Below are 115,343 nucleotides of genomic sequence, written 5' to 3'. Positions count from 1 at the left end.
CGCTGTCCTAATCGTAACACCATCTGTTACAGCTGCTGATGCTCCCTGTACTGATATAACACCTAGAAACACCGTCAAGAAGAGTCCCATTAACCCAATGCTCCAGTTTCTTAGCAGGGCAGCTAATTGTGACACTTTATACTGTTCTGACATCGTGCTTACAATACTCAACAAGGTGGCTAGAAACAGGAGAGGCAGGATAATATACTGCATGAATAAACCGCTTATATTCATTAAAAACAAGATCACCGGATGAAAGAAAGCTGCTGATATAAGACCGCCAGAGGCTGCAATTAATGCGAGTAACAGTGGAACAAGTGCTAGCACAAAGGAGATCATCGATCCGATTGCTTCATTTGTATAACTGATGGCGACATGGAAACTATTCAGGGCAATTATGACTAAGACCATATAAACGATTGAATATGCAACCTTGCTAATCGCGCTTTTCTCGAAGGCATTCTGCATCGATTGAAGGAACATACTAAAGATGGTTAGCATGATCAATGACCCCAGTAATTTCCCGTTAGAAACAAACTCTTGAAAGGCAAACTTTACTATTCCCAGCCCCCATTGTTTAAAAGAGAATTTCTTCTCGCCGCTAACAAAGTCATACAAGCTCCCCTTCTGGCTTTCGGGAAGGAATCCCCCGTATTTATAGGTAATGTCCTCCCAAAATTGTTTGAGTTCTGTAATATCAAGGGATTTAAGCTGGGCATCAACTAACTCCTGCGGTAAAAGAGGGTTTGGGTCTTTAGTCTCTTCGGCAGCTTGTACACCTGTAAAGGATAAAAAAAAGAATACAAGAACTATAATAGGAATAAACTGCAATCGCTGCTTCAATTCTATCTACACCTCTTTTTCAGGTTTGTCATCAACTAGGAATAAGTTTGATTATCGTTTCAATCAAAACAGTTAGAATTGGAATCGCCATAGCAAGGATAATAATTTTTCCAGCTAATTCAATTTTAGAAGAGAGTGCTCCCTGACCAGCATCCTTTGTAATCTGGGCGGCAAATTCTGCAATATAAGCAATTCCAATGATTTTTAAAATCGTTTCGATATAAACCATATTCACTTTTGCATTCACTGCCAGTTTTTCAAGCATATGAATGATTTCATAAATTTTATCCACCAAAAAAAGGAAAATGACACAGCCTACAAAGACAACTAAGAGGAATGCAAAATTCGGCTTTTGTTCTTTCACAATTAAAGCTAGAAAGGTTGCTACAAGAGCTATGCCAACTATTTTTATGATTTCAATCTTAGGGACCCCCCTTCTATTGATATAAAAATACAGATTTAATTTTTTGGAAGAGATCATCCACAATGGATGCTACCTGAAATAATATATAGATAAACCCAAACAACGTTACCCACTGTGCGTATTCTTTTTTCCCCACCTGGTCAAGAACGGTATGCAAAAAGGCAACAACTATTCCCACACCAGCAATTTTAAAAATAATATCCACTTCTAACCCCATTGCATTTCCCCCTAAAATAATAAAATAATCAGTAATAATCCTGATAAGAATCCGAGACTCTTGATCATTTTTTCGTATGTTGCTTGGGCTTGAATTGCATCCGCCTCTTCTCTTTCAAGATGTGTTAGTGTCAGCATGATATGTTTTTGCTGGGACATACGATCATGTCGACCCAGGGTCTCCCCAAATTGCTTCATAATTTCAAACTCTCCCTGCTTTAATGCTGTAGAATTCCATATTTCTCTTAAACTCGTTTCCCAAGCGTCTCTTACCGTTGTTTCGGTGTCCGTTAATTTCTTGGAAAAGGACTCAAAAAAGGTTGAAAGCGGCATTGAAAGCTGTTCTGCTAACCTTCTGGCTGCTTCATGTAATGGCGTATGACCGTACATTATTTCTGCTTCAAGTGATTGTAGTGCAGTCCTTAATGCCCTGAGCTGCCTTGGGCGTTCACTAAAACGTCTGGAAATCTCAAATCCGATCCATGTTGTTGCGACAATTATGAAGACAGCACCTATAAGCTTAATCATTTATGTCACTCTCACTTTTTGATTCATTTCTTTACCATTTCCATCTAAAATATGAGTAATAGTTCCCGGTCCTGATGCCCTGCTAAGGACAACAAAACGTTGAAAAATTTTTTGATCAAGAATCGTCCGTAAAGATGGTCTATTTCTAACTTCTTCAATGCTCGTCCCATGAGTGGTCATCATTAACTTTATTCCCGCATGAACAGCCTCTTGGATTGCTTCAGCATCTTCTTTCCGGCCGATTTCATCAACAATCAGAATATCCGGACTCATCGAGCGAATCATCATCATCATTCCTTCAGCTTTCGGACAGGCATCTAGCACATCCAAACGGTCACCAAAGGTCAATTGCGGTATCCCATTAACACATCCAGCAATTTCACTTCGTTCATCTACAATCCCTACCTTATTTGCCTGTATGCCCCTTGCTAAGTAACCTGAGGATGCAATTCTTGCAATATCACGCAGTAATGTTGTTTTTCCAGTTTGGGGCGGACCAATCACCATCGTATGCATCCATTTTCCTTGATAGATATATGGGATAATTGGTTCAGCTATCCCTACCTTTTCCCTAGCTATCCGAATATTAAAAGAGGAAATGTCCCTGATCGCCTTGACCTTTCCACCCTCAAGAATCACCTTACCAGCCAGCCCAATCCGATGGCCCCCGGAAACAGTTATAAATCCTTGCTTAAGTTCCTCTTCGAGGGTATAGATGGAGAAATGACTTATTTTATTCATTAGGTGAAACGCATCATCAGGCTGGACAATATACGGTAAAAACCTGGGTGCGCCTTTCATTGTCATTTCAATCGGTCGGTTAATTCGTATGCGGATTTCTTCCAGTTCTTCTTTTTGGTTAGGAGGGATTTTGCTGATTAGGTCGGCTATATTTTTTGGTAAAAAGTTTAGGATTGTTTCCACGTGTGCAACCTCCTCATATTTGCCTTTCTCATTATTTAAAATGTATGCCTGCTTGGTCACATTATGACTTTCAAAACTGTCATTTCTTTTCTATTTTCTGAGATGAATGCTAGAACAAAAATAAGATAAGTAGAAAGGGATAAATTTTGATATCGGAACATTTTTGGAGGTCAGTCGTATTTTAAAGAAAGAATAAACTTAAAGGGGGAGAGGGAAGTGTACAATTACCATCCGTTAAGTCGAAATGGTTTACCTCCCAAGGACTATTTAATAAAAGTGTCTGGTGAAGGAGAAATGGCAATCCAACCTGACTCCGCTTCGGTAAACCTAGGAATAATAACGGAAAGCAAGCAGGTAATAACCGCCCAGCAGCAGAATTCTCTTGAAGTAACAAAGGTAATCGACTCTCTTATTTCACTGGGAATTACCAAAAATAATATACAAACCTTCGATTATCGAATTGAGTCAGATTACGATTATGACCAAGGGAAACAAATATTTCGTGGTTATAAAATAACCCATATCCTGCAGGTAAAAATAGAGGACTTATCAATCGTTGGCAAGGTCGTGGATACCGCTGTTCAAAACGGTGTGAACTATGTCTCTAACGTCCAATTTACAGTGAAAAACAAAGAGTCTTTTTATAAACAGGTCTTAGGTATGGCAGTAAATAATGCAATTGAAAAGGCTAAAACCATTGCAGGGACATTAAATGTATCGTTAATCCCCACACCGAGGTTAGTTATCGAAGGAGGCAGAACGGTCCAGCCTGTTTTTAACCAGCCTGGAGCTTTCGTGAAAGGAGCTGCCTCCACACTAATTGAACCAGGACAAATAACAGTCAAGGCTGATGTGATCGCAGAATTTCACTTTAAACCATTTTAGAAAAAAAAGGATTGAACCTTTTGATCAGGTTCAATCCTTTTTTGTGAGTTTATTTATCATATTTCTTCGCCCAATTATATAATTGCATTTCTGTAACTGGACCGTTAAAATGTTCTCTTATTATTCCTTGTTTATCAATCACAAAGGTTTCAGGCTGCCCTGTCACATTATACATTTTAGAAACCTTTCCATTATAATCAAATAAATAGTTCATTTCGGCTTTATTTTTCTCCGTTACTTTATTAATCTTATCCATTGTCTCGCCGCGATTAATCATAAGAAAATGATATTGATCACCATATTCTTTTTGGAAGGATTCTAGCTCTGGTAACTCCTCCTTACATGGAGCACACCAACTGGCAAAATAGTTCAGAATAACCACTTCCCCCTTAAAATCGGAGAGCTTGGTTGTACTTCCATCCAAATTTGGCAACGAAAAATTATATGCCTGATCACCAACATCTGTATGTTCACCTTTTGTAACTAAACTATAACCAAAGAAACCAAACATACTAACAATAAGAATCAATACGAGTAATTTGATGACCCGCTTGTTCATCGTATTTCCTCCTGACACCAGTAAGGTTCTATGCAAAAGGCCTGTTTATGCTTCACAGGCCTAATTATTACTACTAGTTATTTTTCTAGTTGTTTTAAGAATTCAATTTCCTGCTTAAGCTTTGAGTGTCTTTTACCGAGTATTAACATATATCCAAAAATAACAACCCATGCAACAGAATAGGCACCATACATAAATTCAAAACCCATGATAAATTCCTCCTATTTTTCCAATTCTTCTCTTAATTTTTCTTTATAGCGCTCTACTTTAATTTTCATATTTTCAAAAGAAACACCTTTATGAAGAAGGTATGAATATAGAATGGTAAATGCTGCAAGTGAAACAACCAACGCCACTAGCATAGAACTCTCAATACCTCCACCTTTTTGGGAAGGTCCCTCACCAAACACGATTGGGTGAAACTTTGTTTGCCACCAGCGAATCGCGAAAAATACGATTGGAACATCAGCAAACCCGATGATTCCAAATACAGCAGCAAGTCTGGCTTTTTTATCCCATACTCCATCCATTTGACGAATCATAATGTAGGCTATATAGATAAAGAAAAGAATTAACGTTGTAATTAACCGCGGCTCCCAAACCCACCAAGTATTCCATGATGATTTTGCCCAAATTGGGCCAGTTGTTAAGACAATGATCGTAAAGACCACACCAATTTCTGCAGAAATATAAGCATAGGTGTCAAATATTCTTTTCCGCTTGACTAAGAATAAAATACTGAAGACAAATGTCACAAAAAATGCCATGAACGCCAGCCATGCTGAGCTAACATGAAAGTAAAAGATTTTTTGGGCTGCTCCCATCATTACTTCTTCAGCAGAAAAGATAAAGATAAAATAAAGGGCGACCAACATGGAAATAACTGTAGCACCAAACAAAATCTTTGATAGTTCTGGGCTCTTCTTAACAGTTAATTGAGATCCAGTAAGTACCGCTTTCTCTCGTTCGAGATTCATACTCATCACTCAAACCTCCAGCACATAATCAATTAATAAGAAACAAACAACCAAGAAGATAACATCGTACGCAGTGACCAACTGAATCCAAGCGACTGCACTTGAAAATTTATCCATATTCGTTAAGATGATTCGCGTGGCTTGAACAACACCGATTAGGATTGGCGTTGTAATTGGAAACAGCAATAGTGGAAGCAGCATCTCACTGCTTTTGGAATTGGCTGCCAATGCCGCCAAGAATGTTCCAATGGCGATAAATCCAAAACTGCCTAAGAATATAACTAAGATAAAATAAGGAATGCTCCCAAAAAATTTGAAATCAAATAACAAAAATAAAAACGGGATGGAAACCAGTTCTACGATCAACATCATCGCAAAATTGGCTAAGAACTTTCCTAAATAAATGCTCGCTGCCTCCATTGGTGCAACCAATAATCCTTGCATCGTATCATTTCTCTGCTCGGATATAAATGATCTGTTAAGACCTAAAATTCCAGCAAAGACGATAATGACCCAAATGACTCCTGGTATAACTGCTTTTGTTGTATTATTGGCAGGGTCAAAGGCGAAGCTGAAAACAACAATCACCAGACCAGCGAAAATAATTTGGGTCACCATAATTTGTTTTGTTTTTAATTCGGAATATAAATCCTTTTTTGCTAGTAAGAGGGCTGTTCGAAAAAGGTTCATGATACTCCCTCCACTAATTGCTCATATTTTTTAGAAACAAAACCTAAGTTTTGATTTTCAATCCTAAAATCATCGACAATCTTGCCATTTTTTACAATGATAATTCTGTCACAGATTTCAGCTGCTTGTTTGAAATCATGCGTAACCATTAAGGTAGTGGTGCCTTTTGCTTTCATGGAAAGAATAACGTTATTAAGTATGGTAATCGCTCCTTGGTCTAATCCTGTGTGCGGTTCGTCCAAAAGGAGAATTTCCGGTTCATGAACAATCGCTCGTGCAATCGCAATCCGTTGAATCATTCCACGGGAGAAATTCTTTACCGGTTCATTTAAAAAGAATGACAAACCTACTTCTTTGACAAGTGCAATCGCTCGTTGTTCAACATTTTTAACACCATAGACATTCCCAAAGAACACAATATTTTCCACAGGAGTGTAATGATCATAAAGCAAACTGGAATGGGGTAAATAACCCATTATTTTTTTTATTTCGATATGATTTTTTTTCAAATCCATATTATTAACCAATACAGACCCAGATGTAGGTTTGATTAAGGTTGCGAGTACTTTTAGAAGCGTACTTTTTCCGGCACCATTTGGTCCAAGGATGGCAACCGTTTCTCCTTTTTTGATTGAGAGGTCTACACCACGAAGGATGAGCTTATTATCCGCTTGTTTTGTTACCTTTTTTATTTCTATCATTTGCAGTCTCTCCCATCCCAGCTACTACTCTACAAAATTACGTAAGTTTAATTTTACTTGGACAAGATGCTGTTTATAAGCTTCTAGCTTTGCATGATATTCATCCTCTGAAAGCTTTCCATCTCCGAAGGATTCTTCCAATTCAATGATCTTATCCATTATGGCTTTTTGCTTTGCCATTAAAAGTTTAAATGTCTTCTCTTCTTTATCTGCTCCAAGTCTTTCCTCTTCCAGCTTTGCTTTCCTTCTGAGATAGATATAATAGGAGATTCCAGCAATGACAATAGCTCCTATAATAATTAAAAAGACATGTGGATCAAAGCGGTGTAGAGGGGACTGTGCCCATATTCTTAGATGACCTGGATTATGGAAAGCAGGCGCCGTGTGTGTAACCGAACTATTACTTTTATTAGTTGTTTCCGACTTTTTTGTCTCATTCGCTGCAGGCTGTAAATCTGGCTTATAAACAAGTGTAAACGATTGGTTAGCTTTAATCCCTTCGATACTGTATCCAAAATAATTTTCGTCATCGAATTTGAAACTGCCTTGACTAGTTGCAACCGTACCCTTAACTTCAATACTCCCTCTTCCTTCTGGAACGAGAATTTGCATCATTTGTACGTTGTAGTCAGCTTTTAAATTAATTGCTTTTCCCTTTGCTATCCGATAACTGTAAGGCAACACCATCGTTTGATTTTCTGGAATTGGCGTGGTTGTAATGAATCCTTTGTCAACCTCTTTAAAGGCAATTTTATTGTCTAAAAAGTTGAGATCCTCTGCGCCTTCGGGAAGGGTTACATTTAAGACCGCTTCACTTTTACCGTCACCTTTATATTCTTCAGCTGAGGTATTAGTATAATTAACCATATTCATCATATTCGTTGAGCCATCTTCTGTCGGGCTGACAACAATATAATGCATATCAATCGAAACCTTTGAATCAGAAGCTGCTAATCCATGAAATGGAATGAATAGCATCAGTCCGAGGAAGAAAACCGTGATTTTTTTGATCACTTTCCTTCCCCCTTTTTATTCTTATAAGTTTTCATTTGAGCTTCAATTTCTTTTTCAACTTCATCCATTAAATCTTTATCGATGTTTGTATCCATCAACTGTTCTTCTTCCTTCATAATGCTGGCAACTTCTGTTTCATATTGCTTTTTTAAAACTTTATAATCAGCGTGTGAGATTTTATCCATCTTGTACTCAAATTCTATTTCATTAAGTGTTGTTAATAGTGCTTCTTTCGAGGCGCCGATATCCTGACCCGTTGAACTAACATGTAAATAAGCATCCCACTTAAATAACGGTGATAGTATTAGAAACAGACAAGCTAGCGCAAATATGGTGGTAAAAATCATCGAGATGACTGTGATATCTTGCATTTTGTTCACATCCTAAAGATACTTTTTGCGTTCTTCATCAATCATGGAAGATAGTATTTCTTCTTCTACTTCATCCTCGGTGTTCTGGTACTCAGCAACAGGTTCATCTGTGCCTTTTTTCTTAACCCATTTACGAATAACGAAATACAATGATATTCCCGCTCCGGCCAATACTACAAACGGGAGAACCCAAGCTGTTAAACTAAAACCGCTTTTTTCAGGTGAAGTCAATATTTCTTCACCATAGATATTGACATAATAGGCACGAATTTTATCCTTATCCCACCCCTTGTTCATCATGTCAACCAGGTCTGCTTTAAATTCTGTGGTAAGATTGCACGTATTCGGATCACATTCATAATGATCCTGACCACAGCCACATGTGCAAGCGAATTGCTGAGCAACGGCTTTGAATTCAGCTGATTTATAGTCAATCTGTTTTGCTGCTTCAACGCGAAGGAATGATCCTTGAAAGATGAACGCTATTATGAGAAGGCCAATATAAATTTTGTTTTTCATATTAAGACACCTCTCTGCGTACTCCTGTGTATCTCGGAGTGACATTTCCATATTTTCCGTTCCAAACGGCGAACAGAGCGCCAATAACAATCATGAATGAACCAATCCATAGCCAGTTCATCATTGGATTAATTTTTACAACAAATGTGGCTTTTCCATCATCTTCCCAGGCACTTAACACGATGTATAAGTCTTCCTTAAGCGAAGATATAATCGCCACTTCGGAAGAAGGCTGTTCCCAGTTTCCGTAAAATACCTTTTCTGGCTGATACGTGCCTAGCTTTTTACCATTTCTAAAAACGGTTACATCGGCATAGACGATATCATTAATGCCTTCTTTCTTCTGATCAAGCCGGTCGTAGTTGATACGATAATCCATTAATTCAATTGACTGCCCTAAATCGACTGTTTTCATTGTTTGTAAATCATAATTCTGTGAACCAATAATCCCCATCGTGATGAAGGCAATACCAAGGTGAACGATGTATCCACCATACCTGCGGCGATTTCGAATCATCAAGCGGTACAGCGCCACAAATGGTGTTTCTTTAGTCATCTTTCTTCTAGCTTTTACACCTCTATAAAACTCTAAGAAGTGGGTAATTAATAATAGAATGATTACTCCATAACCAATGACTGCCCATGCTTTTTGAATTCCTAACACTACCATCAAAATCATGCCAAGAACAGCGAGGATAGCAGGAATCATGAAGTTTTTCTTAAGATTTTTCACGGTAGATTTTTGCCAAGCAAGCATTGGACAAACTGCCATGACAAACATCATTGATAATAGAATTGGTGCTTCCACTTTATTAAAAAATGGTAGACCAACCGTTACTTTTGTACCACGTACTGCTTCTGATACTAATGGGAAAATCGTTCCCCAAAATACGGCAAAGGCTGCTCCGACTAGTAATAAATTATTTACTAAGAAGCTGCTCTCTTTGGAAACAAAGGAATTAAATTCCCCTGCACTGCGTTTCAGCAGGTTGTAACGGCTCATTAACACATATAGTGCCCCGATGACTGCCACACCCATGAAGATTAAGAAGTATAATCCCAGGTTTGAATTTGCAAAGGCATGAACAGAGGTCAGTACGCCGCTTCGCACTAAGAATGTACCAAATAGGGTAAGTGCATAGGAGACAATGATTAAGCTGATATTCCAAATTTTTAACATGTTTTTCCGTTCTTGAATCATAACGGAATGTAAGAAGGCTGTTGCTGTTAACCATGGCATAAAGGAAGCATTTTCAACTGGATCCCATGCCCAGTAACCACCCCAGCCAAGTTCAACATATGCCCATTGACCGCCAAAGATATTTCCAAGGCTTAAAAATAACCAGGCAATAATTGTCCAACGTCTAGTCATTTTAATCCAGAAATCATCGACATTTTTCAAAATCAATGCCGCCATCGCAAAGGCAAATGGAATGGCAAGACCTACATAGCCAAGGTAAAGTGTGACAGGATGAATGATCATTCCTGGATTTTGAAGCATTGGATTTAATCCTTTTCCTTCTATTGGAATCTCATTTAATAGAAGGAAAGGTTTAGCTACAAAACCTAAAATAAAGAAGAAGAAAACCGCATTTGCAAGTAAGATGGCCGAAATGTATGGAATCATCGGGTTTCCTTTTAACTTCCGTGAGAAAGCAATCATACAAGTATAAAGAGTTAAGAAGAATGTCCACAATAACAACGAGCCTGCATTACCCGCCCATAGTGCGGTAAGTTTATAGATAATCGGCAGTTCACTGCTTGTGTAATCATGAACATATTCATATTGAAATTGAGAGGTTGCTAATAGGTAGAACAATGAAAGCATTGCAACTGATGAACATACTAATAATGCAATCAATCCACCTTTACCACTGTTAATAAACTTTTGATTTTTCGTGCTGATCCCCAACGTGATAATGAGGAGTGAATAAATTGCGATGGCTAAGCCTATATAAATCGTAGCATTGGAAAATAAATACATTTCGTCACCTTCTTAAGTTAGCCCGTTATTTTTCATTCGGTGTTTTATTTAATTTATCTTTATGTGTCTCTGGATTATAATTTTTGATATCTTTTCCTTCATACTTAGAAGGACATCTTGTTTTAACTGTCTCTGCCACAAATGTATTCTTTTTGGTCGGTGCCCCTTGGAGAATAGTAATGACACCTTCTGCAAAGTTATCTGGTTTGGTACCATTATGTATAACATGCATAACATTTCCGTCGTTATCTTTAACATCAAACTTCAACTCAATTTTGTCTGGATTCCATTTAATTGAATCTTCAATAAGTAATCCTTCTACAGTTACAAAATCATCTTTATGTTGATCTTGAGTAGCCAAGAGCTCTTTCATCGTTAACTCAACACCACTTGAACCAGGAGTTGCTGCCATCAGAAGGAATACAATAGCTCCTGCAATAATAAACCCACCAAGCATAATAATCGTATTTTTTTTCATTCTTCTCACCTCATTAGATTAATTTCTTCATTTCTTCTTCATACATTTCTTGGTCTATCTTTCCAGTTAATAGTTTTTTGCGCAGTTCCTTCTTTTCTTCAGAATTCGCTGTTTTGTTGTCTTTTTTAACCGTTGGAGAAGTCTTCTTCGGTTGTTTTTTATTATGACTGGCTATCTTAGATGCTGATTGTTTATTTCCTTTTAAGCCAATGAAAACAAAGAGTCCGGCAATGATGATTGCAATACCGATAATCGATGCACCACCCAGCCCGATAATTGGACGTTTTGATGATTTAGTGGCTCCTCCGTTTTTCACAACTTGGTCTGTTGCAGTTACACCACTATGGTTTTCATCATTTGGTGGCTGCTTTTTGTTAATCGCCTCCATTGTTGATTCAGTACCATCTTTCTTATATGAGAAAGAGTATTTCAAGCCAGCATCTGCCTTTACATTTTTGTATTGGTAGTAATAAAGCTCTTCTCCATATTCATTTTTCGAATTGTTTGCTGCCTTTGGCTCAATTTTTATTTCCTTTGCATCCATTGGAGCATAAAAGATAACATCTAAAAGCTCGATATCAGCTTTATTTTTAAGTTCATATGTAAAGATCTTGTTGTCCTTCAAGTTAATTGACTTTGTATAGTACTCAATGACAAATTCGTAGGTTTCGTTATTCTTAATTGCTTTAGCTGGTTTCCAAGTAATGATCCCATTTTCTTTATCGACATCATAGGGACGCTGTACTTCAGGCTTATTTTTTTCTGGGAATTCTGCTACCAAGAAGGCTTCAAAGCCTTTTTCCATTGCTGGAACGGGAATCTCAATCTTCCCATCATAATCTTGACCACTTTTATTGGTAATTGTTCCGTACTGGCCCACTAGTAAAGATGGAATATCTCGTGACCAACCTTCGGGGTAATCAAACTCTGGCATTACCTGAATCTGCATTTCCTTAAAAGGAAATTTTTCTGCCTGAAAGGCTGTTTCAGCACTAGCCTTCGGGATGATGAAATTCGTTAAAAATGATGCGATTACGAATAATGCCAACAACTTATTTTTAAGCATCTTAATCCTCCTTGACTTAAAAAACTTATCACTAGAAAGTACTAATTTTCACTATAGTCCTCTTTGAAATAAATATAATCTTTATCAACCCTTATTTGTTGATTCACTCTTGAACATTTTGTTAAAGGATAAAAATCGTTGCGTTTTCGACAAAAAACCACCACAAAATGTTCACAAATTAAAAATGGGCAAAAAAAACCTGTATCCTCTTGTAATGGATTCAGGTCTTTTATGCTGTATTTAGTTTATTTTTTCTCCAAAGATCGGATATAGGTAACAATATCGGTAATATCCTTTTTCTTGAGCTGGCGTGCGCCTTCATGCCCCTTTAATGAAGGTCCCATCCTAGTTTCTTCACGACCGTAGGCTGCATCAATCCATATTTGCTTATCAGTTGTATATTTCAGGTATTGTCGATTAGCGAGAGCGGTTCCCATTTTATCCTTACCTGTCCCTGCTTTACCATGACAATTTAAACAATATAAATTATATTGCGCTTTTCCATTTTCAGGATTACCTGAAATCGTTTTTGGCACATCAAACTCGATTTCTTCTGTCTGCCAGTCTCTTATAAAAGCAACAAGATTTTTTAAATCCTTATCTGACATTCGAGGACCGTAAGCAGGCATGACTGTGTCTTCTCTTCCATATTTCACATAATTATACAGGTCTTTATCGGATACGGAGCTTAAAAAATTCTGGCTATTTAAAGCCGTCCCCGTTTTTGAGCCTTCTCCTTTTCCTTTTTCGCCGTGACAAAATATACAATTTTTGTTATATATCTTTTCACCAGCAGCAATTGCTTCTGATTTCTTGCTATCAAAAATTTGGCTATTACTTAAACAGACAATAATTCCAATAATAATCAAAATGTAAAATCCGATTAGTATTTTCTTCATGGGTTTCCCTTTACTTAGGTTCAGGTGTTGGGGTTGGCTCCCCAAAATCTTTATATTTTTCTGTGATTAATTGATATATTTTATTCGTATTTTTTCCACTAAGATGCATTTCAACAGCATCTCGAGCAATATCAATGCAGGTGTCGCAAGATATTCCGTGAGAATCCCATTCTGTTACTGCATTGTCTTCACCAACTTGTTTGACAAAGCAATCTAGATTGCTCTTATGTCCTTCGACAACACATCCACAATAGCAAGGAACAGATGCTACGACTTCAGGATAAGTTGCAGCCATAACATAAGTTTCATTAATTTTTTCAGATGTATTCAGAACAAAATCTGGTAATGGCACATGTTTTTTATCAAGTTTCCAGCTTTCATCACTAAGTTTGGAACTGCAGCCAGCAGCCACAATGGCAAACAAAATCCCAAGGAACAAGAGAGATGTAATTCGTTTCATGATCTGTTGCACCCCTTCCCTATTATTTTTTGTACTACTTCAGTTTAGCAAAAAGAAATTAGCCAATTAGTAATTAATTCTTACTATTTAGTGAAGTTTTTACGAAAGTTAAAGTAAAGTCGTAAAAAAAGCAAAGACCACTGAAATATCTTAAATAGACTTCCAGTGGTTCAAATTACATATTACTCATATCAGGTCCTGAATGGCCACCTGTTCCTAGAGCAGGATCAATCATTCCAAATATCATTGCAATGTGTGCAAGCACTAGAAAAATACTAACAAAGATCGCATGAATTTTCAGCTTTTCTTCTTCTGTTTTATTTCTATAAATAAGACCTAAATCAAGTAGGGCCATGCCAAGAAATGGGATAATTCCAAGTAAATAGAATGTAACGGCTACAACATCAATCCAGCCTTTCCACTCCCTGTTTACCGTTAATGGGATATAAGCAACTTTCATTAAATATATGAATATGCCAGTAAAATAAAAGCCTGCAAATATGCCGGTTACTTTATTCAATTTTTTTAAGGCACCGTCTAATTTTCTTGTAAATAATATGGCAATTTCCGAAATCGCAAGGATCTCAGCACAAATTACTGGAACGGCCATAAATATTAATAAATTCCAAGGCTGATTGTCTGCTAGTAATCCCATATAATGTGTCATATTCATGTTTATCTTCTCCTTTATTTTTTCTACACACCAACTATATTGAAAAAGTGTGCAGAAACTTAGGAGAAACTATGGAGAAATTGTTAAAAAAAAGCCTTAATCCGACAATTTTCGGACTAAGGCTTTGATCTGATTATGCACGTGACACGTATGATCCATCAGTCGTATTGATAATTAACTTATCCCCTTGATTGATGAAGAAAGGAACCTGAACAGAAAGACCTGTTTCAAGGGTAGCTGACTTGGTACCGCCAGAAGACGTATCCCCCTTAATACCCGGTTCTGTTTCAGCAACCTCTAAAATTACATTGTTTGGTAATTCAACTCCAAGAGTTTCATAATTAAACATCATAATTTGTACTTCCATATTTTCTTTCAAAAACTTTAATTCATACTCTATGCTTGAAGCAGGAAGTTCTACCTGCTCGTAAGATTCCATATCCATAAATACATGATTATCACCGCTTGCATAAAGATATTGCATTTTACGGTTATCGATTTGAGCTTTCTCTACTTTCTCACCTGCACGGAATGTTTTTTCTTGAATTGCTCCATTACGAAGGTTACGAAGCTTGGAACGAACAAAGGCTGCTCCTTTACCTGGCTTTACGTGTTGAAAATCAAGGACACGCCATAAGCCGCCATCCACTTCAATTGTTAATCCTGTTTTAAAATCATTTACAGATATCATATTAAGATCCTCCTAAAAAATCATTACAGTATAATTAGTTCTTTTGTAGAATGTGTGAGTGCTTCGTTATGGTCCTTTGTAATCAATGCATCATCTTCAATCCGAACGCCGCCTAGACCTGGGATATAGATACCCGGCTCACATGTTACTACCATTCCAGGTTCTAATATTACATCAGACTTCATCGATAGACCAGGGCCTTCATGGATCTCAAGTCCGATACCGTGCCCGGTTGAATGACCAAAGTATTCACCATAACCTTTTTCTGTTATGTAGTCTCGTGTTATTGCATCTGCTTGCTTCCCTGTCAAACCTGGTTTGATTCCAGCCATTCCAAGTAATTGGGCTTCAAGTACAACTTCATAAATTTCTTTAAGCTTTGCGTCTGGCTCTCCAATCGCAATAGTCCGCGTAATATCAGAAACATATCCATTGTAGTAACAGCCGTAGTCCATTGTTACAATGTCCCCTGCTTCAATTACCTTATCGCTAGCAACACCATGTGGAAGTGCTGAGCGATGACCAGAAGCAACGATTGTATCAAATGAAGAGGAAGTGGCACCAGCTCTCCTCATAAAGAACTCTAACTCATTAGATACTTCTAACTCAGTTTTTCCAGGACCAATGAAGTCTAAAATATGTTTAAATGCAGCATCAGCAATATCAGCTGCTACCTTTAATATCTTAATCTCTGCATCAGTCTTTATCAAGCGTAACTTTTCGATTACACCAGAAAGCGGAACAAGTTCAGCGTCAACTTCATTATCATATAATTTAAAGGAGGAGTATGTTAGAAAATCCTCTTCAAATCCCAGCTTTTGAATTCCAAGGTTCTTCACTTGTTGTGCAACTTCTTCAGGAATCGTTCCGGTTATTTTTATAATCTCGAAACCTTGGCATTGTTTAGTCGCTTGTTCAATATAGCGGAAATCCGTAAGAAACAAAGTTTTTTCCGCACTAATTAAAACTACACCAGCAGAGCCAGTAAAGTTTGAAATATAGCGACGATTATATGGGCTGGTGATCAAAATTCCATCAATTCCAAGTGTTGAAAAATTAGATCTTAGTTTTTCTATTTTTTCCATTGCTCTCCACTCTCCTTTTCAAATCCATATGAGGACAAAAATATTTTATCACAACCTACTTCATCCGACTAATCGTAACTTAGGAGGACTCCTCTTTCTCTTGCTCGTTATTATTTTGATACTCATAATTTATGGAATATCCAATAAAGATTCCATATACGATATAAATACAAATGGATGTAATGATCGTATCTCTTTTTAAATCAAAAAATGGTTCAATACCTGGAAAGAGTGGATTTAGAATAAAGAACACCACCAAAAACAATATAATTCCATAGCCAAGTCCAAACCAAAACCCTGTGAATTTTCTCAACACTGCATAGTAAATAAATGCTGCTACCACGGAACATATTCCAATTAAAATAATGGATATGACGGTCCCCAGCCATTCGTATTTCCAATGCCCTAGTGCCCATGGCTCTAGAATGACATTGGGACGAATTTCAGTAAAACTTAAGTAGGACGCTATGAAGCCCATCAATCCCCAAAACAGACCTCCAAATAAACCCGTCCAAAATACCATTACCGAAAAGGACATGGGCTTAGGATAATTTCCTAGTTTCTTCTCAATCGCCATTGTAACAACCTCCGTTTACTTTCTGTTTATTCGGGAAGTGCCCTTTTTGCTGTTATATATGCTTGATATGCTGTCCTTTAATTGGGACAACAAAAGGCCATAATAAATTCCATTTCTTATTATGTCCTTTGGTATTCAATCCCTTTCATATAAAAAAACTTTTTAATTGGAAATATTATGTCATTCCTAGAGGTTTTTTTGTTTTTCTAGTAGAATAGAATTAAGTACATACAGATTTTATCTTTCAGCTGTTGTGCAACTATAGATTAGGTTGGTGTAAAGTATATGTCCAATTCTCAAAAACCCGTTTATGGCGGCCAAGCGGTTGTCGAAGGTGTTATGTTTGGCGGAAAACATCATTATGTTACTGCGGTACGCAGGAAGGATCAATCTGTTGAATATTTTCATTTGCCTCGTAAAGCAAATCCTTATTTTACAATCCTAAAGAAAATCCCATTTCTGCGAGGGATAATCGCAATTATTGAGTCGAGTGCAAATGGATCGAAACATTTAAACTTCTCGACGGAAAGATTTGATGTGGATCCAAAAGAAGATGAAATTATAAAAGAAAAAGAAGTCTCTAAATTGACTATGTACCTTGGTGTTGCTGCAATTGGTGTTATTTCATTTTTATTTGGCAAATTTGCTTTTACGCTGATCCCTGTGTTCCTTGCAGTTTTGACAAAACCAATTTTTCCATCGCATTTTGCTCAAGTGTTAGTGGAGGGTTTTTTTAAACTAATTTTATTAATTTCCTATATTTATTTTGTTTCACTTACTCCATTGATAAAAAGGGTGTTTCAATATCATGGCGCCGAACATAAAGTAATCAATACCTTTGAATCTGGGGTTGAGTTAACCGTTGAAAATGTGCAGGCTCATTCCCGTCTGCATTACCGCTGTGGCAGTAGTTTCATCCTGTTTACAGTCTTTGTTGGTGTTTTTGTCTATATGCTGGTACCTTCAACTCCGCTTTGGTTACGGGTGGTCGACCGCCTCCTCTTAATTCCTGTGGTTTTGGGTATTGCTTTTGAAATCCTTCAATTAACTAATAAACTTAGAGATATTCCAGTTTTAAAGTATCTAGGTTATCCTGGTCTTTGGCTGCAACTAATAACAACGAAGGAACCACAAAATGATCAAGTCGAAGTGGCAATACTTTCTTTTAACGAATTATTAAGAAGAGAAAAGGAATCTGAGTACTCGGTCAAAAGCGAAGAAATTGTCTAAATTCTTGTTTTATCGTGTTTAAAAGAATTAAAAAATGCTTAAGATGCTCTTAGGGAGGTGGCTTTCTTGAAAAATCGGACATTTGTTAATGTTGTTGTTGGGGGACTTATCATTCTTGCTTTACTTGGCCTTGTTGGTTCATTTACAGCTAATCCGGCCGGTTTCATTCAGAGAATAGCTGTCATCGCATTGATTGTTCTAGCCGTTTATTTCCTAGTACGGAAGTTTTCCAAATCAAACCCTCAGAAAAAAGAGCAGCGTGCATTTCTTAAAGCCGCCAAAAAATCAAAAAAACGATTACAGCAAAAGGGTGGAGACTCAACTGTAAAAACCTCCTCTCTTGGGACGCTAGCATCATTAAAGAAGAGCAACAAGAACAAAAAGAAATCTCCTGCTCACTTAACTGTTATCGACGGCAAAAAGGGTAAAAAGAAAAATCGAGCGTCTCTATAGGCGCTCGATTTTCTTTTTATCCTAGTGTAATCAGTATTAATATCCCCAAGTCTTCAAAAATTGTTTTGCTCTCTCTTTTCCTAGATCGAACAACTCATGTTTCTTCTCCTCTGTTAAATGGAATTCTGTTGATAACACACCCTCGGTCGGTATAAAGATAATGTTCTTTACATGTTTTTTAGAAATGTACCTAGAATCGTGTGCATCCTTCATCGTCTCAAATAGGGCTCCAAATAGTTGAATCGCATTTTTTATTTTATGTTTTTCAGTTTCATATTCACTTGGACTTAATTTAATACCAAGGACGGGTCTTACCTTTTGTGCATTTTCCTTATCAAAAAGCCACATAGGAAAATTGCTTAGGACCCCGCCATCAACTAAAATGTTCATTCCATCCATTGTACGCATTTTAACAGGTTCAAAGAAATATGGGATACTGCAGCTGATTCTAATCGCTTTTGCGATTGGAAATGAACCAGGTGAAATGCCGTATCTTTGTAAGTCATCAGGTAAAACAATCATTTGCCCATTTGATAGGTCTGATGCAATTACTCGAAGTGCCTTCGGGGGCAAATCAGCGAATGTTCTTAACCCTTTGGCTTCAAGTTTCTTACAAATCCATTTTTCAAGTTCATTGCCTTTATAAAGTCCTAGCTTCCAATAGACATACAGCCATTTTGCAAAAGGGAAAGGGATAATTGATTTGCGGGCATCCATTATTTTTGAGAGATCCAACTCGTCGACCAATTGGAAGATTTCTTTACTTGTGTAGCCAGCGGCAATTAATGCTGCAACGATCGATCCTGCACTCGTTCCCGCCACTCTGACAAATCGCAAACCTTTACTTTCTATTTCTTCGCAGGCTCCAATAAGTGCAAACCCTTTTATTCCTCCTCCAGAAAAAACGCCGTCTATATACATGGCAGCCACTCCCAAAGATGTACTCGTTTTTACATCTTTAAGCGGTTATTTTAATAAATAGTACCAAGGACAAGTAGAAAATTTATTATATATAAAAAAGAACATCGTCATTAAACGATGTTCTTGGTCAATAACAATATTGAAAACGCTAAACTTTTCATTAAAATCGCTTTGCTCCTATGTATCTTGGTTTCCAGTAACTGTTGCTTGTATAAGCGATTGAAACTCCTTTTGAAGATGCAGCCTGAATCATTTTTCCGCCACCAATGTAAATCGCAACGTGAGTAGGTCTGCTTGCCTTATTCGGTGCAAAGAACATCAAGTCTCCTGTTTGTAAAGAACTGACACGATATCCTTGCTTGTAGTACATATCAGCTGCCGTCCGTGGCAATACTTTTCCAGCCTTACCGTAAGAATACTTAACCAAACCAGAGCAGTCGAAACCATTAGGTGTTAATCCACCCCATCTATATGGAACACCAAGATTTGCTTTTGCTACTGAGATTGCTTTTGTATGGTAATAGGCCGCTTCCGCTTTATCACCCATAGTGGTAAACAATGAACTTAAAATAATTGTCATAGCCATGATTGCAATGATTTTTTTCAACATATTGTTTAATCTCCCTGTGTGCTTCGTTACTCATAATATACAAAAAAAGAGTAACATGGACGTAACAGGTAGGTTACAGTTATATTACAAATTTCGACTTCGTTCTACTTCGATTAGCAAAATATGATGCAGTATAGTGTAACTTTCAGGGACGGATATTGACCTTAATAATACAAAAAAAGGGGGATTTTCTCCCCCTCTAATAAATATTTTATAAACCACATTTTAATTGAGCGCCGCAGTTTGCACAGGTATTGCAGCCACCCATTTCTTTTACTTTTCCAGTCCGGCAGACTGGGCAAGTGTTACCGACTTCAGAGCCGATCGTTACACTTGTTGAACGGAGTTCACTGATTGTATCAACAAGGACAACATGCTGCTTCGGTTTTTCATTAAAAATTGATAATTGTTCATTCGTGTTTTCTTCAGCTTTTAGTGTTAGTACCTGAGAATCGCGTGAACCATCAACATAAACGGTTCCACCTTTTGCCCCGCCGCGGTACAAACGCTGATAAACTTTTTCGACCTGCTCTACGCTATAACCTTTTGGTGCGTTGACAGTTTTACTGATAGAACTATCTATCCAACGCTGGATGACACATTGAACATCCGCATGGGCTTCAGTGGAAAGCTCCATCGATGTAACAAACCAGTGCGGAAGATTGTTTTCATCTGCTTCTGGGTGCTGGTCCAAGTATTCTTTCACAATATCCGCTTTAACTTCGATAAATTTACCGAGGCGTCCACTACGGAAATAAGAGAATGAGAAATAAGGCTCAAGTCCGGTGGAAACTCCAACCATGGTCCCTGTGGATCCAGTTGGTGCCACAGTTAGTAAATGCGAATTTCTAATTCCGCTTTCTAAAATAGATTGGCGGACATCTTCGGGCATTTTTTTCATAAATCCTGTATCAATGAAGGCTTGTCGTAATCGATTGGTATCTGCTGTTGTTTCACCAGTTAAGAATGGAAAACTTCCCTTTTCTTTTGCCAATTCAATTGAAGTTCTGTATGCAGTAGTTGCAATTATTTCAAATACTTGATCAACAAGTTCGTTTCCTTCTGGTGATCCATACTTCGTTTCACAATAAATCAGCATGTCATGTAAGCCCATGACTCCAAGCCCCACACGTCTTTCACCAAGAGCCTGTTTTTTATTTTCTTCCAGGAAGTATGGAGTTGCGTTAATGACATTATCCTGCATCCGTACACCCACAGCTACTGTTTTCTTAAGCTTTTCAAAATCAACAGTTTTTGTGTCCTTATCAGCCATCTCAGCGAGATTGACAGCTGCAAGATTACAGACGGAAAATGGTGCGAGAGGCTGCTCTCCACATGGATTTGTTGCAACAACTTGTTGTCCATATGCTTTTGCATTGGTCATGTCGTTTGCGTTATCGATAAAAAATATTCCCGGTTCAGCTGAGTAGGTCGCGCAAATATTGATTAGGTTCCAAAGTTCTTTTGCTTTGAACTTTTTGTACACTCGTACTTTATGCCCTTGTTTTTCCCACTCGCGAACGTCACCAACTTTATGCCATTCTTGGTTGTAAATCTCCATTTGCTCTTGATCATATTGTTCAACATACGGGAAGCGGAGTTCATAGTCACTATCGGTTTCTACAGCTTCCATAAATTCCTTTGTTAAACAGACAGAGATGTTCGCACCTGTAAGGAACTCTGAATTGTGGACAGTATAATTACCGCCAGTTAATAATTTCTCTTCTGCATCTGCGATAATGTTTTCATCAAATCCACCGAACCCAGGAATGTTTTTATAATTTACAATTCCTTGGTACATTGCAGTTTCCCTTAAAGTTAGAGGGGTAAACTTTAGCTTGTCTTTAGCAAGTTTTTTAATCGTTTCATCATTTGTATTTTCAATCAAGAATCGTAAAATTCTAGGATTTTGCATCTTAGAAATAATAAATTCAATAATGTCTGGATGCCAGTCGGACAACATGATCATCTGAGCTCCACGTCTTGATCCGCCTTGCTCAACCAAATGAGTCAATTTCGCAATATCATCCAGCCATGAAACCGATCCAGATGATTTACCATTGACGCCTCTAGCCAGTGTGTTTCTCGGTCTCAGCGTCGAGCCATTTGTTCCAACACCGCCGCCTCGGCTCATAATCTCCATTACCTGCTTACGATGATCAGAGATACCTTCACGAGAGTCAGGAACAAACGGCATCACATAGCAATTAAAGTATGTTACATCAGTATCTGCCCCAGCTCCGTAAAGAACGCGACCTGCTGGAATGAAGTTCATGTTAACAAGCTCTTGATAAAACCTTTCAGTCCACTCTCTTCGCTTCTCTTCCGTCTTTTCTACAGAAGCAAGACCAGTAGCATTACGCTTCGCAATTTGCTCATAGAAGAGCTCCAAAGGCTTCTCAATTACATCTAAGGATCTGATTATCACACCAGTACTAGCTTCTTCAGGATCATCGAGTACTCCCCTGAATTCCTCTTCGACTAAAACTTTCGCCTTTTTCTTTTCCCAGTCTATTTCCATAATGTAACCAAGACCACGAGCTGGAAATTTCGGATCTTCTTTAATAGTTAAAACAACAAAGTCGCCGTTTGTAAGAGTTATTTTTGCAGTATCTTTAAAGGTATAGCGGTCCAACATGACCAAACGAGAAACACCCTTGTGAGTTATTTTCATATCTGGGGTAACTGGATGCACCTGGGGGAATAATTGAATATCCTCATTCAACCTTTCAAAATCAATATTCATTGTTTGTCTAAAAACTACAGACATTAGAACAACTCCTTCTTAAAAAAAATCCACCTATTGTGCTAAATCTAGCAGGTTTACGCTATATCTAGTTGGTTTGTATTTTTAGGTTATCATAGCCCACCTGAATAAATCAACTAAATATCAATATATAGTACCGAAAATATTTTCGACAACACTATATATTGTATGTTAAGCAAACTATAATTATTTTGTCAAACTTAAAAAATAATAGATTTAAAAGTAATCAATAGCTTTTAATAGATTTTCGTCATAAAACAGGAAAATTCAACAAATTTCGCAGGTTGCTTCTTTACATTAATCGTTAAGGCAACAAAAAAAGACGGCGAATTCGCCGTTTCAAATTATCTTTTAAAATTCCATTCATCACTTTCATAGCGATCTTTTGCAATCTTTTCAACATAAGCTAGTTCTTCCTCGGTTAATTGATAAGGTTCAAGCTCAATATTTAGACCCTCAGCAAAGCCTTTATAAAAAGCTTCCTTTGCTTCCTCAAGCGAAATTCTTCTTGGACTAATGTTGTTGATAGCAACCGCTTTATCCTTAAATGCTTTTCTCATTCGTTCCTTAACTCTCTCACTTGGATATTTAAATAAACTAAATAGCTTATCTTCATCCAAATCTAACAGAATGGAGCCGTGCTGTAGAATTACTCCCTTTTGTCTCGTTTGTGCACTGCCGGCAACCTTCCTGCCTTCCACCACAAGCTCATACCAGCTTGGAGCATCAAAGCATACAGCAGAGCGAGGGTTTTTCAAAGCATCCCGTTCTTCTGCTGTTTTTGGGACAGCAAAATATGCCTCAAGTCCTAAATGGTGAAAACCCTTTAAAATTCCTTCAGAAATTACACGGTATGCCTCTGTAACAGAATTAGGCATTTCTGGATGTTCTTCAGAAACGATGACACTATAGGTAAGTTCATGCTCGTGCAGAACGCCGCGTCCTCCTGTAGGTCTTCTTACGAAACCTAATTGGTGTGCCTTGACTGCTTCCATATCAATTTCTTTCTCTACTTTTTGAAAATAACCTACTGATAGCGTTGCCGGATCCCAGCCATAGAATCGAATAACTGGAGGAAATTTCCCTTCACTATGCCAATCGAGTAACGCTTCATCTAAAGCCATATTAAAAGATGGTAAACTATTTCCAGTATCAATAAAACGCCAAACTTCTTTTTTCATTCTAAAACCTCATTTTTTTATAATTATCTCTTGTTTAAGTCTACCAAAATCTGATATAGATTCAAAATAAGATGTTTCTGCTATAATTATTTAGGCAATATCAAAAGATTTTTTTGCATTCATCTTTATCTTTATCGGATTGACTTATATAATAAATACTAGTGCAGGAAAGCTTGAAAGGAGCAAAAAAAATTGAGTTCACTTTATCCATTATTAATCATCATTGTAGCAGTTATCATTTATTCCGTTTTTACCTTTTTCTATCAGAAAAGAATTGTTAAAACGGTAACAGAAGAAGAGTTCCGTGCGGGGTACAGAAAGGCACAACTAATAGATGTTCGTGAAGCAAACGAATTCGAAGGCGGCCATATTTTAGGAGCACGTAATATCCCAATGTCGCAAATGAAAATGCGCATGAAAGAAATCCGTTCTGATATGCCAGTATATTTGTATTGCCAGAGTGGAATGCGGAGTGGACGTGCAGCCCAATTCTTACACCGAAAAGGCTATCGAGACCTTACTCAGCTACAAGGCGGGTTCAAAAAATGGTCAGGTAAAGTAAGAGCTAAGAAATAAGAACTCATTGAAGGTTCCGGATTCGGAGCCTTTTTTAATTTCAAAAACTGCTACACAAGATAAAAGGTCAGATTATTTTTCGAATCTGACCTTTCCATTTATTAAGCTTCTTGGTATTTCAAAACTGGTTTACGGGCTGCTTTTGTTTCGTCCATCCGGCCGACCACTGTTGTATGTGGTGCTTCTTGAACGATTTCTGGATTTTCTTCCACTTCTTTAGCGATTTGGATCATAATATCGATGAACGAATCTAGTGTCTCTTTTGATTCGGTCTCAGTTGGTTCGATCATAATACACTCTTCCACATTTAATGGGAAGTAAATGGTTGGTGGGTGGTAACCAAAATCAAGCAGACGTTTCGCAATATCCAATGTACGAACGCCTAATTTTTTCTGACGTCTTCCACTGAGTACAAACTCATGCTTACAATGTCTATCAAATGGTAGATCATAATATTCAGCAAGCCTTCTCATCATGTAGTTCGCATTTAATACAGCGTACTCTGTTACCGCTTTTAAGCCATCTGGTCCCATCGAGCGAATGTATGTGTAGGCACGAACATTGATCCCGAAGTTTCCGTAATATGGCTTCACACGGCCAATTGATTGCGGGCGGTCATAATCAAGGACATATTCTTCGCCTTGCTTTGTGATAATCGGCTTCGGTAAGAACGGGATAAGGTCTGCCTTCACCCCGACAGGACCGGATCCAGGACCACCGCCTCCATGTGGGCCAGTGAATGTTTTATGAAGATTTAAGTGAACAACATCAAATCCCATATCCCCAGGTCTTGCTTTTGAAAGAACGGCGTTTAAGTTTGCTCCATCATAATAAAGCTTACCACCCGCTTCATGGACAATTTCAGCCAATTCAAGAATGTTTTCTTCAAATAGTCCAAGCGTATTCGGGTTGGTTAACATTAATGCAGCAGTATCTTCCCCAACAACCCTTCTTAAATCTTCAAGGTCGACAAGACCATGTTCATTTGATTTAACGGTAATTGTTTCTAGACCAGCAATCGTAGCAGAAGCTGGGTTCGTACCATGAGCAGAATCAGGGACGATTACTTTTGTACGGTTCATATCACCGTTAGCCTCATGATAAGCACGGATCATCATTAATCCCGTCCATTCCCCATGAGCCCCTGCGGCAGGTTGCAAGGTCACTTCGTCCATACCTGTTATTTCGATTAAATGCTCCTGCAAATCGTATAAAAGTTCAAGAGCACCTTGAACAGAGCTTTCATCTTGTAGCGGATGGACATGTGCAAATCCGTTAAAACGCGCTACATTTTCGTTGATTTTCGGATTATATTTCATCGTACACGAGCCTAGTGGATAGAATCCTGAATCGACGCCATGATTTCTCCTCGAAAGGGCAGTGTAGTGGCGCATAATATCAAGCTCCGAAACTTCAGGAAGTTCAGGCTCTTCTGTACGAAGGTAACCATCAGGAAGGAGACCGCTGAGATCTAGTTCCGGTACATCCATTTCCGGCAGGCTGTAGCCGATGCGGCCTGGTGTGCTAAGTTCAAAAATGAGTGCCTGGTCTTGATTATGCATGGAAATCCCCCAATTCTTTCACTAGAGTATCAATTTCTTCCTTCGATCTTTGTTCTGTTACAGCAATCAGCATATGGTTAGCCAGTTCTGAATAATCCCGCCCTAAATCATAGCCCCCAATTATTCCTTTTTGTAAAAGGTTTTGGTTGATTTCTTTTACAGGCTTAGTTAATTTCACAACGAATTCATTGAAGGAATGGCCATCATAAACAACTTCAAAGCCGGCTTCCTTGAAAGTATTTTTCGCATAATGAGCTTTTTGCAAGTTGGCCGCAGCCATTTCCCTGACACCTTTTTTACCAAGAGCGGTCATCGCTACAGATGCAGCGAGTGCATTTAATGCCTGATTGGAACAAATATTTGATGTCGCTTTATCACGACGGATATGCTGTTCACGCGCTTGTAGTGTTAAGACAAAACCACGGCGCCCTTGGTCATCCGTTGTCTGTCCAACAAGACGGCCTGGAACTTTCCGCATTAACTTAGTAGTGACTGCAAAATATCCGCAGTGCGGTCCGCCAAAGGCAGTTGGGATCCCAAACGGCTGCGCATCACCAATAACGATGTCAGCACCAAATTTACCTGGAGGTGTTAATACCCCAAGGGACAGTGGGTTACTTGAAACAACAAACATGGACTTATTTGCATGAATGATTTCCTCAAGCTCTTTTAACGGCTCGACTCGCCCAAAGAAGTTTGGATATTGGACGATAACGGCTGCAACATCTTCATTAACGAGTCCTTTTAATGCTTCAAGATCTGTTACACCATCTTTGACTGGTACTTCAATCACATTGAGATACTGACCCTTTGCATAAGTTTTTAGAACATCACGTGATTCTGGATGTACAGCACTGGATACGACTATCGTTTTTCGTTTGGTATGGCCTGCACTAAGCATTGCTGCTTCAGCAAGAGCAGTTCCGCCATCATACATCGATGAGTTGGCAACATCCATTCCAGTTAACTCACAAATCATGGTTTGGAATTCAAAGATAGCTTGAAGTTCACCTTGTGAAATTTCTGGTTGATAAGGTGTATATGCTGTATAAAATTCTGATCTAGAAATAACATGGTCGACAATTACAGGCATGTAATGGTCATAAACACCAGCACCTATAAAAGATACGTTTCTTTTCAGGTCAGCGTTCCGACTAGCCATCTTAAAAAGCTCTTTCATTAAGTCTGTTTCAGACTTTGCCGCTTTTATATTGTACTCACCCTTAAATCTTACTTTCTCAGGGATATCGCTAAACAGTTCATCAATAGAGGAAACTCCAATTGCCTCAAGCATAGTTTTCTTATCTTGTTCAGTCATAGGTAAATAGCGATGTTTCATAAACCTAACTCCCTTCTGTTATTTCTTTTCTTTTTTATAAAAAGGTGTTGGAACTACAGTAGCTTTTAAACGTTTGCCGCGAATTTCAACTTCAACTTCGGATTCAATACCCGCAAATTCTGCATTGATTAGGGCAAGACCAATATTCCTCTTTAACGTGGGTGATTGCGTTCCAGTTGTAACCTCACCAATTAACTGATCACCTTTATATACAGGGTAGCCATGACGTGGAATCCCACGATCAATCATTTCGATTCCAACCAATTTTCTTGTTAAGCCCTTTTCTTTTTGTTGGATTAACGCTTGTTTCCCGATAAAGTCATCTTCTTTGTTTAATTTCACAGCGAAGCCAATTCCAGCTTCAAGTGGTGAAATTTCTGGAGATAGTTCTTGACCATAAAGCGCTAAAACTGCTTCAAAGCGAAGTGTGTCGCGTGACCCTAATCCACATGGGATTACTCCATCTTCTTTACCTGCAGTTAAAATGTCTCTCCAAAGGTCCACAACATCTTCTGCATCGCAATACACTTCAAAGCCATCTTCACCAGTATAACCAGTTCTTGATACAAGTGCCTTTTTTCCATTTAGGATTACATCTTGTTGGAATTTGAAAAAGCCAATTTGGCTTAAATCATTATCTCCCGCAAGCTTTTGCAATACTTTTTCCGCAAGTGGTCCCTGGATAGCCAGCTGTGCTGTTTTTTCCGATAAGTTTTCTAAAGAGACATCACCAGTTAAATGGTCTTCAAGCCATTTGTAATCTTTTTCAATATTTGATGCGTTTACTACTAAAAGGTAATGATTGTCTTCAATCTTATATACAAGCAGGTCATCAACAGTACCGCCATTTTCATAACACATGGCTGTGTACTGGGCACCTCCATTTTTTACTTTTGAAATGTCATTAGTCATCATTTTTTGTAAAAATGCTAAGCTATTAGTGCCTTTTACTTCTACTTCACCCATATGGGAAACATCAAATAATCCTGCACAAGAGCGAACAGCTTCATGCTCTTCTTTAATGCTAGAGAATTGGACCGGCAGTGCCCAACCTCCAAAATCAATGGTTTTTCCTCCCCATTCTTTATACACATCAAAAAGTGGAGTTCGTTTTAATTCAGACATTCTTAATCCTCCTTCAATCTTTGGCGCAAATTATTCAATGGATAATGTAAAAAAGGACAGAAACCTCCTATGAAACGTAAGAAGGTCTCTGTCCTTGCACCTGAAAGTTTACCTAAAAAGGCTTTCCCCTTTGGTGGCTGCTTAAAGCTAGCAGCGCTCTCCAGAGCTGCGTCCTACAAGAGTTCTTTTGCCTGAGAGATTCACATTTCTGCTTGCTCCTTCGGCGCTACATAAGTAGTCTCTCCCCTTGTTATCATTCGCATTATAATATTATCCAAATTGGTCATACTAATTATACTTATAAAATAAATTACCTTATTAAAATATTTAAAACATTCAAAGCTATTATTATCCTACCATTAAAATAATACATTGAGCAATAACTTTATTAGAAAAGCATATAGCTGGAAATTGAATAAAAAGGAGCTGGAACCATGTCGATCGAAATTGAATTTGATTCCTCTTGGAAGGATGATTTTTTACATAGAATTGAAAACGATGGTCCATGGGGGAATTGGGAAATTTTTAAACTAGCAATTGGAGTTGAAAAACATCTCGTCATTCCAGATTTCAAAGGTTTATTGGCACCAAGTCATTTACCCAATCTAACCCCACTTCCTCACCAGCTTGAAACAGCTAAACAAGTAATTGAAAATATGAATGGGAAAGCCATCCTTGCCGATGAAGTAGGACTCGGAAAAACGATTGAGGCCGGGCTGATTCTAAAAGAATATATGATTCGCGGATTGGTGAAAAAAGTATTAATTCTTGTCCCTGCATCGTTAGTTACTCAATGGTCGATGGAGTTGAATAGCAAATTTTTCATTCCAGCCATTTCACAAAGGAAAAGCTATGTGTGGGAACAGTGCGATGTTGTCGTTTCGTCAATTGATACGGCTAAACGAAATCCTCATCGAGACATAATTTTTAAGCAGGACTATGACCTTATTATCATTGATGAAGCCCATAAACTTAAAAATAACAAAACAAAAAACTACGAATTTGTCCAAAATCTGAAAAAGAAATTTTGTTTACTATTGACGGCAACACCTATTCAGAACCGTATCGAGGAAATTTTTAATCTGGTTTCATTATTAAAACCAGGACATTTAGGCAGCGAAACGACATTCTTTGAAAAATACAAACGAGATGCACGTTCATTAAATGATGATGAGCATTTAAAAGAATTAGTAAACAAGGTTATGATTCGGAACCGGCGGGCAGATACAGGCATTGAGTGGACGAAAAGGCATGTGGAAACCATTCCAATTGAATGCACTCAAGAGGAGAAAGATCTTTATGAGTCAATTACTGAATTAAAAAATGAGGGGAATTGGGCACAGACAAGTTCATTCTCCGTAATGACATTACAGCGTGAGGCATGCAGCAGTAGAGAAGCAGTTTTTTATACATTAAAAAACATGCTCCAAAAAAAGGAAAATCCAACCCCAGCTTTTGAAGAACAAATTCAGTATTTAATAAAAAAAGTCGAAGCTGTCCAGAAGAATTCAAAAGCGGAAAAAGCATTAGAATTAATTCAAAAAGTAAATGATAAAGTGATTATTTTTACAGAATACCGAGCAACACAAATGTACCTCCAATGGTATTTAAAACAGCATGGAATTTCATCTGTCCCTTTTCGGGGCGGCTTTAAGCGTGGAAAAAAGGACTGGATGAGAGAATTATTCCAAAAGCATGCTCAAGTCCTTATAGCAACTGAAGCGGGCGGTGAAGGAATTAACCTTCAATTTTGTAATCATATAATTAACTTTGATTTGCCATGGAATCCAATGAGGCTCGAACAACGAATTGGTCGTATCCATCGTCTGGGCCAGGAAAAGGATGTCATGATTTATAATTTTGCGATAAAAAATACTGTCGAAGAACATATTTTGAAGCTTCTTTATGAGAAAATACATTTATTTGAAAAAGTAATTGGTGAACTTGACGATATATTAACTAAGTTGGAATTTGGCAATATAGAAGACCATTTAATCGATATTTTTGGACAATCCTCATCCGAAGGCGAAATGCGAATTAAAATGGAAAATTTATCATCAATGATTGAATTTGCTCAGGACATGAAGAAGGGAGATTCCCATGCAGCAACAGGAAATTCATAACTTTTTATTGAACTATTTTCAGGCTAATGACTGTGCAATTGTGGAGAATAGCCAAGGTTATTTAACTGTTCAGTTAACAGTTGAACTTGATAAGGAATTAATGAATCGGCCTTTTTACTGGCACTATTTAGAAAAAACGGGTGGAATTCCAAACCCGATGAAGTTAACATTTATTACGAACCAAGATGCCGCTCCTGAAAATATAAAGGGGGAAATCATTCATTTTGGTTCACCTCGGCTGCATCAAATTTTTACTTCGACGAAAAATTTAGCCAGCTATATCCGACTTTATGAAAATCATCGGAATCAAAACAAGCAAACTCCTTTACTACCATGGCTATGTATGAATGTTAAGATCTCCTTTCAATGTGACCGTAAGCGGGATATTTTCAAATCAATCGGCTTACAACTCATCAACGGAAAAATGGTTGAAGATTTCCATGACAGACTGCTTGAAATACCGTTAACACCAAAAATACCTGATTACTCCTTTACTTTGTCACCTTTAGTGAAACCTCAAAGCGGGATGTTGAGAGTTGAAACCTATCTTACATCCATAATTGAGAAGGATGACCACTCTTGGGCAATAGATGCGCGAGAACGTTGGGATAAAGATTTACGCCTCTTGAATCATTTTTACGAGGATGTTGAAGATGAAAATGAAAACTTTGAAACCGAAAAAATGGCTCTAAAGGAACAGTACGAACCAAAAATCTCCATATCCTTCATCAATGGCGGCCTCTTTTATCTAACTGAAAAAGCAATATAAGGGACAGGGTGTCAGGCACCATGTGAAATTTTCACATGGTGCCTGACACCCTTAAAAATATTTTTGAAAATAAAGAAGGATAAGGAGGAATCATGTCGAATATTTTCCCATAGAAAAATGAAAAGGCGGTGGTACTTATTGTTAGCGAGATAGAAATTTTAGCAAATCGAATCATTACAGATGCTGCACGTAACCAAGCAACAGATATTCACATTATCCCAAGGAAGAGGGACACACTCGTCCAAATCCGTTTAACCAACAAGTTAATTCCTCGACTATCCCTTCCAAAAGATGAATGCGACAGATTAATCTCACATTTTAAATTCACAGCCAATATGGATATCGGAGAAAGAAGACGACCACAAAGTGGATCCATTTTTTGTGAAGTTGACGGAAATTTAATGGGGCTCAGGCTCTCCACACTCCCTTCTAATAACAGAGAGAGCCTTGTCATCCGGCTATTACCACAGCAAGAACAAATTCCTTTTCACCAACTTTCACTCTTCCCAGCAATGACCCGAAAATTACTTGCCCTTCTCAAACACGCTCATGGATTAATAATTTTTACCGGGCCAACAGGCAGCGGAAAAACGACTACTCTCTATTCCCTTTTAAATGAAACCGCCCACTTATTTCATCGTAATGTCATTACACTCGAAGATCCCATTGAAAAAAACTATGACTCAGTCCTGCAGATCCAAGTCAATGAAAAAGCAGGCGTCACCTATGCAGCCGGATTAAAGGCAATTCTTCGACATGATCCTGACATTATAATGGTCGGTGAAATTAGAGATGCTGAGACGGCAAAGATTGCGGTAAGGGCAGCATTAACAGGCCATCTAGTGCTTTCCACGATGCATACCCGTGATGCGAAGGGAGCGGTTTATCGCCTGCGTGAGTTTGGAGTGAATTGGTTAGAGGTCGAGCAGACACTTATTGCCATAACAGCCCAAAGGTTGGTTGAACTTACCTGCCCTTTTTGTGAAGGAGAGTGTTCACCTATTTGTTATTCCTATGGCAGATGGAAACGCGCCAGTGTATTTGAACTTTTATCCGGACGAAATTTACACGCAGTAATGAAAGCTGCTCAAGGAGAAAAAATAGAAATTCGTTACCGAATGATAAAAGATGTAATTAATAAGGGCATTGCCCTTGGATATATCCAAGAATCTGAATATGAACGATTGGTATATGACGATGAAACGGTCTAAATGGTCAGTGAATGAACAAGCTAATTTCCTGAGAAGAACCGGTGAACTATTAGCAAGGGGGTATCCAATTGCTTTAGCAATTGAATCCATAGCATTACAATTACCGTCAAAACGAAAGGAGGATTTAAATGGTTGTTTAGAAGAGTTGAAAAAGGGTTTACCGTTTCATGATGCATTAAATAATCTTGGTTTCAACAAAGACTTAGTCGGTTATGTCTATTTTGCGGAGCAGCATGGCAGCTTTGCTGATGCTCTGTTAGAAGGAAGTGATCTTGCCCTATTAAAAGATAAAGACGTACACAAGTTGCTCAAGTTGCTTCAGTATCCAATGGTGCTTTTAGTTATTACAGGATTTCTATTTATTTTTATAGAAAATACATTGCTGCCAAGGTTCACCACCCTTTTTTCATCGCTTGGTCTGGAAGCAAATTTTTTCACAAATGTCATTTATGCTTTTGATCAATACTTCCCAACTGTTATCGGTACCCTGCTTCTGATCCTAATTATGGGAGCCGCTTATTATCTTCTCTTTTTTAGAAAACTCTCCGTCCTAAAACAAAGGTCACAACTTGTTCGAATACCTTTTGTTGGCAGGATCCTCAAATTGCTGTTTACCCACTACTTTTCCATTCAACTTAGCTTTCTCTTATCCGGTGGATTATCAGTTTCCGAAGCCTTACAACTATTTGAACAGAATCTCAGGCATCCTTTTTACTGTCACTTAGCTAAAACGATTAAAACTAAGCTAATTACAGGAGAAAAGTTGGAGACAATTTTAGCGTCTCTGTCGTTTTTCGAAAAAGAATTTCCGATGATTGTAAAACACGGCCAAGAAAATGGAAAATTGGAGCAGGAGTTATTATTTTTCAGTAAGCATTGTGTCACTAACATGGAGGAAATGATAGAAAAACGGTTAACAACCATCCAGCCAATTCTTTACATTTTTATTGGATTCATGGTGGTTTCGATGTATTTAGCGATTCTTTTACCCATGTTTCATCTACTGGACGGCATTTAAAAAAATGGAGGTTATTAAAAATGATGAAAAATGAAAAAGGCTTTACTTTAATTGAAATGATGATCGTCATGCTCGTAATTTCGGTCTTGTTAATTATCACAATTCCAAACGTTGCCAAACATAATTCTAACATCAACAATAAAGGCTGTGATGCCTATGTTAAAATGGTCCAGGCACAAGTTCAGGCTTATGAAATGGATAAGAATAAAGTACCAACTATCGCGGAACTAAAAGCAGAAGGATATATAAAGGAGGACGCTAAAGGTTGTCCAAACGGAAAGACAGTTGAAATAGACTCTGAAGGTACTGTAACAGCTGTTGCATCAGTAACCACTCCATAATGAATACGCATCAAAAAGGCTTCACTTTAATTGAGTCCTTGTTAGTTCTCTCCATCTTCATGATTATCTCCTCAATTACAGTTTTCTCCTTAAAACCACAGCACTCAGTAATGGAGGATGAGGCCTTTTTAATCCAATTAAAAGCCGACCTATATTATGCTCAACAATATGCTATCTCCCATCATGATGAAGTATCCATTGTTTTTGTTCCAGATCAATATAGGTATTTTCTGTATTTGTGGCCGGAACCAACGCCGATCGTCAATCGAAATTACAGTACAAATATTTATCTCAAAGAAGGTTCTCTCCCCTTATATTTGAAATTCCTAAGCGACGGAAACGTAAACCAGTTTGGAAACTTTTTTATCCAAACAAAAAATAAAACATATGTTATTACCTTTTTAATTGGAGAGGGTCGGTTCTATGTTAAGGAGTACTAGAGGATTTTTTTTGCTTGAACTGCTACTTTCTTTATCTGCCTGGTTAATGCTTAGTTTATTTTTACTGCCTTTATTGATCGAACTAAGAGAACAATCACGACAATTAGAATGGGAGAGCAAAGCGAGGCAGCTGATGTATGAGGAACTACAGATCAAATTATTCAGTAATAAAACATTTTCAAATTACACTTCCATTTTGAATGGAGTTGAATACCAAATCACATGGAAAGACACCGGAGCAGCTGACCAAAAGGAGGTGTGTGTAAGAATTGAAAAAAATTCATTACAGCCTGAAACCGAAATTTGTGGGCCCCTTGAATGAAAAAGCATTTACGCTCATCGAGGTACTAATTGCTTTTTCAATTTTTACGACGATTATTTTCTTTATGACACCTGTTTTTCAAATTATCCTGACTAATAAGGACACGGAGGCATCGTTACAGGCAATGGAATGGGAAGTTTTTTCGAGCCAAATCAAAAAAGAAATAAGGCAGTCCACTAGTGCCGAAGTGATTTCCGGAAGGTTAATTCTAACGAAGGATACTGAAACCATTCAATATGAAAAGTACGGTACTAATCTTAGGAGACGTGTGAATTCAACTGGTCATGAAATAATCCTTCAAAATGTTTCACAATATTCATTCACCATTATAAACAATGCAGTCAAAACCATCGTAACGGATCTATGGGGAAAAGAATACTCAGTAACAGCTTTTCCAATAGTAAATTCGGGGACAGTCCCATGAAAAATAATGAAAAAGGCTTCACTTACCCACTTACCTTGTGCCTGATCATCATTTTTTTATTATTTTTCTCGGTACGTATTGAACAATTGTTATCCGAAAGAAAAATGGCACATGAAACGGCTATCATCCTCCAAGAGGAGTACTATTTTCTATCGTCGGTAAAAAAAGTTGAAGTAATATTTCAAAAGAGTGGGATCTTACCTGTCAAAGGAACAATTAGTTTTGTTAACGGCACCATGGATTACAAAGCTGAAACTCCTAATGGGTATGTCCAAAAAGTCAATTTTACTCTTCACCTCCTTGCTGTTGACAAAACATTCATTGGACGGGGATATTTTGATACAAGGACAAAAAGATTAAGTAACTGGGTCGAATTAAAATGAAGAAATATGGACATACTTGTTTATGAAAATTAAAGGCAGGTGTGTCCATGAAAACAAACGACTATGTGAAATATATGACCCAAACCATCGTGAAATACGCAGACCAACCGAAGGATGAACGAAAACGAATTCGTACCGCTCGAAAAGAAACAAAAGCTTCTTTTTGGTATCGCTGGTTCGGAATTCTACCCTACATCGTTTATTTTGAAGTCAAAAAAAGACGAAAATTGTAACGAGCGGATGCTGGGTCTGCTTCGTTATTTTTCCAAAATAACTATATTTCTGCTATTGACAAGAGATTATTAATGAATTTAGGCTATTTTTTTATTATATTGTTACAATATAAAGTCGCAAATTGTGAACAATTTCTAAACATATAGTGTTAACATTGTTAACCTCATTCCCATGTTACAATGGCTGTATTATAATGGAATAAATTATGGGGGTCCGAGGTGAACAGTGATGGAACAAACATTAAAAATAACAAACGTTTTGTCAGATCCAACACGGTACTATATTTATCAATACATTACAAAACGTCATCAAGAAGTAACCGTTCAAGAGGTGGCGGAAAATTTTAATATTCATCCGAATGTAGCAAGATTGCATTTATCAAAGCTTGAAGATGTAAATATGTTAGCATCTGAAACCAAGAAAACAGGTAAAGGTGGCAGACCAAGTAGATTATATCGTTTATCTGACGATGTAATCCAGCTGCATTTCCCGTTTCGCGACTACATGCTTTTATCCAAAGTCGCACTCCAAACAATGATTTCGCTTGGAGAAGCAGGAAAGCAAGCCCTTTATCTAACCGGAAAACGTTTTGGTACAGAAGTGATTGAACAAGAAAAGGCAAAAACAGCATTTGGTGAGGAATTAGAATTTGAGCAAAAGCTAACAATATTAAAAAGCGCTGCAACGCTTGCAGGTTTTTATCCAGAATTTGAAGCAAACGGTGAAAAAACAAAAATCTATTTCCAAATTTTCAATTGTCCATTTAAAGAAGTGGCAGAAGAACATTCGGAAACAGTTTGCAGTATGCACCATGAATTTCTAAAGGGAATGTTTGGAGCACTATTTGAATCCGTTGAGTTGATTGAAAAAGATAATATTATTTCTGGCTGCGAAACTTGTTCATATCAAGCGCTGGTAACAAACTAATTCGAAACCATTATTTACATTATGCCTCCTTTTCCTTATAATATTGTAATGATGGTATCGTAGGGAAAAAGGAGGGGGATACATATGGATCGCATGTTCAGAGTTTGTGGTTTCTGGACGGGCATTTTTACAGTTATGTTTTATCTAGGTGATATGGATAAAACGGCAATGCTATTCTTAGCCCAAACAGGTTTTTTCGTTCTGCTTAGCTATCTTAAATTATCCGAGCGCATGTATTTGTGGGTATTCGGAGCATATTTAACTGTTTTCTTCGCAGGTTTCACTTATTGGACTACGTTCATGATGGTGCCTGGTGCAGGTCATTGAGAAACATTTAGAAAAAACGTCGGAATACTCCGGCGTTTTTTCTTTATTCTACGAAAACGTCATTTTCATTTAACTTAAACCCTTTTTGCTGGATAACCACATGAAAATAGGTGCTTATCCCGGATGGCATAATCAAACTACGAATCGCTCGATTCCGTTTGCTGACTTCTGAAAATGGATTGGGGTCATAATGGTTCGCTAATTCTTTTAGAATTCCGGACTTTAATAAAAATTCGTCCTGTCTGAGTTTGGTAATTAATTCTAATTCTACCTGCTCACCCTTTTGAATGAGATAATCAAAATGAATATGCGTGGTAATATCCATTTCACCTGGGTGCTTTAAGACATCATCAAACATCTGATGCTGATAATACCCTCTTAAACTCCCCTTTGCCCTCCTTGGGTCCATCCACTCCTCAAGTGTATAGCCATAATCAGCTGTCACAACCATTCCTTTTATGAGGGACTGAGCAATTTCCCGCACCATCTTTTCCATTGCTAACGGGATCTCTAACCGCTGTTTTTCCTTTAGTTTAAGCTTGCTTTCCTGTAAAAAAAACAGGATATCTGAATCCGTTAACAATACTTTTTGCTCATACAGTTCGTTCCATCGAATCCCTATCATAACCTCAAAAAGCTGTCCATCGACTTTCTCGATTACACGAACTGGCAGGGCATCGAATAGTTCATTGGAATAAACCACTCCCTCAAAAGCCTCAACATTGCTGATACTTTCCACTTGGATAACCGAAAAATTAGTTAGCAATTGCCTTTGCAGTTTCTGATGATAGGGACTGCTTTCTACAATTATATATTTTAATGGGGTTTTAATCGTTTCATGCCATTCCTGTAAAAATGCCTTAGCAAAACGTCCATTCCCAGCTCCAATTTCACAAAATACTGGTGCTAATTGTGTCCTTTCACATACGTGAGAAAACCATTTTGCCATCATTCTTCCGTATATATCAGATATATTGCTTGTTGTTATGAAATCTCCTTGTCGGCCAATTTTCTGTTTATCTTTCATATAGTAACCGAATTCAGGATGATATAAAGCTGCCCCCATGAAATCCGCATAGGTAATTAACTCATTGGGTGAATTTGAAATTAAACTCTTTAAAAATATATTCATATATGCTCCTTTTTAAATAAACACTATTGACACAGTGTAAACTTTATAATATTGTAAGGATAGTAGCTTAACTTTTATCCCCTCCCATATTAGAATAGAATATCCCCCAGAAAAACCCTTCTCAAATTGGAGAAGGGTTTTTCTATTTTTGTCTTCTCTCTATCCTCTAAAATCCATTCAAGAACGGATTACTATCCATTTCATCAGCAATGGTTGTTACAGCGCCGTGGCCTGATAAGACATACGTTTCCTCAGGCAAAACAAGCAGCTTATCATGAATGCTTTTTAATAGCTGTGCCTCGTTTCCTCCTGGTAGGTCTGTACGGCCAATGCTGCCTTGAAACAGGGCATCACCTGAAAGAACAAACCCATCCTTTTTGAAGTAAAATGAGACACTTCCAGGTGAATGTCCTGGTGTATGAAAAATGTCAAACTCAAAACCACCTATTTTCATTTCTCCTTCATTTTTTAAAATAAAATCAGCTGGCTTTACTGTTATTGAATCCTGAATCATAAAAAATTGCGAACCATTTAATGAAGAGTCACTTAGCCATTTTTCCTCTTGTTTGTGAAGATAAACTGGAATTTTATAAAAATCCCTTACTTCATCAACACCCCCAATATGATCGAAGTGCGCATGGGTTAGAAAAATTGCGAGAGGTTTTAATTTCCTATTGTTCAACAAATGAATGAGTTTTTTCCCTTCACTGCCTGGGTCAATAATTAAACACGAACGATCTGAATTTTCTACAATATAACAGTTAGTTTGAAGTGCCCCTAATGGGATTTGTTGCCATTTCATTCTTTAGTACCTCCAATTGAAATTGCGATATCATTATTTTACACTAAGTAAACAGTTGAGAGAAAGAATACTAATTCAATGATCTCTTATTTGCACTCGACAAATGAAAGAAAAAAATATAAAATAAGAGTCGAATGTATATAATATAGGTACATAATTTTCTTTGGAATGTTTGAGGCATTGCCTGCTAATGATGAAAAAGGGGGATTTACCATGGGTTTAGTAATTATTTTTGCTATCGTAACCATCCTTGCAGCTTTCGGTGGATTTTCATCACTAAAGAATAAAAATTTCTTAGGTGCATTTTGGGGTGTAGCGTCATTTGTGACTTTTGGTTGGTTTACAGTTATGACCATTGTTCATTCTGGTTTTCCAACAGGACATCACTAATAATCTTAAAAAGACTGCCATCAGGCAGTCTTTTTTCTATCCCTCGTTTAACAGTGTTGTTACCCGCTCTACTTTATATTCCATACTACGCTTAACATCCCTTCGGTCATCAATACGAATCGTTGTAGCGACCCGCTGAATTCCTTCAGAGAAGGGTACCTCATGCATTTCTTGAATTACTTCAAAAAGGATAGGCAATTCACCTTCAATTATGGTATTCATCGGTGTTAATTGGAAACGAATCTTCCCTTCTTCTTGATATTTCCTCAAAACTTTTTGAACACTTGCCACATATTTACTGACACTTGGTGTTTCCGTACCAATTGGAATGACTGCTACATCTACAATGGCCATGCAATATTACCTTCCTCTCCTATATTTTCATCACAACGTGATTTTATCATATTGGGAGATTAAATAAAAAAATGACAACCGTATTGTCATTCTTTTATCAACTCATATATTTTCTTGGCCTTAATATCAATAATTTTTTCAAACTGATTCCCATACAAGAGTGCATCACCATTAGGAGATAAATGAATGGGCTCATTTTCTAACCCATCCATGATTAAGCTGCTACTTCCGTTCTTAGGATTAAAAGCTAGGAGTTGGAAGCCCTCTGTATAGGAATCCGCTTCACCACTTGTGACAGGACTAAAGGTAAAAAATTGTCCCTTCTGCTCATTATAGTCATAGAAAGGAACTAACCAATCTGAATAATTTGTAAGTTGTGGAATAGAAAACGTGAATAGCTTTTTCATTTCTTTGTCAAAAAATGAATAGTTGGCCATCGATTGATCTTGTTCATTAACAGAGACAGTCACGAGCAAATCGCGAAATTCGGAAAAATCGATCACTGAAGAAAACAGTGTCTTTTCCATCCCATTTTCTAAACTTCTATCAATAAGTGGTGCAAATAAGGAAGGATTATTTTCATCCCAATTAATGAAGGCAACCTCATTCTCACCCTTCCATTTTATAAAAGGTTGGGGCAAGGTAAGTTCGGTAGTGTTTGACTTATTTAGATCAAGTAATAATATTTGAAAGCTCCAATCCTCATTAAATTTCGTGACCAGAATCTCTGATTCCTTATAAGGATTCCACTCAAAAGATAATTCATAGGAAGCAAAAGATTTTTTCAATTGTTCCTTCCCTTTTATATCTATAATTGTAACTACTCCTTCGTATGATGACGGCGAGGTATGAATTAACATTCTCTTTTTTGAAGGGCTAATTTGGACGTTGACTATGGGATATTCACTTTTATAAATTAGTTCACTTTTACCTGTTAAAAGATTGTACTGATAGACACTTGAAGTTTGTTCTAGATTTGTAATGTAGAGGACTTTGGTTCCAGAAAGCCAGCCGACGAATTTATAAAATTCACCTTCAGGGATGGAAATAGGTAATTTCCATTCGTTTCCTAGAGCAGTAGCAGGTGATTTAGGCTTTTCATTTTTAGCGGTAACTTTTTGTTTCAACTGCTCTTTTTGAGCACATGCAGTTAAAATGAGAATTAAAAAAATTAAACGGAGGATTAGAAAAATAGGATAATTTCTTTTTTGCCGGCTCAATTTATCAATATTTCCTCCTCTCATTTTCGCTATCATAGGTTAGTACGTTTTTTTGACAAAAATGTTTCAACTTTTTAGCAAATAATACTAAATAGGAAAAAAGCCGCATGACTGCGGATTTTCCCTTTGGAGTTTATTGATTTAATTTATTCTTTATTAGCCATGCTGCACCAAGGACACCTGCATCATTTCCTAATGTAGCCAAAGCAAGTTTTGTGGAATCCCTTACGGGTGAAAAAGCAAACTTCTCAAAATTATTTTTTACTGGATCTACTAATATATCGCCTGCTTTTGAAACACCGCCGCCAAGAACAATTTTTTCCGGATTTAGGGTGTTGGCAATACTAGCTAATACGAATCCTAAATGAAAGGAAACCTCATCCAAAATTGATTTGGCCAATTCATCACTATTACGGGCTGCATCAAAGACATCTTTTGCTGTAATGCTGCTATTCTCAGCAAGCTTTTCAGATAATTCACCTTTTAACCCCTTAGCTAGTTCAACCTTAGCTAATCGAACAATGCCTGTGGCAGACGCGACCGTTTCTAAACAGCCGGTCTTCCCGCAATTGCATGGTGCACCACCCGATGGGATGGCTGTAATATGACCTATTTCTCCCGCAGCACCATTAATGCCTTGAACAACTTTGCCGCCAACAATTACGCCGCCACCGACACCAGTTCCGAGTGTGACACAAACAAGGTCCTTCGCTCCAGCGCCCGCTCCCATCCACATCTCACCCAATGCCGCAGAGTTTGCGTCATTTTCAATCGCAGCTGGTAGTGAGGTCGCTGCTTCAAGACGGTCCTTTAGGGGATAGTTATCTGGCCAGCCTAAATTTACAACATTTAAAACGATTCCCTTTTCATAGTTAACTGGTCCAGGTGCCCCCATACCAATTCCTAGTAAATTACTTTTTAATTGATCATGTTCAGCAAGTTTTTCATCAATTGCCTTAGCAATATTACCTGTAATGTTTTGTCCTTCATTTGAGTTATCCGTTGGGATTTCCCATTTGTGAACGATTTCACCTTCAGTTGTTACGAAGGCTAATTTAGTAGTTGTCCCACCAAGGTCAACACCAACAATCCATTTTCTTGACAATAGAATCACCTATCTTTTTTGACTTTTTCTTTTTGAAATTGTATCTCATGCCTCAAAATTAACAGAGCTGTTTGGAACTCCATTGGCTCAATCAGCTGTGATTGATATAGTTCCTTTAGCTCCATTTCCATTAATTCAAGGTCCGCGACTCTTTCACCAATATAAATAATGGTTCCAAAGCGCTTTAAAAATTGCTGAATATCATAAATAGTTTTCATTTATATCTCCTTGTATTTTAATTGAGAGAAACATATTAGCACAAGCAATATTTTTTTCAGAAATATAATTTGGTATTCTATTCTCCTCCGTCAGAGGATTGAAGCTGGCGATTTATTTCGTGTAGTAATTCAGAATACTCTTGTTGATTCGGTTTAAGCTTAATTGCCTGTTTTATATTTCCTTTAGCCTCTTCCAGATCTTTTTGCTCAAGATTAATGAGAGCTAAATTAAAGAAAGCCTCATCAAAACTAGGGTCTAGTTTTATTGCTTTTTGTAGATGTGTTTTGGCTTCAGGAAGCATTTCCTTCTTAATTTCTACGAAGGATAGAAGAAAGTAGGTTTTCTCCGATAGATTGACGGCATTTTCTTCCGATTCCTTTAAAACGTTGTAGGCCTTATTGTAGTTGTTTTGCTTTATATATTCCTGGGCCATCAACAAATTAGAATTTTCATCATGTGATTTTCCTAAAGAGCTAAAACCATATGATAAAGAACCATATAGCAGTGCGACAGACGCAATAAAAAACAACATTTGCAGCCATAGTTTGTTCTTCTTGGGAAAGTGGACAGTTCCTGCTGCTATGAATCCCCCTGCCAACCCGCCTAGATGACCTGCATTATCAATTCCCGATGCAGAAAACCCAACCATAAGGTTGATTCCAAGAACGACAAGCAAATTCAATCCCATTGTTCGGAAAAATAACTTCGGATAAATAACTCCAAAATAAAGTAATGCACCAAAACAGCCGAAAATAGCACCGCTTGCCCCTGCTGATAAGTTAGCACTGAAGATGAAACTGGCAATAAAGCCTGTAACTCCAGCAAACAAGTAAATCCAAAGAAAACGAAGATTGCCAAAAATTCTTTCCACTTCAGTTCCGAGAAAGTACAATGCAAGGGTGTTCATTGCCAGATGGATAAAACCAATATGAAGAAAAACGGGTGTAATAAATCTCCACCATTCTCCTTCAACGATTAATTGGTTGACCTTGGCCCCGTATTTAATCAAGGTAGAAGTATTGGTGCTTCCACCATGAAGCTGAAGCCAGAAAAAAACAGCAACCTGAATGGCAATGAAAACATACGTAAATATTGGTTTGCCATTCAACAGAATAGCTCTTTCCGTCTTAACTTTCTTAATCGCATAATCCAATGCCGCTTTCTTAACGGACTCAACATCCTCTTCTAAGTAATCATCATTGATTGAAAAATGAAGTTCAGCCCCAAGCCTCTCTGAAATACGATGAAAACCTGCTTCGTATACCCCTTGTGCAAAAAGAATCGAGCTTACTATCGTTTTATTTCCTTCAGAATGGACAAAAGGTTTCACGAGACGAAATTCATATTCATCAACTGGCGGGAATTGACTAACATAAATATTGACCACATTTAACTCATGTCGACCAATTTGCTTGCGGACTCTCTCTCCATTTGCTGCAGTAAACTCAATATCACGCTGCATAGCATTACTCCAATCCAAATTATGGAGCAGCATACGAATGATCGGTGCTTTTTTATTTTCTATTTTTTCTAGCCATAATTCTTTTTGATTATCAAATAATTGAATAATACGGTAACCATGATCTGAAATAAATGAATACGCTAATTTCCAAAATATGTAACGTTCTCTATTATTCATTTCCCCCCTGCTTCCTATGTAAAAATATACGGCCATATCAAGCTGCGATAATTCTTTTTCTTATATCTTTCATTATAAACGATTCTCGAGTAACAATAATCAATCAAGCTTTTATTTTTATTGAGATCCGTCTTCTCCATAAAAAAAAACCATCTGTGGTTTTCACCATTCAGATGGTCTTCCAAAAACCGATTGCATCATTTTTTGTTTTACACCTGGGAAGCTCATAACTGAGCCTACTGCAAGCCTGCGCATCCAACTAGATCCTAGTAGCACATTGATAAGACGGTATCTATATCGGAACCCAAAATAACCAATAGAACCAATCATCAATATGGATGTTAACATACGAGACATTCTCATCCCTCCTACTAATATTTTGCGATTATGACCATCATTTTATCCATAAAAAAAGGACTGAATTCATAGTATAAAAATTCAATCCTTTTGATTAATAGTTCTTAAAGACCGGTTCCATTGTTTGCTTTAATACATTCACAGAATTAACGAATTTTTCCTGCTCTTCGTAACCCCAAAAAAAAAAAATTAGTTATTCAAATAAATGACTCCTATCGCTGACATAGCAGCAACAAAACCTGAAAGGAAATTCACCATATCATTATCTACAAAGATAGACCCTTTTATTCTATTTGTCGGCAAATCACAATGCCTCTTTTTTTCAGTCTCTATCCCGCATTTCACACAAACATATACCTGTTGGTAAAATGCACCAATCAACGTATCAATAACATTTCCGAAAAAACCAAAAAGGAAAACAAGAGCTGTTAAGAAATAACTTAAATCAAAAAGCCAAAATCCTATGATTGAAATTAGGAAGGAACCTGCAAGGGAAGCCAAGCTACCCAATAAACTGATTGCTCCTGATGTCCCCTTTTCAACTCGTTTAAAGGAACGTATGTATAACGGTTCTTTTTTGCTTAAACTACCGATTTCCGAGGCCCAGGTATCAGAATTTGCACTAGCCAGACATACTATAAAGCCAACTAACCAGATCATATCATTGTTGAAATACTGAATGATACTGAAAAGCCCGGCCGCTCCTCCGTTCGCCGCGACCTGACGCCAATCTCTTGTAGCCCCTTTTGCAAGCTTTTCTTCTATTATGCTCTTATCACTACTTTTATATTTTGACCAAAAACTTGAAGAGGCAAAAAATACCCCAAGCAGGAAAAGACCATTTTCACCGAAGCCTAAATACACTGCAAGTCCAACTAAAATGGCAGCAAAGGTCCCTGATCTAGTCAAGGATTTGGATTTATAACCTGCCGCACCTGTCAATAGAATTCCAACGAAAATCAAAATCGCAATGATCATTTTATTTTGATAACTCCATGGTTTGTAATAATTTGGGAGACCGGTATATCATGCTCCTCAACAAGAAACTGTGGGACCAATTGATCAGTAAAGGCAAGTGAAATCGTCATACCGTGGTAATTTTGTAAATAACGATCATAATAGCCTCCGCCAAAACCCAAACGGTACCCTTCTTTTGTATAGGCTAAACCTGGAACAATCAATAGGTCAATGCTATCTGCGTCAACTTCCTTGGTTACTTCCTCAATCGGCTCAAATAGACCATAAAATACTGATTCCAGCTGAGAAAATTCATTTAAAGTTCTAAAGGCTAGTCGTCTTTCATTTGGATCACATTTTGGCACAACAACTTGTTTTCCTGATTCCCAGGCTTTGCGAATCAATTGATATGTATCCACTTCTGGTTGTTTTGAAACCGTTAATCCAATAACTTTTGCTTGTTTCCAAGCTTCATCCTCATAAAGTATACAAGCAATTTTATACGAATAATCTTCGTATTGAGGTTTTGTAAGCTTTGAAAGTGTCTCTCTCATTTGCTTACGAATAGAGTTTTTATTATTCATTTTAGTAAGCTCCTAACTTTTAGACAACAAAAAAAACAGCAGGAAGCCCCTACTGTTTATTTTGTTTCGCGATGTGCTGTTGAACGTTTTTCTCTTGGGCAATATTTCTTAAGCTCAAGACGATCTGGATTATTACGTTTATTTTTTGTTGAAATATAGTTACGATCTCCACACTCAGTGCAAGCTAATGTAATATTCACACGCATGTTTATTTCCCTCCAAACAATTAAGCATTTCTTTCATACGACTTTTCCATAATATCATTTTTTAAAAGGAAATGCTAGTATGTTTTTTTGTTAATAAACTTTCATTCATTTCAGTTAATTTTCTTTAAAAGTGCTTCCTCCCTTGAAATCAATTCACTTTTGTTGGAACCCATCATGGTCCATGTGTTCATTTTAGCAATTCCATGCGACTCTATCGTCATTTTCATTGCAAAAATACTGGCCGCTGGACCTTTTGCCATGGGAAGATAATTCAAGTTCCCCTTTTGAAGTGAACTCCAAATTTGATCTGTAAAAACCTTCCACTGCGGCATGGCTGTATATTCTTTCATACCCACTCCATTGATGTCTCCATTAACTAAATAAATATTGTTATTGGCGAGGTGAAAAATCCTATAATCTGTTGGAGATACAAAAGCTAGGTTGTCTTGAATAACATCGGGAAAATAATGCAAAGCCAAGATCTTAATCTCTTTCGTTTGCTCGCTGTGATTACTGACATACACACTTGAAAAACGAACTTTGGAGTGGCGTTGCTCCTGTTTCACTTTAATAATTATTTCTTCCTCTTGAAAGACCTTTTCTGTACAATCATGGAGCCAAACATACTTTCCGTTTGCCCATAAACCAGGAATAAATTGCAGCGTATCCGGCGGCAGTTGGTGGACAGGAGTCTGTTTATATTTTTGTTGTTCAGTTAGAGTCATCGTTTTACACCTTTTTTAAATTATTTGGTGTTTCTTTTTGTGCATCAGTATGAACGCGTTTGTTCAATACAGTATCTTCCATTACCCTGCTTGTTTCGGATGCAATACGTTTCCATCCATACAGGCTTATTACAATTTGTCTTCCTTTTTTACCAATTTCTTCAGCTTTAAGTGGATGATTTATTAGAAAGTCGATTTGTTCGAGCATGCTCTCTGCATCCCCAGGGGTCATTAGTAATCCTGTATGTAGATGCTTCACAATACCCTTCATCCCACCTGTATTGGATACAATCGTTGGTTTACCTAAGATCATCGTTTCAAGTACCACTATTCCGAAAGGTTCATATAAACTAGGAATGACTGCTAGTTCACTTCCAGCAATGAGTGAATTCCTTTGCTCATCAGTAACATATCCAACAAATGTAATATGGCTTTCTAAATTCCGCACGTTAATTTGTCTTCGATACGTTTCAAGCATCGGTCCTTTTCCTGCTATCACAAAAAAGCAGTCTATTTCCCTCTCTTTTGCGATCGATGCTGCCTCTATAATGGTTTCAAATCCTTTTTCTTTTACGATTCTCCCAATTGAAAAAATGTATTTCTGATCCTTAAGTTCCGGAAATATTTCCTCTGTATCAAGTTCATTCAAGACAGGTTCAATACCATTTGGAATAATGGCTATCTTATCATTTTTCGCCTTAAAGATGGAGTTGAGAACATCTTTCATGTAATCGCTGCAAACAATAATTTGATCGGATTCGCAAATTAATTGCTGTTCCTTTTTATGAATAAACTGTTGCATTTCAGTATGAATACCGTTGTTCCTTCCATACTCTGTCGCATGAATGGTTGCTAGTAGTGGAATTTTCAGTGTTTCTTTTAATACAATCGAGGCTGAACCAACAAGCCAATCATGGGCATGTATGATATCAAAATGGATTTCCTCCGCTAATTGTTCTGCCTTGAAAGCCATAGCTAAATTAAGTCCACCTATCCACGAAAGAAAATTATCATCGTATTGGTTTATTGGTTTGACTCGATGAACATTTACGCCGTCCATATTTTCAAATGAAGGAAGATTACCATTTATTGCAGTTAAAACATGAACTTCATGTCCTTTTTCTGCCAAATGAACGGATAATCCAAATACATGTCTTGAAAGACCCCCAACAATATTAGGAGGATATTCCCAGCAAAGCATCAGTATTTTTAAAGTCCGATAATTGGATGGGGTTTTATGCGAACCATCGAGTTGGGAGAATATATTATCCATTAATATTCTCCATGTTTTTTGAGTCCACGTAATAACTATACGTACTAACATGATCAATCCACTTTGGCGACTGCTCTTCATGTTGCTTAAGCTGGATTAGATCATGATTCATTTCAGTTCCATTCGGTATTTCCATCATCGGAGTTTGAATGGAATTAGAACGATATAGGGGGAAAAATTTCTGGTTGGAAATAGTAATCCCTAATTCTGCTACATAGCTGCGATTTGCAACCAATCCTTTGATGAACCAATGTCCTTTCTGATAAGGAACCGCGATTTCAAAAAAATGGTGAGCATTTTTTCCGGTAAAAACCAAATCTGTTACATCATAGATCCGAACAACAGGGATAAGACTCTCAAAACTAAGATTAAAAAATAGTTCAATCATTTTTTTTGGTACTTCGGAAACTTCCCAGAAGAGAAGCAGTTTGCGGGGGGTAACAAGCTTTGCGGCCAACTCACCTTTAATTGGAATAAAATCTGTAGATGGATTGTTAGTTATATTTCTTCCATCTCCTTTTAGGTTACTAATCTCATTAATCATGTCTTCCTCCATTTCTGCAAACAATCAATATATGCACCAAATTCCAAATTATGCTTAATACATGATAATTTAATCGTACCACCAGATTCAACCGCGCACAATAAACGCAAATTGTCGTTTCTTGAAAGACTTTAATATTAAATGCCAATCCGTTCACCTTGTAAAAATAAGGCTGTGATAAAGGTCATTGTTGATATTACAGCCAAGTTGATTGGGGCGGAAGGCGCGAAGACTCCAGCGAGAGGACGGGGCAGGGGAGACCCCGCAGGCGCGCTTAGCGCCGAGGAGGCTCCCCTGACCGCCCGCGAACCGCACGCGCCTGGAGCGTAAATCAACATCTCAGATTAACTGAGCCTAAAATAAAAAAAGATAAGGCATAAAAATCCTCATCTTTAATAAACACTATTTATCATTAGTCATTTAAATTCACGCGGTTACCTGTCACAAGGTAAATGACATGCTCTGCAATATTGGTTGAATGATCTGCGATTCTTTCAATATATCTACATACAAACGCTAATTGAATAATTTGGTTTGTTGAGTTTGGATTTTGTGGGATATAGCCCAATAACTCTTGAATTAAGCTTCCAAACATTTTGTCCACTGCATCATCTTTATCCGCGCACTTTTTTGCCAACGTAACATCTTCTGAATAATAGGCTTTTATGGAATCAGAAACCATCTCTAAGGCCATCTCCATCATTTTTGGTATATCTATTATTTCTTTAAAATGCTCTTCCTTGCCAATATGGATGGTCGATTTTGCTATATTTACTGCTATATCTGCAAAACGTTCAACCTCAGATGAAACCTTTAATGCTACATTTATTTTCCTAAGATCGGTGGCTACGGGTGATTGTCTTGCTATTAATAATAATGCTTTATCATTAATTTCATATTCTAACTCATCGATTTCATTATCACCATCAATTACCTGTTTCGCCTTTTCCATGTCCTGATTTATTAGGGCAATCATCGATTCTTGGATAGCGTGCTCCGATTTTTCAGCCATTTTTAATAGAAGATCTTTTAATTCTTTTAAATTATTATCAAAATTTGTCCTCGTACTCATAGTAAACACCTCATCATCCGAATCTTCCTGTAATATATCCTTCAGTTCTTGAGTCATTTGGATTAGAAAAAATTGTCGAAGTTGAATCTAGTTCGATTAATTCACCCATTAAAAAGAAAGCTGTTTTATCTGAAACCCTTGATGCCTGCTGCATGTTATGGGTAACAATAACAATTGTATATTTTTCTTTTAATTCTAAGATCATTTCCTCAATCTTCAACGTAGAAATTGGGTCTAAGGCTGAAGTAGGTTCGTCCATTAGCAATACTTCCGGTTTCGTTGCTAGCGCTCTTGCTATACACAGCCTTTGCTGTTGCCCCCCTGAAAGTCCTAAAGCAGGAGCATTTAAACGGTCCTTTACTTCTTCCCATAATGCTACATCCATCAGTGATTTAATGACAATCTCATCGAGATGCTTCTTTTTAGTGATACCATGGACTCTCGGACCATAGGCAACATTGTCAAAGATAGATTGCGGAAAAGGATTTCCCTTCTGAAAAACCATTCCAACATGTTTGCGGAGTTCGACGAGATCCATTTTCTTGTCTAATATATTTTGCCCATTTAGATTAATTTCGCCCGTCATTTTTACATTCGGGACCATATTTATCATTAAGTTAAGAGTTTTAATAAATGTGGACTTCCCACAGCCAGAAGGACCAATGATTGCAGTAACCTCTTTTTTGTCAATTGGAAAGTTGATGTTTTTTAACGCATGATGTTCACCATACCATAAATTTAGGTCTTTAATATCAAATACTTGTCTGGTTAATGTTGATATTGCCACAACTGTTCCCCCTTATCCAAACCTTCCAGAGATATATTCCTCTGTCTTTTTAACAGATGGATTGGTAAAGATTTTTTCCGTATGATCATATTCAATTATATCACCGCTCAAGAAGAAGGCTGTTTTATCAGAAATACGTGATGCCTGCTGCATATTATGGGTGACAATAATAATTGAATACTCTTTTTTTAAATCAACAATTAAATCCTCAACCTTAGCATTGGATATCGGGTCTAGTGCCGAGGATGGTTCATCAAGGAGCATGACAGTCGGTTTCATCGCAATCGTCCTTGCAATACAAAGACGTTGCTGCTGCCCGCCAGAAAGTGACAAAGCCGATTTATGAAGCCTGTCCTTTACTTCCTCCCATAATGCTGCTTTTTTCAGACTCACTTCCACCATTTCATCAAGTTTGCTTTTCTTTTTGATTCCAGCAAATTTAAGGGCGTGTGTAATATTCTCATAAATTGATTTTGGAAATGGGTTGGGCTTTTGAAAAACCATGCCGATTTCCTTACGGAGAGCAACGACATTTATTTGTTCCGACAGAATATTGAGATCTTCATATATGATTTCTCCCTCCGCCCTTGCTCCAGGGATGAGGTCATTCATTCGATTAATACTTCTTAAAAAAGTGGATTTACCACAGCCTGATGGGCCTATGAGTGCTGTAACGGAATTTTTTTCAATATCAAGTGAAATCCCATTTACAGCTCGTTTTTCTCCATAGAATATTTCTAAATTATTTACCTTTAAGATATGTTCCTTTTGCAACTGGCTGTTAGACTGAACAGCTTGATTATCGGTCGATTCTTCTTTAAATGCTGTAACCATCCTATCTCCCCGCCCCTTATTTTGATGCTGTTACCTTTTTATGAATCATGCTTCCTATCCACCTAGCTAATAAGTTAAATATTAATACCGATATTACTAAAACAGCAGCTGAACCATTAGAAACCTCTTCCACATCTGGAATTAACCCTTGTGTATTTACAGACCAAATATGAACCGCAAGCGTTTCTGCTGGACGAAATATATTTAACGGTGATTGAGGGGAAAATGGATTCCAGTTTGCGTAATCGAGTCTTGGTGTTGAAAGACCGGCTGTAAATAATAATGCAGCGGCTTCACCAAATACACGACCTGCGGCAAGAATCGCACCAGTTAATATCGTCGGAAAAGCACTTGGTAATAAAATAGTTTTTATCGTATGCCATTTGGTAATCCCTAAGGCAAGACTAGCCTCTTTCAAATCACTTGGGACGGCACGGATCGCATCTTCACTCACCCTTACAATTACAGGCAGGTTAAAAACCGTTAAGGCTAAGGCTCCTCCTAAAATGGTGTAGCCCCAGCCTGTTAAATTAACGAACATTAATAAACCAAACATCCCAATGACTATGGATGGTAAAGAGGCTAGAACTTCTATACAAGAACGGACCATGTCTGTAATTTTCCCCGGCTTAGCATACTCAGCCATATATATTCCACCGCCAATTCCTAACGGAAGGGCAATTATCATCGTAATAAATAATATATAAAATGAATTGAACAATTGGTCACGAATTCCCCCGCCTGCACGTACATTGCTTGACGGAGAGGTTAAAAAGTCAAGCGAAATATGTTTAAATCCATTAATCAAAATATAAGAAAATAAACCAACTAATATAGAAATGATTATGATTGCAATGGCTATAAATACTCCTGTGGCAATCCGATCTGCAGTTTTACTGTTCATCACATTTTCCTCCTTGACGAAAGGTAGCGAATGAGGAGAATAAACGCAAACGACATGATTAATAAAATTAAGCCCATTGACCAAAGAGTATTATTTTCTACACTGCCGTATGTTGTATGGCCCATGTTAAGAGTAATAATTGTCGTTAAGGTTGCTGATGCGTCTAATAAGCTTGTTGGTAAGTCTCTTACATTACCGATGACCATTTGTACCGCAAGAGCTTCTCCAAATGCTCTTGCCATCCCAAGAACGATAGCAGTCAGGAGGGTAGGTAATGCAGCAGGTATTAAAACTTTTCTTATAGTTTGCCAGCGAGTAGCACCTAAAGCATACGAACCTTCACGAAGATTTTTAGGCAGTGAACTCATCGCATCGGTTGCAATTGTAGTTACTGTCGGCAAAATCATGATGGATAATACAATGGTACCTGAGAGCAAGCTAAAACCAAGTCCGCCCACATGTTCCCTGATAAATGGTACTAACACTGTAAGCCCGATGAAGCCATAAACTACAGATGGAATTCCGACCAAAAGCTCTATCACTGGCTGTAATATTTTCCTTCCCCATGAGGGTGCAATTTCGGTCATAAAAATCGCTCCGCCAATACCTAATGGTGCTGCCACAATTGCTGCAAGAAAGGTTACCGCAAAGGAACCAAAAATAAACGGTAAAGCCCCATATTCGGGTTTCGCTTGATTTGTAGGATTCCAGTGGGTACTGGTTATGAACTCAATAAGACTTACACCATTTTTTATAAAAGATTGTAAACCCTTTGAACCAAGGAAAATAGTTATCGAAATGGTTGCTGAGATCATGATGACAGCACACAAGATAACGAGAATTTTCCCGCGCAATTCCCCATCGAGCCAATTTTTCTTAGAACTTAACAATCTGTCTTTTGCAGGAACTAACTTTTCCATAATGCACCAAACACCCCTAAAATACGTCATAATAGGGTAAATGCTTACTTGCATTTACCCTTTCATTATTCAACCTGTTTTTATAGGTTTTTTTGATTTCCTTTTGCATCGCGCTCAACTTTCATTTTTGTTACTGGTAGATATCCTTGTTCTTTTAATAGTGTGTTTTGGATATCGTCAGACATTAAATAGTCAAGGAACGCTTTAGCAAGATCTGTTGCTTCACCTTTTGTATAAGAGTGTTGGTATGCCCAAACTGGAAATTTACCAGATTGCACATTTTCTTCATTTGGTTCTACTCCATCGATTGCAAGTGGAGTTACAGATTCGTCAGTGAAGTATGAGAATGCAAGGTAACCCACTGCACCATCAGTTTCATTGATAATCTTTTTAACGGTGTTTGAAGAATCTTCCGTAATCCCTTCAGCAGGTGTGGCACCATCAAGGGCGAACTTATTGAATACCGCACGTGTTCCTGAAGAGTCCGGACGGTTTACAAGAACGATCTTCTGGTCTTTTCCGCCAAGTTCTTTCCAGTTTGTGATTTTTCCAGTGAAAACTTTAATTAAATCTTCCTTTTTAATATCTTTAATACCAACTTTAGGGTTAACTGCTGCTGTCATACCTACAACAGCTACTTTATGGTCAACAAGCTGATCAGCTGGAATGCCTTCTTTTTCTTCAGCGAATACGTCTGAGTTACCAATCTGCACAGATCCTTCAGCAACTTGTGATAAGCCCGTACCAGATCCACCAGCGTTTACTTGAACATCAACATTTGGATTTTCAGCCATAAACTCTTCAGCAGCAGCGGCAACTAATGGTTGCATAGCAGAGGAACCAGAAACAGTTAATGAGCCAGAAAGTTCTGTAGTTTTATTATCTTTATTAGCAGTTTCATCTTTTTTATCAGTAGAGGCTCCCCCACAAGCAGCAACGAATACCATTAATGCTGCTAGAGTAAGTAATAGGCCAAATTTCTTAAAGCTTTTCATTTGTTTAATTCCCCCTGTGAATTTTGGTTTGTTTGTTATTTGTTCTGTCTTACATGTCTAAGAATAAAACTAAACTGTTAACCGAGTTTTAATTGAATGTAAAGGTTTTGTAAAGATATGTTGAGTTTGTGTAAATCGATAATATTTTCTATATATAAATTGTCCTTAATGCGTTAGATTAATGCAAAGTAGAACTTAAAAGTATAAAAAACACCTGCCTCAATCTGAGACAGGTGTTTCAGTAATATTAATGATCAGCTTGACTACTGTTTTGGGTTTATTCGTTATTTACTTCCTGTTGATCAGAGGTTGCATTTTTTTCTGTATTTTGACGTTCTTTCTTTAAGTCAAAGTACGCATCCAAGACTCTTCGGCCGATTAAATTATTGATACTTGGACCGCTATTCCCTTGATATGCCCACGGTACGACAACAGCCATTGCCACTTCTGGATTATTAGACGGTGCAAAACTTACGAGACTTAGGTTCATTACTTCAGTCCCACGCTTTGACTTATCAGCGCCGTCATAAAACGCCTGTGCTGTTCCCGTTTTTCCTGCAGGGTGATAATCTGCGCTCTTAAAGTAACTTACAGCTGTACCGTCACCCACCTGCATGACCATCCGAAAACCTTCTTGAACCCGCTTAATCCAAGATTGCTTCATATCTAAACGATTTAATACTTTCGGCTGAATTTCCTCGACAATTGGACCCAATTCATTATTTTCCATTTCTGGTTCGCGAATTTCCTTAACCAGATGCGGCTGGATCCGATTCCCACCATTTGCGATTGTGGAGACGTACTGTGCGAGTTGGATTGGTGTATATGTATCATATTGACCAATCGAAAGGAAAAGAAGTAAACCAGGAGTCCTTTCAGGACCTGGAAAGCCGCTCATTTCATTAGGTAAGTCAATCCCTGTACGCGTACCTAAACCAAACTGACTAAATGACTGCCGCATAGTATCAAAGGCAGAATAATCTAATGGCAACGGTTGATTTTGTCTATACTGGCCACCAGCCATAGCAATAACAGTTTTCCACATATATACGTTGGAGGAGACCTGTAGTGCCCTTAAATCATTTATCCTGCCAAATGTCCTCCATGAAGACATGACAGGTGAGCTTGCTATTCTCAATGGTTCATCTAGTTGTGTAGAGCCTGGTTGTATTGCCCCAGTTTTATATCCAGTTAATATCGTCGCCCCTTTAACTGCTGACCCAACGTTATAAGAAGTGGTAATATTTCCTCCTGCAAAGTCCTTCATGACTGTTTTTCCTTTTTTATCTTTACCAATTTGTTTTCCAGCCAGTGATAGGACTTCACCGGTATGTGGATCCATTAGAACGACGAAGGCTCGATCTAGAAGGGAGGTATTTGGTTTTTGCTTTGCACTCCACATTTCTTCTTCAATGATATCTTCTACCTTCTTCTGAAGATCCATATCAATGGTTAAAACAAGATCTTTACCCCTTTTTCCTTCCGAAACTACTTCAGTTGAGAGTATTTTACCGGACTTGTCCGTTACATTTTTCACTTTTGCCTTTTGACCATGCAATACATCTTCATATTTTAATTCGAGATAACTTTTTCCAACCCGGTCATTACGGCTGTAGTCACGGGCCATATACTTTTCTAATTGCTCCTTGGGAATCCCTGCTTCGGAGGAAGTTACATCTCCTAATATGGATTTTAATGTATCACCGAAAACATACTTTCGTTCCCAATCAGTTGTTGTATCAACACCAGGTAAGTTTTCTAAGTTTTCACTAACAATCGCAAATTCTTTAGGTGTAACATTTTTATTTTTAACAATTTGAGGCGTCAGGGCATAACCACTATTAAAGTCCCTATAGACAGCAAGTGTTTCAAGATCTTCACCAATAATACTGTTTACTTCATCCTCAGTTATTCGATCAATCTGAAGCTTATAAATTTGCTTATCATCCAATTTTTTTTGTTCATATAAAGCCCATTCTTTTTTCGTAACTTTTGCTTTTGCTTCTTTGGGATGTTTTAAAATCCAATAATCCTTTTTATCACGAACAGGAACTTTCGATGTATCTTTGTTAATGATTTTTGCTAATTTTGCCGCGCTTTCCAACATTTCCTTTTGGGTGGTTTGTTGATATTTTGTGTAAGTAATCGCGTTCAAGGGTGTATTATCAACAATGATTTTACCATTGCGGTCGAACATTTTCCCCCTTGGTACAGGGTTATTAACAGTAATATCTTCCGTACGTTCAATTTCACGTTTAAAATCATCACCAAATACGATTTGCAATTCACCAAGTCTAAGGATAAGGATAGAAAATAGCAAAAACACGACAAAGAATAACATGTTTAAACGAAAGGGCACATGTTCCTTCTTTTTTTTCTTTTTATTATTCAAGGTATATAAACACTTCCTTTTTTCACGGCTTAAAGTCACTTTCTCTATTTTAAAGGATAATTCCGCTTTTATCTATGAAAAACCCTTACCATTTTCAGCATAAAAGCCTCAGTGAAAAATGAAAAATGCGGTGAGTAAATAAAATACTCATCGCATTACGGTGCTGGTAAATGTACTCTTTTAATAAAAAGATAGATGCATGTGTGTCCAGCACCCAAAGCAAGTAGTAGGATTGGTATACTGATTTCTGCATTAAACCAAGTGATAGCAGCTAAAAAGGATAATATAGAAACAATCCTTCCCAAATTTAAGAATATTTCCCGAACTACAATGTACTCAATCCTCATTTCTGCCGCTTTCCAACCTGTTCCAATCACATCATATGTAGTGGACATATATGGGACGAGCAAAAGCGGATAGGCAATTGCAATCATCCCACCATAGATTAACAATTTGACAAAATTCACGTCCCATACAATTAACAGGACAGACGCATATAGGATAAGTCCACCAATAAGAATCGCTTTTTTTCGAAACTTTTGTTTAATTAACCTTGACGCAAGATAATACGCTATAAATGATATTCCTGAATTAAGGAGACCAAATGTTCCTAAAGACAGTTCACTTCCCGTCGAAATATAAACAAGCACTGATATCACAAATGCAAAGGTCCCTTCCCTCAGTCCCTGGAAAAAGTTAGCGTTTGTTATCAGTCGCCAATTTTCATTTTGTTTTCTTTCATTAAGAATCTGTATAAAACAATAGCTTCCTGCCGATGGTCGTGGTTTCAATGAAAAACTCATAAAAACCGCAAGTGCAAATAAAGCTAGCGACATCCCAAAAACAATGGTATATCCTGTGAATTTGTCAAATCTAGTTATGATGATTCCAGCAGCGATTGGTCCAACCATTCCACCCGCAGACGATAATATCCCTAAAAAACCATTAAAAAAATCTCTCGTATCTGGTTCGGTGATCTCAAATGTTAACACATTATAAGCAAGCCAATAAAACCCATAACCTACTCCTAACAGACTCCCTAATAAAAGTAAATAAGTAGAAGCCTTTGTGCCAGCTATTAAAACCATTACATAAAATAACGCTAAAAAAATCACACCGATTCTAAGCACGATCACCCTGTCAATTTTCTTGGCCCATCTGCCAGCCAAAATGAACGTGAGCAGTTGTAAAACAACAATCGATAAATTAAAAAGGGCGATATCTGAATACTTACCCGTTTGTTTCCATAGATAAATATTTACAAAAGTATTGGATAAAGCAATACTTAATGAATATAACCCACCAATAATCAGCAAAAGTGATAAATCTTTTGTTAGTTTAACATCACCTAGAATCTTAAATTTTTTTGCCATAAAAAACTCCCCTTTATCTTATGGGTAGTCTTTAACAAGCAAGTTTTTCTTATTCACATATTCAAATCCAAAAAAAAGAAGACAGCTTAAGCTGCCTTCTTACCATTGCTATTATTTTGCTTGGCTGTAACGTTTTGAAACTTCATCCCAATTTACTACATTCCAGAAAGAGGAAATATAATCTGGGCGTTTGTTTTGATATTTCAAATAGTAAGCATGCTCCCATACATCAAGACCAAGAATTGGAGTTTTACCTTCCATTAATGGAGAGTCTTGGTTAGGTGTACTTGAAACTTCTAATTCTCCGCCAGACACAGATAGCCATGCCCAACCAGATCCGAAACGAGTAGTTGCAGCTTTAGCAAACTCTTCTTTGAAGCTTTCGAAACTGCCAAATTTGCTGCTGATTGCGTCAGCTAATTCACCAGTAGGTGCACCGCCGCCATTTGGAGAAAGGATTTGCCAGAATAATGAATGGTTAGCATGACCGCCGCCATTGTTACGAACGGCTGTACGTGCAGCTTCTGGAACCGCATCCAAATTAGCAATAACTTCTTCAACTGATTTAGAAAGTAATTCTTCATTACCAGCTAAAGCGTTATTTAGATTGGTTACATATGTGTTGTGATGTCTAGTGTGGTGAATGTTCATTGTTTCTTTGTCAAAATGTGGTTCAAGTGCGTTTTCTGCATACGGTAATTGTGGTAATTCAAATGCCATGATTATTCCTCCTATGTATATGGTAATTTTTTCAGCCTTAGAATTTTGAATATTTCTAAAGCTTCCCTTTTTAAGATACCAAAGTCAGTACTCAGTTTCAAATATAATGCTTAGGCTCTTAACATAAATACCATACCCGTAATGAACGATTTTATTCTAAATTTTACTAAAACGTAATCCACTACCGTTCCTAACAATGATTCGGAAATTTGTCACCTTTCATCCAAAGGGCAATCTGTCAACGATTTTTGTCATATCCGACTTTTGTTACTACCAATTCATGTAAAGGTTCTATTGACACCTTGTTAATAATTTATTTTAATCAAAGAGTAGGGTGCTAAGGAGTGATTTTCCATGCAAAAAAGTAGTAATTCTATATATAATTTACTAGTTTACTTTTACGAAAAAAAAGAACCAATTCAAAAGATTAAAGCCGGTTCCGTTCTTTTTCAAGAGAAGGACCCTGCCCAGTATGTTTTCTTATTGCTTAAAGGAAGTATTTCACTTGGAAGAGTTCATTTACGCGGCAAGGATTTTATCTTAAAAATCTTAAATGACCAGGAATTAATTGTAGAGTATCAACTTTTCAAACCATCTCCTCATTATCAATTTTACGCAAAAACGATGACAGATTGTGAAATGATTTTTATCAAGAAGGAGCAATTTGAAGAATTTATTAAAAATGATCCAGAAGCAATTAGCGCTCTTGTTGCATGGCTAAGTACAGGTTATTTAAAGGCACAAATGAAATGCCAAGACCTAATTATGAATGGTAAAAAAGGCGGTTTATATTCTATCCTCATCCGCTTATCTAATACTTATGGAATTAAGACAGAAGATGGAATTCTTATTGATCTGCCCTTAACACATCAGGAATTAGCTAATTTAACCTATGGGACGCGTGAAGTTATTCAACGAGCCTTAAAAGATCTTCGCGAGAAAGAGATCATTACCTACGATAATCAAAAGTTTACTATAAAAAAAATCAACTATTTAAAAGAAGAAGTTGACTGTCAAAATTGTTCCTTTGAAATTTGCGGATTAAATTAACCAAACAAATCCACCCATATAAGTGGCTCAGGCTGTCGAAAAACTTTCGATAGCCTTTTTTTATTCTCTTCCTTAAATTATCCACCGCGTTAATTTGTTAAAATAATATTAATAAATAGGATTTTCACCTTGTCTGTTGATTTGCGCTCCAGGCGCTTCGCTTTCCGCGGGCGTGCCGGGGAGCCTCCTAGTCGCTTCGCTTCTGCGGGGTCTCCCCTGCCCCGTACTCCCGCAGGAGTCTTCGCGCCTTCCGCTCCAATCAACGGTGTAGTATTCAATAAAGAACTTCAACTCATATAAAAAATAATAAGAATTAGTGAAATCAATGTTTATGCCAAAAGAGTTGAGCCAAAGTGAATATGAATTTGTGTCAATTTATGAACTTGTTCCAGAAGATTTAGTAGGACTAGAAAAAAAGTATATTGCAATGCTTTAAGTTAATTTGCCTCCCTGGTGATTGGAGTGGAGGGCACTCGACTCCTGCGGGATAGAGAGGTCACTGGAGACCCCGCAGGCGCCAAAGCGCCGAGGAGGCTCCAGGACCTCCCCGCGGAAAGCGAGTGCCCGGAGCGGAAATCAACAGGCCCTTTAGCAGGGACAATCAATTAATAAAAATCGGGATTTAGATTCAGACAAAATAAAAAATTACCGAGAAAACGACCCTTTCTCGACAATCTGAGCCACCCAGAAAGGTGGCTTCTTTACAAGACTAAAATGAAAAAATAAACAATCATAAGGATTTGAATGATTGTTTTTGTTATAACACTGCTTATAAATCCTATGACCGAGCCAAAACCAATTTTAATACTATCAGTGAAATTTCTTTTGTTGAAGATTAATTCAGCGCCTATTGCCCCGATAAATGGACCAATAAGGATTCCTAAAAAAGGGATAACAAATGGTCCAACGATAATCCCTATCGTACTTCCCCAGATTCCAGCCTTGGAACCTCCATATTTTTTAATTCCAATCATATTAGCAATATAGTCGGCAACAAATAAAAGTACAATAAACAAACCTTGAATCAACCAAAAGTACCATCGAAAGGGTTGAAAATTAAAAAAGACTCCATATAGTAAAAAGCCTGCCAATATAAATAACACACTTGGAACAATCGGATACACCAGACCAACAAATGCAACAATAAATAACAAAATGATGATACTCCAATAGACCAATTCCATTTTATCCATCCCTCATAAAACTTTTTCTAGATATTTTATACAGTTTACACTTTCCTTCATACGATTAAAACTTGGAATAGGTTTCAAAATATTAAATTGAGTTGCTGTCATTCTTGTATATAACCTTTACTAAAGATACAATAGATGCTGAAGCAATCATTTGTGATTTAATGTATAAAGGTGGTCATTATGAATATTTTCAAGCAATTGTATAAAAGTATCTACTCTCCTAAAGATATTGCCTTATTTCGATTCCAAGGGATAGGAAAAACAATATTATTTGTTTTCTTCTTAACATTAATTTCGATTCTGCCGTCAGTAATTTACTTAAGTACCGCACTTACCACGGGTGTCGATACGGCAAGAACCATTATTACTGACGAATTACCTGATTTTTCAATTCAAGACGGGCATCTAACAGCCGATACTAAAGTGCCCATTACATTAAATAAGGATGATTTTTCTATTATTTTAGACCCAACTGGATCTATTTCTGCAGATGATATCCAAGATGAGGGAAATTCTTTTGCCATGTTAGAAGATCAATTTGTTTTAGCTGCAGGTGGCCGATTTGATACATATCCCTATTCCATGTTAGAAGGGCTAAACATTGCAAAGGGAGACATTGTGGATTTTATTAACACAATTGGCGGAATAAAATGGATAATAATCCCTGTGGTTTCTGTGTTTATCTACTTGTTTGCATGTGCTGGCAGTTTTATCGAGGTAACGGTTTTGGCTCTAATTGGTTTATTATTAAAGAACCTTTTAGGTAGGAAACTAAATTACCGGCAGTTGTGGCGAATGGCTGCATACAGCGAAACATTACCAACATTGTTTTTTACCATTATGGCGGCAATTAAAACAACCGTTCCTAACAGCTTCATGATTAATTGGTTTGTTGTGATCATCGTTTTATACCTGGCTATAAATGAAATTCCAAAACCCAAAAAAGTGAACTAAGAGGCGCCCATAGCGGGCGTTTTTTTATTAACTCGTTCTTTTTCCAATTGGACAAGCATACCAATGTACAAACTGTCTATTTGGAGGCTTGTCCGATGAAAAAGTTATTTGGTTTCTTATTAGCCGTTTTAATCATATATGTAATTTATATTGATTTAACTGTTGGCACCCTGCCTTCCCAATTCACACAGCAGGTGGATGCTAAAATCGAAACACAAAATACGGAGTTGAAAACAGAAACAGACATCCCTTCTTTCGAAGCACAAGTTGAACCAGGTGAAACAGTGCTATCTATCGTGGAACATCAACTGGATAAATCACTTCCGGTATCGATTTCCGACTTAATCGAGGACTTTCGAAAATTAAATCCTGGGGAGACTCCAGAAAAAATTCAAATCGGGTCTACATATCATTTCCCTGATTACTCAAAATAAAGAGGATAGTGCTTATTCTTGTCAAAAATAGTGAAAGGCTGATAAAATAGAGTCGGATTGTTTTTATATACCTTATTCGAATCCCATTTTGAAGGAGCGAATTACACGTGAGTGAAATATTACACCGCACAAAAACCCGACCAATTAAAGTTGGTAACTTAACGATTGGCGGGAGTAACGAATTATTTATACAAAGTATGACCACAACAAAAACGCATGATGTTGAAGCAACCGTTGCTGAAATAAAGCGTCTTGAAGAAGCTGGCTGTCAGATTGTTCGGGTGGCTTGTCCGGATGAACGGGCTGCGAATGCCATTCCTGAAATCAAAAAAAGAATCAACATTCCACTTGTTGTCGATATTCATTTCGATTATAAATTGGCTCTTAAAGCAATTGAAGGCGGAGCAGATAAAATCAGAATCAATCCCGGTAATATCGGAAAACGGGAAAAAGTCGAGGCTGTCGTAAAAGCCGCGAAGGAAAAAGGCATTCCCATCCGAATCGGGGTAAATGCTGGCTCACTCGAAAAGAGAATTTTAGAGAAATACGGATATCCAACAGCAGATGGTATGGTCGAAAGCGCGCTACACCATATTAAAATTCTTGAGGATTTAGATTTCCATGACATTATTGTTTCCATGAAGGCCTCTGATGTAAATCTTGCCATTGAAGCTTATGAAAAGGCATCGAGAGCATTCGATTATCCCCTTCATCTTGGGATTACTGAGTCTGGAACCCTTTTTGCAGGCAGCATAAAAAGTGCGGCGGGTTTAGGCACTATTTTACACATGGGAATCGGTAACACACTACGTGTTTCCTTAAGTGCAGACCCAGTTCAGGAAGTAAAAGTTGCTAGAGAACTTTTAAAGGTGTTCGGTCTCTCTTCTAACGCGGCCACATTGATCTCTTGCCCGACATGCGGCCGGATTGAAATTGACCTCATTAGTATTGCAAATGAAGTCGAAGAATACATTGAAAAAATTAAAGCTCCGATCAAAGTAGCTGTTTTAGGCTGTGCCGTTAACGGACCTGGAGAGGCCCGTGAAGCCGATATTGGCATTGCCGGTGCTCGAGGTGAAGGGTTATTATTCAGGAAGGGTGAGATCGTCCGCAAGGTTCCTGAAGCGCAATTAGTTGAAGAATTGAAAAAAGAAATTGACCAGATTGCCGAAGAATATTTTCAGAAAAAAGCAGAGGAAGATAAAATTACGAATTAACATCAAGAAACCCGGTATTTTCACCGGGTTTCTTTTTGCTCCTATGCAGGTTGTGTTAAAAGAACGGAAGAATAAAGATACCAATAACAATTGATATTGCACCGATACCAATGGCCCAGGCGCCTAGCCCTGTGGCCCCTCTCCTTCTGGCAACAAAACCTAACACAATACCTGCAGCTCCAAAAAGAATAGGTAATACAAACAGTGATAAAATCGAAAGCACCAAAGCAAGCGTTCCTAGACCTGTACCACCTGCAGCATTTTCCTTTTGCCCCGTCTGTTCCTTTCTTCGAATAAGTGGAACAGGAGCAGCTATTTCCGCTGCTGTTTCTTCCCTATATTCTGAAGATCGTATCGGAACAGAAGCACCAATCTTAGGATTATTGTCATCTTTTTTCAATGTGTAGTGAGCCCTAATAGGTGCGGCAATTTCTGATGCTGTTTCCTCCCGATATGATGTAGGAGAATTGGGAATATCTTGGCCAATATTTGCACTTTGAAGAGCTTCCTGCACTTTCGTGTCTCTTTCATCTGCCATCCTAATCCCTCACTTTCAGTAATAGGAGCATTAATTATTGTTCGCCTCTATCTGCTTTTTAGTATGTTAATGTTTGCCTAAATTAGTTTTTTGTTTCTTTTCCCCCGTTGACCACTCAATTTTGGTAAACTAAAAGGAGAATCCTAAAAGCTATATGAAGGTGAGAGCAAAAATGAGAAAAAGGTTTGGAATCGATATTGATGGAACGGTTACATGCCCCAAATCCATCATCCCTTTTATTAATAAAGCATTTGACATGAATATTATGTATGAGGACGTTAATCAATATGAATTAACTCCATTCGTAAATGTTTCAGAAAAAGAGTTCGCCACATGGTTTTCTGAAAATGAACCCATGATTTATAAAGGCTCTCCTCTCGCTGAAGGAGCGGGAAAAGTCTTAAATAAATGGGAAAAAGAGCATGAATTGTTTTTCATTAGTGCACGTGGCTCCCATTTACTCGATGTAACCATCCAATGGTTCCTTGATAAAGGCTTAACCTTTGACCACATTGAATTAATTGGATCACATGACAAAGTAGCCACAGTGAAAAAGCATTCGGTTGATATCTTTTTTGAGGATAAACACGATAATGCTGTAATGATCCATGAAGAGTGTCAGATTCCTGTCATATTATTTGATACACCATATAATCAAGATCCGCTTCCAAAGGGTGTCATCCGGGTTAATAACTGGAAAGAAGCTTATATTTGGGTAGAAAACTGGGAAAAGCAGCAGCAGGTCCACAGGGAAATGGTTAGTTCCAGCATTTAATTTTAGATACAAAAAACAGCTTGTATGCAGACAAGCTGTTTTTTAATGACATTCAGGACAAAGACCGTAAATCTCAAATTTATGACCTGAAATATCGTATCCTTTTAAATTTTCACTTAAGTCGTTCATTGGGCAAGTTTCAATTTCTTTCGTTTTTCCGCAGGTCATACAGATAAAATGATGATGATGGTGATGTCTTGAACATGTAAAACGGAAATGTTTCTCTCCTGATAATTCTGTCATCTCAAGAATCCCCATATTCACAAACAAGGAAAGATTACGATAGATAGTATCAAAGCTCAGACCTGGATAATCATCTTTAAGCTGATCCAAGACGTCCTTAGCCGTTAAATATTTATCACTGTCAGCAAACAATTGAAGCATATCTTCTCTTTTACCAGTTTGTTTAAATCCTTTTTCTTTTAAGTATTGGATTGCCTCATTAACGTTCACCTGACGGCACCCCCTTACGAATTAAGAATTTTTTATAAAAAATAGAAAAAATTAAGATAAGGACTGCAATCATCACGATTGTTCCACCGGGAGCTAAATCTAAGTAATACGCAGTAAACAAGCCGCCAAGTACTGACACTTCACCAAAAAGGACAGATAAAAAAATAGTTTGCTTAAATCCTTTGGCTAGCCTTATACTGGCTGCTACAGGTAACGTCATTAAAGATGAAACCAACAAAATTCCGACAATTCTCATAGAAGCTGCAATTACCAAGGCCACCATCACAATAAAAATAAAGTGAATACTTTTGGCCGCTATCCCTGAGGCTTTCGCGTGTTCTTCATCAAAGGATAATAAAAAAAGCTCTTTATACAATAAAATAATCACTAAAATTACCAAGATACCGATAATAAATACGACCCATAAATCGGTTCTGCTAACTGCCGAAACACTGCCAAATAAATAACTAAACAAATCAGTATTAAAACCATTGGCAAGCGAAATAAATATCACCCCTAAGCCAATACCACTAGAGAGAATAATTGGAATCGCAAGTTCTTGGTAGTGCTTATAGACGCCCCTAAGTTTTTCGATGAATAATGATCCCCCAACAGAAAAAACCATTCCTAAGTATAGTGGATTTACTCCTGCCATCATCGCAACATTTCTTTCAAGAAGCAGGCTCGCTGCTATGCCTGCCAGAGTAACATGACTGAGTGCATCCGCAATTAACGATAGTCTTCTTACAACAACAAATACTCCTAGTAACGGGGCAATAAGTCCGATCATAAGCCCTGTTAAAAAAGCATTTTGTAAAAATTCATAGTGAAAAATTCCTTGAATCATTTTACAACGCCTCCGTGCTCATGATGATGGTCTAGCATGTGAACATCATGGCCATAAATTTTAGAAATACCATCAGCCCGGAGCTGTTCAAATTCCATTGTTTCCCCATGAAAATGCAAATGTTTATTCAAGCACGCAACATGTGAGACTTTTTCCGAAATCGTCCCAATATCATGAGTAACCAATAAAAGGGTAATATCATGACTTTTATTTAAATCACCCAGCATTTGATAAAAATTATTAACATTCTCGGCATCAACGCCTACCGTAGGTTCATCCAGAATGAGGAGACTTGGTTCACTAACGAGGGCTCGTGCAATAAAAACTCTTTGTTGCTGACCTCCAGAGAGCTCACCAATATTTCTGTTGCTAAACCCTTCCATACCGACTGCCTCCAAGGCTTCGATTACTTTTTGCGCATGTTCTTTTTTAAAAAACTTAAACATCCCAAGCTTTTTGGTTAAACCACTCTCGACAACTTCAAATACAGTAGCAGGAAAACCAGTGTTGAAGGAATTAGCCTTTTGAGAAACATAGCCAATTTTTTGCCAATCTTTAAACTTATTAATTTCCTTACCGAATAAAAAGATGTCCCCTTTTTGTGGCTTTAATAAACCCAAAATCAACTTCAATAATGTGGATTTTCCAGATCCATTAGGACCGACAATCGCTAAAAAAGAACCACTTGGAATAGTAATGTTAATGTCCTCTAGCACAACATCTTTTTCATAACGATAAGAAAGTTTTTTTACTTCTATAATTGATTGCATAGTCAGCGCATCACCTTTAATTATAAGAATCATTCCGATTTAACCTAAAGTAGTATACAATAGGTATTCTTGAATGTAAAGTCTGCCACTCCGGCATTCGTCCATTTGATTCACAAAAATCTCTAATCACACTCCCGGAACTTCTTCATACATTAAGGTGAGGAGTGGTGAGGGTGACAATTTTTCAGAGCATCATTAATCATAAAATTAACACGATCACAGCTGAGGAACTGGTAAAATATGCGGATCAATTTAAAATATCAGTGACTAGGCAGCAGGCAGTGAAAATTGCCGAATACTTAAGAGGGAAAAATGTGAATATATTTGATGATTCACAGCGGACTCAATTAGTGAAAGAAATTGCCAAAACAGCGGGTCCAGCAACGGCCCGAGAAGTAAATAAATTATTTATACAGTTAACTAAAAAGTAAAAGCTGTGCACTTTGCACAGCTCTTTTTTATGATTGCATGATAAGGTCAAGCAGGTTCTCATTGAACTTTTGTTCCCGGAGCATATGAATCTCAAATTTATATGGGGCTTTTTTATTATTCTTATCCTCACCCACATATGGAGTTTCTAAAATCTTTGGAACATCGGTAAGCTGTGGATGGTGGACAATATAATTTAGGGCCTTAAAGCCGATATGGCCAAACCCAATATTTTCGTGTCTATCCTTTCGCATTCCGACCGCATTTTTACTATCATTAATATGCAGTACTTTCAATTTGTTCAAGCCAACTATTTTGTCAAACTCATTTAATACACCATCAAAATCCTCAACAATATTATAGCCTGCATCATGCGTATGGCAGGTATCAAAACAAACGGATAACTTATCACTATAGTTTACTCCATCCATTATCATCGCTATTTCTTCGAAGGATTTTCCACACTCGGAGCCTTTTCCAGCCATCGTTTCCAAGGCAATTTGGACTTGCTCTTTGCCAGTCAGTACTTCATTTAATCCTTCGATAATTTTTTTAATACCAGCCTCGGTACCAGCACTTACATGTGCTCCAGGATGCAGGACGATTTGCTTTGCTCCAATTGCCTCTGTTCTTTCAATTTCTGTTCGAAGAAATCTAACACCCAATTCAAAAGTATCTGGATTGGTTGTATTTCCAATATTGATAATATAAGGAGCATGAACGACAATTTCGGAGATACCGTTCTGTTCCATATGCCTCCGCCCTGCTTCAATATTGAGATCTTCGATTTTTTTTCTTCTTGTATTTTGCGGTGCCCCGGTATAGACCATAAACGTGTTTGCACCATAGGAAATTGCTTCTTCACTTGCGGCAAGCAGCATATCTTTCCCACTCATCGAAACATGTGATCCTAATTTAAGCATACCTTTTTCTCCCTGGTTTGATTATTTTTTTCTTTGCTCAATCCTTCGTTCACGCTTTTTAATTTTATCCATTTCCCATTGCATTTTCTTTTTATAACCCGGTTTTACTTTATTTGGCTTCTTAACCAACGATTTAGCTTTTTGATCGGCCTTATCCTCTTGCCTTACACGCGTCTTCCTTTTATTACGTTCATCGACGGTAACAAATTCGTTATTTTTAAGATCGACATTCTTAAATTGAATCCCCATTTTTTCTAACCGGTTTAACGCATCTTCATCCGATGACTCATAAATTGTGAGGGCAATGCCCGAATTTCCGGCACGCGCTGTTCTCCCGACTCTATGGATATAAAAATCTAAGTCTGACGGGAGTTCATAGTTGATGATATGGCTGACCCCTTCTATATCAATTCCTCTAGAAGCAAGATCTGTTGCGACAATATATTGATAATCCAAATCCTGAATTTGCTTCATCATTTGTTTCCGTTCCCGAGGATTTAGATCTCCATGAACTCGGCCAACTTTTAAACCTTTTTCATTTAAAAAGTACGCCACTTCTTCAGCCATTTTTTTTGTATTCGTAAATACAATCGCTAGATAAGGATTGTAGGCAAGAAGGGCATCATGAACAAGCTGCTTTTTACTCCGGTGTCTTGATGGCAAAAGATAATGCTCTAAATTTTCTGCTGCTCTTCTTTTCGGTTCTATCTGAACAGTTTTTGGATTTTCCATATATTTTTTAAGAAAGGGTTTTAATTTTTCAGGGATCGTTGCTGAAAAAACGAGCATTTGCAAGTTTTCTGGCATTTTAGCCGCTACTCGATCCAAATCTTCAATAAATCCCATATCTAACATCATATCAGCTTCATCCACGACCAGCATTGCCGCAGTATGAACAAATAAAGCTTTTTCACTCATCAGGTCCTTGATTCTACCCGGAGTTCCAACAACTATATGTGGCTGAACCTTTAATTTTTCAATCGACCGCTGCTTATCCGTCCCCCCAATATAGCATCTAGTCATAATGGATTGCTCTGGGCTGCAATGTGTCGTTATTTTTAATATTTGGTGATAAATTTGAGAGGCAAGCTCTCTTGTAGGTGCAGTAATGACAGCTTGAACTTCCTGTCGTGACGGGTCAATTTTTTCGAGGATTGGAAGAACATAGGCAAGAGTTTTTCCCGTCCCTGTTTGTGACTGACCAATAGCACTCTCTCCCTTTAAAACGACAGGAATCATCCGTTCCTGAATTTCAGTCGGCTCAGTAAAACCGAACTCCTTAACGGCTTCTATAATAAATGGTTGAAACGTAAAACGATCAAAACGATTTTCTTTCATATATTTGCTCCTTATAATTAAAATCTCATGATTTTGGAGTAGTTTTTTTACTTAAGCAAGTGCAACACTTTCTATTCCATCATGCAATTATAGTCAATATTTCATCAAAACTCCAGTTATCTTTCGTTTTAATATCATTTTCTACTTATTACTGACTTTTAAACAACTAAATTTAGTCTTTGTCCTGTGTATAATACCTAAACCAAATTAGGGTAAATGCATAATTTAAAGCATGAGGCAATTGAAAGGAGGCAACGAGATGCAACCAAGACCAAGAATGCCTATGCAGGGGGGAATGGGACCAGGACCTTTTGGACCACGTAATCAGATGATGAACCCTGGTTTTAACCCTTTTAGCGGTAGGAATCCAATGATGGGTGCCCCTTCCAATCCGTTTGGAGGAGGAAATAACCCCATGATGATGGGGCAAATGATGAGAAGACCTAATCCTATGAACAAAGGCGGCGGGGGATTACTTTCGAAAATTCTCGGAGGAAGAAGCCAAGCTGGCGGCTTTATGGGAATGCAAGGAGCAGGAAAAGCAGCATCAGGAGGCGGAGGACTGCTCCAATCTTTGAGTAACCCCGGCGGACTAACTAGCATGTTGAACAATACGCAGCAGGTGCTAAAGACAGCCCAGTCGATTGGGCCGATGATCCAACAATATAGCCCAATGATAAAAAATCTTCCTGCAATGTGGAAAATTTATAAAGGATTCAAAAATGCTTCAAAAACTACGGATGATGCAACAGTAGAAAATAACCAATCAACTGGTGCCGCCGTCGATGAATCATCCAATCATGAAGAACCTGTAAAAAGTACTTCCAATAAAAAAGGGCAACGCAAAAATAAGCAACAGCAAATGCCTTCAAAGAAAAGTCCAAATCAAAAAGGAAGTTCTGTTCCGAAAATGTATATTTAAATGCAGAATGCTGGAGACAGCATTCTTTTTTTCTTCCTAAAACTGCTAAGGAAAATTGTATCTTTGTATTATTTCTATTAGTTTTATATAATAAACACGTAAAACTATTAAACAATGTCTTTTTTAGGAGGACTTTTTATATGCAAATTATCAAAATTTCACCACGAGGTTACTGCTATGGTGTCGTCGATGCCATGGTTATTGCAAGAAACGCTGCTTTAGATAAAACATTACCACGCCCAATCTACATTTTAGGGATGATTGTTCATAATAAACATGTTACAGATGCTTTCGAAGAAGAGGGGATTATTACCCTAGATGGAAAAAACCGTAAAGATATTCTCGATAAAGTAGAAACAGGTACGGTTATCTTTACTGCTCATGGAATATCTCCAGAAGTTAGAGAACTCGCAAAACAGAAAGGGCTAGTAACGATAGATGCGACATGTCCTGATGTAACGAGAACCCATGATTTGATTGAAGAAAAAACAAAAGAAGGCTACCAAGTAATTTATATCGGAAAAAAAGGCCATCCAGAACCGGAGGGTGCAGTTGGTGTGGCCCCTGGCATGGTCCACCTGGTTGAAACTCCAAATGATGTAGATGCATTAACGATTGACTGTGAAAAGTTACTTGTCACAAATCAAACAACAATGAGTCAATGGGATGTGGCTGATACGATGAAAAAAGTTCAGGAAAAATATCCAAATGTAGAAGTCTATAATGAAATTTGCCATGCAACGCAAATTCGCCAAGAAGCAGTTGCAGAACAAGCAACAGAGGCTGATGTGACGATTGTAGTAGGTGATCCAAAAAGTAATAATTCCAATCGCCTTGCACAGGTCTCTGAGGAAATTGCTGGAACAAAGGCGTATCGCATTGCTGATATAACTGAGTTAGAAATTGAGTGGATTAAGGATGCCAAAAATGTCGCGGTAACATCCGGAGCCTCTACTCCAACACCGATAACAAAGGAAGTAATCACATTCCTTGAACAATTTAACCCAAATAATGAAGCCACATGGGAACGTCGAAAAAAGGTCCAATTAAGCAGAATATTACCAAAGGTTAAAAAAACCTAAGAGTAAAATAGTGAATAAAAAGAACCGAGTCTGCGGACCGGTTCTTTGCTTTTATACAAATTGGAATGGATCTGTATTTACTTCAGAAGGAAAAATCTCCACGGTATAACCCGTTTCTTGACACATCTTTTGTAATGTTGCAGTCAGGCCTTTTTTCATCACTTTTTCCACATTATGGCCTGGATCAATCATATTCAAGCCCTGCATTGCTGCATCATGGGCAGTGTGATAATAAATATCCCCTGTAACATACACATCTGCCCCTTGAAACTTGGCATTCATGAAGTATTTATTTCCATCCCCGCCTAAAACAGCAACCTTTTTAATTTTAGTGCTTAAATCGCCAACCACACGGACAGTTGAAACTTCAAGTGCTAATTTCACTTTTTCCGCAAATTCTCCTAATGTCATTTCATGGACTTTTCCGATTCGGCCAAGACCGAGTACTTCACCTTTGTTCTCAAGCGGGTAGACATCATAGGCCACCTCTTCATATGGATGTGCTTTTATCATAGCAGTAATCGTTTTCTTTAGAAGTGGTTCAGGAACAATGGTCTCGATTCTTACTTCCTCCACTTCTTCTAACCTGCCTGTCTCACCAACAAATGGATTGGTATTTTCACCAGGCACAAATCTTCCTGTCCCATTTGCGGAAAATGAACAATGGCTGTAGTTTCCAATAAATCCTGCGCCTGCATTTCCAAGGACTTTTCTAATAACTTCTGCATGGCTTGCTGGGACAAAAACAACTAATTTCTTTAGCTTTGTATCAAAAGTCGGCACGAGTACCTCTGCATCTTCTAATTCTAAAGCATTTGCAAGCAGGTCATTTACCCCGCCTTTTGCGACATCAAGGTTCGTATGGGCTGCGTAAACAGCAATATCGTGTTTCAATATTTTTTCGATCATTTTCCCTTGAACCGTGTCAGTTAGCAAATTCTTAAGAGGTCGATAAATAATCGGATGGTGGGCAATAATGAGCTGAACATTTTTTTCAATTGCCTCATCGATTACATTTTCCAGGACATCAAGGGCAATCATTATTCGTTCAACTTTTTTATTTAAGCGTCCTATTTGTAAGCCAATCTTATCCCCTTCCATCGCCAAACCTTTCGGGGAAAACTGTTCAAATAGTTGAATGACTTCGTGACCATTAGGAATTTTCATTCTTTAAAGCCTCCTCTACCAGCTTAATTTTGGCGATCATCTCTTGTTTTTTTTCATTCGTTTCAGGAGTTTGGCTTGCACCCTCAAGTGCTTCATATATACGCTGCCAATTGTTTATTTCTGCTGTCCATTTTTTCTTAAAGGTTTTATCCTGTTTTTGTAGAAGGAATGGACCCACTAAAAGCCCCATATCAAGATTTTTTTTATAAGGCTTATTAGGATCGCCCTTTTCACCTATTAAAATCTCGTATATTTTCCCATCTTCCTCAAGTATTTCTTCGTCAATTAGTTCCCAGTTATTTTCAATAAACCATTTCCTGATCGAAATCGCGCTAATATTTGGTTGTAACACCAGGCGTTTGACGGAAGTCAGTTTATCTTTACCATTTTCTAGAATGTTTGCAATTAAGGCACCGCCCATTCCAGCAATTGTAATACAATCCACTTCACCCGGTTGAATAACTTCCAGACCATCACCTAATCGCACGGAAATAACCCCCGCTAACCCTTCTGCTAATACATTCCTCTCAGCCAACTGGAAGGGACCCTTAGCAACCTCACCAGCAATGGCAAATGGTAATCCCTCATTTTTTGCTAAGAAACAAGGTAAATAAGCATGGTCTGAGCCAATATCTGCGAGCCTCGCTCCTTTTGGAACATAGTTAGAAACCGCAGCCAATCTTGCTGACAATTTATCTGTATTCAAACATACCACCACTTTTTATATGTAATTTATATAGTATAAAAAAAGTCCTTTACAGATGCAAAGGACCTTTTCTAGTTATTTAATGTTTGCTAACCAATCTGCCATTGCTGCAGCCTGTTCTGGTTTAACAAGACCTGCTGGCATGCCTGTACCCTTACCTTTTGTAACAAAAGTCATAAGTTCTTCCTTAGAATACTTGCTGCCCACACCTTTTAATGTAGGTCCTACTACCCCTTGATACTGGTCGCCATGACAGCCAATACAAGATTGCTTGTAAATGTCTTCTGGCTTTGATGCGGCAACCTCTGTTTTCTCATTGCCTTCACCATTTTCCTTAGCAACTTCTTTCATATCACCAAGGCCTTTGAAAGACAAAATTAGAATTAACACAATTCCAAATGCCATGATGAGAACGTAAGGAATAACCGGATTTCGCTTCATGATATAACCTCCCTTATGTACGAACGTCTGTTAAATATTGAATAAAGTCTACAAACAACTACTATTTTACTTGAAAATGAACAGAAGGAAAAGCCCTAAACTTATTTTATCACTATAATCTTAATAAAAAAAAGAAAACAAGCCAAATTAGTGAAAATATCTAGTTTAGCCTGTTTTAAAATTTACTATTTTATTTTATTAATCATAGGCTCCCTGAACAATCCCTACGGCTATTGCACCAATCCCTATACGGTCCGGCCATCTAACCATAAATAAAAACTGTTTAAGGCCTCTCCAAGCTTCCCTAAAAGGTTCTCAAAAGGTACTTTGACATCTTCTAACACAGTTCGGTTGTATTTGATAATTTCAAGCCCATCTCCTAAAATAAAAGAATAAAAAGCGGGCCATGAATTTTCTTAAGTCTATTTGCAAAATGAGAGACAATTCAGTAAAATGGATTCAAATAGAGAAAGTGCTTACATTTACTTAAGTGTTTCCACTTGTGTATTCATTAATTGATGCACAAGAAAAAAGCCTACTTCAGTTATGAAGTAGACTATTCATTAGAATATTTTATTCTAAGAAATCTTTTAATCGTTTGCTGCGACTAGGATGGCGTAATTTCCGCAATGCCTTTGCTTCAATTTGACGGATACGCTCACGAGTAACACCGAAGACCTTTCCTACCTCTTCGAGTGTACGAGTACGTCCATCATCCAGTCCAAAACGCAGGCGAAGGACATTTTCTTCCCGGTCTGTTAAAGTATCTAAGACATCTTCAAGTTGCTCTTTTAATAATTCATAGGCAGCATGCTCTGAAGGTGAGGTTGCATCCTGGTCTTCAATAAAATCACCGAGGTGGGAATCATCTTCTTCACCAATAGGTGTTTCCAGTGATACAGGCTCTTGGGCAATTTTCAAAATTTCCCTAACCTTATCAGGTGTTAGATCCATATCTTCACCAATTTCTTCAGGTGTTGGTTCACGGCCAAGATCCTGAAGTAATTGACGCTGAACACGAATTAATTTATTAATGGTTTCAACCATATGCACAGGAATCCGTATGGTCCTTGCTTGGTCTGCAATCGCACGTGTGATGGCTTGACGAATCCACCAAGTTGCATAGGTACTAAATTTGAAGCCTTTTCGATAATCAAACTTCTCAACAGCTTTGATTAGACCCATATTACCTTCCTGAATAAGATCAAGAAAGAGCATTCCACGACCGACGTAGCGCTTTGCAATACTTACTACAAGACGGAGGTTGGCTTCAGCTAGACGTCGTTTAGCTTCTTCGTCGCCTGCTTCAATTCGGTTAGCCAGCTTAATTTCCTCTTCAGCAGAAAGCAAATCAACACGGCCGATTTCTTTTAAGTACATACGAACTGGATCATTAATCTTAACCCCTGGAGGGACGCTAAGATCATTTAGATCAAATTCATCATCATCACCTTTAGCTAATTGCTTAGGATTTGGATCTTCCTCGTCACTTTCACCAACTAATTCAATACCTTGATCACCGAGGAACTCGTAAAATTCGTCCATTTGGTGTGAATCTAGTTCAAAATTAGCCAATTTCTCAGCAATATCATCATAGGCAAGGACGCCGGTTTTTTTACCCAGTGCCGTTAACTGGTCTTTCACTTGTTCAAAAGTGAATTCATTCTCAACTTCTTTTGAACGGGCTGATTTTTCAGCAGCCATATGTCCCCCTCCTTCCAGAATCAAAGACAGTAAAATGGAATCTATAGAGATTTACGCAATTGAATAATTTCCATTGCAATTGCAGCAGCTTTACCAAGATCACTTTGTCGCTCTGCTTCTTTTTGTTCCACTTCTTTTTCTTTTATCTTTAACAATTTTTGATAATTCAACACCTGTTTGATATAATCAGTTAATTCTTGATTGCTTAATTCGTCATTTATGGACATCATTTCAATATTAGCAACCATTCTCCTAAGATTATCATCTTGAATATAGGATAAAAATGCACTTGAATCAGGTTGGAAATGATCCTCATAAAATCCTAGCAGATAGGTTATTATTGCCTGATGTTCATCAATATTAAACGTATTTTCTTGTAATAAATCCTGAACTTTATAAGCAACATCTCGATCTTTTAGCATGTGTGCGATTAATCGCCTTTCTGCTGTGTAATGCGCTGGCTTGAGTTCACTTACTTTCTTAGGAATTAAAATAGGTTTATCAACAGGTTGGTTTTTTCCGGTAGTTTTTCTTTTATCAGCGAAGAAAATTTGCTTTTGCTGCTGTTTCAATGCATCTAATGAGAGTGAAAATTCTGCTGCAAGTTGCCGCAAATAATGATCTCTTTCAACTGCTTTATTCAAATTGCTGATTTCTTTAATTATCACTTCGATATATGCAAGCCTATCTCCTTCTAGCTGAAGATTTTTACCTCTGCGAAAGTAAAGAAATTTAAACGCCATCCATGTTAAGCCGGCCGCGATAACCTCATTTCGGAATTTCTCAGGACCGTTCTTTTTAATGTATTCATCGGGGTCCATGCCGTCTGGCATCATCGCTACCTTTATTTGAAAGCCAGCATTGTTAAGATGGTTCCCCGCTCGAAAAGCAGCTTCAATTCCTGCCTTATCTGAATCGTAACAGATGGTTACGGATTGGACACTTTGCCTTAAAAGGGCTATATGTTCATCTGTCAAGGATGTCCCCATTGTGGCAATGCCATTTTCCACACCCGAGCGATCTGCGGAAATTACATCGGCAAATCCCTCAAATAAAACAGCATATTGCAATTTTTTTAAACTTGGCTTCGCATTATGATAATTATATAAAATTTTACTTTTATTAAAGATTGGCGTTTCAGGACTATTTAGATATTTGGGCTCTTCGGCCCCGAGTGATCTGCCTGAAAAAGCAATCGTATTACCATTTCGGTCAAAAATCGGAAACATTATTCGATCCCTAAATCGATCGAAATAAGTCCCATCCCTTTCACGTTTGATAATTAATCCGGCTTTCTCCATCCATTCAGGTGGGAAATCTCTTTTAGATAGAAATTTATAAACAAAATCCCATGAATTTAGGGAATACCCAATTTGAAACTTATCAATCGATTCGCGAGTAAATCCCCTGCTCAGCAGATACTCTAAAGCCTGCCCGCCTTCTTTTGTATTTACAAGCAAGTGATGGTAAAATTTCTGTAACAGCTCATGAGCCCCTAAAAAAGCTTGGTGCTCTTGAGAAACCTTTTTCTCGCCTTGTCCCCCAGATAAATTAATTTCAAGGTCGATATTTACCTTCGAAGCTAGTTTAATGGCAGCTTCCTGAAATGAAATCCCTTCAAGTTCCATTAAAAAAGAAAAAACATTACCGCCAGCGCCACAGCCAAAACAATGGAAAATTTGTTTATCAATTGATACTGAAAATGATGGGGTACTTTCTCCATGGAATGGACATAATCCGAAGTAATTTCGCCCCTGTTTTTTCAGTTGAACATAATCGCTGATTACTTCGACAATATCAACAGCCTGACGAATTTGATTAATCTTTTCTTCGGCAATACGCTCTGCCATGAAAACAACTCCATTTGTACTATCAGGTATTCGGCAGGCAATCTTTAAATTCCTGCAAATTTCGACAAAATTTTTATTAATTTTGTCATAAATTTTGAACGATCTTCAGTTTGGAAGGATTTAGAGCCTCTCCCTTCCCAGCGTCAACATATTTCCAGTCTTCCTATGTAGATTTTTCTTCATTCATATGGAGACGGAGGAAGCAACAAAAAGAACACGGACGCTAAACTTGGATCCTATTTCGACAATCTCTGCCCAGTGGGCATGAATCTGCATCGACATAAATAGTCGGATTGCCTTCTACATTAGTATTAATTCTACATCTCTCCGCATATTCCTTCTTTAACAAATAACTTTTGTAAAAGGATTTATGTCGAATTCTTTTTAGGGGGTCCCCTTGACATCTAACAATAAATAGTTTATTCGTTCACAAGCAAGTCTAAACCTAAAAAGATATATTTTTATCACAATTTTTTATTATAGTACATTTATTATCATTTTACCATAACTTTTTATCATTATTATTCCACTTTCTATCAGAAGAAAACACATAATCAAATGATTATGTGTTAAGGTCTCCCTTTATGAATATAATTTAGGATAACATTTGCTGTTTCTTCAACCGCTTTATTGGTTACATCAATAATGGGACAATTTATTTTCTCCACTACTTTTTCAAAAAAGATTAACTCCGCTTTAATCCGTTCAATATTGGCATAACTTGCCTTATCATTTAATCCTAAGGAAATTAATCGTTCTCGTCTGATATTGTTTAACTTTTCAGGACTTATTTTTAAACCGAAGCATTTTTCGATCGGAACCCTATATAGTTCTTCTGGCGGATCCACTTCAGGTACCAGCGGGACATTAGCAACCTTTAAACGTTTATGGGCTAAGTACTGGGAAAGTGGTGTCTTTGAAGTTCTTGAAACGCCAATTAGGACAATATCTGCTTTTAGGATTCCTCTTGGGTCACGGCCATCATCATATTTTACAGCAAATTCAATTGCTTCTACTTTTTTAAAATAATCCTCATCAAGTTTTCGAACAAGGCCCGGTTCACATAAAGGTGTCTTCCCACTAAAAGCTTGAATCTTGTCCATTATTGGACCAATTAAATCGACTGCCAGAATCCCTTCCTTTTCCGCTCTTTCCTTGATATATGTACGCATTTCAGGTTTGACAAGCGTAAATGCAATCATAGCTTTATCCAGTTTAACAAGTGAAAGAACTTCATCAATATGTTCCTGGTCCTCTACATAGGGAAACCTTTTTAAATTCATTCCTGAGCCATTAAACTGGCTTATTGCTGCTTTGGTAACTAATTCAGCCGTTTCCCCTACTGAATCAGATACAACATAAATAATTGGTACACCCATTCTCCCTACACAACCCCTCTACAAGTTAACTTGTGACTTACTCATCACCCAGTCCAACAAACGCTTTTGTAATGTTTGTTTTCGTTAATCTGCCGATAACCTCATATCCATTTTCTGATTTTCGAACCACTGGCAGGGCATCAATTTGTTTTTCAATTAATTTTTTGGCGATATCGATTAATAAATCGTCCCGTTCACACATAGTTATATTCGGCATTCTAGTCATAATAATATTGACAGGAATGGTGGAAAGCTCTTGTTTACCTATACTTGCTCTAAGCAAATCTTTTCTGGACAATACCCCAACAAGGATGGTATTTTGATCCACTACAAATAATGTTCCCACATCTTCAAGGAACATGGTACAGATCGCATCATATACAGAAATATTTTCATTCACCACAATAGGGATGGATTGATAATCTTTCACATATATTTTTTGTAAATTTTCAGTTAAAAGCTGTGTCCCAGATTTACCCGTATAAAAATAACCCACACGCGGTCTTGCATCTAAAAAGCCAGCCATTGTCAAAATTGCCAGATCCGGCCTCAATGTTGCTCTTGTCAAACTTAATTGATCGGCAATATGCTCTCCGGTAATCGGCCCATTTTCTTTTACAATTTGTAAAATATGTTCTTGCCGTTTGGTCAGTTCGATTGTACACACCACCTTTGTATTACATTATGAAGGGTTACCCACAACCTTCAAATAGTCATACTTTATTAGGAATATTATATACTAAGGAATGTATTAAGAAAACTCGCCAATTGGCGAGTTTTCCATTAAAACGTCATCTTTTCTTGCAAAAAGCTAACAAGATCACTTACTGGAATCCGTTTTTGTTCCATTGTATCACGGTCTCGAACAGTAACCATATTGTCTTCTTTAGAGTCAAAATCATAAGTGATACAAAAAGGTGTACCAATTTCATCATGACGACGATAGCGTTTCCCAATGGAACCTGATTCGTCATAATCCACTGAAAAGTGCTTAGCTAGAGCAGCAAATACTTCTCGTGCTTCTTCAGACAGTTTCTTCGATAATGGAAGGACTGCCGCCTTAAATGGGGCTAGGGCAGGGTGGAAATGCATGACCGTTCTTGATGTACCATCTTCAAGCTGTTCTTCATCATAGGCATCAATTAAGAAGGCTAACGTAACCCGATCCGCTCCTAAGGAAGGTTCAATACAGAATGGGACATACTTTTCATTTGTTTCAGGATCAAGATAATGGAAATCTTCACCGGAATACTCCATATGCTGCTTCAAGTCATAATCTGTTCTTGAAGCGACACCCCAAAGTTCACCCCAGCCAAACGGGAACTTAAATTCAAAATCAGTAGTCGCATTACTATAATGGGATAATTCATCTTCAGAGTGGTCGCGAAGCCTTAAATTTTCTTTGGTAAGACCTAAAGACATTAACCAGTCTTCAGCAAATTGTTTCCAATAATCAAACCATTTTAGTTCTTCACCAGGCTTACAGAAAAATTCAAGTTCCATTTGTTCAAACTCTCTTGTCCTGAATGTAAAATTCCCCGGAGTAATTTCATTTCGGAAACTTTTTCCTATTTGAGCAATTCCAAACGGCATTTTCTTTCTCATCGTACGCTGAACATTTTTAAAGTTAACAAAAATACCTTGGGCCGTTTCAGGGCGAAGGAAAATTTCATTCGTACTTGATTCTGTTACCCCCTGGAAGGTTTTAAACATTAAGTTGAACTGACGGATACCAGTAAAATCATGACTGCCACAGTCCGGGCATGCGATATTGTGTTCTTTAACCAGTTCTTCCATTTTTTCAAATGGTAAGCCGTCGACAATCATTTCAATGCCTTTTTCATCTAGTGCATTTTCAATTAATTTATCCGCGCGATGGCGTGCTTTACAATTTTTACAATCAATCATTGGGTCATTAAAGTTCCCAATATGCCCTGATGCTTCCCAAGTACGAGGATTCATCAGAATACTTGCATCTAAGCCAACATTATAAGGCGACTCTTGAACAAACTTTTTCCACCATGCCTGTTTAATATTGTTTTTAAATTCAACGCCTAGCGGGCCGTAATCCCACGTATTTGCAAGTCCTCCGTAAATCTCTGAACCTGGAAAAATAAATCCTCTGTGCTTTGCATGTGAGACGATTTGTTCCATTGTTACATTCATTGAAATTGCTCCTTTTAATAAATTTGATTCAAACAAAAAAACTCTCGTTCCTATGCTTGTTAAGCATAGGGACGAGAGTTACCCGCGGTTCCACCCTAATTGCTGCAAAAAACAGCCTCTTTAATCGTGTTAATAAACACAAAGATTGCTCAGGAACGCCTTCCTTAGTGCCCTATACCCTAGCTTCCACCACCCTAGGTTCGCTTTTATAGAGATGACTAAGTACTTTTTTCCGTCAATGCAAATATTTTATTAATGAAAATAATAACGAAAACTCCAAACATTGTCAACAGGGTGCTTATAAGAGATTTCTGAATTTATCCATGGAATTAAGAAACTTCTTTGTTTTGAGATGAAGTCCGGAATACTCTTCATAGTAAGAAGTAATAACATTCTTAAGTTCAGCCTTTGTATCTTCTTTAACAGAAATATTTCCTAACCTAGAAAGATCAAAATAATAAAATAGCCTTAATAATTTAATCGTACTCGGCGTTAATTTGAAATGGTACGGATCTTTATCCAGACAACGATGACAGATAAGCCCACCTTCACGAATGGAAAAAGAAAAATGTCCGTCTGTACTGCCGCAAACGGAACATTGATTTAAGATTGGGTTTAATCCCAACACATTTAACATTTTCATCTCATAGATATTCATGAGAATATCTGGGTCATAGCCCTCATTCAAATAATTTAATGTTTGATAGAGCAATTCAAAATGAAAAGGGTTTGGTTTTTTTTCTTCCGTGCATTTATCGGTTAACTCGACAATATAACTAGCATAGGCAGTTAAAAAAATGTCTTCACCAATCGATCTTAATGATGTAGCAGTTTCACCCTGCTGCATGCTTCCTAAACCAGATCCTCTAGTAATTAGAAAATAACCATGTGTAAAAAGTTGTGTAATAGAGGAAAGGCGGCTGTTTGGCTTTTTTGCACCACGAGCCATGACTCCAATCTTTCCCCATTCCCTTGTATATATTGTTACTATTTTATTTGTTTCACTATAATCTGTTGTTCTAATAACGATGCCTTCACACTTCTGAAGCATTATTGTCACCTTCTAAAGTAGCACGAAGGCAAACTTATGAAACGGGAAAATCGATTTGTGCTAGCTCATCATTCAGATTTCCGGGTATTTCTTGGTTTTCCTTCTCAAGTTCTTTAATGAGAAGATATGTGTCAATATTACCTGTTTGGAGGAATACTTTCCACGTAAAATCCATCATCGAAAACCCCACCTTTCATATTTAGACTAGCTTTCATTCGGTCCCAAACCTTACAATTATCATAGCCTGCCAGCGCAAAAATCATAAGACGAAATATTTGTTAATGTTGTCCATGCATAATTTGAAATAATCGGTAATATTTTAGTTAGGGTTATTAGAAAAGCGGAAGCGCCTTGGTCGGCCATTATTAATCAATATTCATCCTCATTGAAGCCATAATCTCGAAGCTGGGACATCTTATTGCGCCAATCTTTTTGAACTTTTACCCATAGCTCTAAATAAACTTTTGACCCTAAAAGATTTTCAATATCAACTCGTGCACGCTTGCCTATTTCTTTTAACATGCTGCCTTGCTTACCAATAATAATTCCTTTTTGTGAATCACGTTCGACAATTACGGTTGCCATGACATCAATAATTTCTTTACCCTCTCTCCGCTCCATTTTGTCAAGAACCACAGCTAAAGAGTGGGGAATTTCCTCTCGTGTTAAGTGGAGAGCTTTTTCCCTTATTAACTCGGTAATTATAAACCGTTCTGGGTGATCTGTGACCTGGTCTGCTGGATAGTATTGTGGTCCCTCCGGCAAGAAGGACTTAATCTGTCCTAACAATTGCTCCACATTGTTTCCTTCAAGCGCTGATATTGGGACAATTTCTTTAAATGGGTATTTTTCTTTATATGATTCAATAATCGGCAATAATTTATCAGGATGGACTTGATCAATTTTATTAATTACAAGAAAGATTGGCGTATTTACTGTTTGAAATTTTTCAAGAATAAATTCTTCACCACGTCCAAATCCTTCTTCAGCATTTACCATAAATAAAATCAAATCAACTTCTTTTAGCGTATTTACAGCAACCTTCATCATAAAATCGCCTAATTTGTGCTTGGGTTTATGGATACCTGGTGTATCTATAAAAATCATCTGGGCATCATTTACTGTTAACACACCTTGGATTTTATTACGAGTTGTTTGTGCTTTATCACTCATTATGGCAATTTTTTGGCCAATCACGCGATTAAGAAACGTGGATTTACCTACATTCGGCCGGCCAATAATCGAAATAAAACCTGACTTGTATCCTTTTCTTCCGTTGTCATTATTCAGCATAAAGATCCTCCTGTATGAAGGAACTTGCTTTTTTTGTTTCTTTAATTAGTTGATCGATGTTCACTAGTGTTCTTCCCTTCCAGCAGGAATCTGCTGTTTCTTTATTTTACCTCAAAATTGATTGAAAATCATTAGGTTGAAGTAAAAAATTTATAAAAATTAGAATTTTCTCATAAATCAGCAAGTCTTATTAATTTTGCTGATAAGTTATTTTACCTAATCCAGTATCTCATTTCAAATGATGGTAAATAAACTCTAATTTAGCTTAATTTTTTAAAGCCTTTGTAGGTAGGGTAAAAATATTAATAGGCCAATTACAACCGATAGGACGGCATAAACTAACACCGCTCCTGCTGCCAAATCCTTCGCTTGTTTTGCTAATGGATGATACTCTTTTGTAACTAGATCGACAACTCGTTCGATTGCGGTATTGGCTAATTCTAATGCAAACATTCCCGCAATAGCAAAAAGGACGAATATCCATTCAGTCTTTGTAATGGAAAAATAATAAGAGACGAGTAAAACAAGAATGGAGCAAAAGAAATGGAACCGCATATTTTTCTCAGACTTCAGGGCCACTAAAATCCCGGCGATTGCATTTGAAAATGTACCCAACCATGACTGCTGTGGTCGTTTATCGTTTGAGTCCATACTCGTCTAATATTTCCTTTTGCAATGTGAACATTTCTTTTTCCTCTTCATCGGTCATATGATCATAACCAAGAAGATGAAGGAAACCATGTACAGCTAGAAAACCAAGCTCACGTATAAAAGAATGCCCATATTCTTCTGCTTGCTCGATTGCTTTTGGTATAGAGATAATAATATCCCCCAAGACACGAGGCATATCAACCCCTACCAGCTCTACCTCACCTTCCCCAAGCTCTTCCATTGCAAACGAAATAACATCCGTAGGCTTGTCTTTATCGCGGTATTCCCTGTTGATCTCCTGTATTCTATCATTTGAAACAAATGTTACTGAAACTTCGCTATGCTCTTCAACATCCTGTTTTCTAGCCGCAAAGGTAAGGATCCTTTCGATTTCAAGCATTTGTTCTTCTGTTAGTTTTTCCGTTTCGTCGATACAATCTATTAGTAATGTCATGCTTGCTTCACCTTCTTTATCATTTCTGGATATTCAATTCTGGAGTGAAAAATCCCCTTTAAGGTCTCACATAAAGCTTCAGATACGGTTTCAATTTCTCTCATTGTGATATCACATTCATTTAATTGTCCATCTTGGAGACGATCAGCAACGATTTTTTTAACCAGTGATTCTATTAATTCAGGCGTAGGCTGGGATAATGAGCGGACTGCCGCCTCGACGCTATCTGCAATACCAACCACCGCAGACTCTTTTGTTTTTGCCTTTGGACCAGGATAGCGATAATCCTCTTCCTTTACTTCAGGTTCACCTTGGGTTGCCTTATGATAAAAGAATTTTAGCAAGGTTGTCCCGTGATGCTGTTCAGCGATATCGATAATTTCTTTTGGCATATGGTACTTCTTTAATATATTAGAGCCATCTGTTACATGGGCAATAATAATGTTTGCACTTTTATCTGGCGGCAGACGATCATGAGGATTTTCTAGATGCATCTGATTCTCGATATAAAAATTCGGACGTCGTGTTTTTCCAATATCATGGTAATAGCTGCCCACTCTTGCTAAAAGTCCATTTGCACCGATTGCTTCACATGCAGATTCCGCTAGATTAGCAACCATCACACTATGATGATATGTACCTGGTGCTTCCATTAATATTTTTCTTAATAGTGGATGGTTTGGATTGGATAGTTCAATCAGCCTCATCGTCGACAGAATTCCAAAACTCGCCTCAAAAAAAGGCAGTAATCCAATCGTTAACACAGCAGAACCTATACCAGAAACAAGAGCAGTGGTTAAATAATATCCATACTCCATACCAGAAAATTGTCCATTTGGAAGAAACATTAACGCTAAAATAGACAAAATATTTACCATTGCCGCAAACGAACCAGCCTGCAAGATTTTTGAACGCTGGTTTTGGTTACTAAGAAACAAAATTCCTGCTAAGGCACTGAATAGGATGTAAATCCCCTCTGAAAAATTTAGTGTCCCTGTAATTCCCTCGTTAAATAAAATACTTCCGCATACCGCCATAATAATCGACATAAGAATGGCAAGCTTTTCATCAATCAAGATCTTAATTAACATTCCCCCTAAAGCTGCAGGGAAAAGATAGCCAATTCCGGCAAAATTAAAAATTTGCAGCATGCTGATTATTTTCATTATAAAGATTGAAAGTATGAAAACAATCCCATACAACAACAAGTCTGTCTGTCTCTTTTCTGGAATTGATTTTATTTGGTAAAAATAAAAATAGATTGAAGACAGAATAATGGTTATCAATACCATTAATCCAATAAAAGGCTTAAAGGATCTCTCATTATCAAGAAGGCCGACTAATTTTAACTGCCTATAAATATCCTGGTTGATTAATTCTCCTTCTTCAACAATAATTTGCCCCTGAAGAATTTTGGCTGGCTCCACACTTTCTACCGCTTGCTGTCGCAGCTCTTCTGTTGCATTGGGATCATAAAATTCATTTTGAATAACAGCATACCTGCCGAGTTCAATGACACCATTTCTTAAATTATCATTTAAAGTTGTATATTTTAATTCTTCCTCCACTCTTTTTTTGGCATTCTCTACTTCATCAGCAGAAATCCGTTGGGCCATAACATTGTTAATCGCAGTAACAGTTAAATCCTTTGCGATCGATAATTCATCATTACTAGCTTGGACTAAGGCCGTAAAAACCTGGTCAGAAAGTCCCTTTGCTACATTCGATGTTAATTTTGCCTTTAATCTGATCACTTTTTCAGAATCACTAGGTTCCGTTTTTGCTGGTTTTTCTTCTGGGGCCAGTTCTTCAAACTTCTTGATTTCTGCATTTATTTCATCATTCACTTCTGTAACCGCTTGAAAAATGGAGCTAATTAAATCGACCCGATTTTGCGTATACTCTTTTTTTAAGGCATACACATCCTGTACTTGGTCAAGAGCATCCCTACGCTTATTTTCAGTACTTTTCTTATCCTCCACTGTTCCAGGGGAACGGATGGTTTTTTCTGCTACTGAAAACAAGCTTAAATCCAACTTTTCAGGTTTTACATTACTATACATCGCTGCAAATAATACGGTACCTAACATGATAAAAAAGAGAACTAGAAAAAAAGTGATATCTAGCAGTTTGCGTATCCGTATGAAGTATTGCTGTAGTTTACCCAACTAAATCCCTCCAACCACGGCCCATGAAAATGATTTTATATTAAAAAAATCATTTCTCAAAAATTGTCATATTTTCACTGTTCCTGCTTTATGTAAAATGATAACAGTTTTTCGAAGAAGTTTCATCTTCTTTAGAAGATGATTAGTTTGAAGTTCACTTTTCCATACAAAAAAGAGGTAAACCACAAATAGTTTACCCCTCTTGATTCGCTTTGTTCTCGTATGCCTCAATAATTCTGCCAACAAGCGGATGACGAACCACGTCAGTTGTTTCTAAAAAGACAAAGGAAATGCCCTTTACATTTTTTAAAATTCCTTCGGCTGCAATTAATCCTGATTTTGCACCTTTTGGCAAATCGATCTGTGTTTGATCACCCGTAATGACCATTTTTGACCCAAAGCCAAGTCTTGTCAAAAACATTTTCATTTGTGCATGGGTTGTGTTTTGGGCCTCATCAAGTATAACAAAAGCATCATCTAATGTTCGACCTCTCATATAGGCGAGCGGAGCAATTTCAATGGTTCCTCGTTCAATTAACCTTTGAGTATGTTCAGCCCCAAGCACATCATGGAGAGCATCATATAGTGGTCGCAGATATGGGTCTACCTTTTCTTTTAAATCACCTGGAAGAAACCCAAGACTCTCGCCTGCCTCAACAGCTGGCCTTGTTAAAAGTATTTTATTCACTTGCCCATTTTTGAGAGCTCCCACGGCCATGACAACAGCAAGATATGTTTTCCCTGTTCCGGCAGGGCCAATCCCAAATACAAGATCTGTTTTTTTAATTGCTGTTACATATTCTCTTTGTCCAAGCGTCTTGATCCGAATCGTTTTACCTTTAACATTCTTGCCAATTTCTTCTTCATATAAATTCACAAAATATTCAAGTGTCCCAGCGTTCGCCATTTGGACCGCGTATAGGACGTCTCTTTGACTAATATTAATTCCCTTTCGAATCACAATCATTAATTTATTTAGTATTTGTCCGGCCAGATTTACCTTTTCCTCATCACCTGATAAACTGACAGCTTCACCCCGAGTAATGATTGTAACATCAAGCTCTTGTTCAATAATTTTTAAATTGGTATCAGAATTCCCTAGCAAACTAATTGCTTCTGCAGGATTTTCAAGTTGTACATTTATGGAAGTTAACTTTTCTGTCATTCACTAGTCTCCTTGGAAATCGGTTGTCCGACTGCAATATTTTCTATTACCTTAAAATGAATATCCAGTATAACTTTACCATTTTTAATTGCTTTGTGTAAAATTTTTTCATCTTTTATCATAGCATCTTCATCTAACCGACCTTTTATTTGTTTTTTTGCCAGCTCAATTGCAATTTGTTGGGCCTCTGTATTTGAATAGGTACGCTGAATTTCTTCCCGCTCGCGAAGGGTTTTGTTGAGATAAGAAATTGGCAATTCCCACTTTAAGAAATGAATTTTATGAACATTCATTTCGGTTTCATATTTCAAGAATTCAGGCTTACCAAAGCCCCAAACAGGGAGTTCGAAATCCCCCAGTAAAATAAAATGTTTTTCCTTTTCTTTGCCATTATATACTTTAAAGTTGGTTACTAACGGGAGCTCCACATGACTTTTATACCACGTTTCACCCCAAACCTCACCTTTGGCCGCAACCAATTCCGAAGTACCTTCTTGTCCAAATTCACCTGAAACGAGTAATTGCCCCGGCTCCACATGATCATTAATTTCTACCATTTTTTGGCCATTTTCAATATACATATTTACGATTATCGCTTTCTTTTTTGCGATAAGGTTCCTCGGTGATAAATGCTCTGGCTTTTTTGGCTCATTTTTCTCGACAACTTGAAGGTGGAAGGTTGTCCCTTTTAATTCCACTCCAACCCATGTTAGATCCCCAACATTATTAGTCAGTTTCCTTTGAATACCTTCCACATTATCTACAAATAATTGCAACTTTCCAATCTTAACACCCATCTTGTCCAATTCTTTACGAATCTGATACTCTGTCGCTGGTTTTGCCCCTTTTATTTCAATCCCCCAAATAACATTGGATAAAACCATTAAGATAAGCATGAAAATTCCTGCCCCCGCTAAAAAGCCACTATTTTTAAGCACTCGCTTAATTAAAAAAGGCACTCCGCTCCTTCGCAGGAAGGAAATGGAGCATTCACTTTTCCTTGCATAATGTCTGATGTTCTTGGCATCTCTAAGTCTCATCTTAAAAGTAATAGTCTCTGTTCCATGACGTTTGACATGCCAAATATGAAGTCCATTCCTGGTAAGTACATTTAAAAAGCGTTCAATACCCTTTCCTGATACTTTAACAGTAACCCTGCCATATAAAAATTCGACCCACTGGTTATTCATTTTGTTCCTCCCGGATTATCATTTAAATAAATGACCTGTTCAATTTTCCCTTCAAGCAGAATTTCTTCAGGTAAAATCGTTTTAATAACAAAGGATTTACCTTTTATTAATAACTGCCCTTGCTTTAATAGCAAACGGAGTTCTTTATCAGTAAACACAAGCAAGCCACGATGGTTCTCAATATATACATGAATTTGCCCAACCATCGTAATGCGGGGTAAATCCATCATGACATCTTGAGGAAGATCCATTTTTTCAGCCATCCAGTTACGGACCCGTTGGCCCCATTTTTTCGCCATAAAAAAAGAACCCCCTTTCATCTCATATTTATGAAATGAAAGGAGGTTCTAGCACACCTTTTTCTATTTAGCTATGTTGATTTACAACTAACCTTTTCTTGGGAAAAAGGGCTTTTTGGAACGCGGCTCACCAAGAATTTCTGACCAAACCATACCATTAATGAGCGTTTTTTCATCTGGATAAAGAGAAATGATGCTTCCTTCCTCTTGCCCGGATTTAACTTCTACCTTCTCGACCTTTGGCTGGGCTATTGACATTCCAATTCGTTTAACCTCAGACTCTTGTTTCAACTGCTGGTATTTAATTTCGAGCTTTTCGAGATTTTCCAGTGGAATTTCCGATTGTATATTCTTTGATTTTAAAGTGCTGGTTGTTGGAATTTCATCATAATTGAGTTGCTTTTTAACTAGTGTCCGAATTTCTTCAAAAGTATCCCTTGAAAAAGTCCTATTGCGAGATTGACCTGTCTTACCTTTTGCCTTACGGAAAATGACAGAGACAATACCCATGACAATCAAAAATATTAAGGTTTCCAAAAATCACCACCCCTTTATTGTCCGTCTTTTTTGTCTCCCGTTATCTTACCAATTGAACCTCTCATTTCAGTATCTGCTGAAATATTTTTAAAGTTCATATAATCCATTACACCAATATTTCCTGATTTGAGCGCTTGAGCCATTGCAAGAGGAACCTCCGCCTCCGCTTCCACGACCTTTGCCCTCATTTCCTGGACCTTAGCTTTCATTTCTTGTTCTAACGCCACAGCCATTGCCCTGCGCTCTTCAGCTTTCGCTTGGGCAATTTTCTTATCCGCTTCAGCTTGTTCGGTTTGTAGTTCAGCTCCAATGTTTTTACCGATATCCACATCAGCAATATCAATCGATAGGATTTCAAAAGCTGTTCCGGCATCTAGTCCCTTCGAAAGAACCGTTTGCGAGATTAAATCTGGATTCTCGAGCACCTTGCTATGACTATCCGATGAACCGATCGTGGAAACAACCCCTTCACCGACACGAGCAACCACGGTTTCTTCCCCAGCACCACCGACAAGACGCTCAATGTTAGCTCGAACGGTAATTCTCGCTTTGGCCTTTACTTCGATACCATTCATAGCGACCCCGGCAATAAATGGAGTTTCAATTACTTTCGGATTAACACTCATTTGTACCGCTTCTAAAACATCACGCCCTGCTAGGTCAATGGCAGCGCAGCGTTCAAACGATAATTCAATATTTGCCCGATGTGCAGCAATTAGAGCATTGACTACTCTGTCAACATTCCCGCCGGCAAGATAATGACTTTCCAGTTGATTGGTGGTAACGTTTAAACCAGCTTTATGGGCTTTTATGAGTGGATTAACCACTCTGCTTGGCGTTACCCTTCTAAGCCTCATCCCAACTAACGTAAAGATACTAATACGGACTCCTGCCGCAAGCGCAGAGATCCAGAGCATGACTGGTACAAAGGATAATAAGATCCCAAATAAGATTAAAGCGACAACGACAACTGCAATGATAAAAATCGTTCCACTACCTACAATCATTTTTTAACCCCCTTCTTTTATTCTAATTCTCTTACAACAATACGTGCTCCTTCAACCTTTATGACTTTAACGATAGCATTCTGCTCGATAAAGCCTCCTTCGGTTACCGCATCAATTCTTTCGTTGTTAATAATAACGGTTCCTGCTGGGCGTAAAATGGTCAAGGCAATCCCTTCCATTCCCAACAGATCGGTACGATTAATATTAGAAACATATCCATCTTCTTTTCTTGCTGAATCAAAAAGAACCATTTTATTAAATAAAACAAGCTTTTTATCAAAAATTTTAATCATCATAAAGAAAACTAGGACAGATAAGAAAATCGCAATTAAGATGGAAACCCCGATTTGGATGGTGTCCGCTCCTGCTAAAAAAAGACTTAAAATTAAAGCGGCAACACCAAGTGTGCCAGAAATAGCTCCAGGTAAAAAGAACTCCAAGAAAATCAGCAGTAATCCTGCCACAAATAATAGTAAAGTACCATAGCCTGCAAGTCCTGCTTGAAAATGCCCATAAAAGAATAAAATGAGCGCAAACACACCAATAAATCCTGCCACACCAAACTTTGATGAAAAAAGCTCTAATACAATACCGATTCCCGCAATCGATAATAGAACGGTTACAACAATCGGGTCAGTAAGAAATTCAATCATTCGAAGGCCCCCTTTCTTTCTTTAGCTTCGACAATTAATAATACGTATGAAAATCAATTAAGTTTCATTATTAAAAATGATGCTTTGTTAAACTTGGCTGTTAATTTCCGCTCCAGGCGCGTGCGGTTCGCGGGCGGTCCGGGGAGCCTCCTCGGCGCTAAGCGCCTGTGGTGTCTCCCCTGCCCCGTCCTCCCGCAGGAGTCTTCGCGCCTTCTGCTCCAATCAACATGTGCCAAAATCAACAATGAGCTTTAATATAGCCAAAAATAAAAGACCGCAGGCCAATAGCCTACAGTCTTCATGTCAGAATACTATGAAAGGTGTTGTTGTACAAGTTTATTTACAAGTGCCCCATCTGCTTTACCCTTTACTTTAGGCATAATCGCAGACATCACTTTTCCCATTTCTGCTTTTGATTTTGCGCCGACTTCAGAAATTGTTTCTTTAACAATTTCCACCAGTTCCTCTTCAGAAAGCTGTTTTGGCATATACAATTCAACGATAGCCAACTCTGTACGCAACTTATCAACTAGGTCATCACGACCAGCTTTACCAAATTCATGGAGGGAGTCTTTGCGTTGTTTTACTTCGCGAGAAAGGACTGTTAACTCTACATCTTCTGCAAGCTCTTTTGTGCCGAGCTTGATAGCTTCATTTTGCAATGAAGCTTTCACCATCCGAATTACTGAGAGTTTGTCTTTTTCCTTGTTTCTCATCGCTTGTTTCATATCATTATTCAAACGCTCGAGAAGACTCATGTATTGCACCCTCTCTTAAAACTTACGTTTTCTAGCTGCTTCAGACTTTTTCTTGCGTTTTACACTTGGCTTTTCATAGAATTCGCGCTTTCTTGCCTCTTGCAAAGTACCAGTTTTTGATACTGTACGTTTGAAGCGACGAAGAGCATCTTCAAGCGATTCGTTTTTACGAACGACGGTTTTAGACATTCTCTTTCCCTCCCTCCGAAACACAACACACTAACATTCAATCCATGTACCTTGCAATTATAATATAACCTTGATACAAGGTCAACTGAAATTCACAGTGATAGTACATGCTTTTTATTTTTTATTCAATTAAATATAGACTTGTCTTAATTTCCCTTAAAAAGTGGCATGTCCCTCCTTCCCCCACCATACAATGAAGCGAGGGGGGCCATACAATGTTATACATATTATTATTTGTTCTTTGCATTTTATTATTTGTCTTTGGAATGACTATTATTAGATTTGCGCTGTTTAATCTATCAGCAAATAAATTAAAGGGCTGGCTGATTAAACTGACTAGTACTCCCTTAAAAGGGATGCTAACAGGGACATTTATTACGGCACTATTACAAAGCAGTACTGCCGTAATGGTGATTACAATTGGATTAATTTCAGCAAGGATCATGACGTTCCCTCAGTCGATTGGGATTATTCTAGGAACAAATATTGGAACTACCTTTAAAACAGAATTAATTACGTTTAATATAGATAAAGTCCTTGTTCCACTCGCTATTTGTGGAGCACTTCTTATATTATTTAGAAATAAAAAAGCGAGAAGTATCGGGATGCTACTATTTGGAATATCCTCTGTTTTTGCAGCAATGAAAGGCTTCGAAATGCTGGCTGTCCCGTTAACATCGATGAATATGATCAATAATTTTATCCTTTCCATTAATGATCAGATTCTTTTAAGCCTGTTAACCGGCACCATAATGACAGCTATTATTCAATCGAGTACGGCAATGACTGGAATTGCAATGAGCTTCCTAACAGCTGGGCTCTTGCAGCTTGATGCAGGTATTGCCATTGTACTCGGGGCGAATATTGGGACATGTATTACCGCCCTTATTGCTTCGATTGGCGGGGGAAAGGAATCGAGATTAGCTGCATTTGCGCACGTTTGGCTTAATGTATTTGGGGTACTGCTTTTTATCCCGCTCATCCCAACTCTTACTGACAATGCCCCACTTCTTGCAGATACAAAAAATGTCCAATTAGCCCATATAAGTGTCATCTTTAATGTTGCCACTTCTTTATTGGTCTTACCATTTGCAACGAAGTTTGGGAAAATGATTTTATTTTTACATGATAAAACACCTAAAAATCCAAGTACATGAAAATAAGACGGCTTTTTAGCCGTCTTATACTGAATTTACTGGATATTCTTGGAATTTATATCATCCTAATAATCTGAAGTAGCAGTTTGTCCCTTGACAATGGCGATACTTGAACTGGCCCCAATCCTTGTCGCTCCGGCCTCAATCATTTTTTGGACATCTTCCGTATTTCTAACTCCACCTGAAGCTTTAACACCCAAATCTGGACCGACAGTTTTCCTCATTAAGGCGATATCTTCCGCTGTCGCTCCTCCAGTTGAAAATCCTGTGGAAGTTTTCACAAAATCTGCTCCTGCTTTAACGGAAAGTTCACAGGCGCGAATCTTTTCTTCTTTTGTTAACAAACTTGTTTCTATAATAACTTTTGTATGTGCTTTGCCCTTTGCAGCCTCAACCACCGCCCGAATATCTTTTTCCACCAACTCATCGTTATGATCCTTTAATGCCCCTATATTTATGACCATATCCACTTCTTCCGCACCATTTTCTATAGCGTTTTTTGTTTCAAACGCTTTAGTTTCAGAAGTGGCCGCTCCTAACGGAAATCCAATTACGGTACAAACCATCACACCACTGCCTTGTAGCAGTTCTTTAGCTGTGCTTACCCATGTAGGATTTACACACACCGAAGCAAATTTATATTCCTTCGCCTCTTGGCATAAAGATTCAATTTGCTGTCTCGTTGCTTCCGGCTTCAGTAGAGTGTGGTCAATCATTGCAGCAATATTTGTAGTAACCATTATCATGCTCCCTTCGATGTCCATTCGAATTAATAAATCGCTCCACAGTAGATTAAAATGAAATTTGCAGCTGAAAATAGTTTAACCTAAATACCACAAAAAAAAAGGACCTAAATGGTCCTTATATGGCAGCTTCTTCTTCTATTAACAATTCTGTTTTTGAGACGGAATCCTCAATAACTTTCACAAATTGTCCCTGGTTGTATGGGTAGCCTGCCTTGGAAATCTTTACTTTTACAATTTTACCAATCAAATCTTCTGTCCCTGAGAAAACAACTTTCATGTAATTATCAGTATATCCGATTAGGAAACCAGAATTAGCTTCATCCTTAGATACCTCTTCAGGGATTACTTCTACCACTTCATCCTCAAATTGTGAGGCATATTCCTTTGCCAGCTGATCTGAAAGGGAAATTAAGCGGTGAACACGTTCATTTTTTACCTCTTCATCGACTTGATCTTCCATCCGAGCTGCTGGTGTTCCTGTACGTTTAGAGTACGGGAATACGTGAAGTTCAGAAAATTTATGGTCATTAATAAAATTAAATGTTTCCATAAACTCTTCTTCTGTTTCACCTGGGAAACCTACAATTACATCGGAGGTTACTGCTAATCTCGGAAGAACTTCCTTAAGCCGATCCAATCTTTCTCCAAAGAACTCCATCGTATATTTGCGTCGCATTCTTTTTAGAACTGAATTGGAACCAGATTGCAACGGAATATGCAAATGACTGACAACAATAGTTGAATGTTTAATTACTTCAATCACTTCATCCGTAATCTGACTCGCTTCAATGGATGAAATACGTAATCGTTTTAGCCCTATAACTGTCTCCAAGTCACGAAGTAATTGTGCCAGATTGTAATCCTTTATGTCTTCTCCATAACCGCCAGTGTGAATACCTGTCAGAACAATCTCTTGGTAACCAGCATCAACTAATTGTTGGGCTTGACGGATAACTTCCTTGGGATCACGAGATCTCATTAAGCCGCGTGCCCAAGGAATAATACAGAAGGTACAGAAATTGTTACAACCTTCTTGGATTTTTAAAGAGGCACGTGTCCGGTCGGTAAAGGACGGGACATCAAGTTCTTCATAGATACGACTTTTCATGATATTGCCTACACCATTAATCGGCTGGCGCTCAAGCTTATATTGCTCAATATATTCCAGCATTTTATTACGGTCCTGTGTTCCGACCACAACATCCACACCAGGAATAGCCATAATTTCTGCAGGTGATGTTTGCGCATAACAACCTGTTACACAAATTACCGCATCCGGGTTTTTCCTGACTGCGCGACGAATGACCTGTCGGCTTTTTTTGTCGCCGGTATTTGTGACGGTACATGTATTAATAATATAAACGTCCGAAATTGATTCAAAATCAATTCGTTCATAGCCTTCTTGTTTAAATAATTGCCAAATAGCTTCAGTTTCATAGTGATTAACTTTGCATCCTAATGTATGAAACGCAACTGTTGCCATTATTTTCACCTCATTAATTCAAAATGATAGGAAATAGCCGCTAATGCATATAATGGAGCGGTTTCCGTTCGTAGTATTCTTGGGCCTAACCCACAAACTGCAAAATCGTTATTCTTTAATTGCTGTACTTCTGCATCAGATAAGCCGCCTTCTGGTCCAAAAACCAAAAGAAGAGAATCACCTTTGCTCATTTTATTGAGGCTAGACGCAAAAACGGATGTTTCGCCATTTCTACTCTCTTCTTCAAAAGCAACCAATTTATATTCATATTCTTTGCTTTTTGAAAGCAATTCTTTAAAGCTAATCGCACTACTAACTTCCGGTAAAAAGGCACGGTGGGATTGCTCAGCAGCTTCTTTTGCTATTTTTTGCCATCTGTCTATTTTTTTCGCTGCTTTTTTTTCGTCCCATTTTACAACTGAACGAGCCGCTGAGAATGGGAGAAACTGATGTGCACCCAGTTCTGTTCCTTTTTGAATGATCCATTCCAGCTTGTCCCCCTTGGGTAGTCCGCTAGCAATCGTTATTGAAATCGGAAGCTCTGAGACCTCATCCTTCCATTGTACAACGTCTGCAACAACACTTGTATCGGTAATTTCTGCAAGGGCACATACAGCTTGCTTCCCCGCTGGGTCAACACAAATAATCTGATCACCGAGTTGCATGCGCATAACCTTGACGATATGATGGCGGTCCTCTTCATCAATCAAAAAACGCTCACCATTTGCTCGTTGTTTAACAAAGTATCGTTGCACACTTCCTGCACCCTCTCTAAACATTTACAATTTATTTTACTAAAGAAAATCTTGATTTAAAAGTATAGCACGAAAAAAAGGGGTAAGTATCACCCCTTTTTTCAACCATTATAACCTTTTGGCAATGATTGCAACCCAATCTTCCATCAAAATCGTTTCGATAATTTCAAAACCAGCCGCTACTAATGAATCTTTAACCTGATCTTTTTTCTGATTGATAATTCCCGAGGTAATAAAAGATCCGCCAGGTTTGACAACCTTGGCAGCATCCTCAGTAAATCGGAGAATTACTTCAGCTAGTATATTAGCAACCACTACATCAGCAGAATTTTCTTCCACGCCATCGAGCAGATTATTTTGTGCTGTTGTTGCACGATCACTCACTTTATTGAGTTTAATGTTCACTCTCGCAGTTGTTACCGCTACCTCATCAAGGTCAAAGGCACGGACATCTTCGGCACCAAGCATTGCTGATGCAATACTTAATACGCCCGAACCTGTTCCCACATCAATAACCCGGTCACCAGGACGAACCGTTCTTTCAAGTGCTTGAATACACAAGACAGTTGTCGGATGTGTACCTGTTCCAAATGCCATTCCTGGATCTAATTCAATAATTAATTCATCACTGCTGACCGGGGTATAAATCTCCCAAGTCGGAACAATTGTAAACTTTTCAGAAATTTTCACAGGATGATAATATTTTTTCCATGCTGTTGCCCATTCTTCTTCATTTACTTCACTTATGGTTACTTTATTTTTACCGATATCGATATTGTGAATAATTAAATTATTAATTGATTCTTTAATCGCATCCACCGTTTCGCCTAAAAAGCTGTTAACCGGAAGATATGCCTTTAATATTACGCCTTCATCGGGATAATCATCGGGATTGAGTTGATAGATTTCACCAAATTGATCTTCTCTTTCTTTCGTCAGTTCAAATGGATCTTCAATGACTACACCGCTCGCCCCAGCTTCATGCAAAATATGAGAAATAGGTTCAATCGCCTCATTTGTTGTGTGAATACTGATTTCGGACCATTTCACATCTACCAACTCCAATCCTTACTCGCTTTTAAAGGCTCGTTTTACTTTTGAGAAAAAACTTTCTTCGTGTTCACCAATGGGAGAAGAGCCACTAAGCTCTGCAAATTCTTTTAAAAGTTGCTTTTGTTTATCTGATAGTTTTGTTGGAGTAATGATTCGAACTAGAATATATTGATCTCCAACACCGTATCCGCGGACGTTAGGAACACCTTTTCCTTTTAATCGGAATTTTTTCCCTGTTTGCGTCCCAGCAGGAATTTTCAACTTTACTTTCCCGTGCAATGTAGGTACTTCAATCTCATCACCCAAGGATGCTTGAACAAAAGTGATCGGCATTTCACAATATATATCATCGCCATCTCTTTCAAAAAACTCATGCTGGTTCACATGGAAAACAACATAAAGATCTCCAGCTGGCCCACCGTTAATTCCTGCTTCTCCTTGACCTGACATGCGAAGCTGCTGTCCATCATCAATACCTGCAGGGATTTTAACATGAATTTTCTTGCGCTTTTGTACTTTTCCTTTACCACCGCATGTTGAGCACTTATGTTTAATTTCTTTCCCGGTACCATTACAGTGATTACATGTACGACGATTTACAATTCTGCCGAATGGGGTGTTTTGCTCCACATTTAACTGCCCGGTTCCATGACAGTGCTGGCAAGTTTCTGGTTTGGTTCCAGGCTTTGCCCCAGATCCACTGCATGTACCACAGGTTTCTTCACGTGGAATTTCAATATCTGTTTCTTTTCCAAAGGCCGCTTCTTCAAAAGTTACGGTCATCGTATACTGAAGGTCAGCACCTTGTCTTGGTGCGTTCGGATCACGTCTTCTTCCGCCTCCACCGCCGCCAAAAAAGGTATTAAAGATATCTTCAAACCCGCCAAAGCCTCCGCCGAAATCTCCACCACCGCCAAAGCTTTGGTTCGGATCCGTATGACCAAATTGATCATAATGTGCCTTTTTCTGATCATCGCTTAATATTTCATAAGCTTCAGTTATTTCCTTGAATTTATCCGCCGCATCTGCTTCTTTATTAATATCTGGATGATATTTTTTTGAAAGCTTTCGATAGGCCTTTTTTATTTCATCCTTTGAAGCACTTTTACTAATCCCAAGTACTTCATAGTAATCCCGTTTACTCATGATTACCCACTCCCGAATCTGTCACATAAAGATTATTCTATCATTTATACCAATAGTATTGCAATAAAAAAGCCAAAGCCCATAGTTCTGACTTTGACTTTTTTCTAAGCTGTATAAAACTCTTATTTGTCCTCTTTTACTTCTTCAAATTCTGCATCGACAACATCATCTTTACCGGCAGTATTTCCAGCCTCAGGGCCACCCTGTTGTGCTTGTTGCGCAGCTGCTGCTTGCTCATAAAGCTTAACTGTCAAAGCTTGAACGATTTCTTGTAATGCATCCTTTTTCGCACGGATTTCAGTAAGATCGTTTTTCTCAATCGCTTCTTTTAATGCATCCTTCGCTTCATTTGCTTTCGCAACTTCACCTGCATCTACCTTACCTTCAAGATCTTTTAAGGTTTTTTCTGTTGTAAAGACAAGTTGGTCTGCTTCATTACGAAGTTCCACTTCTTCTTTGCGAAGCTTATCTGCATCTGCGTTTTCTTCTGCTTCACGGACCATTTTTTGGATTTCTTCGTCTGATAGTCCTGTTGAAGACTTGATGGTAATTTGTTGTTCTTTATTTGTACCAAGATCTTTCGCACGAACATTTACAATACCATTCTTATCAATATCAAAGTTTACTTCAATTTGTGGAATCCCACGTGGTGCTGGTGGAATATCTGATAATTGGAATCGTCCTAGAGTCTTGTTATTGGCCGCCATTGGACGTTCCCCTTGTAGAACATGGATGTCAACAGCTGTTTGGTTATCAGCAGCAGTTGAGAAAACCTGCGATTTAGATGTAGGGATTGTTGTATTACGATCAATTAACTTCGTAAAAACGCCGCCCATTGTTTCAATACCAAGAGATAGTGGTGTAACGTCAAGCAATACAACGTCTTTTACATCACCAGTAATTACACCACCTTGAATAGCAGCACCCATTGCTACAACTTCATCTGGGTTAACACCACGATGAGGTTCTTGTCCAGTTGCTTGTTTAATTGCTTCTTGAACAGCCGGAATACGTGTTGAACCACCAACCAGGATCACTTTATCAATTTCTGAAGGAGTTAATCCAGCATCGCTTAATGCTTGACGCGTTGGACCCATTGTCCGCTCTACAAGATGCGCAGATAATTCGTCAAATTTTGCTCTAGTCATCGTTACTTCTAGGTGAAGCGGACCAGCTGGACCAGCAGTAATAAACGGTAGTGAAATTTGAGTAGAAGTCACACCAGATAGATCTTTTTTTGCTTTTTCAGCTGCATCTTTTAGGCGCTGTAACGCCATTTTATCTTGAGCTAGGTCAATCCCATTTTCTTTCTTGAATTGATCAACGAGGTAATCAATAACGACTTGGTCAAAGTCGTCCCCTCCAAGTCGATTATCACCGGCAGTTGACTTAACTTGGAATACACCGTCGCCTAATTCAAGGATTGAAACGTCAAATGTTCCACCGCCAAGGTCATAAACAAGGATTGTTTGATCTTGATCCGTTTTGTCTAATCCATAGGCAAGAGCTGCTGCAGTTGGCTCGTTGATAATACGCTCTACTTCAAGACCAGCAATTTTCCCAGCATCCTTTGTTGCCTGGCGTTCAGCATCATTAAAGTACGCAGGAACTGTAATGACGGCCTTTGTAACTGGTTCGCCTAGATAATCTTCTGCATAAGATTTTAAATATTGAAGAATAATGGCAGACAGTTCTTGTGGTGTGTACTCCTTGCCTTCAATCTCCACTTTATAATTTGTGCCCATATGGCGTTTAATCGACATAATTGTATTTGGGTTTGTAATTGCTTGGCGCTTTGCTACTTCCCCAACTTGGCGTTCCCCATTTTTAAAAGCAATAACTGAAGGAGCCGTACGATTGCCTTCTGGATTTGGAATAACCTTAGGTTCGCCACCTTCAAGGACAGCAACACAAGAGTTGGTTGTACCAAGGTCAATACCGATAATTTTACTCATTTCCTTTTCCTCCTAAAAAAAATATGTAGTTTTATTGATTTACTTTCACCATTGCTGGGCGAATGACACGATCCTTTAACAAATAACCTTTTTGAAATTCATCCGTCACAATGTTAGAGCCATAGTTCTCGTCCTCACCCTGCATTACAGCTTGATGCTGATGCGGATCAAACTCTTTACCTACCGATTCAATAGGTTCAACACCTTCAATTTTCAAGGCATCCAGCAAACTACGGTAAACCATGTCCATCCCTTGCAGAAGTGTCTTTGTTTGTTCATTATCTGCTTCAACTTTCATTGCTCTTTCAAAGTTGTCTATTGCAGGCAGTAAATCTGTAATTAATTTTTGTGCTCTATATTTTTGGCTCGCTTCTAGATCTAATCTAGTACGCCTCCGGAAATTATCAAAATCTGCTTGTAGTCGTAGATATCGATTATCTGCTTCATCTAATTTTGCCTTCAGCAATTGAATTTCTTGTTCCTTTTCATCAACTGGAAGGACATCAACTTTTTCTGTTGTGCCATCCTCTTCAAAAACAGTCTCAACCGTTTTTTCATCGGTAAGTTCAACATTATCAGTATTTTCAATCTCAACTTCTTCATTTATCGTGTTATTATTCTCATTTGTCAACTTACTCACCTCCCTTAAAGCATTTGCACTCATTTATTTTATAATTCATATTCACAAGAAAGGGGATGAAATAAACGGTTTTTCACCCTTACTCAATATTTCCAGTGCTATTTATTTTGATACAACTTTGTTAAAACAGCCGTTAAATCCTTACTAAAAAATTGTAATAAGCTAATGACTCGAGAATATTCCATTCTTGTAGGACCAAGGATGGCAATCGTTCCTAAATTTTCAGCCCCTGCTGAATAGGTAGCTGTGATTAAGCTGCAATTATCCATGACACTATTATTATTTTCTCTGCCAATTTTGACGTGAATACCCGCTGAATCATTTCTGATCAAGTTATAGATCCACTCTTCTTGGTCAATCATGGTTAGCAGGCTGCGGAGTTTTGCTACATCATGAAACTCCGGCTGGCTTAACATATTTGTTTTTCCACCAAAGAAAAGTTTTTCATTACTAGGCATTTTTAATGAGTCAGCGATCGTATACAGCATTAGATCATAATTATGGATATGCTGCCTTAAGAGCATGGCAACTTCCTTATAAATTTTATCATTTAAGTCTTCAAGAGGAACTCCCGCTAAACGATCATTCAAGATATTTACTGTTTTTTCTAAATCACTTGCATCCACGGAGGGCGGTAAAGAAAAGGTCCTGTTTTCAACATGTCCCGTATCTGTTACAAAAATAGCCACCGCGGTTTCTTTATTTAATGGGATGATTTGAATTCTTTTCAACTTATTAATACTTACTGCAGGACCAAGGACAATCGATGTGTAATTGGTTAGTTCCGATAATATTTTTGCTGACCTCTGAATAATTTTTTCGAACTCGAAAATTTTCTCAGCAAAAATCGACTGAATAATGGATACATCATGCTGATTTAACACCTGTGGAGACAGGAGATGATCAACATAATACCGATAACCTTTTTCCGATGGGACACGCCCTGAAGAGGTATGTGTCTTTTCAATATATCCCAACTCTTCAAGGTCGGACATTTCATTGCGAATAGTTGCCGAACTAAAAGAGATTTCCTCTTTTTTCGACAAGCTTCTTGAGCCGACTGGTTGGGCAGATCGAATAAAGTCATCAACAATAACCTGAAGAATTAACAATTGACGATCTGTTAACAACATTCATCACCTCTGTTAGCACTCCTAGTTACCGAGTGCTAATTATACTAATAAATTATCAAAAAAGGGGGGATTCTGTCAATCAAAAAGAAACATAGACGAGCTGAAGTATGACTGTTAATAAAATCCAATGCGTTATCTTAAAAATGCCTGAAAAACTTCATTTCCTAACAACCGTCCCTTTTTTGTTAAAAATATATGATCTTTCCCCACTTCTAACCACTGTTTAGCAGTTAATTCCGCAATCTCTTTTTCGAATAACTGAAGTGGATCAACAGAAAACTTTTCAATAAAGTGACGGACCGATACCCCGGCTGTTTTGCGTAAACCTAAGAACATTTCTTCTTCCATTTGTTCTACTTTTGTGGTCTGATGTTCCTCAATAACAGGGAGTATACCATTATTAATTTGGTCCATATATCTTTTTAACGGACCTGTATTTGAACGTCTTATCCCATTTAAATAACTATGTGCCCCCGCTCCAAACCCATAATAGGATTCGTTGTTCCAATAGGCTAAGTTATGCCTGCTTTCAAAACCAGGTTTGGAGAAATTACTAATTTCATATTGGTTAAAGCCATGCTTTTCCATTTCTTCCATTAGTAATTCATACATGGCTGCTTCCACATCCTCACCAGGAGTTGGCAGCTTTCCTTTTTTCAGTAAGTTATAAAAGACCGTTTTCGGTTCAATGATTAAGGAATAGGCTGAGTAATGTGAGATATCAAGGGAAAAAGCTTCTGTTAACGACTCTTTAAAATCAATTATCGTTTGTGACGGTAAACTGAAGATCAGATCGATGCTGATATTGTCAAAGCCTAAAGATTTTGCGTTATCAATGGTTTGATAAACATCTTTCGCTTTATGAACGCGACCGATTTTTTTTAGTAATTCCTCATTAAAGGTTTGCACACCAAGACTAAGGCGATTTACACCTGCATCTTTTAATATTTGTAATTTTTCCTTTGTTAAATCACCTGGGTTCGCTTCAAAGGTAAATTCCAACTGCTTGCTCTTGGATAAATTCTTGTTAATACTCTCGCAAAAACGATCCAGTTGCTGCTCATTTAACGATGTCGGCGTACCTCCACCGACAAATATCGTTTGCAGATCACTTGTGGGAAAATGGTTAACCGTCATTTTCATTTCTTGATCCAGAGCATTTAAATAGTCATCTACCGGCTGTCCCTTTAGAAATACTTTATTAAAATCACAATAATGGCAAATATGTTCGCAAAAGGGGATATGGAGATAAGCAGATTTAATCATTTCTTTCACTTCCTCTGTACTTGTAACAAAAAGAGGCTAGAATTCGCCCGAAAAAATGGCTTGTCCTAACCTCCCGCTAGTTTATTTTTTTGTGTTGTTATCATCCATTTTTAAGACAGCCATGAATGCTTCTTGTGGTACTTCAACGGATCCAACCTGTTTCATCCGCTTCTTACCTTCTTTTTGCTTCTCTAACAATTTACGTTTACGAGAGATATCTCCACCATAACATTTTGCTAATACGTTTTTACGCATGGCTTTAATTGTGGAACGAGCAACAATTTTTTGACCAATTGCAGCTTGAATAGGAACCTCAAACTGTTGTCTTGGAATAAGTTCTTTCAGCTTTTCGACAATGATTTTTCCGCGTTCATACGCAAAATCTTTATGGACAATAAAGCTGAGTGCATCGACTTTTTCAGCATTTAACAATATGTCCATTTTAACCAGACTCGAAGGCTTATAACCAATTAATTCGTAATCAAAGGATGCATATCCTCTTGTGCTTGATTTTAATTGATCAAAGAAATCGTAAACAATTTCCGCTAATGGCATCTCATAGATGATACTCACCCTATTTTCAGCCAGATATTCCATTGTAACAAAAATCCCGCGTTTAAGTTGGCACAATTCCATAATAGTTCCTACATAATCATTCGGAGCCATCATTGTTGCTTTTACATATGGCTCTTCCACACGGTCTATTTTTTGCGGATCTGGTAAATCCGATGGATTATCCACCTTTATTTCAGAACCATCTGTCATGTGAACGTGATAGATAACACTTGGTGCAGTCGTAATTAAGTCGATTTTGAATTCACGCTCAATCCGTTCTTGAATGATTTCCATATGAAGAAGTCCTAAAAATCCACAACGGAAACCGAATCCAAGTGCTTGCGATGTTTCAGGTTCAAATTGAAGTGATGAATCATTTAACTGCAGCTTTTCAAGCGCTTCACGCAGGTCATTAAATTTCGCTGTATCAATTGGATATAACCCGCAATAAACCATTGGGTTGAGTTTGCGGTAACCAGGAAGGGCTTCTGTTGCCCCATTTTTCGCATTTGTAATCGTATCACCGACGCGAGTGTCACCGACATTTTTAATCGATGCAGATAAAAAGCCAACATCTCCGACGGTTAACTCATCAAGCAACGTCGCTTTTGGTGTAAATACACCTACCTCATTCACTTCAAATTCTTTCCCAGTAGCCATCATTCTTACTTTGTCGCCAACTTTAACCGTTCCTTCGACAACACGGATGTAGGCAACAACACCACGATAGGCATCATAGAGGGAATCGAAAATCAGCGCTTTTAATGGTGCTTCCGGATCTCCTGTTGGTGCAGGAACTTTTTGCACAACCTGTTCAAGGATTTCTTCGATCCCGATACCTGCTTTAGCTGAAGCTAATACAGCTTCTGAAGCATCTAAGCCGATGACTTCCTCAATTTCACCGCGGACCCGTTCTGGGTCAGCACTAGGTAAGTCGATTTTATTGATGACTGGTAATATTTCAAGGTCGTTATCAAGGGCAAGGTAAACGTTCGCTAGTGTCTGTGCTTCAATTCCTTGTGCAGCGTCAACGACTAAAACAGCCCCTTCACAGGCTGCAAGGCTCCTTGATACCTCATACGTAAAATCGACATGTCCCGGTGTATCAATTAAATGGAAAATATATTCTTCTCCATCTTTTGCTTTGTATTTTAACTGGACGGCATTTAACTTAATGGTAATCCCGCGTTCTCTTTCAAGGTCCATTGAATCTAATAGCTGGTCTTTCATTTCCCGAGAGGTTAAGGCATTGGTTTTTTCCAAAATTCGGTCAGCCAATGTTGATTTCCCATGATCGATATGGGCAATAATCGAGAAATTTCTAATTTTTGATTGTCGTTTAAGTCTTTCATCATTGTTCACGGTATTTCACTCCTACTATACTCGCACATATACACTATTTTGAATTATAACAATAGGATTAAGAAGATTCAATGGAAACTCTAATAAGATTATTTCCTTAAATAAAATAGCGGCACCCAAAAGGTGCCACTTACACGTTTTAATCAGCTATGAGATCAACTATTTTTTCGGAGGCACCTGATATCCCTTCAGACATCTTCTTTCCCATCGAAGAGAAAAAATTATAAGCACTTATTTCTTCGAGTTTCTTCTTCTTTGCCTCAAGATCATGGCTTGAGATATCATTCCCCAGAAAGGTAGCTCTTAGGTCACTGTCCGTTTCATTTAAACTGACAGCATTTTGAAAATTGGGATCATCATAGCCTTTCATTTTATGAATACCATCATTAGCTAATTGCATTCCTACTAAAACAGAGATTAACATGAGAGCGCTTAAGCAAAAGCTTTTTAACATGAACATCTTCATAAAAAATGCTCCCTTACATCTATTGTTTATTGGTTGATTGCTCAACATCCTGGTTAACTTTTTCAGCCTGCCAGTAAAATTCACTAAATACATCGGCAAGCGCGTCAGCCGACCGATTTAATTCTTCAAACGTATTATCCACTCCGCCAAATTCAATCAAAAGTGCATTTTCAGACAGGTTTTGATTGTAGATACTGTTAGAGCCAGCAGCGTTTTTAATCATAACTCCCCTGCTTAAACCTTTATACTTCTTTTGTAGGAGATCGTGTAGCTCCTTTGCTAGTTTTGCATTCTTTTCATAATTTGGGTTTTTACCACCGATAATAAATGCAAGTCTGGCATATGATTTACCATTTATACTTACGGTTGTTTGTGGTTTTCGTTGTGAATCCCGATGAATATCAATAATATAATTTATATCTCGGTTTGATGCCATTGCTGCTTGAACAACCGGACGGGATTCTTGGTACGATTTAGCATAGCTTAAATGTTTTTTATTTAAGTTCCCCTGAATATCAGTTTTATCAATAAAAGTACCGATTCCTCGATCTTCTAAGCTCGTTTTTAGTTGATCGCCGATTTTGGTTACGTTAATCTTTGAATGATATGCAGTATCAGGATCGTTGACTCCTTTTAGATATGGGATATACGATTCCCGATTATGTGTAAAGTAAACATACATAACCTTACGCTTGCCTGTTGTTTTACTAGGATCAGCAGGCGGCTTTTCACCTGCAGGCGTTTCGATACTATCTAAATTCTGCAGTGATGCCTCCCGCTCGGCTTTCATAATCTCAATCGGTGGGGCGGATTCTATTGGCATATTGGTATAGTTAGTTCCCTCGCCAGCAACAACAATTTTCCCATCAAATTGAAAGAATCCAGGAAGCTCTCTGCCAAGCAGGCTTCGGGGATCATTTAAATTAATATTACTTGATAGCTTAAATACTAAGTTGGTTAATTTAGGAGTTGCCGTCCAGTCTTGTCCAACTGATAAAAAATGATGGTTTTCCCAGCCCATTAATTGATAAAGCAATTCTCCATTCACATTTGTTGCAGCCTGATTTACTGAAGATGACATAGGCCGATATTGTGGTTTTAACGAGGTTAATAATCCACTAATAGAGAAAATCATTATCATAAATATTAACAGTAATCCAGCGGCTTTAAGTAAACTTGATCCTTGTACCATAACAAACGTTCCTGAATTTCTAGCTTTCATGGTTCCACCTCGCAAATCGGATTCTAGTAAATATTATGAAGATACTAGAATCGATAGAACCACTAGTTATATTTTCGAGGCACTTCCTGTAAAACATAGATTTCGAAAGTACCTCTAAAAATTCTGCTATTTTGTATAATACCCAGCATTCTCTTGGTCCACTGCACTATGAAGCGAGGAATTCAATCCGTTCGCAATCAAATTTGCCATATCTTCAATAAAAACGTCTACTTCCTTTGGAGTGACCATTAAATTATGTCCGATCGGAGATAACACCTCATAAATTAATTTTCTTTTTTCATCATCCTCTAGTGTACCAATCATCCCAAGAAACGTCTTACGGTGCTGTTCCTCAGGTAAATCCTCTTCGGTCAATTTTCGCTTTTCTCCGAAACTCATTCCTGCTGGTGCAAGTGCCCTGGAAGGCCGATTTCCTTCACGAAGTTCTTTCCCAAAATGCTTGAGAATAAAATCAATCGTATCACTTGTAATGGAGACGGCATCGACAACGGTCGGAACTCCAATCGCAATGACAGGAATACCCAAAGTTTCCTTACTCAGTTCTTTTCTTTTATTACCGACACCGGAACCAGGATGAATGCCTGTATCAGAGATTTGGATTGTCGAATTAACTCTTTCAATCGATCGTGATGCTAGTGCATCAATGGCAATCACAAAATCAGGTTTTGTTTTTTCAACAACTCCAAATATGATATCACTTGTCTCAATCCCGGTTAAACCCATAACACCAGGTGATAATGCACTTACGGATCGATAGCCTTCTTCGACATTTTCCGGCTGAAGCTGAAAAAGGTGACGCGTAACCAACAAGTTTTCACATACCATGGGTCCAAGTGCGTCTGGGGTTACATTCCAATTTCCGAGCCCAACAACAAGACACGAATCCGTCTTTTTAATCCCAGTTCCCTCCAAAAAGTAAGCAAACTCTCTAGCGAAAATTTCTTCCACCTTTTGCTGTACCTCTGTATTTTGCTGGCGAATCCCTTGTACTTCTACCGTTAAATATCTACCAGCCTTTTTGCCCAGCTGTTGTTCACCCTGTTTGGTCACTTCAACTAATGAAATCTTTATGTCATCAACATCTTTTTCCTTAATAATCACGCCTTCAATTTGTGAAAGATCTTTCTCTTGCCCGACAGTTCCTTTCTGCTGTGTAAGGACCATTTCCCTTGCTTCAATTGCCAAATCCGTTCGAACGGAGTACTGACTTAAGTCAATCGACTCACCCATTATTATTCACTCCCATCAAAATTTTCCTAAAATCTAGAAACTATTCCCTATTTTTGCCCTTTCCGGCATAAATCATGCAAATGATATTCTTCTTCGTAGAAACAAGTATTGCATTATAGGCTTCCATTTGATAAAATATTTCATGTTCTGAATTATTTTTTATGAATGTTAAGTCGAGTTCATATAGTGTCTCGATTCTTTGTAGGAGGTGAAAGTAATGCCTAATATTAAATCTGCTATTAAGCGTGTAAAAACAAGCGAAGCTCGTAATGCTCAAAATACAACTGCGAAATCTGCAATGCGTACTGCTGTTAAGAAAGTAGAAGCTGCTATTTCTACTAACGACGGTGCTGCTGCTAAAGAAGTATTTGCAACTGCTGCTAGTAAATTAGACAAGGCTGCTGCAAAAGGTCTTATCCACAAAAATGCTGCTGCTCGTAAAAAATCCCGTCTAATGAAAAAAACTAACGCTCTATAATTGAGCGTAAAAAAACGATTCCCTTTAACAGGAATCGTTTTTTTATTTCTTTAAATGAAATAGAAACATCTCAATCAATAAAGATTTATTCATGCCTCCTGTTTTCATTTGGAAGTCCGCTTCAGCAAGGAGGTCAATTATATTAGCCAATTCTTCATCTGTAAATTTAGGAGCTTGACCGAGAGCAAGTTTGACTCGGAATGGGTGTGTTTTCAAGAAACCTGCTATTTGCTGCTGTCCATATCCTCTTCTCGAGAGCTCCTTCACTTGGTAAATTAACCTAAATTGTCCTGCCAACAATGCCAGAATCTTAATCGGCTCTTCATTTTGTTTTAACAAATCATAATAAATTCTTAAGGCCTCATCGAGTTTTCGCTGAACCACTTTTTCAATGAGCGTAAAAATATTTTGCTCTAGTGAACGAGCAACTAATTTTTCCACTAGGCTGACATCAATTCTTTTTTCATCTGCCGCATATAATGCTAATTTGTCCACTTCACTGGTAATCATAAACATATTTGTTCCAACCAAAGCGAGCAATTGTTCAATAGCATCAGGTTCAAATTCAATCCCACTTCTTTTCGCCCTGCTCTTTACCCAGTTCCGTAAATCATGTTCATTTAACTTTTTGGCTTCGACTATTTCAGCATTTCTTTTTAATTCTTTCGTTATTTTTTTCCGTTCATCCAATTTTTCATATGGTGCCGAAATAACTAATACTGAGTAGGGTGCCGGCTCTTTTAAATACATTTCGAACCTAGAAAAATTATGATCAATCTTTTCTTTTGATTTTTCAGCCGTTAAAAAAGCAGGATTATGTAAAAAAATAATTTTCTTTTCTCCTAAAAAAGGAAAAGTTTCCGCATCTTCGATTGCAACCTCAATTGGCGTTTCCTCTAAATCATAGCTCGCAAAATTAAAATCCTTTTCTTCTTCGTTTAAAATATGGTTAAGTAATAATTGCTTTGTTTCATTTATTAAGAATGTCTCTGTTCCAAATAATAAATAAATAGGAGCAATTTCCTTTTGTTTAATTTTTCTCCAAATATCCACTACCATTTGTCAGCGCTCCCCTTCTCCCACTCATATATATGGTAAAGAAGCTTGGACAATTTGACAAGCATTTAAAGGGAATTAGCACTTATCAATAAGTGCTAATTCCCAATCTATAATGAACGCCTGCAATAGAAGCCCTAGGATATTCTATTGTCTGGCGGAGTTCCTTGTGTAAGTTTAGTGTAGCCTTTTATCAGTCTCACTATTTTGACAACTCTTGTCAGTTAAGGAAAGCAATTTGATGTACGCTGGATTTTTTCTTGAGAATGACTTATACTATATGTGAAATAGGAGGGGTAGACTGTGAATGAATTTGAAAAAGATGTGCAAAGTAAACGAAACGACGCGATTGATTCTGGGGTAGGATTTGGGGTTTCCTTTGGTTTTTTTGCCATAATGTTTATTGTTGCTACAGTCATTAAAGTAATCGGTTCATAATGAATGGCTACATATGGGTAATTTAGGAGACTGCATTCGTGCAGTCTTTTTTAATTTTTCTTGAGATGCTTTATCCTATGGTAAATAGGGAGAAATGGTTCCTTTTCCTTGATAAAATTTATAGGTTATTGCTCCTTGCTGATCTGTTCGAAAAATAACTGTATTTGTTTTTCTTAACCGGTTAAGCACCTCTGAATGTGGGTGACCAAAACGATTTTTTTCACCGACCGAAATTAATGCTATTCTTGGGCTAATTTGATTAATAAAAGATTCTGCACTTGATGTTTTACTCCCATGATGACCAGCTTTTAAAACATCAACCTTTAAATTAGGATATTTTTTTATGATTTTCTCTTCCCCTTCTTGATCAAGATCTCCACCAAAAAACCAATTAACTCCCCCTAATTGAGCAATAAAGGCAATGGAGCCGCTGTTTCTTTCACCAGCAAAATTCTTTTTAGGTGAAAGGATATCAAATTCATTTTCCCCGCTAATCCACTTGTCTCCTTCTGACACTTTTATGACAGTAATGTTTTTCTTTTTCGCCTCCTCCAAAATGGCAAGTTCAGTAATTGATGGCTCCACTACAGAAGGCATTAGGATTTGTTTTACTTCAAGCTCTTTTATAATCGAGAATGCCCCCCCAATATGGTCCATATCCCCATGAGTTAAGATTAGTTTGTCAATCTTGGTAATACCTTGTCCTTTTAAAAAGGGAACAACTACATCCCTTCCTACCTCAAAGGCTCTGGCTCGTTCCCTCCACTTTTCTTCTGTGTAATTCATTGTCCCGCCTGTATCAATGAGATAGGTTCCTTTATCATGTGCAAGGTGAATCAAAATACTATCCCCTTGGCCAACATCAATCATGGTCACTTCACCATATGGATTTAACCAGTTCCAGCCTTGTTGAAAAATAATCAGCACAACAATCAATAAGAATAGATGGACCTTCCTTTTCGGATACGCTTTAGTTTCCCAAATAAAAAAAATCAAAAGCAGGATAAAAATATACACAATGAGTAAAAACCAATTTGGTCTTCCTGGGATAAAGCGGAAGAAGGTAAAATCAGCAAGATATTCTATAAGATAATTGGAGAGGCTAATGATTGTTCTGAAAATGCTAATAAGTATAAGCGGAGTTTTTCCGAACATAAACTGGATGATAAACAATAGGTACAATCCTGGGAGGTATACAAATGAAAAAAGCGGAATATAGACCATATTGGCGATGATACCTATCATTGAAACCTCAAAGTAATGATACAGTAAGAACGGGAGTGCAGCTAATTGAGCAACTAACGAAGTCACAAGCATACGCGTTATCGTCTTTTCATAGCCTTGCAGAATATATGGAGCAGACAAAATGATCACCAGACTCACTGAGAATGAGAGTTGAAAGCCAGCATCAAAAATCACCATTGGGTAAAAAAATAAATAGGAAATAAATGCCAAGCTAATAGCATCCAGGGGAAAAAGCCTTAAGCGAGCTTTTAACTTTACAGTAAGTAACACGAGGAAAATCATCATTGCTGAGCGAATAACAGATGGTGAACCGCCTGTCAGAATGACATAAATCGGCAGGATGATGAGAAGAAAATTGATCATAAACTGTCTCGTTAGTCCGAATCGAATGCCGATATAAAAAACCATCGCAATTAATAACGAAACATGGAGTCCAGAAATGGCGAGCAAATGAACAATACCGGTTTTTTGGTACGCAGTTAAAACTTCCGGGTCAAACAAATTTCTGTCACCAAATAGTAAGGCGGCGGAAAGTGAAGCGATTTCTATCGGAAAATGTGACTCAAGATAATTAATACCAGAATATCGTAGTTGTTTTATCAATTCCACTGGAGAAGGATTCATCGGAGAGCAAGTTTGCAATGGGTTTTCTTGGATCTCGATAATCCAATAAATGTTCTTCCTAGATAAATACTTGCGGTAATTAAAAGCATTAGGGTTTTTGGCAATCGCCGGTTTTTCCAGAGTGCCTGACACCCTGCATAAACAATGATAAAAGGTTTTCGTCTTTAATAGATATTTTTCTTGTTCTGATTGGATTTTGTAGCGGATGAGGAGTTTTTCCTTGTACCGTGCATCAGCAGCCTGCACTTGTAATAAGTCACCATCAATTTTTGGGTCTTCGGTATATTGAAGATAAAAGGTGGTAGTGGATGAGGGGATCACTGTTTTATTGGTTGAGACTGCGTGTTGACCGATAAAAAAGAAGGTCAAAAAACACACAGCTACAAGCCCAAGTTGAAATTTCATAAATCGTTTGTATTTATATAGATGATAAAGATACAGGGTTTGAAATAAGAAAAAGGGAAGAAATATTAATTGAACACATAACACACCTAATAAAGCTGCAATTGCAAAATAAATATATTTTCCATTCATTTGACTTCTCCATTTAGGTATTTTCATTACAAAATACGGAAGAGCCGGAAATAACCGGCATCAATCCGTAGAATTATTGACTAACCTTCCGTAAATCAATCACTGACTCATGCAGCTCTACCTTCTCAATGGTAACATTTGCCTGCTGAAAAAGTTCAATTGCATATGGGTGATTTTTATAATCCTCCGCGTAATAAACGGTTTTAATACCCGCTTGGATAATCGCTTTACAGCATTGTAAGCAGGGGAAATGGGTGACATAAATTTCAGCTTCTGCAGTCGGAACACCAAATTTCGCACATTGAAGCAGCGCATTCATTTCAGCGTGTATGGTTCTTACACAGTGATTGTCAATCACGAAGCAACCTTCATCAATACAATGGTCTCCACCAGCTATTGAACCATTATAGCCACCAGCAATAATTCGTTTATCCCTTACAATTGTAGCTCCCACTGTCAGCCTAGTACATGTGCTTCTTAGTGCGAGCAAATGGCTTTGTGCCATAAAATATTGATCCCATGAGATTCGTTCCACTTCTCCCACTCCCTTTTATGTTCATTCACTTAAGTTTAATAGTGATTGTCCCTATAGGTCAATTAGAGATTTACTATATAGCAAGTAAATCTTTAAATTTTTCGAATGTTTTGTCCCCGATACCGCTTATATTTTTCAAGTCTTCAATAGCTTTGAAAGGGCCGTTTGTATTCCTATATTCAATAATGGCAGCCGCTTTGGCAGGACCGATGCCAGGGAGATTTTGCAATTCAGTTTCATCCGCCTTATTTATATTAATTTTTGATTCCTTTTGATTGCCGCCTGAAGAAATTTGGCTGCCTCCCAAGGGTGCAGAAGAAAGTCCTGCCTCACCCTTTGCTGGGATGTAAATGATCATTTCATCTTGGACATGTTCGGCAAAATTCACCTGACCTTGGTCGGCCTTGTCCGTTAAACCACCCGCTCGACTGATAACATCAATTACTCTCTCACTTGTATTTGCTTGGTATACTCCTGGAAGTTTGATTTGGCCCTTGACATCTACCATTATTTTCTCTGGTAATTCTGGGAGATTTGCGGGTTTCGTCTTTTCTGTTTCCTTCTCTTCCCCTTGAAATTTCTCTTCGATACTTTGGGAATTAGTGGGGATAGGCTCAGGGGCATCATTGACATAAAAAAAATAAAATCCACCGAGTGCAATAATCGCAACAACTACAACAATGATCTTGTGTTCAATCAACCAGTCTTTCACTTGAATCCTTCCTTTCTAAAGGTATATTTCACTTACAGATTTCATATGGTTATAAAAGAAACTTGCATGCGAAGGAGGGTCGGAACAATGAAAATAGGCATTATCGGTACCGGTAATATGGGGAGAATATTGGTGGAGGCCTTGATTGACGGAAAAGCCATTTCCCCTTCCTCTATCATGATTACAAACAGGACAAAATCAAAAGCTATGGTGCTTAAAGATAAATATAGGGAACTAAGGGTTGGAGCGAATCCAAGAGAAGTTGCCGCGGAGTCCGACTTGGTATTTATTTGTGTAAAACCATTAGATGTATTTCAAGTTTTAGATGAAATTAAACCACATTTAAGCCCAGAAAAATGTCTCATTTCTATAACGAGCCCTATCAGTACAAGCCAAATTGAAAAGAAGGTTTCCTGTTCAGCCGTAAGAGTAATCCCAAGTATTACGAATCGCGCATTATCTGGGGTGTCATTGATTACCCATGGGGAAAATTGCAGTGACCATTGGAAAACGAAAGTGGAGAAATTAATTACGAAGATTGGGGTGCCGTTTCATATTGATGAAAAAATAACGAGGCCTGCCTCTGATATCGTTAGCTGCGGGCCAGCTTTCTTCAGCTATCTTCTCCAAAGTTTCATCCAAGCGGCAGTAAAAGAGACAGAAATTGACGAAGATGCCGCAACAATTATGGCAAGTGAAATGATTGTGGGACTGGGTGAATTATTAAAGCAAGGGCATTATACGCTTTCATCACTGCAGGAAAAGGTATGTGTAAAGGGCGGGATAACCGGTGAAGGTATAAAAGTACTGGATAACGAGCTCGGAGACGTATTTGAGCACCTATTTCAGGCTACGCAGGCAAAATTTAAAGAGGATCTAGATAAAGTAGAGGTGCAATTCTCTAATTATTAATTTCGCCATTTACTGACAAACTCCTTCTTTTCTCATAATAAAAAGCCATCTTATTTTTTAGATGACTCAGGCTGTCGAATAACTTTCGATAGCCTTTTATTTTAACCACTTTCTCTAATAATACACCGCGTTAATTCGCTATAATATTATAAATATATAGGATTTTCAACTTGTCTGTTGATTTGCGCTCCAGGCGCTTCGCTTTCCGCGGGCGTGCCGGGGAGCCTCCTCGTCGCTTCGCTCCTGCGGGGTCTCCCCTGCCCCGTNNCAGGAGTCTTCGCGCCTTCCACTCCAATCAACGGTGTAGTATTCAATAAAGACCTTCAACTCATATAAAAAATAATAAGAATAAGTGGTGAAATCAATGTTCTGGCAAGGAAAAGGTTAGGTTAAATCGCTTATCTAAATCGGGAAAAATGCTTTATAAATTTAGAAAGGAAAAAGAAAAGTATGTTGTAATGCTTTAGGTCGATTTGCCTCCCTGTTGATTGGAGCGGAGGGCACTCGACTCCTGC

127 protein-coding genes, 2 pseudogenes, 2 riboswitches and 1 other annotated feature (1 of these 132 running past the window's edge) are annotated in these 115,343 nt (G+C 37.9%); of the genes and pseudogenes, 29 read left to right on the top strand and 100 right to left on the bottom strand.

Going from position 1 to position 115,343, the window contains the following annotated elements; all coding sequences use genetic code 11:
- The 5 genes in view from spoIIIAE to spoIIIAA are tightly spaced (at most 31 nt apart) and all read right to left on the bottom strand, a layout consistent with a single transcriptional unit that may run on beyond the window.
- A protein-coding gene (spoIIIAE, locus tag COE25_RS04425) for a stage III sporulation protein AE (RefSeq protein WP_098931477.1) crosses the window boundary here: on the bottom strand, positions 1-843 show its 5' portion. Its footprint begins 354 nt before the window's first position; 843 of the gene's 1,197 nt are visible here — the first part of the coding sequence; the start codon lies at positions 841-843; the stop codon falls past the left edge of the window.
- Positions 844-874: 31 nt separating this feature from the next.
- On the bottom strand, positions 875-1,324 hold the full coding sequence (gene spoIIIAD, locus COE25_RS04420; RefSeq protein WP_098931474.1) for a stage III sporulation protein AD: 450 nt from the start codon (positions 1,322-1,324) through the stop codon (positions 875-877).
- The gene (gene spoIIIAC / locus COE25_RS04415) at positions 1,281-1,484 is read right to left on the bottom strand and encodes a stage III sporulation protein AC (protein ID WP_066060661.1); all 204 of its coding nucleotides are present in this window, start codon (positions 1,482-1,484) and stop codon (positions 1,281-1,283) included. Before spoIIIAC ends, spoIIIAD begins: the two co-directional genes overlap by 44 nt.
- An 11-nt stretch (positions 1,485-1,495) precedes the next feature.
- A complete protein-coding gene (gene spoIIIAB / locus COE25_RS04410) occupies positions 1,496-2,011 on the bottom strand; it encodes a stage III sporulation protein SpoIIIAB (RefSeq protein WP_098931472.1) in 516 nt (171 codons plus the stop codon).
- Entirely contained in the window at positions 2,012-2,935 is a 924-nt protein-coding gene (spoIIIAA, locus tag COE25_RS04405) for a stage III sporulation protein AA (RefSeq protein WP_098931470.1), read from the bottom strand. It abuts the gene before it with no gap.
- A gap of 216 nt (positions 2,936-3,151) precedes the next feature.
- On the opposite strand from spoIIIAA, the gene COE25_RS04400 reads away from it, so the two are divergent.
- Entirely contained in the window at positions 3,152-3,820 is a 669-nt protein-coding gene (locus tag COE25_RS04400; RefSeq protein ID WP_098931468.1) for an SIMPL domain-containing protein, read from the top strand.
- Positions 3,821-3,869: 49 nt separating this feature from the next.
- Here the strand turns inward: COE25_RS04400 and COE25_RS04395 are convergent, their stop codons facing one another.
- From COE25_RS04395 to COE25_RS04315, 17 genes are all read right to left on the bottom strand, one after another.
- Positions 3,870-4,379 carry a TlpA family protein disulfide reductase gene (locus tag COE25_RS04395; protein WP_098931466.1) on the bottom strand — a complete coding sequence of 170 codons (510 nt, stop codon included), beginning with the start codon at positions 4,377-4,379 and terminating at the stop codon, positions 3,870-3,872.
- 77 nt (positions 4,380-4,456) lie between these two features.
- The gene (locus tag COE25_RS04390) at positions 4,457-4,588 is read right to left on the bottom strand and encodes a CcmD family protein (protein WP_088088932.1); all 132 of its coding nucleotides are present in this window, start codon (positions 4,586-4,588) and stop codon (positions 4,457-4,459) included.
- Positions 4,589-4,600: 12 nt separating this feature from the next.
- Entirely contained in the window at positions 4,601-5,362 is a 762-nt protein-coding gene (locus tag COE25_RS04385; protein ID WP_098931465.1) for a cytochrome c biogenesis protein, read from the bottom strand.
- Positions 5,363-5,365: 3 nt separating this feature from the next.
- Positions 5,366-6,046 carry a heme exporter protein CcmB gene (locus COE25_RS04380; protein WP_098931464.1) on the bottom strand — a complete coding sequence of 227 codons (681 nt, stop codon included), beginning with the start codon at positions 6,044-6,046 and terminating at the stop codon, positions 5,366-5,368.
- Positions 6,043-6,747 (bottom strand): ABC transporter ATP-binding protein, encoded by a 705-nt coding sequence (locus COE25_RS04375; protein WP_098931463.1) that lies wholly within the window; start codon positions 6,745-6,747, stop codon positions 6,043-6,045. Before COE25_RS04375 ends, COE25_RS04380 begins: the two co-directional genes overlap by 4 nt.
- A gap of 24 nt (positions 6,748-6,771) precedes the next feature.
- Positions 6,772-7,761, bottom strand: a complete 990-nt coding sequence (locus COE25_RS04370; RefSeq protein ID WP_098931462.1) for a hypothetical protein — start codon at positions 7,759-7,761, stop codon at positions 6,772-6,774.
- Positions 7,758-8,132: a hypothetical protein gene (locus COE25_RS04365; protein ID WP_088088937.1), complete on the bottom strand. Its 375-nt coding sequence runs from the start codon at positions 8,130-8,132 to the stop codon at positions 7,758-7,760. Before COE25_RS04365 ends, COE25_RS04370 begins: the two co-directional genes overlap by 4 nt.
- A gap of 12 nt (positions 8,133-8,144) precedes the next feature.
- Entirely contained in the window at positions 8,145-8,651 is a 507-nt protein-coding gene (locus COE25_RS04360; protein ID WP_098931461.1) for a cytochrome c-type biogenesis protein CcmH, read from the bottom strand.
- Position 8,652: 1 nt separating this feature from the next.
- Positions 8,653-10,635: a heme lyase CcmF/NrfE family subunit gene (locus COE25_RS04355; RefSeq protein WP_088088939.1), complete on the bottom strand. Its 1,983-nt coding sequence runs from the start codon at positions 10,633-10,635 to the stop codon at positions 8,653-8,655.
- Between the two features lie 25 nt (positions 10,636-10,660).
- Positions 10,661-11,113 (bottom strand): cytochrome c maturation protein CcmE, encoded by a 453-nt coding sequence (locus COE25_RS04350; RefSeq protein WP_088088940.1) that lies wholly within the window; start codon positions 11,111-11,113, stop codon positions 10,661-10,663.
- A 13-nt stretch (positions 11,114-11,126) separates the two neighbouring features.
- Positions 11,127-12,179 (bottom strand): hypothetical protein, encoded by a 1,053-nt coding sequence (locus tag COE25_RS04345; protein ID WP_098931460.1) that lies wholly within the window; start codon positions 12,177-12,179, stop codon positions 11,127-11,129.
- 245 nt (positions 12,180-12,424) lie between these two features.
- Complete coding sequence (locus tag COE25_RS04340) at positions 12,425-13,078, bottom strand: c-type cytochrome (protein WP_088088942.1); 654 nt, start codon at positions 13,076-13,078, stop codon at positions 12,425-12,427.
- A 10-nt stretch (positions 13,079-13,088) separates the two neighbouring features.
- The gene (locus COE25_RS04335) at positions 13,089-13,538 is read right to left on the bottom strand and encodes a PCYCGC motif-containing (lipo)protein (protein ID WP_088088943.1); all 450 of its coding nucleotides are present in this window, start codon (positions 13,536-13,538) and stop codon (positions 13,089-13,091) included.
- A gap of 175 nt (positions 13,539-13,713) precedes the next feature.
- Complete coding sequence (locus tag COE25_RS04330; RefSeq protein ID WP_098931458.1) at positions 13,714-14,211, bottom strand: DUF6803 family protein; 498 nt, start codon at positions 14,209-14,211, stop codon at positions 13,714-13,716.
- 133 nt (positions 14,212-14,344) lie between these two features.
- The gene (gene efp, locus COE25_RS04325) at positions 14,345-14,902 is read right to left on the bottom strand and encodes an elongation factor P (RefSeq protein WP_088088945.1); all 558 of its coding nucleotides are present in this window, start codon (positions 14,900-14,902) and stop codon (positions 14,345-14,347) included.
- Positions 14,903-14,925: 23 nt separating this feature from the next.
- A complete protein-coding gene (locus tag COE25_RS04320) occupies positions 14,926-15,987 on the bottom strand; it encodes a M24 family metallopeptidase (RefSeq protein WP_098931456.1) in 1,062 nt (353 codons plus the stop codon).
- 79 nt (positions 15,988-16,066) lie between these two features.
- Positions 16,067-16,564 (bottom strand): YqhR family membrane protein, encoded by a 498-nt coding sequence (locus tag COE25_RS04315; RefSeq protein ID WP_088088947.1) that lies wholly within the window; start codon positions 16,562-16,564, stop codon positions 16,067-16,069.
- 285 nt (positions 16,565-16,849) lie between these two features.
- Between COE25_RS04315 and COE25_RS04310 the strand changes: the two genes are divergently transcribed.
- Both COE25_RS04310 and COE25_RS04305 read left to right on the top strand, forming a co-directional pair.
- On the top strand, positions 16,850-17,794 hold the full coding sequence (locus tag COE25_RS04310) for a DUF1385 domain-containing protein (protein ID WP_088088948.1): 945 nt from the start codon (positions 16,850-16,852) through the stop codon (positions 17,792-17,794).
- Between the two features lie 57 nt (positions 17,795-17,851).
- Entirely contained in the window at positions 17,852-18,247 is a 396-nt protein-coding gene (locus COE25_RS04305) for an SA1362 family protein (RefSeq protein WP_306298965.1), read from the top strand.
- Between the two features lie 36 nt (positions 18,248-18,283).
- Here COE25_RS04305 and COE25_RS04300 read toward each other — a convergent pair whose 3' ends face one another.
- The 4 genes from COE25_RS04300 to COE25_RS04285 all read right to left on the bottom strand — a co-directional run bounded on the left by COE25_RS04300 (position 18,284) and on the right by COE25_RS04285 (position 23,726).
- Positions 18,284-19,168, bottom strand: coding sequence for a patatin-like phospholipase family protein (locus tag COE25_RS04300; RefSeq protein WP_088088950.1), 885 nt, complete (start codon positions 19,166-19,168; stop codon positions 18,284-18,286).
- A gap of 160 nt (positions 19,169-19,328) precedes the next feature.
- Entirely contained in the window at positions 19,329-19,778 is a 450-nt protein-coding gene (locus COE25_RS04295; RefSeq protein ID WP_088088951.1) for a C40 family peptidase, read from the bottom strand.
- 211 nt (positions 19,779-19,989) lie between these two features.
- Complete coding sequence (locus COE25_RS04290) at positions 19,990-22,548, bottom strand: vitamin B12-dependent ribonucleotide reductase (protein ID WP_098931454.1); 2,559 nt, start codon at positions 22,546-22,548, stop codon at positions 19,990-19,992.
- Between the two features lie 341 nt (positions 22,549-22,889).
- The gene (locus tag COE25_RS04285) at positions 22,890-23,726 is read right to left on the bottom strand and encodes a lipoate--protein ligase family protein (RefSeq protein WP_098931452.1); all 837 of its coding nucleotides are present in this window, start codon (positions 23,724-23,726) and stop codon (positions 22,890-22,892) included.
- A gap of 192 nt (positions 23,727-23,918) precedes the next feature.
- Here COE25_RS04285 and COE25_RS04280 point away from each other — a divergent pair, with 192 nt between their 5' ends.
- On the top strand, positions 23,919-24,302 hold the full coding sequence (locus COE25_RS04280) for a rhodanese-like domain-containing protein (protein WP_098931450.1): 384 nt from the start codon (positions 23,919-23,921) through the stop codon (positions 24,300-24,302).
- Between the two features lie 101 nt (positions 24,303-24,403).
- Here the strand turns inward: COE25_RS04280 and gcvPB are convergent, their stop codons facing one another.
- Genes gcvPB through gcvT form a run of 3 tightly spaced genes read right to left on the bottom strand, consistent with a single transcriptional unit; the run spans position 24,404 to position 28,328 of the window.
- Positions 24,404-25,864, bottom strand: coding sequence for an aminomethyl-transferring glycine dehydrogenase subunit GcvPB (gene gcvPB / locus COE25_RS04275; RefSeq protein WP_088088955.1), 1,461 nt, complete (start codon positions 25,862-25,864; stop codon positions 24,404-24,406).
- Entirely contained in the window at positions 25,857-27,203 is a 1,347-nt protein-coding gene (gene gcvPA / locus COE25_RS04270; protein WP_098931448.1) for an aminomethyl-transferring glycine dehydrogenase subunit GcvPA, read from the bottom strand. Before gcvPA ends, gcvPB begins: the two co-directional genes overlap by 8 nt.
- A gap of 18 nt (positions 27,204-27,221) precedes the next feature.
- Positions 27,222-28,328 (bottom strand): glycine cleavage system aminomethyltransferase GcvT, encoded by a 1,107-nt coding sequence (gene gcvT / locus COE25_RS04265; protein WP_088088957.1) that lies wholly within the window; start codon positions 28,326-28,328, stop codon positions 27,222-27,224.
- Positions 28,329-28,414: 86 nt separating this feature from the next.
- Positions 28,415-28,494: riboswitch (glycine riboswitch) on the bottom strand.
- 3 nt (positions 28,495-28,497) lie between these two features.
- Positions 28,498-28,585: riboswitch (glycine riboswitch) on the bottom strand.
- 177 nt (positions 28,586-28,762) lie between these two features.
- Between gcvT and COE25_RS04260 the strand changes: the two genes are divergently transcribed.
- The 12 genes from COE25_RS04260 (at position 28,763) to COE25_RS04205 (ending at position 36,847) form a co-directional block, all read left to right on the top strand.
- Positions 28,763-30,451: a DEAD/DEAH box helicase gene (locus COE25_RS04260; protein WP_098931445.1), complete on the top strand. Its 1,689-nt coding sequence runs from the start codon at positions 28,763-28,765 to the stop codon at positions 30,449-30,451.
- Positions 30,429-31,220 (top strand): YqhG family protein, encoded by a 792-nt coding sequence (locus COE25_RS04255; protein ID WP_088088959.1) that lies wholly within the window; start codon positions 30,429-30,431, stop codon positions 31,218-31,220. Before COE25_RS04260 ends, COE25_RS04255 begins: the two co-directional genes overlap by 23 nt.
- A gap of 128 nt (positions 31,221-31,348) precedes the next feature.
- The gene (gene comGA, locus COE25_RS04250) at positions 31,349-32,431 is read left to right on the top strand and encodes a competence type IV pilus ATPase ComGA (protein WP_088088960.1); all 1,083 of its coding nucleotides are present in this window, start codon (positions 31,349-31,351) and stop codon (positions 32,429-32,431) included.
- Entirely contained in the window at positions 32,418-33,449 is a 1,032-nt protein-coding gene (gene comGB, locus COE25_RS04245) for a competence type IV pilus assembly protein ComGB (RefSeq protein ID WP_098931443.1), read from the top strand. The genes comGA and comGB overlap by 14 nt, the downstream gene beginning before the upstream one ends.
- A 20-nt stretch (positions 33,450-33,469) precedes the next feature.
- Complete coding sequence (gene comGC / locus COE25_RS04240) at positions 33,470-33,790, top strand: competence type IV pilus major pilin ComGC (protein WP_088088962.1); 321 nt, start codon at positions 33,470-33,472, stop codon at positions 33,788-33,790.
- Positions 33,790-34,230 carry a competence type IV pilus minor pilin ComGD gene (gene comGD / locus COE25_RS04235; RefSeq protein WP_088088963.1) on the top strand — a complete coding sequence of 147 codons (441 nt, stop codon included), beginning with the start codon at positions 33,790-33,792 and terminating at the stop codon, positions 34,228-34,230. Before comGC ends, comGD begins: the two co-directional genes overlap by 1 nt.
- Positions 34,231-34,240: 10 nt before the next feature.
- Complete coding sequence (locus COE25_RS30510; RefSeq protein WP_142292197.1) at positions 34,241-34,552, top strand: hypothetical protein; 312 nt, start codon at positions 34,241-34,243, stop codon at positions 34,550-34,552.
- Positions 34,500-34,976 (top strand): competence type IV pilus minor pilin ComGF, encoded by a 477-nt coding sequence (comGF, locus tag COE25_RS04225; RefSeq protein ID WP_256942454.1) that lies wholly within the window; start codon positions 34,500-34,502, stop codon positions 34,974-34,976. Before COE25_RS30510 ends, comGF begins: the two co-directional genes overlap by 53 nt.
- Entirely contained in the window at positions 34,973-35,359 is a 387-nt protein-coding gene (gene comGG / locus COE25_RS04220; protein ID WP_180247414.1) for a competence type IV pilus minor pilin ComGG, read from the top strand. The genes comGF and comGG overlap by 4 nt, the downstream gene beginning before the upstream one ends.
- A gap of 47 nt (positions 35,360-35,406) precedes the next feature.
- A complete protein-coding gene (locus tag COE25_RS04215) occupies positions 35,407-35,592 on the top strand; it encodes a YqzE family protein (RefSeq protein WP_088088967.1) in 186 nt (61 codons plus the stop codon).
- 229 nt (positions 35,593-35,821) lie between these two features.
- Positions 35,822-36,520 (top strand): helix-turn-helix transcriptional regulator, encoded by a 699-nt coding sequence (locus COE25_RS04210; RefSeq protein WP_088088968.1) that lies wholly within the window; start codon positions 35,822-35,824, stop codon positions 36,518-36,520.
- Between the two features lie 84 nt (positions 36,521-36,604).
- Positions 36,605-36,847 carry a DUF2626 domain-containing protein gene (locus COE25_RS04205; RefSeq protein ID WP_088088969.1) on the top strand — a complete coding sequence of 81 codons (243 nt, stop codon included), beginning with the start codon at positions 36,605-36,607 and terminating at the stop codon, positions 36,845-36,847.
- A gap of 43 nt (positions 36,848-36,890) precedes the next feature.
- On the opposite strand, the gene COE25_RS04200 is transcribed toward COE25_RS04205, so the two are convergent.
- Both COE25_RS04200 and COE25_RS04195 read right to left on the bottom strand, forming a co-directional pair.
- Complete coding sequence (locus tag COE25_RS04200) at positions 36,891-37,979, bottom strand: class I SAM-dependent methyltransferase (RefSeq protein WP_098931439.1); 1,089 nt, start codon at positions 37,977-37,979, stop codon at positions 36,891-36,893.
- Between the two features lie 166 nt (positions 37,980-38,145).
- Positions 38,146-38,781: an MBL fold metallo-hydrolase gene (locus tag COE25_RS04195; protein ID WP_088088971.1), complete on the bottom strand. Its 636-nt coding sequence runs from the start codon at positions 38,779-38,781 to the stop codon at positions 38,146-38,148.
- 213 nt (positions 38,782-38,994) lie between these two features.
- Between COE25_RS04195 and COE25_RS04190 the strand changes: the two genes are divergently transcribed.
- The gene (locus COE25_RS04190) at positions 38,995-39,171 is read left to right on the top strand and encodes a DUF2759 domain-containing protein (protein WP_088088972.1); all 177 of its coding nucleotides are present in this window, start codon (positions 38,995-38,997) and stop codon (positions 39,169-39,171) included.
- Between the two features lie 36 nt (positions 39,172-39,207).
- On the opposite strand, the gene COE25_RS04185 is transcribed toward COE25_RS04190, so the two are convergent.
- The 21 genes from COE25_RS04185 to COE25_RS04080 form a co-directional block, all read right to left on the bottom strand.
- Complete coding sequence (locus tag COE25_RS04185; protein ID WP_088088973.1) at positions 39,208-39,525, bottom strand: MTH1187 family thiamine-binding protein; 318 nt, start codon at positions 39,523-39,525, stop codon at positions 39,208-39,210.
- An 86-nt stretch (positions 39,526-39,611) separates the two neighbouring features.
- Positions 39,612-40,745: a YqgU-like beta propeller domain-containing protein gene (locus COE25_RS04180; protein WP_098931436.1), complete on the bottom strand. Its 1,134-nt coding sequence runs from the start codon at positions 40,743-40,745 to the stop codon at positions 39,612-39,614.
- A gap of 133 nt (positions 40,746-40,878) precedes the next feature.
- On the bottom strand, positions 40,879-41,850 hold the full coding sequence (locus tag COE25_RS04175) for an ROK family glucokinase (RefSeq protein ID WP_088088975.1): 972 nt from the start codon (positions 41,848-41,850) through the stop codon (positions 40,879-40,881).
- Positions 41,851-41,855: 5 nt separating this feature from the next.
- Positions 41,856-42,068 (bottom strand): YqgQ family protein, encoded by a 213-nt coding sequence (locus COE25_RS04170; protein WP_088088976.1) that lies wholly within the window; start codon positions 42,066-42,068, stop codon positions 41,856-41,858.
- Between the two features lie 77 nt (positions 42,069-42,145).
- Positions 42,146-43,708, bottom strand: coding sequence for a rhomboid family protein (locus COE25_RS04165; RefSeq protein ID WP_098931434.1), 1,563 nt, complete (start codon positions 43,706-43,708; stop codon positions 42,146-42,148).
- 162 nt (positions 43,709-43,870) lie between these two features.
- The gene (locus COE25_RS04160; protein ID WP_088088978.1) at positions 43,871-44,065 is read right to left on the bottom strand and encodes a hypothetical protein; all 195 of its coding nucleotides are present in this window, start codon (positions 44,063-44,065) and stop codon (positions 43,871-43,873) included.
- A gap of 189 nt (positions 44,066-44,254) precedes the next feature.
- Positions 44,255-45,043 (bottom strand): DUF92 domain-containing protein, encoded by a 789-nt coding sequence (locus COE25_RS04155; protein WP_088088979.1) that lies wholly within the window; start codon positions 45,041-45,043, stop codon positions 44,255-44,257.
- Positions 45,040-45,606, bottom strand: a complete 567-nt coding sequence (locus tag COE25_RS04150) for a 5-formyltetrahydrofolate cyclo-ligase (RefSeq protein ID WP_088088980.1) — start codon at positions 45,604-45,606, stop codon at positions 45,040-45,042. Before COE25_RS04150 ends, COE25_RS04155 begins: the two co-directional genes overlap by 4 nt.
- A 56-nt stretch (positions 45,607-45,662) precedes the next feature.
- Positions 45,663-45,812: a 50S ribosomal protein L33 gene (rpmG, locus tag COE25_RS04145; RefSeq protein ID WP_066064234.1), complete on the bottom strand. Its 150-nt coding sequence runs from the start codon at positions 45,810-45,812 to the stop codon at positions 45,663-45,665.
- A 110-nt stretch (positions 45,813-45,922) separates the two neighbouring features.
- Positions 45,923-46,537, bottom strand: coding sequence for a hypothetical protein (locus COE25_RS04140; RefSeq protein ID WP_098931431.1), 615 nt, complete (start codon positions 46,535-46,537; stop codon positions 45,923-45,925).
- A 4-nt stretch (positions 46,538-46,541) separates the two neighbouring features.
- Positions 46,542-47,810 (bottom strand): glycosyltransferase family 4 protein, encoded by a 1,269-nt coding sequence (locus tag COE25_RS04135; RefSeq protein WP_098931429.1) that lies wholly within the window; start codon positions 47,808-47,810, stop codon positions 46,542-46,544.
- Positions 47,803-48,354, bottom strand: coding sequence for a DUF4912 domain-containing protein (locus tag COE25_RS04130; protein ID WP_180247413.1), 552 nt, complete (start codon positions 48,352-48,354; stop codon positions 47,803-47,805). The genes COE25_RS04135 and COE25_RS04130 overlap by 8 nt, the downstream gene beginning before the upstream one ends.
- 412 nt (positions 48,355-48,766) lie before the next feature.
- Entirely contained in the window at positions 48,767-49,426 is a 660-nt protein-coding gene (gene phoU / locus COE25_RS04120) for a phosphate signaling complex protein PhoU (protein ID WP_098931423.1), read from the bottom strand.
- Between the two features lie 13 nt (positions 49,427-49,439).
- Entirely contained in the window at positions 49,440-50,213 is a 774-nt protein-coding gene (pstB, locus tag COE25_RS04115; protein WP_088088986.1) for a phosphate ABC transporter ATP-binding protein PstB, read from the bottom strand.
- A gap of 12 nt (positions 50,214-50,225) precedes the next feature.
- Positions 50,226-51,047: a phosphate ABC transporter ATP-binding protein PstB gene (gene pstB / locus COE25_RS04110; protein ID WP_088088987.1), complete on the bottom strand. Its 822-nt coding sequence runs from the start codon at positions 51,045-51,047 to the stop codon at positions 50,226-50,228.
- Between the two features lie 16 nt (positions 51,048-51,063).
- Positions 51,064-51,951 carry a phosphate ABC transporter permease PstA gene (gene pstA, locus COE25_RS04105; RefSeq protein ID WP_088088988.1) on the bottom strand — a complete coding sequence of 296 codons (888 nt, stop codon included), beginning with the start codon at positions 51,949-51,951 and terminating at the stop codon, positions 51,064-51,066.
- Positions 51,951-52,871, bottom strand: coding sequence for a phosphate ABC transporter permease subunit PstC (pstC, locus tag COE25_RS04100; protein ID WP_088088989.1), 921 nt, complete (start codon positions 52,869-52,871; stop codon positions 51,951-51,953). Before pstC ends, pstA begins: the two co-directional genes overlap by 1 nt.
- An 80-nt stretch (positions 52,872-52,951) precedes the next feature.
- On the bottom strand, positions 52,952-53,866 hold the full coding sequence (locus tag COE25_RS04095) for a phosphate ABC transporter substrate-binding protein (RefSeq protein WP_088088990.1): 915 nt from the start codon (positions 53,864-53,866) through the stop codon (positions 52,952-52,954).
- Between the two features lie 277 nt (positions 53,867-54,143).
- Positions 54,144-56,207, bottom strand: a complete 2,064-nt coding sequence (locus COE25_RS04090; RefSeq protein WP_098931970.1) for a peptidoglycan D,D-transpeptidase FtsI family protein — start codon at positions 56,205-56,207, stop codon at positions 54,144-54,146.
- 206 nt (positions 56,208-56,413) lie between these two features.
- The gene (locus COE25_RS04085; RefSeq protein WP_098931421.1) at positions 56,414-57,631 is read right to left on the bottom strand and encodes an MFS transporter; all 1,218 of its coding nucleotides are present in this window, start codon (positions 57,629-57,631) and stop codon (positions 56,414-56,416) included.
- 111 nt (positions 57,632-57,742) lie between these two features.
- Positions 57,743-58,351 (bottom strand): superoxide dismutase, encoded by a 609-nt coding sequence (locus COE25_RS04080; RefSeq protein ID WP_098931418.1) that lies wholly within the window; start codon positions 58,349-58,351, stop codon positions 57,743-57,745.
- A gap of 354 nt (positions 58,352-58,705) precedes the next feature.
- Between COE25_RS04080 and COE25_RS04075 the strand changes: the two genes are divergently transcribed.
- Positions 58,706-59,401 carry a Crp/Fnr family transcriptional regulator gene (locus COE25_RS04075; RefSeq protein ID WP_098931416.1) on the top strand — a complete coding sequence of 232 codons (696 nt, stop codon included), beginning with the start codon at positions 58,706-58,708 and terminating at the stop codon, positions 59,399-59,401.
- Between the two features lie 89 nt (positions 59,402-59,490).
- Here COE25_RS04075 and COE25_RS30505 read toward each other — a convergent pair whose 3' ends face one another.
- Positions 59,491-59,679: a hypothetical protein gene (locus COE25_RS30505; RefSeq protein WP_180247412.1), complete on the bottom strand. Its 189-nt coding sequence runs from the start codon at positions 59,677-59,679 to the stop codon at positions 59,491-59,493.
- 423 nt (positions 59,680-60,102) lie between these two features.
- Positions 60,103-60,585: a DUF456 domain-containing protein gene (locus tag COE25_RS04065; protein ID WP_088088995.1), complete on the bottom strand. Its 483-nt coding sequence runs from the start codon at positions 60,583-60,585 to the stop codon at positions 60,103-60,105.
- 189 nt (positions 60,586-60,774) lie between these two features.
- Between COE25_RS04065 and COE25_RS04060 the strand changes: the two genes are divergently transcribed.
- The 3 genes from COE25_RS04060 (at position 60,775) to ispG (ending at position 63,199) form a co-directional block, all read left to right on the top strand.
- Complete coding sequence (locus COE25_RS04060; RefSeq protein WP_098931414.1) at positions 60,775-61,548, top strand: DUF1189 domain-containing protein; 774 nt, start codon at positions 60,775-60,777, stop codon at positions 61,546-61,548.
- Between the two features lie 95 nt (positions 61,549-61,643).
- Positions 61,644-61,982: a hypothetical protein gene (locus COE25_RS04055; RefSeq protein WP_098931411.1), complete on the top strand. Its 339-nt coding sequence runs from the start codon at positions 61,644-61,646 to the stop codon at positions 61,980-61,982.
- Between the two features lie 116 nt (positions 61,983-62,098).
- On the top strand, positions 62,099-63,199 hold the full coding sequence (gene ispG / locus COE25_RS04050; RefSeq protein ID WP_179196035.1) for a flavodoxin-dependent (E)-4-hydroxy-3-methylbut-2-enyl-diphosphate synthase: 1,101 nt from the start codon (positions 62,099-62,101) through the stop codon (positions 63,197-63,199).
- 55 nt (positions 63,200-63,254) lie between these two features.
- Here ispG and COE25_RS04045 read toward each other — a convergent pair whose 3' ends face one another.
- Positions 63,255-63,572, bottom strand: a complete 318-nt coding sequence (locus tag COE25_RS04045; protein ID WP_483861191.1) for a hypothetical protein — start codon at positions 63,570-63,572, stop codon at positions 63,255-63,257.
- 337 nt (positions 63,573-63,909) lie between these two features.
- On the opposite strand from COE25_RS04045, the gene COE25_RS04040 reads away from it, so the two are divergent.
- A complete protein-coding gene (locus tag COE25_RS04040; RefSeq protein WP_098931407.1) occupies positions 63,910-64,512 on the top strand; it encodes a 5' nucleotidase, NT5C type in 603 nt (200 codons plus the stop codon).
- Positions 64,513-64,554: 42 nt separating this feature from the next.
- Here COE25_RS04040 and zur read toward each other — a convergent pair whose 3' ends face one another.
- Genes zur through COE25_RS04025 form a run of 3 tightly spaced genes read right to left on the bottom strand, consistent with a single transcriptional unit; the run spans position 64,555 to position 66,582 of the window.
- Complete coding sequence (zur, locus tag COE25_RS04035; RefSeq protein ID WP_088089001.1) at positions 64,555-64,965, bottom strand: zinc uptake transcriptional repressor Zur; 411 nt, start codon at positions 64,963-64,965, stop codon at positions 64,555-64,557.
- Entirely contained in the window at positions 64,955-65,812 is an 858-nt protein-coding gene (locus tag COE25_RS04030; RefSeq protein WP_098931405.1) for a metal ABC transporter permease, read from the bottom strand. Before COE25_RS04030 ends, zur begins: the two co-directional genes overlap by 11 nt.
- Complete coding sequence (locus COE25_RS04025) at positions 65,809-66,582, bottom strand: metal ABC transporter ATP-binding protein (protein ID WP_098931403.1); 774 nt, start codon at positions 66,580-66,582, stop codon at positions 65,809-65,811. The genes COE25_RS04030 and COE25_RS04025 overlap by 4 nt, the downstream gene beginning before the upstream one ends.
- 173 nt (positions 66,583-66,755) lie before the next feature.
- Here COE25_RS04025 and COE25_RS04020 point away from each other — a divergent pair, with 173 nt between their 5' ends.
- A complete protein-coding gene (locus tag COE25_RS04020; RefSeq protein ID WP_088089004.1) occupies positions 66,756-67,013 on the top strand; it encodes a DUF2624 domain-containing protein in 258 nt (85 codons plus the stop codon).
- Positions 67,014-67,040: 27 nt separating this feature from the next.
- Here COE25_RS04020 and COE25_RS04015 read toward each other — a convergent pair whose 3' ends face one another.
- Both COE25_RS04015 and COE25_RS04010 read right to left on the bottom strand, forming a co-directional pair.
- Positions 67,041-67,934, bottom strand: a complete 894-nt coding sequence (locus tag COE25_RS04015) for a deoxyribonuclease IV (protein ID WP_088089005.1) — start codon at positions 67,932-67,934, stop codon at positions 67,041-67,043.
- Between the two features lie 21 nt (positions 67,935-67,955).
- A complete protein-coding gene (locus tag COE25_RS04010; protein ID WP_088089006.1) occupies positions 67,956-69,272 on the bottom strand; it encodes a DEAD/DEAH box helicase in 1,317 nt (438 codons plus the stop codon).
- 259 nt (positions 69,273-69,531) lie between these two features.
- Here COE25_RS04010 and vrrA point away from each other — a divergent pair, with 259 nt between their 5' ends.
- Positions 69,532-70,194, top strand: a complete 663-nt coding sequence (gene vrrA, locus COE25_RS04005) for a VrrA/YqfQ family protein (RefSeq protein WP_179195920.1) — start codon at positions 69,532-69,534, stop codon at positions 70,192-70,194.
- Between the two features lie 140 nt (positions 70,195-70,334).
- Positions 70,335-71,276, top strand: a complete 942-nt coding sequence (locus COE25_RS04000) for a 4-hydroxy-3-methylbut-2-enyl diphosphate reductase (RefSeq protein ID WP_098931401.1) — start codon at positions 70,335-70,337, stop codon at positions 71,274-71,276.
- Positions 71,277-71,327: 51 nt separating this feature from the next.
- On the opposite strand, the gene COE25_RS03995 is transcribed toward COE25_RS04000, so the two are convergent.
- The 23 genes and pseudogenes from COE25_RS03995 to rpsU form a co-directional block, all read right to left on the bottom strand.
- The gene (locus COE25_RS03995; RefSeq protein WP_098931399.1) at positions 71,328-72,443 is read right to left on the bottom strand and encodes a Nif3-like dinuclear metal center hexameric protein; all 1,116 of its coding nucleotides are present in this window, start codon (positions 72,441-72,443) and stop codon (positions 71,328-71,330) included.
- Positions 72,430-73,149 (bottom strand): tRNA (adenine(22)-N(1))-methyltransferase, encoded by a 720-nt coding sequence (locus tag COE25_RS03990; protein WP_098931397.1) that lies wholly within the window; start codon positions 73,147-73,149, stop codon positions 72,430-72,432. Before COE25_RS03990 ends, COE25_RS03995 begins: the two co-directional genes overlap by 14 nt.
- 75 nt (positions 73,150-73,224) lie before the next feature.
- A complete protein-coding gene (gene cccA, locus COE25_RS03985) occupies positions 73,225-73,590 on the bottom strand; it encodes a cytochrome c550 (RefSeq protein ID WP_088089011.1) in 366 nt (121 codons plus the stop codon).
- A gap of 201 nt (positions 73,591-73,791) precedes the next feature.
- A pseudogene (locus COE25_RS32185) lies at positions 73,792-73,969 on the bottom strand (acyl-CoA dehydrogenase); the annotation flags it as partial.
- 194 nt (positions 73,970-74,163) lie between these two features.
- Positions 74,164-75,294: an RNA polymerase sigma factor RpoD gene (gene rpoD, locus COE25_RS03980; protein WP_088089012.1), complete on the bottom strand. Its 1,131-nt coding sequence runs from the start codon at positions 75,292-75,294 to the stop codon at positions 74,164-74,166.
- 41 nt (positions 75,295-75,335) lie between these two features.
- A complete protein-coding gene (gene dnaG, locus COE25_RS03975) occupies positions 75,336-77,144 on the bottom strand; it encodes a DNA primase (RefSeq protein ID WP_098931395.1) in 1,809 nt (602 codons plus the stop codon).
- Between the two features lie 569 nt (positions 77,145-77,713).
- Positions 77,714-78,523: a pyruvate, water dikinase regulatory protein gene (locus COE25_RS03970; protein WP_098931393.1), complete on the bottom strand. Its 810-nt coding sequence runs from the start codon at positions 78,521-78,523 to the stop codon at positions 77,714-77,716.
- 37 nt (positions 78,524-78,560) lie between these two features.
- Positions 78,561-79,190, bottom strand: a complete 630-nt coding sequence (gene ccpN / locus COE25_RS03965; RefSeq protein ID WP_179195921.1) for a transcriptional regulator CcpN — start codon at positions 79,188-79,190, stop codon at positions 78,561-78,563.
- A 116-nt stretch (positions 79,191-79,306) separates the two neighbouring features.
- On the bottom strand, positions 79,307-80,689 hold the full coding sequence (locus tag COE25_RS03960; protein ID WP_088089015.1) for a glycine--tRNA ligase: 1,383 nt from the start codon (positions 80,687-80,689) through the stop codon (positions 79,307-79,309).
- A gap of 64 nt (positions 80,690-80,753) precedes the next feature.
- Positions 80,754-80,937: a binding site (T-box leader), on the bottom strand.
- 50 nt (positions 80,938-80,987) lie between these two features.
- Positions 80,988-81,740 (bottom strand): DNA repair protein RecO, encoded by a 753-nt coding sequence (recO, locus tag COE25_RS03955; RefSeq protein ID WP_098931391.1) that lies wholly within the window; start codon positions 81,738-81,740, stop codon positions 80,988-80,990.
- 34 nt (positions 81,741-81,774) lie between these two features.
- Complete coding sequence (locus tag COE25_RS03950; protein ID WP_066257674.1) at positions 81,775-81,918, bottom strand: YqzL family protein; 144 nt, start codon at positions 81,916-81,918, stop codon at positions 81,775-81,777.
- Between the two features lie 191 nt (positions 81,919-82,109).
- Positions 82,110-83,033, bottom strand: a complete 924-nt coding sequence (era, locus tag COE25_RS03945) for a GTPase Era (protein ID WP_088089017.1) — start codon at positions 83,031-83,033, stop codon at positions 82,110-82,112.
- Between the two features lie 273 nt (positions 83,034-83,306).
- The gene (locus COE25_RS03940) at positions 83,307-83,684 is read right to left on the bottom strand and encodes a diacylglycerol kinase family protein (RefSeq protein ID WP_088089018.1); all 378 of its coding nucleotides are present in this window, start codon (positions 83,682-83,684) and stop codon (positions 83,307-83,309) included.
- Positions 83,668-84,138, bottom strand: coding sequence for an rRNA maturation RNase YbeY (gene ybeY / locus COE25_RS03935; RefSeq protein WP_088089019.1), 471 nt, complete (start codon positions 84,136-84,138; stop codon positions 83,668-83,670). The genes COE25_RS03940 and ybeY overlap by 17 nt, the downstream gene beginning before the upstream one ends.
- Positions 84,135-86,306, bottom strand: a complete 2,172-nt coding sequence (locus tag COE25_RS03930) for an HD family phosphohydrolase (RefSeq protein ID WP_088089020.1) — start codon at positions 86,304-86,306, stop codon at positions 84,135-84,137. Before COE25_RS03930 ends, ybeY begins: the two co-directional genes overlap by 4 nt.
- A gap of 193 nt (positions 86,307-86,499) precedes the next feature.
- Positions 86,500-87,471: a PhoH family protein gene (locus COE25_RS03925; RefSeq protein WP_098931388.1), complete on the bottom strand. Its 972-nt coding sequence runs from the start codon at positions 87,469-87,471 to the stop codon at positions 86,500-86,502.
- Complete coding sequence (gene yqfD / locus COE25_RS03920) at positions 87,468-88,661, bottom strand: sporulation protein YqfD (RefSeq protein ID WP_098931386.1); 1,194 nt, start codon at positions 88,659-88,661, stop codon at positions 87,468-87,470. The genes COE25_RS03925 and yqfD overlap by 4 nt, the downstream gene beginning before the upstream one ends.
- A complete protein-coding gene (yqfC, locus tag COE25_RS03915; RefSeq protein WP_098931384.1) occupies positions 88,658-88,960 on the bottom strand; it encodes a sporulation protein YqfC in 303 nt (100 codons plus the stop codon). The genes yqfD and yqfC overlap by 4 nt, the downstream gene beginning before the upstream one ends.
- Positions 88,961-89,047: 87 nt before the next feature.
- The gene (locus COE25_RS03910; RefSeq protein ID WP_098931382.1) at positions 89,048-89,497 is read right to left on the bottom strand and encodes a hypothetical protein; all 450 of its coding nucleotides are present in this window, start codon (positions 89,495-89,497) and stop codon (positions 89,048-89,050) included.
- 14 nt (positions 89,498-89,511) lie between these two features.
- A complete protein-coding gene (floA, locus tag COE25_RS03905; RefSeq protein ID WP_168245118.1) occupies positions 89,512-90,504 on the bottom strand; it encodes a flotillin-like protein FloA in 993 nt (330 codons plus the stop codon).
- A 17-nt stretch (positions 90,505-90,521) separates the two neighbouring features.
- Positions 90,522-91,157, bottom strand: coding sequence for an NfeD family protein (locus tag COE25_RS03900; RefSeq protein ID WP_088089025.1), 636 nt, complete (start codon positions 91,155-91,157; stop codon positions 90,522-90,524).
- 311 nt (positions 91,158-91,468) lie between these two features.
- A complete protein-coding gene (locus COE25_RS03895) occupies positions 91,469-91,915 on the bottom strand; it encodes a GatB/YqeY domain-containing protein (RefSeq protein ID WP_088089026.1) in 447 nt (148 codons plus the stop codon).
- A gap of 15 nt (positions 91,916-91,930) precedes the next feature.
- Entirely contained in the window at positions 91,931-92,104 is a 174-nt protein-coding gene (gene rpsU / locus COE25_RS03890; protein ID WP_007087607.1) for a 30S ribosomal protein S21, read from the bottom strand.
- Positions 92,105-92,319: 215 nt separating this feature from the next.
- On the opposite strand from rpsU, the gene COE25_RS03885 reads away from it, so the two are divergent.
- The gene (locus COE25_RS03885) at positions 92,320-93,261 is read left to right on the top strand and encodes a Na/Pi symporter (RefSeq protein WP_088089027.1); all 942 of its coding nucleotides are present in this window, start codon (positions 92,320-92,322) and stop codon (positions 93,259-93,261) included.
- A gap of 65 nt (positions 93,262-93,326) precedes the next feature.
- Here the strand turns inward: COE25_RS03885 and deoC are convergent, their stop codons facing one another.
- The 13 genes from deoC to gpr all read right to left on the bottom strand — a co-directional run bounded on the left by deoC (position 93,327) and on the right by gpr (position 108,294).
- Entirely contained in the window at positions 93,327-94,001 is a 675-nt protein-coding gene (deoC, locus tag COE25_RS03880; RefSeq protein WP_098931379.1) for a deoxyribose-phosphate aldolase, read from the bottom strand.
- Between the two features lie 121 nt (positions 94,002-94,122).
- Complete coding sequence (gene mtaB / locus COE25_RS03875) at positions 94,123-95,490, bottom strand: tRNA (N(6)-L-threonylcarbamoyladenosine(37)-C(2))-methylthiotransferase MtaB (protein WP_098931377.1); 1,368 nt, start codon at positions 95,488-95,490, stop codon at positions 94,123-94,125.
- 5 nt (positions 95,491-95,495) lie between these two features.
- Positions 95,496-96,245 carry a 16S rRNA (uracil(1498)-N(3))-methyltransferase gene (locus COE25_RS03870; protein WP_180247411.1) on the bottom strand — a complete coding sequence of 250 codons (750 nt, stop codon included), beginning with the start codon at positions 96,243-96,245 and terminating at the stop codon, positions 95,496-95,498.
- Positions 96,246-96,353: 108 nt separating this feature from the next.
- Complete coding sequence (prmA, locus tag COE25_RS03865; protein ID WP_098931373.1) at positions 96,354-97,295, bottom strand: 50S ribosomal protein L11 methyltransferase; 942 nt, start codon at positions 97,293-97,295, stop codon at positions 96,354-96,356.
- An 18-nt stretch (positions 97,296-97,313) separates the two neighbouring features.
- Positions 97,314-98,444, bottom strand: coding sequence for a molecular chaperone DnaJ (gene dnaJ, locus COE25_RS03860; RefSeq protein ID WP_098931370.1), 1,131 nt, complete (start codon positions 98,442-98,444; stop codon positions 97,314-97,316).
- A gap of 122 nt (positions 98,445-98,566) precedes the next feature.
- Positions 98,567-100,399 (bottom strand): molecular chaperone DnaK, encoded by a 1,833-nt coding sequence (gene dnaK, locus COE25_RS03855; RefSeq protein ID WP_088089033.1) that lies wholly within the window; start codon positions 100,397-100,399, stop codon positions 98,567-98,569.
- A 31-nt stretch (positions 100,400-100,430) separates the two neighbouring features.
- Positions 100,431-101,030, bottom strand: a complete 600-nt coding sequence (gene grpE, locus COE25_RS03850; protein WP_256942455.1) for a nucleotide exchange factor GrpE — start codon at positions 101,028-101,030, stop codon at positions 100,431-100,433.
- A gap of 107 nt (positions 101,031-101,137) precedes the next feature.
- The gene (hrcA, locus tag COE25_RS03845) at positions 101,138-102,169 is read right to left on the bottom strand and encodes a heat-inducible transcriptional repressor HrcA (protein WP_088089035.1); all 1,032 of its coding nucleotides are present in this window, start codon (positions 102,167-102,169) and stop codon (positions 101,138-101,140) included.
- A 135-nt stretch (positions 102,170-102,304) separates the two neighbouring features.
- Complete coding sequence (gene hemW, locus COE25_RS03840) at positions 102,305-103,438, bottom strand: radical SAM family heme chaperone HemW (protein WP_088089036.1); 1,134 nt, start codon at positions 103,436-103,438, stop codon at positions 102,305-102,307.
- 81 nt (positions 103,439-103,519) lie between these two features.
- Complete coding sequence (gene lepA / locus COE25_RS03835; protein ID WP_098931368.1) at positions 103,520-105,355, bottom strand: translation elongation factor 4; 1,836 nt, start codon at positions 105,353-105,355, stop codon at positions 103,520-103,522.
- Positions 105,356-105,494: 139 nt separating this feature from the next.
- Positions 105,495-105,821 (bottom strand): DUF3679 domain-containing protein, encoded by a 327-nt coding sequence (locus COE25_RS03830; protein ID WP_098931365.1) that lies wholly within the window; start codon positions 105,819-105,821, stop codon positions 105,495-105,497.
- 19 nt (positions 105,822-105,840) lie between these two features.
- Positions 105,841-107,043, bottom strand: coding sequence for a stage II sporulation protein P (gene spoIIP / locus COE25_RS03825; protein WP_088089039.1), 1,203 nt, complete (start codon positions 107,041-107,043; stop codon positions 105,841-105,843).
- Positions 107,044-107,169: 126 nt separating this feature from the next.
- Complete coding sequence (gpr, locus tag COE25_RS03820) at positions 107,170-108,294, bottom strand: GPR endopeptidase (RefSeq protein WP_088089040.1); 1,125 nt, start codon at positions 108,292-108,294, stop codon at positions 107,170-107,172.
- Between the two features lie 217 nt (positions 108,295-108,511).
- Here gpr and rpsT point away from each other — a divergent pair, with 217 nt between their 5' ends.
- A complete protein-coding gene (gene rpsT / locus COE25_RS03815) occupies positions 108,512-108,772 on the top strand; it encodes a 30S ribosomal protein S20 (protein WP_088089041.1) in 261 nt (86 codons plus the stop codon).
- Positions 108,773-108,814: 42 nt separating this feature from the next.
- On the opposite strand, the gene holA is transcribed toward rpsT, so the two are convergent.
- Positions 108,815-109,831, bottom strand: coding sequence for a DNA polymerase III subunit delta (holA, locus tag COE25_RS03810; RefSeq protein ID WP_088089042.1), 1,017 nt, complete (start codon positions 109,829-109,831; stop codon positions 108,815-108,817).
- A 300-nt stretch (positions 109,832-110,131) separates the two neighbouring features.
- On the opposite strand from holA, the gene COE25_RS03805 reads away from it, so the two are divergent.
- Positions 110,132-110,266 carry a YqzM family protein gene (locus tag COE25_RS03805; RefSeq protein ID WP_026563518.1) on the top strand — a complete coding sequence of 45 codons (135 nt, stop codon included), beginning with the start codon at positions 110,132-110,134 and terminating at the stop codon, positions 110,264-110,266.
- Positions 110,267-110,341: 75 nt separating this feature from the next.
- Here COE25_RS03805 and COE25_RS03800 read toward each other — a convergent pair whose 3' ends face one another.
- The 3 genes and pseudogenes from COE25_RS03800 to COE25_RS03790 form a co-directional block, all read right to left on the bottom strand.
- Entirely contained in the window at positions 110,342-112,669 is a 2,328-nt protein-coding gene (locus COE25_RS03800) for a DNA internalization-related competence protein ComEC/Rec2 (RefSeq protein ID WP_180247410.1), read from the bottom strand.
- 88 nt (positions 112,670-112,757) lie between these two features.
- Positions 112,758-113,204 (bottom strand): annotated as a pseudogene (locus COE25_RS03795) (ComE operon protein 2); the annotation flags it as partial.
- 73 nt (positions 113,205-113,277) lie between these two features.
- Positions 113,278-113,916, bottom strand: coding sequence for a helix-hairpin-helix domain-containing protein (locus COE25_RS03790; RefSeq protein WP_088089045.1), 639 nt, complete (start codon positions 113,914-113,916; stop codon positions 113,278-113,280).
- 87 nt (positions 113,917-114,003) lie between these two features.
- Between COE25_RS03790 and comER the strand changes: the two genes are divergently transcribed.
- Positions 114,004-114,828 carry a late competence protein ComER gene (gene comER, locus COE25_RS03785; RefSeq protein ID WP_098931263.1) on the top strand — a complete coding sequence of 275 codons (825 nt, stop codon included), beginning with the start codon at positions 114,004-114,006 and terminating at the stop codon, positions 114,826-114,828.
- The last annotated feature ends 515 nt before the right edge of the window (positions 114,829-115,343 follow it).

This window comes from Bacillus sp. AFS031507, from assembly GCF_002584635.1.
In the GTDB taxonomy this organism is placed as follows: Bacteria; Bacillota; Bacilli; order Bacillales; family Cytobacillaceae; genus Neobacillus.
Note: the sequence above shows the minus strand (reverse complement) of the source record. Positions and strands in the feature narration are given on the sequence as shown.

Excerpts from the sequence above, each read along its gene's own strand:
- COE25_RS03995 (WP_098931399.1), bottom strand. The coding sequence starts at position 72,443 with ATGAAAATTCCTAATGGTCACGAAGTCATTCAACTATTTGAACAGTTT.
- rpoD (WP_088089012.1), bottom strand. The coding sequence starts at position 75,294 with ATGGCTGCTGAAAAATCAGCCCGTTCAAAAGAAGTTGAGAATGAATTC.
- COE25_RS04060 (WP_098931414.1), top strand. The coding sequence starts at position 60,775 with ATGAATATTTTCAAGCAATTGTATAAAAGTATCTACTCTCCTAAAGAT.
- COE25_RS04300 (WP_088088950.1), bottom strand. The coding sequence starts at position 19,168 with ATGTATATAGACGGCGTTTTTTCTGGAGGAGGAATAAAAGGGTTTGCA.
- deoC (WP_098931379.1), bottom strand. The coding sequence starts at position 94,001 with ATGGTTACTACAAATATTGCTGCAATGATTGACCACACTCTACTGAAG.
- comGB (WP_098931443.1), top strand. The coding sequence starts at position 32,418 with ATGAAACGGTCTAAATGGTCAGTGAATGAACAAGCTAATTTCCTGAGA.
- COE25_RS03950 (WP_066257674.1), bottom strand. The coding sequence starts at position 81,918 with ATGATGGATTTTACGTGGAAAGTATTCCTCCAAACAGGTAATATTGAC.
- COE25_RS04205 (WP_088088969.1), top strand. The coding sequence starts at position 36,605 with ATGGATCGCATGTTCAGAGTTTGTGGTTTCTGGACGGGCATTTTTACA.
- COE25_RS04160 (WP_088088978.1), bottom strand. The coding sequence starts at position 44,065 with ATGTCTCGTATGTTAACATCCATATTGATGATTGGTTCTATTGGTTAT.
- COE25_RS04195 (WP_088088971.1), bottom strand. The coding sequence starts at position 38,781 with ATGAAATGGCAACAAATCCCATTAGGGGCACTTCAAACTAACTGTTAT.
- COE25_RS04315 (WP_088088947.1), bottom strand. The coding sequence starts at position 16,564 with ATGGCGATTGAGAAGAAACTAGGAAATTATCCTAAGCCCATGTCCTTT.
- COE25_RS04065 (WP_088088995.1), bottom strand. The coding sequence starts at position 60,585 with ATGGAATTGGTCTATTGGAGTATCATCATTTTGTTATTTATTGTTGCA.
- COE25_RS04085 (WP_098931421.1), bottom strand. The coding sequence starts at position 57,631 with ATGGCAAAAAAATTTAAGATTCTAGGTGATGTTAAACTAACAAAAGAT.
- COE25_RS04345 (WP_098931460.1), bottom strand. The coding sequence starts at position 12,179 with ATGCTTAAAAATAAGTTGTTGGCATTATTCGTAATCGCATCATTTTTA.
- COE25_RS04390 (WP_088088932.1), bottom strand. The coding sequence starts at position 4,588 with ATGGGTTTTGAATTTATGTATGGTGCCTATTCTGTTGCATGGGTTGTT.
- COE25_RS04135 (WP_098931429.1), bottom strand. The coding sequence starts at position 47,810 with ATGGATAATATATTCTCCCAACTCGATGGTTCGCATAAAACCCCATCC.
- comGG (WP_180247414.1), top strand. The coding sequence starts at position 34,973 with ATGAAAAATAATGAAAAAGGCTTCACTTACCCACTTACCTTGTGCCTG.
- COE25_RS04165 (WP_098931434.1), bottom strand. The coding sequence starts at position 43,708 with ATGAATAATAGAGAACGTTACATATTTTGGAAATTAGCGTATTCATTT.
- spoIIIAD (WP_098931474.1), bottom strand. The coding sequence starts at position 1,324 with ATGATCTCTTCCAAAAAATTAAATCTGTATTTTTATATCAATAGAAGG.
- COE25_RS04260 (WP_098931445.1), top strand. The coding sequence starts at position 28,763 with ATGTCGATCGAAATTGAATTTGATTCCTCTTGGAAGGATGATTTTTTA.
- COE25_RS04310 (WP_088088948.1), top strand. The coding sequence starts at position 16,850 with ATGTCCAATTCTCAAAAACCCGTTTATGGCGGCCAAGCGGTTGTCGAA.
- COE25_RS04335 (WP_088088943.1), bottom strand. The coding sequence starts at position 13,538 with ATGAAACGAATTACATCTCTCTTGTTCCTTGGGATTTTGTTTGCCATT.
- COE25_RS04140 (WP_098931431.1), bottom strand. The coding sequence starts at position 46,537 with ATGACTCTAACTGAACAACAAAAATATAAACAGACTCCTGTCCACCAA.
- yqfD (WP_098931386.1), bottom strand. The coding sequence starts at position 88,661 with ATGAATAACCAGTGGGTCGAATTTTTATATGGCAGGGTTACTGTTAAA.
- spoIIIAC (WP_066060661.1), bottom strand. The coding sequence starts at position 1,484 with ATGGGGTTAGAAGTGGATATTATTTTTAAAATTGCTGGTGTGGGAATA.
- COE25_RS04130 (WP_180247413.1), bottom strand. The coding sequence starts at position 48,354 with ATGATTAATGAGATTAGTAACCTAAAAGGAGATGGAAGAAATATAACT.
- COE25_RS04075 (WP_098931416.1), top strand. The coding sequence starts at position 58,706 with ATGCAAAAAAGTAGTAATTCTATATATAATTTACTAGTTTACTTTTAC.
- era (WP_088089017.1), bottom strand. The coding sequence starts at position 83,033 with ATGCTGAATAATGACAACGGAAGAAAAGGATACAAGTCAGGTTTTATT.
- COE25_RS04210 (WP_088088968.1), top strand. The coding sequence starts at position 35,822 with ATGGAACAAACATTAAAAATAACAAACGTTTTGTCAGATCCAACACGG.
- COE25_RS04385 (WP_098931465.1), bottom strand. The coding sequence starts at position 5,362 with ATGAGTATGAATCTCGAACGAGAGAAAGCGGTACTTACTGGATCTCAA.
- dnaK (WP_088089033.1), bottom strand. The coding sequence starts at position 100,399 with ATGAGTAAAATTATCGGTATTGACCTTGGTACAACCAACTCTTGTGTT.
- spoIIIAB (WP_098931472.1), bottom strand. The coding sequence starts at position 2,011 with ATGATTAAGCTTATAGGTGCTGTCTTCATAATTGTCGCAACAACATGG.
- rpsT (WP_088089041.1), top strand. The coding sequence starts at position 108,512 with ATGCCTAATATTAAATCTGCTATTAAGCGTGTAAAAACAAGCGAAGCT.
- COE25_RS03960 (WP_088089015.1), bottom strand. The coding sequence starts at position 80,689 with ATGAATGTAACAATGGAACAAATCGTCTCACATGCAAAGCACAGAGGA.
- COE25_RS04030 (WP_098931405.1), bottom strand. The coding sequence starts at position 65,812 with ATGATTCAAGGAATTTTTCACTATGAATTTTTACAAAATGCTTTTTTA.
- pstB (WP_088088987.1), bottom strand. The coding sequence starts at position 51,047 with ATGGTTACAGCATTTAAAGAAGAATCGACCGATAATCAAGCTGTTCAG.
- COE25_RS04255 (WP_088088959.1), top strand. The coding sequence starts at position 30,429 with ATGCAGCAACAGGAAATTCATAACTTTTTATTGAACTATTTTCAGGCT.
- COE25_RS04320 (WP_098931456.1), bottom strand. The coding sequence starts at position 15,987 with ATGGAAAAAATAGAAAAACTAAGATCTAATTTTTCAACACTTGGAATT.
- COE25_RS03830 (WP_098931365.1), bottom strand. The coding sequence starts at position 105,821 with ATGAAGATGTTCATGTTAAAAAGCTTTTGCTTAAGCGCTCTCATGTTA.
- COE25_RS03800 (WP_180247410.1), bottom strand. The coding sequence starts at position 112,669 with ATGAATGGAAAATATATTTATTTTGCAATTGCAGCTTTATTAGGTGTG.
- COE25_RS04170 (WP_088088976.1), bottom strand. The coding sequence starts at position 42,068 with ATGAAAACTATTTATGATATTCAGCAATTTTTAAAGCGCTTTGGAACC.
- COE25_RS04200 (WP_098931439.1), bottom strand. The coding sequence starts at position 37,979 with ATGAATATATTTTTAAAGAGTTTAATTTCAAATTCACCCAATGAGTTA.
- yqfC (WP_098931384.1), bottom strand. The coding sequence starts at position 88,960 with ATGGCGAAAAAATGGGGCCAACGGGTCCGTAACTGGATGGCTGAAAAA.
- COE25_RS04360 (WP_098931461.1), bottom strand. The coding sequence starts at position 8,651 with ATGAAAAACAAAATTTATATTGGCCTTCTCATAATAGCGTTCATCTTT.
- spoIIP (WP_088089039.1), bottom strand. The coding sequence starts at position 107,043 with ATGAAAGCTAGAAATTCAGGAACGTTTGTTATGGTACAAGGATCAAGT.
- holA (WP_088089042.1), bottom strand. The coding sequence starts at position 109,831 with ATGGTAGTGGATATTTGGAGAAAAATTAAACAAAAGGAAATTGCTCCT.
- gcvT (WP_088088957.1), bottom strand. The coding sequence starts at position 28,328 with ATGTCTGAATTAAAACGAACTCCACTTTTTGATGTGTATAAAGAATGG.
- COE25_RS03925 (WP_098931388.1), bottom strand. The coding sequence starts at position 87,471 with ATGACAGAAAAGTTAACTTCCATAAATGTACAACTTGAAAATCCTGCA.
- COE25_RS03885 (WP_088089027.1), top strand. The coding sequence starts at position 92,320 with ATGTTATACATATTATTATTTGTTCTTTGCATTTTATTATTTGTCTTT.
- gpr (WP_088089040.1), bottom strand. The coding sequence starts at position 108,294 with ATGGGTGAGTCGATTGACTTAAGTCAGTACTCCGTTCGAACGGATTTG.
- phoU (WP_098931423.1), bottom strand. The coding sequence starts at position 49,426 with ATGAGTACGAGGACAAATTTTGATAATAATTTAAAAGAATTAAAAGAT.
- mtaB (WP_098931377.1), bottom strand. The coding sequence starts at position 95,490 with ATGGCAACAGTTGCGTTTCATACATTAGGATGCAAAGTTAATCACTAT.
- COE25_RS04395 (WP_098931466.1), bottom strand. The coding sequence starts at position 4,379 with ATGAACAAGCGGGTCATCAAATTACTCGTATTGATTCTTATTGTTAGT.
- COE25_RS04185 (WP_088088973.1), bottom strand. The coding sequence starts at position 39,525 with ATGGCCATTGTAGATGTAGCAGTCATTCCAATTGGTACGGAAACACCA.
- COE25_RS04095 (WP_088088990.1), bottom strand. The coding sequence starts at position 53,866 with ATGAAAAGCTTTAAGAAATTTGGCCTATTACTTACTCTAGCAGCATTA.
- COE25_RS04055 (WP_098931411.1), top strand. The coding sequence starts at position 61,644 with ATGAAAAAGTTATTTGGTTTCTTATTAGCCGTTTTAATCATATATGTA.
- COE25_RS04155 (WP_088088979.1), bottom strand. The coding sequence starts at position 45,043 with ATGATCATTGCGATTTTGATTTTCGTTGGAATTCTATTGACAGGTGCG.
- COE25_RS04150 (WP_088088980.1), bottom strand. The coding sequence starts at position 45,606 with ATGAATAATAAAAACTCTATTCGTAAGCAAATGAGAGAGACACTTTCA.
- pstA (WP_088088988.1), bottom strand. The coding sequence starts at position 51,951 with ATGAACAGTAAAACTGCAGATCGGATTGCCACAGGAGTATTTATAGCC.
- cccA (WP_088089011.1), bottom strand. The coding sequence starts at position 73,590 with ATGAAGCGAAATCCGGTTATTCCTTACGTTCTCATCATGGCATTTGGA.
- gcvPB (WP_088088955.1), bottom strand. The coding sequence starts at position 25,864 with ATGCATAATCAAGACCAGGCACTCATTTTTGAACTTAGCACACCAGGC.
- COE25_RS04090 (WP_098931970.1), bottom strand. The coding sequence starts at position 56,207 with ATGTTATTCTTTGTCGTGTTTTTGCTATTTTCTATCCTTATCCTTAGA.
- COE25_RS04025 (WP_098931403.1), bottom strand. The coding sequence starts at position 66,582 with ATGCAATCAATTATAGAAGTAAAAAAACTTTCTTATCGTTATGAAAAA.
- efp (WP_088088945.1), bottom strand. The coding sequence starts at position 14,902 with ATGATATCTGTAAATGATTTTAAAACAGGATTAACAATTGAAGTGGAT.
- comER (WP_098931263.1), top strand. The coding sequence starts at position 114,004 with ATGAAAATAGGCATTATCGGTACCGGTAATATGGGGAGAATATTGGTG.
- COE25_RS04215 (WP_088088967.1), top strand. The coding sequence starts at position 35,407 with ATGAAAACAAACGACTATGTGAAATATATGACCCAAACCATCGTGAAA.
- comGC (WP_088088962.1), top strand. The coding sequence starts at position 33,470 with ATGATGAAAAATGAAAAAGGCTTTACTTTAATTGAAATGATGATCGTC.
- COE25_RS04000 (WP_098931401.1), top strand. The coding sequence starts at position 70,335 with ATGCAAATTATCAAAATTTCACCACGAGGTTACTGCTATGGTGTCGTC.
- COE25_RS04080 (WP_098931418.1), bottom strand. The coding sequence starts at position 58,351 with ATGGCATTTGAATTACCACAATTACCGTATGCAGAAAACGCACTTGAA.
- COE25_RS04330 (WP_098931458.1), bottom strand. The coding sequence starts at position 14,211 with ATGAATATGACACATTATATGGGATTACTAGCAGACAATCAGCCTTGG.
- COE25_RS04295 (WP_088088951.1), bottom strand. The coding sequence starts at position 19,778 with ATGTTGAAAAAAATCATTGCAATCATGGCTATGACAATTATTTTAAGT.
- comGD (WP_088088963.1), top strand. The coding sequence starts at position 33,790 with ATGAATACGCATCAAAAAGGCTTCACTTTAATTGAGTCCTTGTTAGTT.
- vrrA (WP_179195920.1), top strand. The coding sequence starts at position 69,532 with ATGCAACCAAGACCAAGAATGCCTATGCAGGGGGGAATGGGACCAGGA.
- COE25_RS04285 (WP_098931452.1), bottom strand. The coding sequence starts at position 23,726 with ATGAAAAAAGAAGTTTGGCGTTTTATTGATACTGGAAATAGTTTACCA.
- COE25_RS04355 (WP_088088939.1), bottom strand. The coding sequence starts at position 10,635 with ATGTATTTATTTTCCAATGCTACGATTTATATAGGCTTAGCCATCGCA.
- hemW (WP_088089036.1), bottom strand. The coding sequence starts at position 103,438 with ATGATTAAATCTGCTTATCTCCATATCCCCTTTTGCGAACATATTTGC.
- COE25_RS03895 (WP_088089026.1), bottom strand. The coding sequence starts at position 91,915 with ATGAGTCTTCTCGAGCGTTTGAATAATGATATGAAACAAGCGATGAGA.
- COE25_RS04290 (WP_098931454.1), bottom strand. The coding sequence starts at position 22,548 with ATGTCTGTAGTTTTTAGACAAACAATGAATATTGATTTTGAAAGGTTG.
- rpsU (WP_007087607.1), bottom strand. The coding sequence starts at position 92,104 with ATGTCTAAAACCGTCGTTCGTAAAAACGAATCGCTTGAAGATGCTCTT.
- COE25_RS03940 (WP_088089018.1), bottom strand. The coding sequence starts at position 83,684 with ATGGACTCAAACGATAAACGACCACAGCAGTCATGGTTGGGTACATTT.
- COE25_RS04015 (WP_088089005.1), bottom strand. The coding sequence starts at position 67,934 with ATGCTTAAATTAGGATCACATGTTTCGATGAGTGGGAAAGATATGCTG.
- COE25_RS03900 (WP_088089025.1), bottom strand. The coding sequence starts at position 91,157 with ATGATTGAATTTCTTACTGACCCGATTGTTGTAACCGTTCTATTATCG.
- COE25_RS04340 (WP_088088942.1), bottom strand. The coding sequence starts at position 13,078 with ATGAAGAAAATACTAATCGGATTTTACATTTTGATTATTATTGGAATT.
- recO (WP_098931391.1), bottom strand. The coding sequence starts at position 81,740 with ATGCTTCAGAAGTGTGAAGGCATCGTTATTAGAACAACAGATTATAGT.
- rpmG (WP_066064234.1), bottom strand. The coding sequence starts at position 45,812 with ATGCGTGTGAATATTACATTAGCTTGCACTGAGTGTGGAGATCGTAAC.
- pstC (WP_088088989.1), bottom strand. The coding sequence starts at position 52,871 with ATGGAAAAGTTAGTTCCTGCAAAAGACAGATTGTTAAGTTCTAAGAAA.
- gcvPA (WP_098931448.1), bottom strand. The coding sequence starts at position 27,203 with ATGAAACATCGCTATTTACCTATGACTGAACAAGATAAGAAAACTATG.
- COE25_RS04190 (WP_088088972.1), top strand. The coding sequence starts at position 38,995 with ATGGGTTTAGTAATTATTTTTGCTATCGTAACCATCCTTGCAGCTTTC.
- COE25_RS04380 (WP_098931464.1), bottom strand. The coding sequence starts at position 6,046 with ATGAACCTTTTTCGAACAGCCCTCTTACTAGCAAAAAAGGATTTATAT.
- COE25_RS04040 (WP_098931407.1), top strand. The coding sequence starts at position 63,910 with ATGAGAAAAAGGTTTGGAATCGATATTGATGGAACGGTTACATGCCCC.
- COE25_RS04365 (WP_088088937.1), bottom strand. The coding sequence starts at position 8,132 with ATGCAAGATATCACAGTCATCTCGATGATTTTTACCACCATATTTGCG.
- COE25_RS04350 (WP_088088940.1), bottom strand. The coding sequence starts at position 11,113 with ATGAAAAAAAATACGATTATTATGCTTGGTGGGTTTATTATTGCAGGA.
- ybeY (WP_088089019.1), bottom strand. The coding sequence starts at position 84,138 with ATGACATTACTAATAGATTGTATCGACGAAACGGAAAAACTAACAGAA.
- dnaG (WP_098931395.1), bottom strand. The coding sequence starts at position 77,144 with ATGGCAGAGCGTATTGCCGAAGAAAAGATTAATCAAATTCGTCAGGCT.
- floA (WP_168245118.1), bottom strand. The coding sequence starts at position 90,504 with ATGATTGTAGGTAGTGGAACGATTTTTATCATTGCAGTTGTCGTTGTC.
- dnaJ (WP_098931370.1), bottom strand. The coding sequence starts at position 98,444 with ATGAGTAAACGGGATTACTATGAAGTACTTGGGATTAGTAAAAGTGCT.
- COE25_RS04010 (WP_088089006.1), bottom strand. The coding sequence starts at position 69,272 with ATGAAAGAAAATCGTTTTGATCGTTTTACGTTTCAACCATTTATTATA.
- COE25_RS03970 (WP_098931393.1), bottom strand. The coding sequence starts at position 78,523 with ATGGGTGTACCAATTATTTATGTTGTATCTGATTCAGTAGGGGAAACG.
- COE25_RS04375 (WP_098931463.1), bottom strand. The coding sequence starts at position 6,747 with ATGATAGAAATAAAAAAGGTAACAAAACAAGCGGATAATAAGCTCATC.